General features: G+C 71.3%; 113 protein-coding genes, 1 tRNA gene and 1 riboswitch (2 of these 115 cut by a window edge). Of the genes, 58 read left to right on the top strand and 56 right to left on the bottom strand.

Translation table 11 applies throughout. The features are described 5' to 3' along the window. From ACIPEQ_RS13390 to ACIPEQ_RS13285, 22 genes are all read left to right on the top strand, one after another. Positions 1–1372, top strand: the 3' portion of a protein-coding gene (locus ACIPEQ_RS13390; protein ID WP_402715539.1) for a phage portal protein. It extends 362 nt beyond the left edge of the window; only the last 1372 of its 1734 coding nucleotides appear in the window; its start codon lies beyond the left edge, outside the window; it ends in the stop codon at positions 1370–1372. Continuing rightward, complete coding sequence (locus ACIPEQ_RS13385; protein ID WP_402715538.1) at positions 1311–2588, top strand: phage minor capsid protein; 1278 nt, start codon at positions 1311–1313, stop codon at positions 2586–2588. Before ACIPEQ_RS13390 ends, ACIPEQ_RS13385 begins: the two co-directional genes overlap by 62 nt. A 9-nt stretch (positions 2589–2597) precedes the next feature. Continuing rightward, the gene (locus ACIPEQ_RS13380; RefSeq protein ID WP_402715537.1) at positions 2598–2864 is read left to right on the top strand and encodes a hypothetical protein; all 267 of its coding nucleotides are present in this window, start codon (positions 2598–2600) and stop codon (positions 2862–2864) included. After that, complete coding sequence (locus ACIPEQ_RS13375) at positions 2861–3007, top strand: hypothetical protein (protein WP_402715536.1); 147 nt, start codon at positions 2861–2863, stop codon at positions 3005–3007. The genes ACIPEQ_RS13380 and ACIPEQ_RS13375 overlap by 4 nt, the downstream gene beginning before the upstream one ends. 97 nt (positions 3008–3104) lie before the next feature. Then, positions 3105–3944: a hypothetical protein gene (locus ACIPEQ_RS13370; RefSeq protein ID WP_402715535.1), complete on the top strand. Its 840-nt coding sequence runs from the start codon at positions 3105–3107 to the stop codon at positions 3942–3944. 24 nt (positions 3945–3968) lie between these two features. Continuing rightward, positions 3969–5153 (top strand): DUF5309 family protein, encoded by a 1185-nt coding sequence (locus tag ACIPEQ_RS13365; RefSeq protein WP_402715534.1) that lies wholly within the window; start codon positions 3969–3971, stop codon positions 5151–5153. Between the two features lie 27 nt (positions 5154–5180). Further along, a complete protein-coding gene (locus tag ACIPEQ_RS13360) occupies positions 5181–5621 on the top strand; it encodes a hypothetical protein (protein ID WP_402715533.1) in 441 nt (146 codons plus the stop codon). Beyond that, a complete protein-coding gene (locus tag ACIPEQ_RS13355; RefSeq protein ID WP_402715532.1) occupies positions 5621–5938 on the top strand; it encodes a hypothetical protein in 318 nt (105 codons plus the stop codon). Before ACIPEQ_RS13360 ends, ACIPEQ_RS13355 begins: the two co-directional genes overlap by 1 nt. Before the next feature lie 79 nt (positions 5939–6017). Then, a complete protein-coding gene (locus ACIPEQ_RS13350; protein WP_402715531.1) occupies positions 6018–6383 on the top strand; it encodes a hypothetical protein in 366 nt (121 codons plus the stop codon). Then, the gene (locus ACIPEQ_RS13345) at positions 6380–6832 is read left to right on the top strand and encodes a hypothetical protein (RefSeq protein WP_402715530.1); all 453 of its coding nucleotides are present in this window, start codon (positions 6380–6382) and stop codon (positions 6830–6832) included. Before ACIPEQ_RS13350 ends, ACIPEQ_RS13345 begins: the two co-directional genes overlap by 4 nt. A 77-nt stretch (positions 6833–6909) precedes the next feature. Then, on the top strand, positions 6910–7617 hold the full coding sequence (locus ACIPEQ_RS13340) for a phage tail tube protein (RefSeq protein WP_402715529.1): 708 nt from the start codon (positions 6910–6912) through the stop codon (positions 7615–7617). 85 nt (positions 7618–7702) lie between these two features. After that, positions 7703–8116, top strand: a complete 414-nt coding sequence (locus ACIPEQ_RS13335; protein ID WP_402715528.1) for a hypothetical protein — start codon at positions 7703–7705, stop codon at positions 8114–8116. Then, positions 8011–8430, top strand: coding sequence for a hypothetical protein (locus ACIPEQ_RS13330; RefSeq protein ID WP_402715527.1), 420 nt, complete (start codon positions 8011–8013; stop codon positions 8428–8430). Before ACIPEQ_RS13335 ends, ACIPEQ_RS13330 begins: the two co-directional genes overlap by 106 nt. Then, positions 8417–11650 (top strand): hypothetical protein, encoded by a 3234-nt coding sequence (locus tag ACIPEQ_RS13325; RefSeq protein ID WP_402715526.1) that lies wholly within the window; start codon positions 8417–8419, stop codon positions 11648–11650. Before ACIPEQ_RS13330 ends, ACIPEQ_RS13325 begins: the two co-directional genes overlap by 14 nt. 1 nt (position 11651) lies before the next feature. Then, positions 11652–14249: a hypothetical protein gene (locus ACIPEQ_RS13320; RefSeq protein ID WP_402715525.1), complete on the top strand. Its 2598-nt coding sequence runs from the start codon at positions 11652–11654 to the stop codon at positions 14247–14249. A 13-nt stretch (positions 14250–14262) separates the two neighbouring features. Beyond that, a complete protein-coding gene (locus ACIPEQ_RS13315) occupies positions 14263–15387 on the top strand; it encodes a hypothetical protein (RefSeq protein WP_402715524.1) in 1125 nt (374 codons plus the stop codon). Continuing rightward, positions 15384–16256 (top strand): hypothetical protein, encoded by an 873-nt coding sequence (locus ACIPEQ_RS13310; RefSeq protein WP_402715523.1) that lies wholly within the window; start codon positions 15384–15386, stop codon positions 16254–16256. Before ACIPEQ_RS13315 ends, ACIPEQ_RS13310 begins: the two co-directional genes overlap by 4 nt. A 66-nt stretch (positions 16257–16322) precedes the next feature. Further along, entirely contained in the window at positions 16323–16979 is a 657-nt protein-coding gene (locus ACIPEQ_RS13305; protein ID WP_402715522.1) for a hypothetical protein, read from the top strand. Further along, positions 16979–17959, top strand: coding sequence for a D-alanyl-D-alanine carboxypeptidase family protein (locus tag ACIPEQ_RS13300; RefSeq protein ID WP_402715521.1), 981 nt, complete (start codon positions 16979–16981; stop codon positions 17957–17959). Before ACIPEQ_RS13305 ends, ACIPEQ_RS13300 begins: the two co-directional genes overlap by 1 nt. A 10-nt stretch (positions 17960–17969) precedes the next feature. Continuing rightward, positions 17970–18446: a hypothetical protein gene (locus tag ACIPEQ_RS13295; protein WP_402715520.1), complete on the top strand. Its 477-nt coding sequence runs from the start codon at positions 17970–17972 to the stop codon at positions 18444–18446. A 29-nt stretch (positions 18447–18475) separates the two neighbouring features. After that, entirely contained in the window at positions 18476–18739 is a 264-nt protein-coding gene (locus ACIPEQ_RS13290; RefSeq protein ID WP_402715519.1) for a hypothetical protein, read from the top strand. Further along, positions 18736–19470 carry a collagen-like protein gene (locus ACIPEQ_RS13285; RefSeq protein WP_402715518.1) on the top strand — a complete coding sequence of 245 codons (735 nt, stop codon included), beginning with the start codon at positions 18736–18738 and terminating at the stop codon, positions 19468–19470. The genes ACIPEQ_RS13290 and ACIPEQ_RS13285 overlap by 4 nt, the downstream gene beginning before the upstream one ends. Before the next feature lie 212 nt (positions 19471–19682). On the opposite strand, the gene ACIPEQ_RS13280 is transcribed toward ACIPEQ_RS13285, so the two are convergent. The 6 genes from ACIPEQ_RS13280 to ACIPEQ_RS13255 all read right to left on the bottom strand — a co-directional run bounded on the left by ACIPEQ_RS13280 (position 19683) and on the right by ACIPEQ_RS13255 (position 24403). Continuing rightward, positions 19683–20033 carry a hypothetical protein gene (locus ACIPEQ_RS13280; RefSeq protein ID WP_402715517.1) on the bottom strand — a complete coding sequence of 117 codons (351 nt, stop codon included), beginning with the start codon at positions 20031–20033 and terminating at the stop codon, positions 19683–19685. Positions 20034–20041: 8 nt separating this feature from the next. Next, positions 20042–20329, bottom strand: a complete 288-nt coding sequence (locus tag ACIPEQ_RS13275; RefSeq protein ID WP_402715516.1) for a hypothetical protein — start codon at positions 20327–20329, stop codon at positions 20042–20044. A gap of 40 nt (positions 20330–20369) precedes the next feature. Beyond that, positions 20370–20885, bottom strand: a complete 516-nt coding sequence (locus ACIPEQ_RS13270; RefSeq protein ID WP_402715515.1) for a GntR family transcriptional regulator — start codon at positions 20883–20885, stop codon at positions 20370–20372. Positions 20886–21569: 684 nt separating this feature from the next. After that, on the bottom strand, positions 21570–21890 hold the full coding sequence (locus tag ACIPEQ_RS13265; RefSeq protein WP_402715514.1) for a hypothetical protein: 321 nt from the start codon (positions 21888–21890) through the stop codon (positions 21570–21572). Positions 21891–22510: 620 nt separating this feature from the next. Beyond that, complete coding sequence (locus tag ACIPEQ_RS13260) at positions 22511–23542, bottom strand: aldo/keto reductase (RefSeq protein ID WP_354027641.1); 1032 nt, start codon at positions 23540–23542, stop codon at positions 22511–22513. A 75-nt stretch (positions 23543–23617) separates the two neighbouring features. Beyond that, complete coding sequence (locus tag ACIPEQ_RS13255) at positions 23618–24403, bottom strand: alpha/beta fold hydrolase (RefSeq protein WP_126892670.1); 786 nt, start codon at positions 24401–24403, stop codon at positions 23618–23620. On the opposite strand from ACIPEQ_RS13255, the gene ACIPEQ_RS13250 reads away from it, so the two are divergent. After that, a complete protein-coding gene (locus ACIPEQ_RS13250; RefSeq protein ID WP_402715513.1) occupies positions 24402–25208 on the top strand; it encodes an NAD(P)H-hydrate epimerase in 807 nt (268 codons plus the stop codon). The two genes, ACIPEQ_RS13255 and ACIPEQ_RS13250, sit on opposite strands and share 2 nt — an antisense overlap. Before the next feature lie 43 nt (positions 25209–25251). On the opposite strand, the gene ACIPEQ_RS13245 is transcribed toward ACIPEQ_RS13250, so the two are convergent. After that, positions 25252–26193, bottom strand: coding sequence for a 2-deoxy-5-keto-D-gluconate 6-phosphate aldolase domain-containing protein (locus ACIPEQ_RS13245; protein WP_402715512.1), 942 nt, complete (start codon positions 26191–26193; stop codon positions 25252–25254). Positions 26194–26227: 34 nt separating this feature from the next. After that, positions 26228–27370 carry a glycerol dehydrogenase gene (locus tag ACIPEQ_RS13240; protein ID WP_402715511.1) on the bottom strand — a complete coding sequence of 381 codons (1143 nt, stop codon included), beginning with the start codon at positions 27368–27370 and terminating at the stop codon, positions 26228–26230. Between the two features lie 102 nt (positions 27371–27472). Between ACIPEQ_RS13240 and ACIPEQ_RS13235 the strand changes: the two genes are divergently transcribed. Next, on the top strand, positions 27473–28366 hold the full coding sequence (locus tag ACIPEQ_RS13235; RefSeq protein ID WP_402715510.1) for a neutral zinc metallopeptidase: 894 nt from the start codon (positions 27473–27475) through the stop codon (positions 28364–28366). Positions 28367–28448: 82 nt separating this feature from the next. Here the strand turns inward: ACIPEQ_RS13235 and ACIPEQ_RS13230 are convergent, their stop codons facing one another. Beyond that, positions 28449–29363, bottom strand: a complete 915-nt coding sequence (locus tag ACIPEQ_RS13230) for a DsbA family protein (RefSeq protein ID WP_402715509.1) — start codon at positions 29361–29363, stop codon at positions 28449–28451. 253 nt (positions 29364–29616) lie between these two features. On the opposite strand from ACIPEQ_RS13230, the gene ACIPEQ_RS13225 reads away from it, so the two are divergent. Together ACIPEQ_RS13225 and ACIPEQ_RS13220 are read left to right on the top strand one after the other, a co-directional pair. Beyond that, positions 29617–30717 (top strand): ABC transporter ATP-binding protein, encoded by a 1101-nt coding sequence (locus ACIPEQ_RS13225; protein WP_126891637.1) that lies wholly within the window; start codon positions 29617–29619, stop codon positions 30715–30717. Between the two features lie 87 nt (positions 30718–30804). Further along, the gene (locus ACIPEQ_RS13220) at positions 30805–32115 is read left to right on the top strand and encodes a DUF4032 domain-containing protein (protein WP_209675424.1); all 1311 of its coding nucleotides are present in this window, start codon (positions 30805–30807) and stop codon (positions 32113–32115) included. 227 nt (positions 32116–32342) lie between these two features. On the opposite strand, the gene rlmB is transcribed toward ACIPEQ_RS13220, so the two are convergent. From rlmB to ACIPEQ_RS13200, 4 genes are read right to left on the bottom strand one after another with little or no spacing between them, the layout of a single operon-like run. Next, positions 32343–33353 carry a 23S rRNA (guanosine(2251)-2'-O)-methyltransferase RlmB gene (gene rlmB / locus ACIPEQ_RS13215; RefSeq protein ID WP_126891639.1) on the bottom strand — a complete coding sequence of 337 codons (1011 nt, stop codon included), beginning with the start codon at positions 33351–33353 and terminating at the stop codon, positions 32343–32345. Positions 33354–33381: 28 nt separating this feature from the next. Further along, positions 33382–34791, bottom strand: coding sequence for a cysteine--tRNA ligase (gene cysS / locus ACIPEQ_RS13210; protein WP_402715508.1), 1410 nt, complete (start codon positions 34789–34791; stop codon positions 33382–33384). Between the two features lie 58 nt (positions 34792–34849). Then, positions 34850–36049: a 2-C-methyl-D-erythritol 4-phosphate cytidylyltransferase gene (gene ispD, locus ACIPEQ_RS13205; protein WP_402715507.1), complete on the bottom strand. Its 1200-nt coding sequence runs from the start codon at positions 36047–36049 to the stop codon at positions 34850–34852. 51 nt (positions 36050–36100) lie between these two features. Then, positions 36101–36583 carry a CarD family transcriptional regulator gene (locus tag ACIPEQ_RS13200; protein WP_017888066.1) on the bottom strand — a complete coding sequence of 161 codons (483 nt, stop codon included), beginning with the start codon at positions 36581–36583 and terminating at the stop codon, positions 36101–36103. Between the two features lie 157 nt (positions 36584–36740). Between ACIPEQ_RS13200 and ACIPEQ_RS13195 the strand changes: the two genes are divergently transcribed. Continuing rightward, positions 36741–37394 carry a hypothetical protein gene (locus ACIPEQ_RS13195; protein ID WP_402715506.1) on the top strand — a complete coding sequence of 218 codons (654 nt, stop codon included), beginning with the start codon at positions 36741–36743 and terminating at the stop codon, positions 37392–37394. A 126-nt stretch (positions 37395–37520) separates the two neighbouring features. Here ACIPEQ_RS13195 and ACIPEQ_RS13190 read toward each other — a convergent pair whose 3' ends face one another. Continuing rightward, positions 37521–38201 (bottom strand): response regulator, encoded by a 681-nt coding sequence (locus ACIPEQ_RS13190; RefSeq protein WP_402715505.1) that lies wholly within the window; start codon positions 38199–38201, stop codon positions 37521–37523. Then, positions 38198–39364 carry a sensor histidine kinase gene (locus ACIPEQ_RS13185; RefSeq protein ID WP_402715504.1) on the bottom strand — a complete coding sequence of 389 codons (1167 nt, stop codon included), beginning with the start codon at positions 39362–39364 and terminating at the stop codon, positions 38198–38200. The genes ACIPEQ_RS13190 and ACIPEQ_RS13185 overlap by 4 nt, the downstream gene beginning before the upstream one ends. A gap of 158 nt (positions 39365–39522) precedes the next feature. On the opposite strand from ACIPEQ_RS13185, the gene phoU reads away from it, so the two are divergent. Continuing rightward, positions 39523–40194, top strand: coding sequence for a phosphate signaling complex protein PhoU (phoU, locus tag ACIPEQ_RS13180; RefSeq protein WP_126891645.1), 672 nt, complete (start codon positions 39523–39525; stop codon positions 40192–40194). Between the two features lie 22 nt (positions 40195–40216). Then, positions 40217–40765, top strand: a complete 549-nt coding sequence (locus tag ACIPEQ_RS13175) for an AAA family ATPase (protein ID WP_402715503.1) — start codon at positions 40217–40219, stop codon at positions 40763–40765. Positions 40766–40863: 98 nt separating this feature from the next. On the opposite strand, the gene ACIPEQ_RS13170 is transcribed toward ACIPEQ_RS13175, so the two are convergent. Beyond that, positions 40864–41610: a phosphoglyceromutase gene (locus ACIPEQ_RS13170; RefSeq protein ID WP_126891647.1), complete on the bottom strand. Its 747-nt coding sequence runs from the start codon at positions 41608–41610 to the stop codon at positions 40864–40866. Positions 41611–41667: 57 nt separating this feature from the next. Between ACIPEQ_RS13170 and ACIPEQ_RS13165 the strand changes: the two genes are divergently transcribed. Beyond that, positions 41668–42441, top strand: coding sequence for a class I SAM-dependent methyltransferase (locus ACIPEQ_RS13165; RefSeq protein WP_402715502.1), 774 nt, complete (start codon positions 41668–41670; stop codon positions 42439–42441). Positions 42442–42447: 6 nt separating this feature from the next. Here the strand turns inward: ACIPEQ_RS13165 and ACIPEQ_RS13160 are convergent, their stop codons facing one another. The 3 genes from ACIPEQ_RS13160 to ACIPEQ_RS13150 form a co-directional block, all read right to left on the bottom strand. Beyond that, positions 42448–43515 (bottom strand): YgfZ/GcvT domain-containing protein, encoded by a 1068-nt coding sequence (locus tag ACIPEQ_RS13160; protein WP_402715501.1) that lies wholly within the window; start codon positions 43513–43515, stop codon positions 42448–42450. After that, positions 43515–44117, bottom strand: coding sequence for an FABP family protein (locus ACIPEQ_RS13155; RefSeq protein WP_066656691.1), 603 nt, complete (start codon positions 44115–44117; stop codon positions 43515–43517). Before ACIPEQ_RS13155 ends, ACIPEQ_RS13160 begins: the two co-directional genes overlap by 1 nt. Before the next feature lie 222 nt (positions 44118–44339). Continuing rightward, positions 44340–44621 (bottom strand): hypothetical protein, encoded by a 282-nt coding sequence (locus ACIPEQ_RS13150; protein WP_126891649.1) that lies wholly within the window; start codon positions 44619–44621, stop codon positions 44340–44342. A gap of 126 nt (positions 44622–44747) precedes the next feature. On the opposite strand from ACIPEQ_RS13150, the gene ACIPEQ_RS13145 reads away from it, so the two are divergent. Genes ACIPEQ_RS13145 through ACIPEQ_RS13135 form a run of 3 tightly spaced genes read left to right on the top strand, consistent with a single transcriptional unit; the run spans position 44748 to position 48385 of the window. Then, positions 44748–45431, top strand: coding sequence for a response regulator transcription factor (locus ACIPEQ_RS13145; protein ID WP_126891650.1), 684 nt, complete (start codon positions 44748–44750; stop codon positions 45429–45431). Next, on the top strand, positions 45431–46273 hold the full coding sequence (gene mshD, locus ACIPEQ_RS13140; protein WP_402715500.1) for a mycothiol synthase: 843 nt from the start codon (positions 45431–45433) through the stop codon (positions 46271–46273). Before ACIPEQ_RS13145 ends, mshD begins: the two co-directional genes overlap by 1 nt. 48 nt (positions 46274–46321) lie before the next feature. Beyond that, entirely contained in the window at positions 46322–48385 is a 2064-nt protein-coding gene (locus ACIPEQ_RS13135; protein WP_402715499.1) for a serine/threonine-protein kinase, read from the top strand. Positions 48386–48587: 202 nt separating this feature from the next. Here ACIPEQ_RS13135 and ACIPEQ_RS13130 read toward each other — a convergent pair whose 3' ends face one another. From ACIPEQ_RS13130 to ACIPEQ_RS13120, 3 genes are all read right to left on the bottom strand, one after another. Next, the gene (locus tag ACIPEQ_RS13130) at positions 48588–52865 is read right to left on the bottom strand and encodes an FtsK/SpoIIIE domain-containing protein (protein WP_402715498.1); all 4278 of its coding nucleotides are present in this window, start codon (positions 52863–52865) and stop codon (positions 48588–48590) included. Positions 52866–52944: 79 nt separating this feature from the next. Next, positions 52945–54423, bottom strand: a complete 1479-nt coding sequence (locus ACIPEQ_RS13125) for a hypothetical protein (RefSeq protein ID WP_402715497.1) — start codon at positions 54421–54423, stop codon at positions 52945–52947. Continuing rightward, the gene (locus ACIPEQ_RS13120; protein ID WP_402715496.1) at positions 54420–57176 is read right to left on the bottom strand and encodes a hypothetical protein; all 2757 of its coding nucleotides are present in this window, start codon (positions 57174–57176) and stop codon (positions 54420–54422) included. Before ACIPEQ_RS13120 ends, ACIPEQ_RS13125 begins: the two co-directional genes overlap by 4 nt. 275 nt (positions 57177–57451) lie before the next feature. Here ACIPEQ_RS13120 and ACIPEQ_RS13115 point away from each other — a divergent pair, with 275 nt between their 5' ends. Beyond that, a complete protein-coding gene (locus ACIPEQ_RS13115; RefSeq protein WP_402715495.1) occupies positions 57452–58417 on the top strand; it encodes a hypothetical protein in 966 nt (321 codons plus the stop codon). Positions 58418–58537: 120 nt separating this feature from the next. Here ACIPEQ_RS13115 and ACIPEQ_RS13110 read toward each other — a convergent pair whose 3' ends face one another. The 13 genes from ACIPEQ_RS13110 to ACIPEQ_RS13050 all read right to left on the bottom strand — a co-directional run bounded on the left by ACIPEQ_RS13110 (position 58538) and on the right by ACIPEQ_RS13050 (position 72674). Continuing rightward, a complete protein-coding gene (locus ACIPEQ_RS13110) occupies positions 58538–59539 on the bottom strand; it encodes a DUF3592 domain-containing protein (protein ID WP_402715494.1) in 1002 nt (333 codons plus the stop codon). Between the two features lie 23 nt (positions 59540–59562). Continuing rightward, complete coding sequence (locus ACIPEQ_RS13105; RefSeq protein ID WP_402715493.1) at positions 59563–60228, bottom strand: hypothetical protein; 666 nt, start codon at positions 60226–60228, stop codon at positions 59563–59565. Positions 60229–61295: 1067 nt separating this feature from the next. Continuing rightward, a complete protein-coding gene (locus ACIPEQ_RS13100) occupies positions 61296–61724 on the bottom strand; it encodes a hypothetical protein (RefSeq protein ID WP_402715492.1) in 429 nt (142 codons plus the stop codon). Continuing rightward, entirely contained in the window at positions 61721–62005 is a 285-nt protein-coding gene (locus ACIPEQ_RS13095) for a hypothetical protein (protein WP_402715491.1), read from the bottom strand. The genes ACIPEQ_RS13100 and ACIPEQ_RS13095 overlap by 4 nt, the downstream gene beginning before the upstream one ends. Positions 62006–62348: 343 nt before the next feature. After that, positions 62349–62756: a hypothetical protein gene (locus ACIPEQ_RS13090; RefSeq protein ID WP_402715490.1), complete on the bottom strand. Its 408-nt coding sequence runs from the start codon at positions 62754–62756 to the stop codon at positions 62349–62351. Positions 62757–62765: 9 nt separating this feature from the next. Beyond that, entirely contained in the window at positions 62766–63167 is a 402-nt protein-coding gene (locus ACIPEQ_RS13085; RefSeq protein WP_402715489.1) for a hypothetical protein, read from the bottom strand. Positions 63168–64138: 971 nt separating this feature from the next. After that, positions 64139–64627, bottom strand: a complete 489-nt coding sequence (locus tag ACIPEQ_RS13080) for a hypothetical protein (RefSeq protein ID WP_402715488.1) — start codon at positions 64625–64627, stop codon at positions 64139–64141. Positions 64628–64645: 18 nt separating this feature from the next. Continuing rightward, positions 64646–65437, bottom strand: coding sequence for a hypothetical protein (locus ACIPEQ_RS13075; protein ID WP_402715487.1), 792 nt, complete (start codon positions 65435–65437; stop codon positions 64646–64648). 4 nt (positions 65438–65441) lie between these two features. Further along, entirely contained in the window at positions 65442–65639 is a 198-nt protein-coding gene (locus ACIPEQ_RS13070) for a hypothetical protein (protein WP_402715486.1), read from the bottom strand. Between the two features lie 181 nt (positions 65640–65820). Next, on the bottom strand, positions 65821–66246 hold the full coding sequence (locus ACIPEQ_RS13065; RefSeq protein WP_402715485.1) for a hypothetical protein: 426 nt from the start codon (positions 66244–66246) through the stop codon (positions 65821–65823). Between the two features lie 204 nt (positions 66247–66450). After that, on the bottom strand, positions 66451–66858 hold the full coding sequence (locus tag ACIPEQ_RS13060) for a hypothetical protein (protein ID WP_402715484.1): 408 nt from the start codon (positions 66856–66858) through the stop codon (positions 66451–66453). Positions 66859–66908: 50 nt separating this feature from the next. Then, complete coding sequence (locus ACIPEQ_RS13055; RefSeq protein WP_402715483.1) at positions 66909–72242, bottom strand: DUF6531 domain-containing protein; 5334 nt, start codon at positions 72240–72242, stop codon at positions 66909–66911. A 150-nt stretch (positions 72243–72392) separates the two neighbouring features. Continuing rightward, positions 72393–72674, bottom strand: coding sequence for a hypothetical protein (locus ACIPEQ_RS13050; RefSeq protein WP_058729289.1), 282 nt, complete (start codon positions 72672–72674; stop codon positions 72393–72395). Positions 72675–72924: 250 nt separating this feature from the next. Between ACIPEQ_RS13050 and ACIPEQ_RS13045 the strand changes: the two genes are divergently transcribed. The 6 genes from ACIPEQ_RS13045 (at position 72925) to pstB (ending at position 80721) form a co-directional block, all read left to right on the top strand. Beyond that, positions 72925–75090, top strand: a complete 2166-nt coding sequence (locus tag ACIPEQ_RS13045) for an RNA degradosome polyphosphate kinase (protein ID WP_126890878.1) — start codon at positions 72925–72927, stop codon at positions 75088–75090. After that, a complete protein-coding gene (locus tag ACIPEQ_RS13040; RefSeq protein WP_402715482.1) occupies positions 75087–76034 on the top strand; it encodes an NUDIX domain-containing protein in 948 nt (315 codons plus the stop codon). Before ACIPEQ_RS13045 ends, ACIPEQ_RS13040 begins: the two co-directional genes overlap by 4 nt. Before the next feature lie 494 nt (positions 76035–76528). Then, positions 76529–77635 carry a phosphate ABC transporter substrate-binding protein PstS gene (locus ACIPEQ_RS13035; protein ID WP_402715481.1) on the top strand — a complete coding sequence of 369 codons (1107 nt, stop codon included), beginning with the start codon at positions 76529–76531 and terminating at the stop codon, positions 77633–77635. Positions 77636–77788: 153 nt separating this feature from the next. Then, positions 77789–78739: a phosphate ABC transporter permease subunit PstC gene (gene pstC / locus ACIPEQ_RS13030; protein ID WP_209675461.1), complete on the top strand. Its 951-nt coding sequence runs from the start codon at positions 77789–77791 to the stop codon at positions 78737–78739. A 13-nt stretch (positions 78740–78752) separates the two neighbouring features. After that, positions 78753–79838 carry a phosphate ABC transporter permease PstA gene (pstA, locus tag ACIPEQ_RS13025; protein ID WP_402715480.1) on the top strand — a complete coding sequence of 362 codons (1086 nt, stop codon included), beginning with the start codon at positions 78753–78755 and terminating at the stop codon, positions 79836–79838. Positions 79839–79941: 103 nt separating this feature from the next. Next, positions 79942–80721, top strand: a complete 780-nt coding sequence (gene pstB / locus ACIPEQ_RS13020; protein ID WP_111228243.1) for a phosphate ABC transporter ATP-binding protein PstB — start codon at positions 79942–79944, stop codon at positions 80719–80721. Between the two features lie 153 nt (positions 80722–80874). On the opposite strand, the gene ACIPEQ_RS13015 is transcribed toward pstB, so the two are convergent. From ACIPEQ_RS13015 to ACIPEQ_RS13005, 3 genes are all read right to left on the bottom strand, one after another. Next, positions 80875–81789: an anti-sigma factor domain-containing protein gene (locus ACIPEQ_RS13015; RefSeq protein WP_402715479.1), complete on the bottom strand. Its 915-nt coding sequence runs from the start codon at positions 81787–81789 to the stop codon at positions 80875–80877. Further along, positions 81786–82385 (bottom strand): sigma-70 family RNA polymerase sigma factor, encoded by a 600-nt coding sequence (locus ACIPEQ_RS13010; RefSeq protein ID WP_250368028.1) that lies wholly within the window; start codon positions 82383–82385, stop codon positions 81786–81788. The genes ACIPEQ_RS13015 and ACIPEQ_RS13010 overlap by 4 nt, the downstream gene beginning before the upstream one ends. Before the next feature lie 597 nt (positions 82386–82982). Further along, the gene (locus ACIPEQ_RS13005; RefSeq protein WP_209823826.1) at positions 82983–83612 is read right to left on the bottom strand and encodes a DNA-directed RNA polymerase subunit beta; all 630 of its coding nucleotides are present in this window, start codon (positions 83610–83612) and stop codon (positions 82983–82985) included. 126 nt (positions 83613–83738) lie between these two features. Here ACIPEQ_RS13005 and ACIPEQ_RS13000 point away from each other — a divergent pair, with 126 nt between their 5' ends. The 3 genes from ACIPEQ_RS13000 to ACIPEQ_RS12990 all read left to right on the top strand — a co-directional run bounded on the left by ACIPEQ_RS13000 (position 83739) and on the right by ACIPEQ_RS12990 (position 84529). Then, entirely contained in the window at positions 83739–83900 is a 162-nt protein-coding gene (locus ACIPEQ_RS13000; protein ID WP_148113331.1) for a DUF2207 domain-containing protein, read from the top strand. A gap of 53 nt (positions 83901–83953) precedes the next feature. Then, positions 83954–84026 (top strand) — tRNA-Lys (locus tag ACIPEQ_RS12995). A 182-nt stretch (positions 84027–84208) separates the two neighbouring features. Then, the gene (locus ACIPEQ_RS12990) at positions 84209–84529 is read left to right on the top strand and encodes a hypothetical protein (RefSeq protein ID WP_126890886.1); all 321 of its coding nucleotides are present in this window, start codon (positions 84209–84211) and stop codon (positions 84527–84529) included. Between the two features lie 169 nt (positions 84530–84698). Here the strand turns inward: ACIPEQ_RS12990 and ACIPEQ_RS12985 are convergent, their stop codons facing one another. Then, positions 84699–85634 (bottom strand): aldose 1-epimerase family protein, encoded by a 936-nt coding sequence (locus tag ACIPEQ_RS12985; protein ID WP_402715478.1) that lies wholly within the window; start codon positions 85632–85634, stop codon positions 84699–84701. Continuing rightward, positions 85631–86482 (bottom strand): DeoR/GlpR family DNA-binding transcription regulator, encoded by an 852-nt coding sequence (locus tag ACIPEQ_RS12980; RefSeq protein WP_402715477.1) that lies wholly within the window; start codon positions 86480–86482, stop codon positions 85631–85633. Before ACIPEQ_RS12980 ends, ACIPEQ_RS12985 begins: the two co-directional genes overlap by 4 nt. 64 nt (positions 86483–86546) lie before the next feature. Between ACIPEQ_RS12980 and galT the strand changes: the two genes are divergently transcribed. Continuing rightward, on the top strand, positions 86547–87644 hold the full coding sequence (galT, locus tag ACIPEQ_RS12975; protein ID WP_402715476.1) for a galactose-1-phosphate uridylyltransferase: 1098 nt from the start codon (positions 86547–86549) through the stop codon (positions 87642–87644). Next, the gene (gene galK, locus ACIPEQ_RS12970; RefSeq protein ID WP_402715475.1) at positions 87641–88777 is read left to right on the top strand and encodes a galactokinase; all 1137 of its coding nucleotides are present in this window, start codon (positions 87641–87643) and stop codon (positions 88775–88777) included. Before galT ends, galK begins: the two co-directional genes overlap by 4 nt. A gap of 130 nt (positions 88778–88907) precedes the next feature. Here galK and ACIPEQ_RS12965 read toward each other — a convergent pair whose 3' ends face one another. From ACIPEQ_RS12965 to glyA, 3 genes are all read right to left on the bottom strand, one after another. Beyond that, positions 88908–89357, bottom strand: coding sequence for a hypothetical protein (locus ACIPEQ_RS12965; RefSeq protein ID WP_402715474.1), 450 nt, complete (start codon positions 89355–89357; stop codon positions 88908–88910). 191 nt (positions 89358–89548) lie between these two features. Beyond that, on the bottom strand, positions 89549–90460 hold the full coding sequence (locus ACIPEQ_RS12960; protein ID WP_250366453.1) for a tetrahydrofolate dehydrogenase/cyclohydrolase catalytic domain-containing protein: 912 nt from the start codon (positions 90458–90460) through the stop codon (positions 89549–89551). Positions 90461–90483: 23 nt separating this feature from the next. Beyond that, positions 90484–91773 carry a serine hydroxymethyltransferase gene (gene glyA / locus ACIPEQ_RS12955; protein ID WP_402715473.1) on the bottom strand — a complete coding sequence of 430 codons (1290 nt, stop codon included), beginning with the start codon at positions 91771–91773 and terminating at the stop codon, positions 90484–90486. A gap of 51 nt (positions 91774–91824) precedes the next feature. Then, a riboswitch (ZMP/ZTP riboswitch) is annotated at positions 91825–91910 on the bottom strand. Between the two features lie 78 nt (positions 91911–91988). Between glyA and clpS the strand changes: the two genes are divergently transcribed. Both clpS and ACIPEQ_RS12945 read left to right on the top strand, forming a co-directional pair. Further along, positions 91989–92288: an ATP-dependent Clp protease adapter ClpS gene (gene clpS / locus ACIPEQ_RS12950; protein ID WP_402715472.1), complete on the top strand. Its 300-nt coding sequence runs from the start codon at positions 91989–91991 to the stop codon at positions 92286–92288. Beyond that, positions 92285–92761: a DUF2017 family protein gene (locus tag ACIPEQ_RS12945; protein WP_250366177.1), complete on the top strand. Its 477-nt coding sequence runs from the start codon at positions 92285–92287 to the stop codon at positions 92759–92761. Before clpS ends, ACIPEQ_RS12945 begins: the two co-directional genes overlap by 4 nt. A gap of 36 nt (positions 92762–92797) precedes the next feature. On the opposite strand, the gene ACIPEQ_RS12940 is transcribed toward ACIPEQ_RS12945, so the two are convergent. Then, positions 92798–93676 carry an NAD(P)H-binding protein gene (locus ACIPEQ_RS12940; protein WP_402715471.1) on the bottom strand — a complete coding sequence of 293 codons (879 nt, stop codon included), beginning with the start codon at positions 93674–93676 and terminating at the stop codon, positions 92798–92800. 60 nt (positions 93677–93736) lie between these two features. On the opposite strand from ACIPEQ_RS12940, the gene ACIPEQ_RS12935 reads away from it, so the two are divergent. From ACIPEQ_RS12935 to ACIPEQ_RS12925, 3 genes are read left to right on the top strand one after another with little or no spacing between them, the layout of a single operon-like run. Then, complete coding sequence (locus ACIPEQ_RS12935) at positions 93737–94192, top strand: MarR family winged helix-turn-helix transcriptional regulator (protein ID WP_402715470.1); 456 nt, start codon at positions 93737–93739, stop codon at positions 94190–94192. A 48-nt stretch (positions 94193–94240) separates the two neighbouring features. Then, positions 94241–94660: a MarR family winged helix-turn-helix transcriptional regulator gene (locus ACIPEQ_RS12930; RefSeq protein ID WP_402715469.1), complete on the top strand. Its 420-nt coding sequence runs from the start codon at positions 94241–94243 to the stop codon at positions 94658–94660. Continuing rightward, positions 94623–96086 carry an MFS transporter gene (locus ACIPEQ_RS12925; protein ID WP_402715468.1) on the top strand — a complete coding sequence of 488 codons (1464 nt, stop codon included), beginning with the start codon at positions 94623–94625 and terminating at the stop codon, positions 96084–96086. Before ACIPEQ_RS12930 ends, ACIPEQ_RS12925 begins: the two co-directional genes overlap by 38 nt. Positions 96087–96095: 9 nt before the next feature. Here ACIPEQ_RS12925 and ACIPEQ_RS12920 read toward each other — a convergent pair whose 3' ends face one another. Beyond that, positions 96096–96758 (bottom strand): hypothetical protein, encoded by a 663-nt coding sequence (locus tag ACIPEQ_RS12920; RefSeq protein ID WP_402715467.1) that lies wholly within the window; start codon positions 96756–96758, stop codon positions 96096–96098. Then, entirely contained in the window at positions 96755–97078 is a 324-nt protein-coding gene (locus ACIPEQ_RS12915) for a transcriptional regulator (protein WP_402715466.1), read from the bottom strand. The genes ACIPEQ_RS12920 and ACIPEQ_RS12915 overlap by 4 nt, the downstream gene beginning before the upstream one ends. A 219-nt stretch (positions 97079–97297) precedes the next feature. Here ACIPEQ_RS12915 and purU point away from each other — a divergent pair, with 219 nt between their 5' ends. The 4 genes from purU to ACIPEQ_RS12895 are packed head-to-tail and all read left to right on the top strand — an operon-like array spanning position 97298 to position 100259. Further along, on the top strand, positions 97298–98158 hold the full coding sequence (gene purU / locus ACIPEQ_RS12910; protein WP_250366184.1) for a formyltetrahydrofolate deformylase: 861 nt from the start codon (positions 97298–97300) through the stop codon (positions 98156–98158). A gap of 7 nt (positions 98159–98165) precedes the next feature. Next, a complete protein-coding gene (locus tag ACIPEQ_RS12905) occupies positions 98166–98579 on the top strand; it encodes a YrdB family protein (protein ID WP_402715465.1) in 414 nt (137 codons plus the stop codon). After that, positions 98576–99826, top strand: coding sequence for an N-acetylglucosamine-6-phosphate deacetylase (gene nagA / locus ACIPEQ_RS12900; protein WP_402715464.1), 1251 nt, complete (start codon positions 98576–98578; stop codon positions 99824–99826). Before ACIPEQ_RS12905 ends, nagA begins: the two co-directional genes overlap by 4 nt. A 31-nt stretch (positions 99827–99857) precedes the next feature. Beyond that, positions 99858–100259, top strand: a complete 402-nt coding sequence (locus tag ACIPEQ_RS12895) for a VOC family protein (protein ID WP_402715463.1) — start codon at positions 99858–99860, stop codon at positions 100257–100259. A 27-nt stretch (positions 100260–100286) separates the two neighbouring features. Here the strand turns inward: ACIPEQ_RS12895 and ACIPEQ_RS12890 are convergent, their stop codons facing one another. From ACIPEQ_RS12890 to ACIPEQ_RS12880, 3 genes are all read right to left on the bottom strand, one after another. Beyond that, entirely contained in the window at positions 100287–101846 is a 1560-nt protein-coding gene (locus tag ACIPEQ_RS12890) for an alpha-L-fucosidase (RefSeq protein ID WP_402715462.1), read from the bottom strand. Between the two features lie 84 nt (positions 101847–101930). After that, the gene (locus ACIPEQ_RS12885; RefSeq protein ID WP_402715461.1) at positions 101931–102494 is read right to left on the bottom strand and encodes a hypothetical protein; all 564 of its coding nucleotides are present in this window, start codon (positions 102492–102494) and stop codon (positions 101931–101933) included. A 15-nt stretch (positions 102495–102509) separates the two neighbouring features. Next, positions 102510–103337: a helix-turn-helix transcriptional regulator gene (locus ACIPEQ_RS12880; protein ID WP_402715460.1), complete on the bottom strand. Its 828-nt coding sequence runs from the start codon at positions 103335–103337 to the stop codon at positions 102510–102512. A gap of 122 nt (positions 103338–103459) precedes the next feature. Between ACIPEQ_RS12880 and ACIPEQ_RS12875 the strand changes: the two genes are divergently transcribed. Both ACIPEQ_RS12875 and ACIPEQ_RS12870 read left to right on the top strand, forming a co-directional pair. After that, positions 103460–104398: an SDR family oxidoreductase gene (locus ACIPEQ_RS12875; protein ID WP_402715459.1), complete on the top strand. Its 939-nt coding sequence runs from the start codon at positions 103460–103462 to the stop codon at positions 104396–104398. 31 nt (positions 104399–104429) lie between these two features. Next, on the top strand, positions 104430–105599 hold the full coding sequence (locus ACIPEQ_RS12870; protein ID WP_402715458.1) for a MalY/PatB family protein: 1170 nt from the start codon (positions 104430–104432) through the stop codon (positions 105597–105599). A gap of 9 nt (positions 105600–105608) precedes the next feature. Here the strand turns inward: ACIPEQ_RS12870 and nagB are convergent, their stop codons facing one another. After that, complete coding sequence (gene nagB / locus ACIPEQ_RS12865) at positions 105609–106394, bottom strand: glucosamine-6-phosphate deaminase (protein WP_209675477.1); 786 nt, start codon at positions 106392–106394, stop codon at positions 105609–105611. 58 nt (positions 106395–106452) lie between these two features. Here nagB and ACIPEQ_RS12860 point away from each other — a divergent pair, with 58 nt between their 5' ends. Continuing rightward, positions 106453–106932: an NUDIX hydrolase gene (locus ACIPEQ_RS12860; RefSeq protein ID WP_402715457.1), complete on the top strand. Its 480-nt coding sequence runs from the start codon at positions 106453–106455 to the stop codon at positions 106930–106932. Between the two features lie 159 nt (positions 106933–107091). Here ACIPEQ_RS12860 and ACIPEQ_RS12855 read toward each other — a convergent pair whose 3' ends face one another. The 4 genes from ACIPEQ_RS12855 to ACIPEQ_RS12840 are packed head-to-tail and all read right to left on the bottom strand — an operon-like array spanning position 107092 to position 111258. Beyond that, positions 107092–108162: an ABC transporter ATP-binding protein gene (locus tag ACIPEQ_RS12855; protein WP_402715456.1), complete on the bottom strand. Its 1071-nt coding sequence runs from the start codon at positions 108160–108162 to the stop codon at positions 107092–107094. After that, entirely contained in the window at positions 108159–109034 is an 876-nt protein-coding gene (locus ACIPEQ_RS12850; RefSeq protein ID WP_402715455.1) for an ABC transporter permease, read from the bottom strand. The genes ACIPEQ_RS12855 and ACIPEQ_RS12850 overlap by 4 nt, the downstream gene beginning before the upstream one ends. Then, complete coding sequence (locus ACIPEQ_RS12845) at positions 109031–110113, bottom strand: ABC transporter permease (protein WP_402715454.1); 1083 nt, start codon at positions 110111–110113, stop codon at positions 109031–109033. Before ACIPEQ_RS12845 ends, ACIPEQ_RS12850 begins: the two co-directional genes overlap by 4 nt. A 5-nt stretch (positions 110114–110118) precedes the next feature. Next, complete coding sequence (locus ACIPEQ_RS12840; protein WP_402715453.1) at positions 110119–111258, bottom strand: ABC transporter substrate-binding protein; 1140 nt, start codon at positions 111256–111258, stop codon at positions 110119–110121. Between the two features lie 324 nt (positions 111259–111582). On the opposite strand from ACIPEQ_RS12840, the gene ACIPEQ_RS12835 reads away from it, so the two are divergent. Beyond that, the gene (locus ACIPEQ_RS12835; protein ID WP_402715452.1) at positions 111583–112020 is read left to right on the top strand and encodes a DUF1905 domain-containing protein; all 438 of its coding nucleotides are present in this window, start codon (positions 111583–111585) and stop codon (positions 112018–112020) included. Positions 112021–112159: 139 nt separating this feature from the next. Here the strand turns inward: ACIPEQ_RS12835 and ACIPEQ_RS12830 are convergent, their stop codons facing one another. Beyond that, positions 112160–113044: an NAD(P)H-hydrate dehydratase gene (locus ACIPEQ_RS12830; RefSeq protein WP_402715451.1), complete on the bottom strand. Its 885-nt coding sequence runs from the start codon at positions 113042–113044 to the stop codon at positions 112160–112162. Continuing rightward, a protein-coding gene (locus tag ACIPEQ_RS12825) for a histidine phosphatase family protein (protein WP_402715450.1) crosses the window boundary here: on the bottom strand, positions 113034–113199 show its end. Its footprint extends 575 nt past the window's final position; the window shows 166 of its 741 coding nt (coding positions 576–741); the start codon falls outside the window, past its right edge; it ends in the stop codon at positions 113034–113036. The genes ACIPEQ_RS12830 and ACIPEQ_RS12825 overlap by 11 nt, the downstream gene beginning before the upstream one ends.

Below are 113199 nucleotides of genomic sequence, written 5' to 3'. Positions count from 1 at the left end.
GCAGGCCGCGTGGAAGCACCCCGCGCAGGACCGCCTCGACACGATCATGGGGTCCGACGAGGCGCACGCGGAGCTGCTGAACGGCGGCGAGCTGGCCGCGTCGTCCGGTGGCACCTACTTCGCCGTCACCTGGGATGCCAGCCTCCGGGACCACGTCTGGTTCCGCGCGTTCCACCACGACTGCGCGATTCCCGAGTTCCGGTACGGCGTCCTCACCGCGGTCACCCTATGGACCGAGTACGACACCACCGCGCAGGGCGGCGCCCTGTACCGGCTGCTCGAGCGGCACGAGCCGGGCCTCATCACGTACGAGCTCCACGAGGGCGGCCCCGGCAACCTCGGCAAGCTCGTCCCGATGCGGACCCTGCCCGAGACGGCGCACTACGAGGGCCTCCGGTCCGCGGCCGAGCTCGAGGCGTTCGCCGCGGCCCCGGACCTCGCCGAGCTGGCGAACCCGGCTGTCACCGTCGCGACCGGCGTCGACCGCCTCGCGGTGAAGTACATGCCGAACGTCCGCCCGTCTCGCGACTGGCGGAAGCTCGGCCCGCTCGCGAACCTCGGCCGTTCCGACTACGCGGGCGTCGAGGATCTGTTCGACAAGATCGACCAGGCCTGGTCGTCGCTGATGCGCGACCTCGAGAACGGGCAGGGGCGGCTCACGGTCCCCGAGCAGTTCCTCGAGACCGGCAAGCCCGGCGAGGGCGCCAAGTTCGACGTCAACCGCACCGTCTACGTCGGCGTCCAGGCTCTCGGCAGCTCGGACAAGCTCGGCGACCAGATCGTCGAGACACAGTTCGAGATCCGCGTGCAGCAGCACCTCGAGACGATCGACGCCCTCAAGCGAGAGATCGCGACGACGTGCGGCTACTCGCCCGTGCACCTCGGCCTCCGCGACGTGCAGCAGGCGCAGCGCACGGCGACCGAGGTGACCGCGGACCTGTCGGACTCGGAACGCACCCGCGACAAGAAGGCGCTCTACGCGAAGCCGGCCCTCGCCGAGCTCGCGCAGGTCGCCCTCGCGATCGACGGGATCGTGTTCCCCGGCAAGGGCGGCGGCTGGTACGACGAGCTGCCCGACGTCGAGTTCGCTGAGGTGTCGCAGGTCGACCCGCTCAAGAACGCGCAGACGATCAGCATGCTCGACGGTGCCCGCTCGGTGTCGATCCTCACCCGGGTGCGGATGGCCGGCCAGGTCCCCGAGGAGGAGATCGCCGCCGAGGTCGCCCGCATCCGCGACGAGGAGACCCTCGGCGCGATGCAGGAGCCCGCGTCCGCTCTGTTCGAAGCACCTGAGACCGAGGAGCCGGACGATGGCGACGACCAGCAGCCCGCAGGGGCAGCAGCAGGAGCAGCAGCGCCGACCGACCGCTGAGGCCGTCGCGGCGCTCGTCGCGCTGCACATCACCGCTGAGTCGACGCTCCTCGACCAGATTGCCGCGATCCTGCGCCGGGCCGTCTCACTCGAGGCGGCCCGGCCCGCGATCCGTCGCGTCGCGTACGCCGTCGCCCGCGCCCTCGACCAGCGGGTCCCGCCGCTCGTCGCCGAGGTCATCGACGGGGAGCTGCTCGACGGCGCTGCGACCGCCGAGCGGGAGGTGCTGGACGACATCATCCAGCTCACCGACGGCGGCGCGCAGAAGGCGATCGAGGGGCGCATCCGACGCATCCTCGGCCGTGAGCTGCCGGCGGGCGCTTCCAGGGGGACGCCCGGCGGCATCCCGCCCCGCCGACCGCCGGGCACCGCGCTTGTCCCCGCCGGACAGCCGCGAGACTTCGACTTCGGCGTCCCGACGAGCGTCCGCGCGGAGGCCGCGATCCGGGAGTCGCTCGTCTCCGAGCTGCAGGACGTCCGCCGCCGCATCACACGCCTCGACAACGACATCTACAAGGTGCTCGCCCCGCAGGCGGCCCGCGTGCAGGTGCTCGACGTCGAGCTGACCCCGGCGCAGGCGCAGGCGATCGCGTGGCGCGACTTCACGTCGAACGGGATCACCGGGTTCACCGACAAGTCCGGCCGCGAGTGGTCGCTGTCGGCGTACACGGAGATGGCGGTCCGGACGGCCGCGGCTCGCGCGTTCAACGCGGCGCACCTCGAGCGGATGCACGCGATCGGGGTCCGCTACTTCACCGTCTCCGACGTCGGCTCCCCGTGCCCCCTCTGCCTGCCGTGGCAGGGCGCTGTGCTGACCGACGGGACCGTGCCCGACCCGGAGCTGCCCGTCGACGCGACGATCGCTGAGGCGACCGCACGCGGCCTGTTCCACCCGAACTGCCGCCACTACCTCACCGCCGTGTTCCCCGGCATCACCACGCTCCCGCCCCGGCAGACGTGGACGCCCGCGCACGAGGCCCGCTACCGCGCCGTCCAGAAGCAGCGACGCCTCGAGCTCGCGGTGCGGAAGGCGAAGCGGCAGCAGGAGAACGCGCTCGATGGTGAGCGGGCGGCGGACGCGAAGGCGAAGGTCCGGGCGGCGCAGAAGCGGCTCCGGGACCACGTCAACAGCCGCGACGACCTCGCCCGCAACTCGCGGCGCGAGCAGCCGCACCTCCGCGACGCGTACGCGCAGATCCCGCTCTTCACCAGCTAGGAGGCCGACATGCCCTGTCCCATCGTGATCGCGTTCATCACCGGCGTCGTCACTCCCTTCGTGCTCTACGCGCTGCTCTGCGCCGTCGTGATCGCGACCAGCCGAGGGTCGGGCACGCAGTGCATGGTGTGCGACCACCTCGACGTCGACATCGAGGACCGGCGCATGCGGGCGTACATCTGGGTCCGCAAGGCCTGGCACCGCGTGTGGTGGAGGTCGAGGCGCTGGCACAAGGTCGCGACCGCCGCCTACCTCGCGAAGTGGAGGCGGCCGTGATCCTCGACGTCGGCTCCACCGTCATCTACCAGGAGCGCGTCTGGACCGTCGTCGCGACGTCCGCGCACTCCCGGTTCCTGCAGTCCCTCGACGGCTGCTGCAACACCCGCGTGGACGTCGACCGTCTGGTCGCCGCACCGTGACCGAGAACCGGTGGCCGCTCGGCCCCATCACCGACCTACCCCGACCGAAGCCCGGCCAGGCGCCGGACACCACACCTGAGGAACCCAGGAGGCTCCCGTGACCCGCATCGTCCCCAGCACCGCGCTCCCCGTCGTCGCTGACCGTGACGGCCTGGCCGTCATCGGCCGCACCCGCCACGCCCTCATGGGCATCCGCTACGAGGGCGGCGAGGGCGGCGCCGGACCGGCTGCCGCCGCCGGCCAGGCGGACGCGGCAGCCGCGGCTGCCGCTGCCGCTGCGGCGGGCACCCAGCCAGGCGCCGCCGGTGCTGCCGGCTCCGATGCCCCGTGGACGAAGGACAACTTCGACCCCGAGCGTGCGTGGCGACGCATCGAGAACATGCAGGGCGACCTCGCGAAGGCCCAGACCGCGCGCACCGCCGCCGAGCAGAAGGCGCAGGAGTCGGCCGACCGGTTCGAGCAGTTCACGAAGGGCCTCGGCGGGCTCCTCGGCTTCGAGGCCCCGGAGACCGACCCCGCGAAGCTGCAGGCGAAGGTCACCGACCTCGGCACGCAGGTGCAGGCGAAGGACGGCGAGCTCACCCAGGCGCAGGCCGACCTCAAGGCCCGCGACCTCACCATCGCGGTGCTGCAGTCCCCGGCCGTCCGGGACGCGAACCCCGCGCTCCTGCTCGCCAACGAGCAGTTCAAGACCACCATCGCGTCGGTAGAGCCGACCGATGGGGCCGCGATCACCGCGGCGATCACCAAGGCGCTGCAGGACAACGCCGCCCTCAAGGCAACCCCTTCCCGCTCAGGTGGCGGCGAACACCAGGGAGCCACCGTGCAGTCGCTTGAAGCGCAGCTCGAAGCCGCGACGAAGGCGAAGAACTTCACGGAGACCATCCGCCTCAAGCAGGCCATCGCCGCCGCCCGGCAGCGAGCCGCTCAGGGCTAGCCAACCAACCAGAAAGGCCAGCACATGCCTGGAATCGTTGGGCAGGGGACCACCTACAACCTGCCGAACTACGTCGGTGAGCTCTTCGGAGTCTCCCCGGAAGACACCCCGCTCCTCTCCGCGATCGGCGGCCTCACCGGCGGTGAGCAGACCACGTCGACCACGATCGAGTGGCAGGGCTACGACCTGCGCGACCCGGACGAGAACCGGCAGCGCGTCGAGGGTGCGCCCGCACAGCCGTCGGAGAACCGCGTGCGGTTCAACGTCGACAACGTGGTGGAGATCCACCAGGAGACCGTCGAGGTCAGCTACACGAAGCAGGCCGCGACCGGCCAGCGCAACGGGGCGAACATCGACGGCACCAACCCGGTCGCTTCCGAGCTGCCGTGGCAGGTCGAGAAGGCGCTCAAGCAGGTCGCGCGCGACGTCGAGGCGTCGTTCATCCGGGGCCGCTACAACAAGCCGGCCGACAACACGGACGTCCGGAAGACCCGGGGCCTGCTCGAGGCGATCACGACGAACGTGGTCAACCTCGGCGAGTCCCACTCGGGCCTCTCGGCCGCGACGGACACGATCACCGAGGCGTCGACGACCCTGTCGAACGACGACAAGGTGGTCTTCACCGACACCGGCTCGTCCTCGGCGATCAGCCGCAACCGCGTCTACTTCGTCGTCGCGAAGGCGTCCGGCTCGTTCAAGGTCGCCGCGACCAAGGGCGGCCAGCCGATCACCGTCGGCACCGCCACCGTGAGCCTCTACAAGCTCGACGGGGACGCCCCGACGAAGTCGACCTACGACGACGTGTTCCAGCTCGCCTACGACAACGGCGGCATCGCCGAGGGCGAGACCGCGACGATCATGGTCGGCTCCTCGCAGAAGCGGAACATCTCGAACGCCTACGCGGCGAACGCGAACAACCTGGTCGCGGACCGCAACGTCGGCGGGGTCAACTTCCAGACCCTCGAGACGGACTTCGGTCGCATGAACATCATGCTCAACCGCTGGGTCCCGGCCGACGCGTTCGTCGTGCTCTCGATGGAGCAGCTCACCCCCCGATTCCTCGAGATCCCGGGCAAGGGTCACTTCTTCCAGGAGGACCTGGCGAAGATCGGCGCGTCCGACCGCGTCCAGCTCTACGGCGAGATCGGCCTCGAGTACGGCAACGAGAAGGCCCACGCGGTCCTCCGGGGCCTGCCGACCACCCGCTAGCACCACCAACCCGCCGAGGAGGCCAGCATGACCAGCAGCAGCATCCCGGACACGCTGGCCTCCCCGGAGGACTACGCCAAGCTCCCCGGCGCCCCCGCCGCGCCCGCCGACATCGCGTTCACGCTCGAGGCGTGCAGCGACATCGTGCTCCGCGCCACCATCACGGCGGTGTACGACACTGACCCGGCGACCGGCCTCGCGTCCGACCCCGCCGTCCGCAAGGCGCTCACCGACGCGACCTGCATCCAGGCCGCGGCGTGGGTGACGCTCGGCATCAAGCCGTTCGCGGGCGGCGTCGTGCAGGGCGGCATCAAGACCTCGGCGAAGGTCGGGTCCGCGTCGTTCGAGTACGCCGGAGCCGCGCAGGCCGCTGCCACCCGAGCGGACGCGGCCGTGACGCTCGTCCCGGCCGCGCTCCGCCGACTGCAGAACCGCGGCCTCATCAGCCAGCAGGTCCGGGTCATCTGATGGACGAGCTCGATGACTTCTGGGTCCACACGATCACCGTCGCGACATACCTCGGCGAGGGCGGCAACGGCCCGTCCTACGCCGACCCCGTCGACGTGCCGTGTTTCATCGACGGGGGCACGAAGGTGACCCGCACGGCGACCGGCGAGCAGCTCGTCGTCAACGCGCCCGTCTACGCGCCCCTCGCGCACGCCGGGACGCTCCTCGCCGGGTCGAAGGTCACCATCCGCGGGCGTGACGCCCGCGTCCTCGCGGCGACCGTCTACGACTCCGGCACCCTCGACCTGCCCAACCACGTGCAGGTCACCCTCGCCTGACCGCCGCGGCTTTCTTGCCGTTTCGCGATCTTGTCGAGCAGAGCACCGCCCGCAACAAGATCATCAAACGGAGGCGCCCGTGTCGCTCGAGTGGGAGGACACCTTCGACTGGGACGGCCTGCAGGCGCGGAAGAACGCCGCGATCACGCCCGCGGTCGTCGCCGGCATGGAGGTCGTCCGGCAGGTCACCACCCCGAAGGTCCCCGTCGAGTCGTCGCACCTCGTCGGCTCCCCCAGCATCACCGCCGTTGGCGACACCGCGACGATCCGGTACGGCGGCCCGTACGCCCGGTACCAGGAGTTCGGCGTCTACTACCGGCACGGCCGCGTCGGCGCCCCGCTGACCCACACGCACGGCCAGTCGTTCTTCCTCACCACCGGGATCGTCGAGGCCCGGGACCCCGCCCTGCGCGCCTGCGCCCGAGTGTTCGAGGAGCGCCTGTGACGATCCCCGAGTCCCCCGTCACGCAGCTCCTCACCGCGGTCGCCGAGCTGCTCGACGCGGCCGGCGTCGGCGTCTGGTCGACCGGCGCCGCGACGTACGGGCCGGACGACGTCGCCATCTTCCGCGGCACCGAGCGGACCGTCGACAACCCGCAGATCATCCTCAACTGGGTCGACACCGACCAGCACCCCGAGATCACCCAGGGCACCGGCATCCTGCAGGTCGCGATCAAGGGCGTCGCCCGCCAGCCTGGCTCCGTCGACGACATCGGCTACGCCGTCTTCGGCGTCCTCCACGGCCTCACCGCCCGGCCCGCCGGCCCTGCCGTCATCGTCCAGTGCCTCCGACGCAACAGCGTGCCGATGGGCCAGGACGACAAGCTCCGGAAGGAGCGCGCGGACCAGTACGACGTCGACGTCGAGTGGCCGCCCACCAGTCACCGGCCCTGAGCCGGTAGGTCCCCAGACCAGCCCTCCCCGCGGGGGCACTTCCGCATGCCCACACACCGCCCCAGGAGGCACACCACATGCCCACCGCACTCGCACGCAAGTTCGCACTGCAGGTGACGAACGACCTGTCGCTGCAGGCTGGCTTCATCCCCGTGAAGGGGATCAACGACCTCGCGCACAACATCAACCCGAACCTCGAGGACGCGTCCGACTACGACGCGAACGGGTGGGCGTCGTCCGAGGTCACGATGCAGGACTACTCGATCGACGCGGGCTTCTACCGCCGCGTCAACGCGGGCGTCCTGGACCCCGGCCAGGAGCTCATCCGCGCCTGCATCGGTCAGTTCGACTCCGCCGCGCGTCTCGGCTTCCGGATGTTCGACAAGACCGGCGGTCCGGAGGCGTACTCCGGCGTCGTCATCCCGACCTGGAAGCGGTCGAACACCGGCGTCAAGAACCTGGACCAGGTCACCGTCACGCTCACCGGGACCGACGTGCCGCTGAACATCGGCATCACGAACCCGTACCAGGTCACCCTCAACCCGGTCGTGACCGCGGTCAGCCCCGGCGGCAAGGGCTCCGGCACGGCCGTCGCGATCAGCGGCACCGGCTTCACGGGCGCCTCGGCCGTGAAGTTCGGCGCGACCGCGGCGACGTCGTTCTCGATCGTCTCCGACCAGCTCATCACCGCGATCCTCCCGACCGGCTCCGCCGGCTCGGCGCCCGTCACCGTGACGACGCCCGTCGGCACGAGCAACGCCGCGCCCTACACCCGCGCCGCGTGAGACCCCGGGGTCGCCGTCTCTGGGGACGCGGCGGCCCCGGCCTATCCCACCAGTCCCCTCCCACCCAGCAAGGAGTCCCCAGCTCATGACCGCGTTCCGCGACTTCTACGACCTCGTCGAGCCGCTCGTGCTCCCCATCCGCGGGAAGGACTACGAGATCCCGCCCGCGTCGGCATCCCGTGTACTCCGCTACCGGAACTTCATGGGCAAGGTCGAGGCTGGCCAGCCCGTCGAGCCGCACGAGCGAGTCCTCGACGAGGAGTACTTCGAGATCTTCCTCGGCTCCGCGCTCGTGCAGATGCGCGAAGACGGCATCCACCCGGGCGCCATCGAGCACGCCGCGAACACCGCGATGATCGACACCATCGGGGGCCGCGAGGCGGCCGAGATCGCGTGGAACAGCCGCGACCCAAAAGCAGCGATCCCGGTGCCGATCCAGGTGCCGGAGACGGCCTCGACGCCATCGCCCAGTACGGACGAGGCAACTACGACGAGCTGACCGGCACGTACGAGTGGTATGACGTCCCGCCGGACGTCACCGCCGAGCGGAAGACCGCCGACTGGGGTGCCATCCTCTCCCGCCTCGACCTCCTCGCGTTCGACATGCAGCGGCACCTCGGGCTCCGACTTACCGAGGTGCTCCACACGCACACGTGGCGCGAGTTCGTCGTGCTCGTGCAGGGCCTCCTCGGCGTCGACGAGCATCTCGTGACACGGGGCGGCGTGCAGACCTTCCCCGCGACCCTCATCGGCGCGCACTTCCACACCAGCGAGCAGGACGACGAGGGGCAGGACGACGATGACGGACGCTGAGGTCGGCGGCATCAAGGGGTTCCTGTCCCTCGACGACACCGCGTGGGACCGGACCATCGCGAAGGCGAAGCGGGACATCCGCCAGCTCGGCACGATGGACGCTGACGTCAACATCGACGCGAACACCGCACGCGCTGAGGAGCGCATCGCCGCCCTCCACGCCGCGGTCCGGGCGCTCGACGCCGAGTCGGCGACGATCGACGTCAAGGTCATCGAGCGCGCCGGTGGCGGCGGGTCCGCTGCGACTCGCGCTGCCGCCGACGCTCAGTCGCAGCTCACGGCGGCGCAGGAGAAGGCCGCCGTCGCGTCGATGAAGGCCGACCTCGCGCAGCAGCGGCTCACCGAGGCGGAGGAGAAGGGCGGTGCGGCAGCTTCCGAGCTGATGGCGAAGCGGATCGCTCTCGCCGAGGCGCAGAACCGCGAGTCCGCTGCCGTCGACCGCGCGACCGGCCTGACCCGTCAGCTCAACGAGGCCCGGACCCGCGAGGCCGCTGTGTCGGCCGCGGCCTCAGCGGGTGAGACCGAGCTCGCCGCGGCGACCCGGCAGTCGGGTGCCGCGGCGGAGAGCAGCGGCCAGTCGTACTCGTCGTACTCGTCCCGCATGGGACTCCTCGTCGGCGTGGTCGGCACGCTCCTCACCACCGCGGGACCGCTCGCCGGGGCCGCAGTCGGCATCGGCGGCGCGCTGCTCGGGATGGGCGCCGCGGGCGTCACCTCGTTCCTCGGCATCAAGAACGCGATCGAGGACAACACCGTCGCGGGCGAGCAGTACTCGGCAGGGCTTCGGCAGCTCAAGGGCGACCTCGACGCCCTCGCGGCGACGTCGGCCGGCGCGATGCTCGAGCACTTCCAGGACGCGCAGCAGATCGTCCACGCCGACATGCCGTCGCTGCGGTCCCAGATCGCCGGCCTCACCGACGACCTCGGCGCCGCCGGCACCGCGGTCCTCGGCGGCCTCGTCAAGGGCTTCCAGATCGCGAACCCGCTGATGCGGCAGGGCTCCGGCCTCGTCGTGGACCTCGCGACGGGCTTCGAGCGGTGGGCGTCCGGCAACGGGCTTGCGACGTTCGCCGCTGAGGCGTCTCACGACCTCCCGATCGTGGTCCGCAGCCTCGGCAGTCTCACGTCCGGCGCGGTCGCCCTGTTCGGCGCGTTCCGTCCGGTCGGCCTCGTCGTGCTGCAGGTTGCCGACGGCATCGGCCAGGTGCTGCAGGTCGCGTCGCAGGCGGGTCCGGCGCTGCCGATCCTCGCTACCGGCGCTCTCGCAGCGTGGGCCGGGTTCAAGGCGTGGGAGGGCATCAAGTCGGTCACGTCCGGCGCGCAGGCTGGCATCACCGTGCTGTCCGCGTCGATGGACGCCCTCATGGGTGCCACGACCCGCACGACGGCGGTGACCGCCGGGCAGGCAGCCGCGCAGACCCTGGTCGCCGCGACCGCCCCCGCAGCAGCAGCCGGCGAGCTCGCCGTCGCCGAGGGTGCCGCCGCGATGAACGCGACGATGGCCGCGAACCCGATCGGGCTCGTCATCGGTCTGCTGTCCGCCCTCGCGGCGATCACCCTCGTCGCCGCGAACGCGACCGAGACGAACACCGCTGCGACGACGGACTACACCTCCGCGCTCGAGCAGGACGGCAACGCGATCGGCGCTCACACGGCGAAGATGGCCGCGAAGGCCCTGCAGGACGCGAAGGTCGTGTCCACCGCGAAGCAGTACGGGCTCACCCTCACCGACCTGACGAAGTCGGTCACCGGGAACGCGGACGCTCAGGACCGGGTCAACGGGGTCATCGACTCCCAGATCAAGAAGTACGACGAGCAGGCCCGTGCCGCCCGCATGGGCAGCACGGGCCAGTCCGCGGCGGCGAAGATCGCGGGCGAGCACGCCGACGGGCTCCGCGCGCTCAAGAGCGAACTCGACAAGCAGACCGACGCCGTGTCCCGGCAGCGGAAGGCGCAGGACGAGGCGAACTCGGCATCGTCGGCCGCGACGGACGCGATCAAGTCGAACGCGTCCGCCTACGGCATGTCGACGTCGGCGTACCAGACGGCGTCGGAGGCGGCAGAGAAGCAGGCCGCGTCGGTGCGGGAGTCGACTCGCGAGATGCAGCTCGCGTCGGACGCCGCCGGGCTGCTGACGAACGCCCTCACCCTTCTCAACGGTGGGGCGCTGTCGGTCGCGCAGGCGCAGACCGGCGTCGCGTCGGCGGTCAACCAGGTCGTCGACTCGTTCAAGGAGAACGGGAAGGCGATCGAGGGGAACTCGGCCGCCGCGGTCGCGAACCAGCAGGCGGTGCAGGGCCAGGTGCAGGCTGCGCAGCAGATGGCGGAAGCGCAGGCGAAGGCCACCGGGTCGACGTCGGCCGGCGTCGAGGCGTACAAGCAGTCGAAGGCCGCCATCGAGGACGCTCTCCGCGCGCAGGGGGCGCTCACCCCCGAGGTGCAGGCGTACATCGACAAGCTGTACGACGTCGGCAACCTGAAGGTGAAGCCGACGAAGCTCGAGGTCGACAAGCAGCAGGCCGACTCGAGCATCACGGAGCTGAAGACCTACATCGACTCGATTCCGGGCAGCCACACCACCCGGGCCGACGCGCTGATCGATCAGGCGCAGCGGAACATCGACTCGATGAAGGCGAACCTGTCGTCCGTGCCGCCGCAGAAGCAGACCGAGATGCGGGCCGCGATCGCCGAGGCGCAGGCGAACCTCGACGCGATCAAGGGCTCGATCGCCAGCATCCCGGTGTCGAAGACCGTCACGATCACGACCAGGAACGTGCAGATCACCGAGGCAATCCAGTCGGGCGCGGCACCGGGCGCGGCGAAGGCGGCCTACAACGCGCACGGCGGGACGGCCGGCGTCGACGGCATCCGGACCCAGCGGTTCGCCGACGGCGGCACCTCCGGCGGCTCCGTATGGGGCCTCGCAGGGTCGTCGTTCAGCGACAGCATCCCGACATGGCTCTCCATCGGCGAGGAGGTCGTGAACGCGCAGGCGATGTCATACCCGGGCGCCAGGTCGGCTGTCAAGGCGATCAACTCGAACCCCGCCGCGGCGATGCAGGCCATCACGGAGAAGGCCACCGCGGCTCCGGTCGCGGTCACGGTCGTCAACAAGACCGGCTTGTCCACGCTCGATGACCTCATCGAGCTCCACATCGAGCAGAACGGCCGGAAGCGCAAGCTGACGCTCGGCGCCGGACGACAGGCAGGAGGCATCTGACGTGCCGATCAGGAACACCATCACGAACCCGTCCGCCGAGGGCACCGGCGTCTCGCTCGCGTCCTTCGGCGGAACGGGTGCCGCGGTCGCGATCGTCTCTGACGGTGTGACCGGCGCCGGGTCCCGGTCGTACAAGGTGACGACCGGGAGCACGGCGGGGAGCTACGAGGGCGCGGGGACTCCGCAGGTGCCCGCGGTCGCCGGTCAGCGGTGGTGGATGCGGGCCCGATGCCGGATCGACCCGTCAGAGGTGGGCGCTCGGCGGCTGCTGGGGACGGTTCGGTTCTTCGACTCGTCGTCGAAGCAGCTCGCGTCGACGGACGGCGCCCGCGTGGACGTCGTGCCGGCGGGTACGTTCCGCCGGTGGACGGGCACGGCGGACGCCTCGAGCAGCGAGGAGTACTCCGGCACGACTCGACGCACGAACCTGGTGCTGAGCCCGCGCGGCACCGGGAACACGGTCGCGAACGGCACTGACCAGACGATCACGAACAACGTGACCGTCCCGGTGCCGACGCCGAACGGTACGACGACTGCCACCCGGCTGTCGTGGACCGCCGGCAGCACGGGTTCCCCGGGTGTGAGGTTCGCCGGGTCCCCTCCCGCGAACAGCGTCGTCGCGATCTCCATGATGGTGTTCGCTGAGTCGGGCACGGCGAGCGGCATCGCGCCGGTCCTGTCCGGTGTCGCCGCCGGTCCGGGGATCACGGCCCCGGTCGGGCAGTGGACGCAGGTCACGTTCACGAGGTCCAACAACACCGGTTCGTCGAACCAGGCCGGCCTGCGATGGGGCTCCGCTACGCCCGATGCAGGGTCGTTGCTCGTGACGGACGTCGTCGTGGAGGTGGTCGCGAGCACCTCGCAGCTCGCGCTGCCCGCGTTCCACGGTTCCACCGTTACCCCGGTGCAGGGCCTCTACCGGTACTGGACCGGGGCAGCGAACGGAAGTTCGTCGGTCGAGAACGCTCCCGACGGCACGACCCGGATCAATCTCGCGCCGGACCCGCGGGGCGCGGCCGGATGGTCCGGACGCTGGTTCGGAAGCGGCGGAGCCGGGACGCAGCAGTACCTGGCGAACGCGACCGACGGTCCCCCATCGCAGCCGGCAACCGGATACGTGCGGAAGACATGGTCCACCGCTCCCGCCTCGAACGGTGACGCCGGGTTCGCGGCCGGCGGCAACGCGCCCGCGGTGGCGGGGCAGACGGTCACCCTGACCGGCTGGCTGCGCTCGTCCCGGTCCGGCGTCATCATGGGGGCTGCACTGTTCTGGCGCAACAGCTCCGGAGGCAACATCGCCACGCTGCGCGGCACGCAGGTGACGTCGGTAGCCGGTCAGTGGCAACAGATCGCAGTGACCGGCACCGCGCCAGCCGGCACGGTCGCGGCTGCACTGGTGCTGGACCTGAACGCCGGCACCGCAATGCAGGTCGGAGACACGCTCGACGGCACGCAGGCGATCGTCGAGTTCGGCACGAGCACCGGACCCTACTTCGACGGCTCCACTGCCGACCCGTCGCTGGTCCTCCCGACGGGGAACACGCAGCAGGTCGTCGACGTGATCGCGACCGGCGTCGCGCCGGCCAACACCGCAAAGGCCGGCGCGGTGCTGTTCCGGTCCCCGGAGATCACGAACGACGCCTCCGACGTGATCTACGTCGACCAGGTGCTCTTCGCGCAGTACGACGACGCCACCGCCCCGGCGTACGGCGACCCGAACACGGACCCGACGCACTGGTTCTGGGACGGCGCCGCGAACGCGTCGACGTCGTACAAGGTGCTGAACACACCGAAGCTCACGCTCATCGACGACGACGTGAACGGCCCCCGGGTGCAGGTGCTCGTCCCCGAGGGGGTGCCGGGCACGCAGTCGGTGACGCTGTCCCGGACCGCGGGCGGACGCACGATGCGTGTCCGCGGCGGTGTCGGGCTGTACGCCGTCGGCGGCGCGTCCGCTCTCGACGCGGAGGTGCCGTTCGGCATCCCGGTGACCTACCAGGCGGAGCAGTTCGACGCGACCGGGCAGTCGCTCGGGTTCACGGACGCCTCGCCGATCACGGTCGACGAGGCGCTCACGTGGGTGTCGCAGCCACTCTCCCCCGGGTCGGCGATGCGTGTCCGGGTGCGAGTCGCGTCGACGGGCAGCCTGACCCGGCCGTCGCCGGGTGAGGTCGTCGTGCCCGAGGGCGCGACGGTGGGCCGCATCATCTCCGGGCAGCGCAGCGGCCTGCAGGGCACGCTCGTGCTCTCTGTCGGCAGCCCGGCGGCGGCCGACGCGTTCGACGCGCTGTGGGGCGGGTACGGCCAGGACTTCCCGGCCGTCGTCTGCATCCGGACGCCGCCGAACGTCCCGCTGCCGCCGGTGCTGTTCTGGGCGTGCCTCGCGCCCGAGCGGCAGTCGTCCGGGGCGAACAAGGCGATCCGGTACGTCCTCCCCGGCACCGAGGTCGCTCCGCCGTCCGCCGGCCTGGTGATCCCGACGCTCCGGCGGAAGGACATCGACGCGGCGTACCCGACGCGGGCCGCACGTGCGGCCGCGTACCAGTCCCGCATTCAGCGGGACACCGACTACACGAAGGCCGGTCTCGCCGGCCCCTGACGACGGGAGACCCATGCGACCCGGTTCGAGCGCTCTCCGAGACGTCCTGACAGGGTCGTTCGACCGTCGCTGGCTGATCGACGTCTTCTACGACGGAGTCCGGGTGCTGCAGGACGTCCCCTGCACGCGCCCGGACTTCACCGACGACGGCAGCCAGCTCGTGCAGTCCACGGGCACGACGACGATCGTCTACCAGGGCGACTTCGCCGACTCGATCGCCCCGACCGATGTCGGCGACCTGCTCGCCCCGTTCGGTGCGCAGGTCGAGGTCTACATGATCGTCACCGCCGGGCCTGGCTTCTCCGAGCGAGTCCGGATGGGCCGCTACATGATCGCCGAGACGCCCTCCGTGGTGACGTCGCGGTTCCTCTTCAACGGCGGCGTCGCGTCCCGCGGAGACCGCATCGAGCTCACGCTCAAGGATCTGTTCTACGGCGTGCAGGTCGACCGGTTCGACACCCCGGGGTCTCCGCCGTCCGTCGCGTCCGCGTGGGCGGAGGTGCAGCGGCTCACCGGGCTGCAGGTCACGAGGTCGATCGCGGACGGCCCGATCCCGGCGACGGTCGCCTACCAGGAGGACCGGCTGCAGGGTGTGTACGACGTGGCGAACTACTCGCTCGACGCGGTCGCCTGCCTCACCGCGGACGGCACCGTATCCATGCGGCCGAACACGTGGACGGCTCCGGTCGACACGCTCCGGTGGGGTGACGCCGGCACGCTCGTCGACGTGTCGCGTGGCCTCGCGAACGACTCGGTCTACAACAAGGTCGTCGTGCGCGCGTACGACTCCTCGCAGGGTGCCGCGGTGCTTGCCTCGGGCGAGGTCACCGACGGCCCTCTCCGCACCCGGAACCGCGACGGCTCCCTGTCGCCCTACCGCCGCCGGCCGACGTTCTACTCGTCGCAGTTCATCACCACGCAGGCGCAGGCCGAGAACTACGTCGCGAAGTGGCTGCCGCGCGTCTCTCAGCTCGCTGCAGTCGAGGTCACCCTCACCGAGGTGGTGAACCCGCTGCGCGAGGTCGGTGACGTCCTCACCGTGCAGCGCGTCGGGGAGCAGTTCACAGCCCGAGTGACCGGCATCCGCCGGGGCACCGCGTCAACCCAGGAGACCACCGTGGAGGTGAGGCGGCGATGACCGACGAGCTCGACGATCTGCAGAAGGCGCTCGCTGGGAAGTCGAAGGTCACCGCGTTCGTCGGTCGGTTCGTCTCCGCTACCGCGACCGGCTGCTTCGTCGACGTCGGCGGCGGCCGGGTGCCAGCGCAGTTCGGCTCCGACTACCTGCCGGAGGTCAATGAGTCCGTCAACGTCCTGTTCATCAACGGGACGCCGTTCATGATGGGTCCCGTTGGTGCGAAGCCCGGGAAGGGCACCGTGCGCTCGGTTGCCTCGTCCCTCGTGACACTCGACACGGCGTACGGGACCGTCGTGTGCCCGTACAACCAGGCGGTCACCCCCTCCACTGGTCAGGTGATGCGCATCGGCTGGCGGGAGGGCCCGTTCGCAGAAGCCGTGATGTCGACCTCCCCGAAGCCGGCGGACCCTCCGCCCGCGCCCGACGGCGGCACGACGACGCATGTCGACGTCTTCACCGCCCTGGACGCCGGCTCGTTCAACGGCCGGTGGTGGACGGCGCAGGTCCGCGCCGACGACTCGGACCTCGGCTGCTGGTTCTTCGGATCGAAGATCAGCGACACCATCCCGGCGACCGCGCGGGTGCAGGCGGTGCAGGTCTACGTCTCCGCCGACAAGATCTACGGCAACCCGCCCATCTTCGGGGTGCACCCGCATCAGTCGAACCCTGGCGGCTCACCGACGCTCGGCGCGCTCTCGCCGATCGCGGTCGCGCCCGGTTGGGTCACTCTCCCGACCGGGTTCGGCGACGTCCTCAAGGCCGGCGGCGGGTCCGCCGGGGTCGGCGTCGCGCACGGCGGCTTCAACATCTTCCGCAGCCTCGCGCAGGACGGCCAGTCCGGCGCTCTCCGCATCACCTCGGTCTACTGACCGTCCTCCCCGTTCCCTCCCTCCACGCCCGCCACCGCGCGGGCGTTCTGCATGCAAGGAGCCGTCATGGCACAGGACTCGTGGGGTCCCAAGCACCAGCCGCAGTACTCCAACGTCGGCGTCCCAGCCGACGCTGCGGACCTCTCCCAGATCGCGAACTTCGCCGCCCTCGTCGGCAACCGCAAGGTGGACACCTCCACCGCTCGAGCGGCGCTCGGCGCCGACGAGAAGTGGCCCGGTCTGCAGTGGTACGACACCGACACCCTCGCCAACTGGCTGTACGTCGCCGACGCCGGCAGCGGGTCCGCGGGGTGGGTGAACCCCGACATGCGATTCGCCCAGTTCACGACCCTTGCGGGTGGTGTCCCCGACGGCGGCCCGTACTCGCAGGGAACGATCACGGCGGTCAGCGGGAAGACCGTCGGCGGCGGGTTCGCGACGCTCGCGAACAACAAGATCACCCTCGACCCGGGCGAATACGACATCACCTGGACGCTCAAGCTGAACGTGTCGCAGCCCACCAGCGCCCGCACCGGCTACGTGCAGTTCGACATCGGCGAGAGCGAGCCGTTCCGGGCCGAGTACGGGTCCGGCGGCGACACGGCCGCCGCGAAGGGTTCGTTCTTGCTCACCCAGGCGACGGCACCGTCGTTCACCTTCTACAAGCAGGGCGGCGGAACGCCGAACGCGACGGGCACGATCCGCATCCGGAAGGACGCCTGATGTCGGCCAACGGGCAGCTCACCGACGCCGAGCTCGTCGTCGTCCCGATCACGACGGACATCACCACGGTCGGGGTGCAGCGCATCGCGATCGCGGTGCTGCCGTACCTCCTCGCCGCCGCGGCCGAGTTCCGGCAGGAGACCGGGCAGCGGCTCGTCCTCGCGGAGGGGTACCGGCCACTGTCGACGCAGATCGACTACTTCAACGCCCGCTACCACGTCGTCGCGTCCGGCGGCGTCTGGTGGGACGGGAAGCGGTGGGCGAAGAACGCCGGGGCCGCGACCGCCGCAGTGCCGGGCACGAGCATCCACGGCGACGGCCGCGCGGTCGACATCTGGTCCGGCATCGACACGTCGTTCACATCGGCGAACCACCGGGTCTGGGTCCGGGTGTCCGCGAAGTACGGGTGGAAGAACACCGGCACCGCCTTCGGGGAGCCGTGGCACCAGGAGTGGTCCGCGTCCCGCGTCGCGAAGCGCGTCGCCCTCACCGCGGCGCTCGTGCGCCCGGTCGCCTCGTCCGGGGCGATCAAGAACACCATCAGCGGCGGCAAGCCCGCCTCGAGCGTCCAGGAGGACGACATGCCCATCCTCGAACTGGTCAAGGAGACCGGCGACACGTCCAACACCGTGTGGCTCTCCCGGGACCGCATGGAGCGCCGGCCGGTGAACTCCGCCGACCTCGCCGACACCCTCTACTTCGTGGGGAAGGTGATGGGCGAGGACGCCGCCGCGGCGAAGGAGGTCCGGTCGCTCTCCGCGTTCGGCATCGACATGAGCGCTCGGCCGGACACGTACGAGCTCGTCAAGGACGCGCACGGCGACGGCACCGTCTACCTCTCGTTCAACCGCGTGATCCTCGTCCCGCTGACCGCCGGGGGCCTCTCGGCGCAGGTGTGGAAGCTCGGCAAGCGCGGCTACGACACCACCGTCTCCCTCACCGACAACCTCGCCGCGTTCGGCGCGGTCCTGCACGCCTAGGAGGCCTGCCATGTTCCAGCGCTACACCACCGCCCTGCTCCCGCTCGGCATCGCGATCCTCGGCGTCCTCGACGCCGCCCGGGCATCCGGCACCGCCCTGCTCGGCTGGCAGACCATCCTGCAGCTCGTCATCCTCATCGCGACGACCGGGGCCGCGTTCTGGCTGCCGCTCGTCGACGGCCGGTGGGCGGGCCGGTGGAAGACCGGCGCGGCGATCGTCGGTGCGGTCGCGTCCGCGCTGATCGCGACGGTCCCCGATGGGCACTTCACCACGGCGACGCTGATCCTGTTCCTCACCGCCGCCCTCAAGGCCGTCGCGACCGAGGTCGGCGTGCAGATCCGCGTCGACGCCGCGAAGGTCATCGACGCCGGGTCGGCCGCCGATCCGGGCGTCCCGTCGATCACCTCGCTGCCGGACCCGCGCAAGGTGTCCGACGGCGACCCGGCGATCGTCGGCTCCGAAGCCGCACCCGTCCCGGCCTCCTGAACACCACGACACCCCGGGAAGGGGCCTTCATGCCCGACGACAAGCCGGACAACGACGTCACCCTCGGTGAGGTGAACCGCAACCTGCAGGCGTTCAAGGCCGACATCAAGGCCGACCTCAGCGAGCTCCGCACGGGGTTCGTCTCGACCGAGCGGTTCCAGGCGCTCGAGCGGACCGTGCAGGAGATCAAGGAGTCCGCGAAGTTCCGCGTCGGGTCGTGGCTGTCGGTCGCCGGCATCGTCGTGTCCGCCGCGGTCGCGGTGTGGGCGACGCTCCGGGGAGGTGGAGCATGAGGCACCTGCTCACCCGGGGGCCGCGGTGGCTGCGCGCGCAGAACCTCGTCATCATCATCCCGATCGTCGCGATCGCCGTAGTGCTCGTCGCGCTGTACACGTCGCAGGCGCAGACCATCGGCGTGCAGCGGGACCGGATCAGCACCCTCGTCGCGCAGAACGGCCGCCAGGCGGACCGGCTCGACTCGGCGTACGCGGAGTACACGAAGCTCTACGGGCAGGCGAAGCAGTCGGGGGTGCAGCCGACCACGGTCGCGCCCTCGGCGCTCCCCGGCCCGTCGGGCAGAGCCGGGAAGGACGGCCGCGACGGGCTCCGCGGGGCCGACGGCCGCGGCATCGCGTTCGCGCTGTGCACCGCGACCGGGTGGACCGTGACCTACACCGACGGCGACACGGAGAACGCTGGCCAGTGCGTCGGCGACACCGGCACGGCCGGCAGCCCGGGCGTCGCCGGTACCACGGGTGCGTCCGGCGCGGCCGGCGTCGACGGGCAGCCCGGCGCACCGGGGGCCGACGGCGCTCCCGGCGCGACCGGACCCCAGGGCGAGCCCGGCGCCACCGGGCAGACCGGCGCCACCGGGCAGACCGGCGCCACCGGCACAGGCGTCGCCTCGGTGTCGTGCACGACCACCACCGACGGTGCGACCGCGTTTCGCTTCGCCTTCACCGACGGATCGACACAGGACGTAGCCGGCGACTGCACGCCGGCCACTGCGACACCCGCACCATGAAGACGGCCCCGGCCCTCACCGATGTGAGGAGCCGGGGCCGTTCTCGTCGTCTACCGACCCTTCGCGGCGAGGCGCGCCCGGTTCGGGCAGGTATCCGCGGCGTGCTTTGTCCGGTGCTTCATGTGGCAGCCGGGGTGCTTCCACACGGTGCCGCCGACCGGGCCGCTGATGGTGAACGGCCCGGGGAGCGGGATGTGCCAGCGGAGGCCCATCTACTTGCCCTCGAGCTGCGCGAGCACCTGGGGGCAGTACGCGCTCGCCTGGTAATTCATCAGCAGCCTCGCCTGGCTCTCGTCGAGGCCGAGGTCAGGGTTCGTCTCGTACGCGTCGAGGGTCGCCGCGACGCCGTAGTCGTCGGTGGACGTCATCGACTTGCAGCCGGACTTCCCGAGCTCGGTGAGCTGCGCGTCGGTCGACTGCGCGAACACCGGGAAGTCGCCGCGTACCAGCGATCGGTAGGCGGACCCTGAGATCGGGTCCGGCACTGCTTCGCCGCTCGCGCAGCCGGTGAGGGCGAGCACGGCGGCGACCCCGGCGACGACGAGCACGGCGTTCCTCTTCATGGTGAGCATCACTCTACGGCCGGGCGCGCTCCGGCGCTCGCTCCTGTCCGCCTGCGAATCGCGTCTCGCCACACCCACGCAGTGTCGGCGCCCTGCCCGAACCCCCACTCGACGAGCACGGCCCGCTCCGTGTACGCGAGCGCCCGGGCCTCGACCTCGAGGACCCGGTCGGGGAACTGCACCCAGGCGAGCACCGGGTCCGGTACGAGCAGGTCGACCTCGGGACCTCCGCGGGCGACCTCGGGGAGAGAGTACGCGTCGCCGAGCACCCACCGGTCTCGTCGTCGCTTCGCCACCCGGTGACGGTAGTGCGCGACCACCGACACCCAGTGTGGGTCAGCTCTTGCCGTCAAGCGCGGTGAGCGCCTCGAGTCGCACCGCCACCGCCCCCCAGTCGATGTCGTCCTTCGCAGCGGGTGCATGGAACTTCACGCGTCCGCGGACTGCGTGCTCCGTCTCGGCCATCAGGCTGTTCCCGAGCGCTGCGGTCAGGTCCCCGAGGACGTCCTGCAGCTCGCGGTACGCGTCAACGTCTTTGTCCTGCAGTCGGTCGCGCAGGGCCTCGGCGCGCTTCTGCAGCGCGCGACGAGGCGCGGCGGGCAGTTGGTCGGCGCGCACGAGGGCGTGGCTGTAGAGCGCGTCGGCGAGGTCTGCCGCTTCGCGGAACGCGTCGGTGGATCGCGACGCCACCCGGGTGTACCTGTTCGCGGCCATTTCGACGAGGCCCTCGGACTCAAGTCGCGAGATGGCTTCTCGGACCGGGGTCCGAGATACGCCGAGCCAGGCGGTGAGCTGGTCGTCGTTCAACCGCTCTCCGGGCTCCAGGGTCCCGTCTTGGATGGCTTCGATCATCTTGACGTAGGCGACGTCTCGGAGCAGCGTGCGCGGGGCGGCAGTCGTAGCAGGCTTGGGAACTGGCATGCGAGAACCGTATTTCAGTAGACTGAATTCTGCAAGCGTTCCGCCTCAAGCCAAGTCGTCCCGTAGCGCGCACTGCCCGAACAAGTGTCACGTCCGATCGGCATGATGGACGCAGACGAGGGAGCACGATGCGCGAGATGACGACCTAAAAGAGTGAGCCAGGGGTTGCCCCGGTGAAGGTGGTGTCCCTACGCGCCGTCAAGCGGAGGGCGAAGCGGGGCATCCTCGAGGTTGAGCAAGCGATCTGGACCGACCTCTTCGAGAACCTCGCGGACCGGCGCTGACCGACGCCGGGGGTAGCCGAGTTCCGCTTCCCGGTCGTTCCACTCTGCGCGTACCGTTTCGCTCTGATACCGGTGCAAATGCCGGTGCCCCTCCTGGAGCTCACAGCGGTATCGCCACCACTGAGATGGGCAGGAGTTCTCGACAAACACGCTGGGACCATAGGGGGACCCTCCGACGTTCTTGTGTCGTCAGGCTCCTACCGCGACCGCTCTTGCGGTTGCTGGACACTTGAGGCGCTCGCAGGCAGCCCCTCCAGGAATTCGGCGAGAAAGGCCTCGACTTCGTCATGCGACATCTCGTGCGGCTCCATCGCTAGAACCGTAGCCGGGTCTACTTGCGCCGCTGCGCAGGCCCATCCGATCCGCGCGGACCTTCGAGCTTCCGCCGTGTCACGACGTCACGGGGCACCCACGCGCGCTGCAGCCGCCCCTGCCAAGAGATTTCGACGAACACGGCGACGTCGGTCCGGGCGACGGCAAACGCCTTCATCTCGGCGAGCACGCCGATCTGGTCGAAGCGGAGGCCGTGCACGGTGACGGGCTGCGGCGGGTCGACGGGCTCCGGGCTGCCGATCGCGTCGAGCGGCATCGAGTCGGCGGCGTAGATGGGGACGTCCTGGTGCTGAGGTGGCGCCCACCGGTGCTCGGTCATGGCGAGCATGATGCCGTCGGCCGCCGACAGCGCCAGCGCCACCGCCAGCGCTCAACCCTGCAGGGTTGCTTCCGCGGGAATCAACCCTGCTGGGTTGGCTCCTGCTCGGCGTTGCAGCGAGCGCAGACTCGGCGGTCGCGCGGGTCGAGGCCGGCGGGGACCCAAATGTGGAGGCAGTCGGTCATGCCGCCCCGTGCGCCCGACGTGCACCGGCTCACGCTTACTCACCGGTTTGCTCGGAATCCGGTACCGCGAACCCTTGCGGCAGTCGCCTCGCGTAGCCCTTTTAAATGGTATTTGATCTGCGATCTTGCTAAGTAGCAAATCACCCGTGATCGGTCACCCCGTGAACGGGGGTTGCGGGTTCGAGTCCCGCTGCCGGCCCCAGCAGGGCGGAGGGCCCGGACGGGTGTCGTCCGGGCCCTCCGGCACACGCGGAACGCGGATCAGGAGGCGTTCCGGGCGCTCGACGCGGTAACCAGCCGGTCGTTCCTCGATGGTGACACCATGCCCGGTGGCGTGTCCACGCTTCCGGCCCGAATCGCGCGAACCCGCACGGATCTGCAGGAAGCGGCCGCCTCGTCTGCGCTCTCGCTGAGTGCTCCAGCGTCCGCTGGTGTTCAGCGGCCGCCCGTGATCCGGCGCTCGCGCTGTGCGACGCCGGCGGTGCCGTACGGGTAGTCGTCGATCCGCGGAGCGCTCGCGTCGGTCAGGGCCTGCAGCTCGTCGTCGGTGAGCACGAGGTCCGCCGCGCCGAGGTTGTCCTCGAGCTGCGACACCGTCCGTACGCCGAGGATGACGCTCGTCACCGCGGGGCGTGCGAGCAGCCAGGCGAGGGCGACCTGCGACCGCGAGGCACCGTGCGCGTCGGCGACGTCGGACACCGCGTCGAGCACCTTCCACGTGCGCTCGTCGGCGTTCCGGGCCTCCCACGCCTCCATGCCGCGCTGCGGGTCCTCGCCGAGCCGTGTCGAGCCCGTCGGCGCCTCGTCGCGCTGGTACTTGCCCGAGAGCCAGCCGCCGGCCAAGGGCGACCAGGGCAGCAGGCCGATCCCGGCGTCCAGGCACGCCGGGACGACCTCGTGCTCGATGTCGCGCACGAGCAGGTTGTACTGGGGCTGCAGCGTCACCGGCGGTGCCCAGCCGTGGGCCTTCGCCTCGTACACGGCCTTGGTGACCTGGTAGCCGAGGTAGTTCGAGAAGCCGTAGGTGCCGATCTTCCCGGCGGACACCGCGTCGTCGAGGAAGCGCAGGGTCTCCTCGATCGGGGTCAGGGCGTCCCACGCGTGCATCTGGTACAGGTCGATGTGCTCCACGCCGAGCCGTTCGAGCGAGGCGTCGAGGGCGACGCGCAGGTGCCGGCGGGACAGGCCGAGGTCGTTCGGACCGTCGCCCTGGGGGAACCGGCCCTTCGTCGCGAGGACGACCTGCTGCGCCTCGGTCGGGTGGGCGGCGAGCCACCGGCCGATGATGCGCTCGGACTCGTTGCCGGAGTACACGTCCGCGGTGTCGACGAGCGTGCCGCCCGCTGCGACGAACGTGTCGAGGATCTGGTGGGAGGTGGGTTCGTCGGCCTCACTGCCGAACGTCATGGTGCCGAGGGTCAGCGTCGACACCGATGTCCCGCTGTTGCCGAGGAGTCTGTAGTCCATGGCGGGGACGCTACGCCCGGTCGCCTCCGCCAGCGGGGACCTGCCAGTACCCGTCAGGGCGTCAGCACTGCCCCCTCAGCGCCCGTCGGACAGGAAGGCGATCGCGCGCTCCCGGAAGTCGCGCGACGTCGGCGCGTTGAAGTGGTTCCGCCGCGGGATCTCGAAGAACGACGCGTCCGGCGCCGCCTCCGCCAACCGCACGGCGCTGTCCCGGATGCCGTCCTCGCTGCCCGCCGCCATCAGGATCGGCTGCGCGGGCGCGTTCTCCGGCGTCGGCTCGACGCTGTTCCGCATCCCCTCGACCATCGCGACGAGCGCCCGCAGGTCGTTCCCCTCGACGTTCGCCGCCATCTGCAGGTACCCGTTCGTCACCCGGTCCTCGACCGGCGTGCCGTCGGCGATGTACGCCTTCGCCTGGTCGACGGCCACGCGGCGCATCGGATCCGCGTCGGGGATCCCGCCGAGCACGGCCCGTGAGATGCGGTCCGGGATCCGCTCCGCCGTGTGCCAGCCGACGCGGGCCCCGAGCGAGTACCCGAGGAACGCGACGTCGTCGAGCAGGTAGGTGTCGACGACGGTCGTCACGTCGGCGACGAGCAGGTCCATCGAGTACGCGGCCGGATCGTGCGGCTTCGACGAGGCTCCGTGCCCACGCTGGTCGAGTGCGACGACGCGGTACCCGGCGCGGACGAGGTCGCGGGTCCACCCGGAGGCGTGCCAGTTGAGGACCGCGCCCGAGGCGAACCCGTGCACGGCGACGACCACGGGGGCGTCCGGGTCGCCGAAGTCGTACGTCGCGAGCTTCAGGCCGTCCGGGGACATCACGGCACGGGGACGGGGCGCTTCGGGGACGAGTGACATGGCGTCACCAGGCTACCGGGGCAGTGTGGTGCCCATGGACGGCTACGGCGGCGATCAGGTCCGGGCGGCGGAGCGGCCGCACCTCGAGGCGGGGGAACCCCTCATGCAGCGAGCGGCGGACGGGCTGGCCCGCATCGTCGGTGAGCTCCTCGACGATCCGGCGGTCCGTCCGCAGGACGGCCCGGGGTCGGTCCTGCTGCTCGTCGGCAGCGGCGACAACGGTGGCGACGCCCTGTTCGCGGGAGCGCGCCTGGCATCGGACGGGAGGCACGTGGCGGTGCTGCGCGTCGGCTCACGCGTCCACGAGGCGGGCCTGGCAGCGGCGCTGGACGCCGGGGCGAGCCTCCTGGACGGCCCGTCAGAAACGGGCACCGGCCCCGGCACGGGCGGCGCTGCCGACATCCTGCGGGCGGCCGTGACCCCCGACGCCGACCGCCTGGCGGCGGTCGCCGGCGAGGCCGCCGCCGAGGCGGACCTCGTGCTCGACGGGATCCTCGGCATCGGGGCGGGCGGCGGGACCCCCTTGCGCTCTCCCGCCCGTCAGGTCGTCGACGCGATCCGCGAGCTCGCCCGCGACCAGCGCGCCCCGTTCGTCGTCGCCGTCGACGTGCCGAGCGGCATCGACGTCGACACCGGTGCGGTGGCCGACGACCACGTGCTGCACGCCGACGTCACCGTGACGTTCGGCGGGGTGAAGGCGGGCCTGCTGACCGGCCCCGGTGCGACGCTCGCGGGCCGGATCGAGCTCGTGGACGTCGGCATCGGTGCGGACCTGGCGGCGCTGGAACCGCTGATCCGCACCTGACACCGGTCGGCGCCGGCAGGTGCCGGCGGCCCGCGGGACGCGCTCAGGCGGCGCCGGCGTCCACCCCGTCGACGACGTCGGGGCGTGCCTCGAGCCACGTGTCCACGAAGTGCCGGTAGTTCGCGGCGATGACCTGCTCGGCGGCCTCGCGGTCCAGTCCCCGCTGCACGACGTCGTCGAGGGCGTCCTCCCAGTTGCTCCGCCCGATGGCGAAGCCGACGAAGCCGTCGACGGGCGCGGCTGTCCGCAGCCAGTGGTCGAGCTGGTCCTCCGGGGCGTCGCGGCCCAGCACGATGCACTGCACGTGGTCACGACCGCCGGCACGGACGGCGGCGACGACGCGCTCTGCGTCCTCGGTGCGGTCGAGGCCCTCGAGCTTCCACACGTCCGGCTCGACGCCGTGCTCCTGCAGGTACCCGATCGTCTCGACGACGAGCCCCGGTCGGACGTCGCGGTCGTAGTCGTCGGCGGACGCCTGCTGCTCGTCGGTGCCGGGGACGAGGAGCTCCACCAGGAACGCGCGGTCGGCGTCGTGCAGGGCCTGCGAGACCTCGGCGAGCCGCTCGGCCTGGGCCTGCCGGTCCGCGGCGTCGAACGCGGGGTTGTCGCGCACCAGGACCTTCACGAAGTCCGGGTCGAACGAGTCCACGTGCGCGAGCCAGTCGTCGCCGTACTCGAGCTCGAACCAGTCACGGCCCGAGCGCTCGATCGGCATCGCGAGCTGCAGGCCGGCCTCGCGCACGAGCCGGGCGACGTCGGCGCCGTAGCGCTCGTCGACGAGCACGCCGGTGCGGGCGCGGGACGCCCCCGCGGCGAGCGCGGTGAGCACGCCGCGGTACACGAGCTGCTTGCCCGCGCGGACACGCTGGGCGTCGGCGTCGTCAGCGGGCTCGCCGGACTCGTCGCCGTACGTGTGCTCCAGGAGCGAGGACCGCTGGTCCATCGCGAGGAGGAAGAGGGGGTGCTGTTCGTCGAGGTCGGCCATGCCGCCATGCTGCTCGCACCCCCTCCGTCCGCGCTCAGTGGGCGCGGTACAGTTCCGGCTCCGGGAGCCCGTGGGCGGCGCGGATGCTGCGGGAGATCCCCTCGATCGCGACGAGCGCGTCGACGACGGCCTCGGCGGTCACGGGGAACGGCATGTTGTGGATCGTCTCGCTCTCCACGGTGGCGGCCTCGGCGACGGCCTGCAGCACGTCCCGGTCGTCGACGGTCAGACCGATCTCGGTCAGCGTGTTCGGCAGCCCGACCTTCGTGGTGAAGACGACGAAGTCCTCGATCTCGTCGGCGGGCGCCCCCTCGAGCACGAGCTGCGCGATCGTGCCGACGTTGACCTTCTGCCCGTGTGCGAGTCCGTGCGCCTGGGGTGCCGCGGTCAGGCCGTTGTGGATGGCGTGCGCCGCGGCCAGGCCACCGGACTCGAAGCCGAGCCCGGAGAGCAGGGTGTTCGCCTCGACGACCTTCTCGAGCGCGGGCGTGACGACCTTGGCCTTCACGGACTCGATGGCCTGGAGCGCGTTGTCGTGCAGGAGCTCCCACGACAGCCTCGCGAGCGCGACGCCGGTCTCGGTCTGCAGCCCGCCCGCCATGGTGTCGGCGTTCGCGCGCTTCGCCGCCCGGGCCTCGACCCAGGTGGCGAGTGCGTCGCCGATCCCCGCGACGAGGAACTGCACGGGGGCGTTCGCGACGAGCTTCGTGTCGATGAGCACGAGGTCGGGGTTGTGCGGGAAGAAGCGGTACTCGATGAACTCGCCCTCCTCCGAGTACACGACCGCCAGCGCGGAGGTCGGGGCGTCGGTGCTCGCCGCGGTCGGGACGCTCGCCCAGCGGATCCCGGCGAGGTGCCCCGAGGCCTTCGCGGCGTCGATCGCCGAGCCGCCGCCGAGGCCGACCACCACGTCGGAGTCCGTCTCGCGGATCCTCGCGGTGAGGTCGTCGATCGCCTGCGGGGTGGCGAAGCGACCGAACCCCACCCGCTCGACCGGCAGCCCGGCGGCGTCGAAGCTCGCGCGCACGGCGTCCTCGACGATGCCCCACACCACGTCGTCGGCGACGAGTAGCGGACGCTTCCCGATCGGTGCGACGAACTCCCCGACGCGGGTGATGGCGTCCTTGCCCTGCACGTAGCGGGCGGGGCTCATGACGGTGCTGATCGGAGTGACCATGGTGCTGTTTCCTTCCGGGTCGAGCGTGCTGTTGTACGACAGGTGTCGGGGTCACCGACGTACCGGACGCTACGCGGGTCGGCTGCGGGTACGGTCGGCGGCATGACGTTCAACGAGGACTCGCAGCTCAGCGGCGGGAAGGTGAAGCGCCGCGGGCGGACGGCGGCGATCGGCGGCGGCGGTGTCGGCGTCGCGGCGATCGTGGTCTTCCTCATCGCGCAGTTCACCGGGGTCGACCTGAGCGGCATCGTCGGTGACGGGAGCGGCACCACGCAGATCCAGCAGCAGGACGAGACGGTGCAGCCGGCCGAGGAGTGCCGCACCGGCCGTGACGCGAACCAGCGGGTGGAGTGCCGGATGGAGGGCGCCGCGGAGTCGCTCGACGCGTACTGGTCCGACGAGGCCGACACCCTCGGCATCGCGTACACGACGCCGGGCTTCTGGCTCTTCGACGGGTCGACGGACACCGGGTGCGGCCAGGCCTCGGCGTCGACCGGCCCGTTCTACTGCCCGCCGGACCGCGCGATCTTCCTCGACACCGCGTTCTACGACGACCTGCAGTCCCGGTACGGCTCGTCCGGCGGTCCACTGGCACAGATGTACGTCGTCGCACACGAGTGGGGGCACCACGTGCAGCAGCTCCAGGGCACCTTCGCCGACACGGACCGCTCCGGTACGGGAGCGTCCTCGGGCAGCGTCCGCGTCGAGCTGCAGGCGGACTGCTACGCGGGCTCCTGGGTCGGATCGGCTGCGACCACCCGCGACGCGAACGGCGAGACGTTCTTCGAACCGGTCACGCAGGCGCAGATCGCCGACGCACTGTCCGCGGCGGGCGCCGTCGGCGACGACAGCATCCAGGAGCGTGCGACGGGTCGGGTCGACCCCGACTCCTTCACACACGGGTCCAGCGCGCAGCGCCAGACGTGGTTCACGCGGGGCTACGAGCGCGGGGCGACCGCCTGCGACACCTTCAGCGTGCCCGGCGCGCAGCTGTAGACCCGGCCGTGACGGACGGGAGGCTCCCCACCGGTCCGGTGGGGAGCCTCCCGTCCGTCGGTCGGTCGACCGTCTCGCGACGTCAGCCGGCGGACGCACTCGCGGAGGGGGTCGGCGTGGCCGTCGGCGACGGCGTCGCGTCCGACGCACCCGCCGCCGACACCACGAAGGTGCGGAAGTCGTCGTTGGTGATCGGCGCGGTCAGCTCGTACTGCTTGCCGTTCACGAGCACCAGGGGCGGCCCGGGGAACTCGCTGAGCGACGACCCGGGGATGTCCCCGCCCGTCACGTCGGCCGTGCGCTCGTCGACCCACTTGGCGAAGGTCTGGTCCTGGATGCAGTCGCGGATCGCCGCCGTGTCCCGCACCCCGTCGACGCCGGTCACGAGCCGCTCGAGCTGCGCGTCGGTGAGGCCGGAGGTGCCCTGGTCGGGCTGCCGCGCGAAGAGCGCCTGGTTCACGGCGTAGAACTGGCCGGGCGACCGGTCCGCGACGCAGGCAGCGGCGTTCGCGGCGCGCAGCGAGTACTTCGTGCCCTGCGACCGGTTCGTCAGCACGGCGACCGGGTGGATGTCGACCGTCGCGGCGCCGGAGTCGACCAGGCTCGCGATGTAGTCGCCGTTCGCCTTCTCGAACTGCGCGCAGGTGTCGCAGAGGTAGTCGACGTACATCGTGATCCGCACCGGGTCGGAGGCCCCGGTCGCGCTCGGCGACGGGGTCGAGGCGGAGTCGACCGGCTGGAGGTCCTGCCCGATGGTGATGCCACCCTGCGACATCGTGGACGGACCGGGACCCGCCGGTTGCACCGAGTCGACGAGCACCAGCGTGACGACCGCCACCGCGGCGAGGAGCACGGCGCCGAGGCCGATCTGCAGCCCGAGGCGGGTCCCGCGCTGCCGGCGCTTCTGCTGGGCCCGCGCTCGCTGGGCCCGCTGGCGTGCGGCCTCTCGTCGTTCGTTGCGCGCGGCGCGTGCGTCACCCTCGGGGCGGTTGGTCATGCGTCGATGGTCCTCACGTTGATCCTGACGTCCGCACGGCCTCGCCTTCCCCCGTACGCCGGACGGACCCGCCGATCGTAGTGGTCCTTCCTGGGACCAGCCAACCAGGTCGGACCGTGCACTGGCGCTGGCGGGGGAAGTCGTGTTGTATGAGCAACGATGGTCGACGACGACCATCCGGGGCCCCCAGGGCAACCGCTTCACTACGGATCGTCCGGCACGTACCTGCCGGTGAAGGAAGGATCGAACGCTCATGGCGTCCGTCACCTACGACAAGGCAACCCGTCTCTACCCCGGAGGCACCCGCCCCGCGGTCGACTCCCTCGACCTGGACGTCGCCGACGGCGAGTTCCTCGTCCTCGTCGGCCCCTCCGGCTGCGGCAAGTCCACCTCCCTGCGCATGCTCGCCGGCCTCGAAGAGGTCAACTCCGGCGCGATCCGCATCGGCGAGCGCGACGTCACCGACGTCCCGCCGAAGGACCGCGACATCGCGATGGTGTTCCAGAACTACGCGCTGTACCCGCACATGACCGTCGCCGAGAACATGGGCTTCGCGCTCAAGATCGCCGGTGTCGGCAAGGAGGAGCGCGCCACCCGCGTGCAGGAGGCCGCGAAGCTCCTCGACCTCGAGCAGTACCTCGGCCGCAAGCCGAAGGCGCTCTCGGGTGGTCAGCGTCAGCGCGTCGCGATGGGCCGTGCGATCGTCCGTCAGCCGCAGGTGTTCCTCATGGACGAGCCGCTGTCGAACCTCGACGCCAAGCTCCGCGTGCAGACCCGCACCCAGATCGCGTCGCTGCAGCGTCGTCTCGGCGTCACGACGGTCTACGTCACGCACGACCAGACCGAAGCCCTGACCATGGGTGACCGCATCGCGGTGCTCAAGGACGGCATCCTGCAGCAGGTCGGCTCGCCGCGTGACCTGTACGAGAAGCCGAACAACGTGTTCGTCGCCGGCTTCATCGGTTCGCCGGCCATGAACCTGCTGCCCGCCGACGTCATCGAGGGCGGCATCCGCTTCGGCACGCTGAACCACCCGCTCGACCGCGACACCCTGTCGAACGCCCGTTCCGGCAACATCACCGTCGGCATCCGCCCCGAGGACGTCATCGTGTCGACCTCGGGCGAGGGCCTGCCGGTGACGGTCGACGTGGTCGAGGAGCTCGGCGCCGACGGCTACCTCTACGGTCACGCCGACGTGAACGGCCAGCGCACCGACATCGTCGCCCGCGTCGACGGTCGCTCGCACCCGTCGATCGGCGACACCATCGTGATCACGCCGAAGCAGGGCCACGTGCACGCCTTCGACACCGAGTCGGGCGAGCGCCTGGACGACAAGGCAGTCGTCAGCGCGTAACGCTGGGACAGCCGGACGGGAGGCGCGGTGCCAGCTGGCACCGCGCCTCCCGTCCGTGAGAGACCACCGCACCAACAGGAGCCACCCGTGCCCGACTCCATGTCCATCACCGCCGCCACCGTCGACCCCGGCCTGCTCGACCTGCCGTGGGACCGACCGCTCGAGGACTGGCCCGACGACGTCATCGTCGCCCTGCCGAAGGGCATCTCGCGGCACCTCGTGCGCTTCGTGCACCTCAGCGGGTACGTCGCGGCCGTCAAGGAGACGGGCGAGGAGGTCGCGCGGTCCGAGTACGAGATGCTCCGGACGCTGCAGCGCATGGACGTGCCGTGCGTCGACCCCGTCGCGGTGATCACGAACCGTGTCGACGAGCACGGTGAGCCGCTGCACCCGGTGCTCGTCACCCGGCACCTGCGGTTCTCGCTGCCGTACCGGGCGCTGTACTCGCAGACCCTGCGGCCGGAGACCGCGACGCGTCTCGTCGACGCCCTCGCCCTGCTGCTCGTCCGGCTGCACGTCATCGGCTTCTACTGGGGCGACGTCTCGCTGTCGAACACCCTGTTCCGCCGCGACGCCGGAGCCTTCGCCGCGTACCTGGTCGACGCCGAGACCGGCAAGCTCTACCCGGGCGGGCTGTCGAACGGGCAGCGCGAGAACGACCTCGAGGTGGCCCGCGTGAACATCGCCGGCGAGCTCCTCGACCTCGAGGCCGGCGGGCGCCTCGACGAGAACGCCGACGCCGTCGACGTGTCGAACCGCATCGTCGCCCAGTACCGGATCCTGTGGAAGGAACTGACCGGCACCGAGCAGTTCGACATCAAGGAACGGTGGCGCATCAACGACCGGGTCGAGCGGCTCAACGCGCTCGGCTTCGACATCGAGGAGCTCTCGATCCACACGACCGAGGGCGGCTCGCAGGTGCGCATCCAGCCGAAGGTCGTGGACGCCGGACACCACCAGCGCCGACTGCTGCGCCTGACGGGTCTCGACGCCGGCGAGAACCAGGCACGGCGGCTGCTCAACGACCTCGACGCGTACCGGGCGCGGAACGGGCGTGACCAGCTCGACGAGGAGATGGTCGCGCACGAGTGGGTGTCGCGGGTCTTCGAGCCCGTCGTCCGCTCGATCCCGCGCGACCTGCGTGGTCGGCTGGAGCCGGCCGAGGTCTTCCACGAGCTGCTCGAGCACCGCTGGTACATGTCCCAGGAAGAGGAACGGTCGGTCTCGCTGCCCGAGGCCACGACCGCGTACATCAACGACGTGCTCCGGCACCGTCGCGACGAGCGGCTGCTCATCAACCCGCCGACGTCGTCCATGACGCTGCCGATCCCGGTGGTCGACGACGACGACGCGCTGGCCGACGAGGACGACGTCGAGGACTGGCGCGCCACGGTCTGACGGTCCCGTGCCCGGTCCCGGCGCGCTCGCGCGAGCGGGCGAGATCTGTCGCGCTCAGTGACGTCGGGCGACGATTCCCGCCCGACGGACGTCCGTCCCGCGGCGTGTCCTGCCCGCTCGCGGGACACTCACCGGACGGACTGGAGGCCCGGTGCCGGTCTCGTGGACCGGCACCGGGCCTCCAGGTGGTCGGGTGGGTACGCGCTGCGCCACCGCGCAGCGCGCGCCTACTCGGCGCGACGGCGCCGGGCAACCTCCCACAGGGTGACGCTCGCGGCGATGCCCGCGTTGAGCGACTCGGTGGCGCTCGAGATCGGGATCGAGACGATCGCGTCGCAGGTCTCGGTGACCAGGCGCGACAGCCCCTTGCCCTCGGACCCGACGACGATCACGATCGGCCGGTCGGCGAGCTCGAGGGCGTCGAGCTGCACGTCGCCGTCGCCGTCGAGGCCGAGCACGAACAGCCCCATCGACTTCAGCGACTTGAGGGTCTGCGTCAGGTTCGGCGCCATCGCGACGGGCGTCCGGGCAGCGGCACCGGCCGACGTCTTCCACGCCGACGCGGTCACGCCGACCGAGCGGCGCTGCGGCACGATGACGCCGTGGCCGCCGAAGGCCGCGGTCGAGCGGATGATCGCACCGAGGTTGCGCGGGTCGGTGATGCCGTCGAGGGCCACCATGAGCGGGACCTGGTCGCGGGAGAACGCACGCTCGGCGATCTCCTCGGCGACGGCGTACTCGTAGGCCGGGACCTTGAGCGCGACGCCCTGGTGCACGCTGTCGTGACCGGTGATGCGGTCGAGCTCCGGCCGCATGATCTCCATGATCGGCACACCGCGGTGGTTCGCCAGCGCCAGGATCTCCTTGACGCGGTCGTCCACCTCGATGCGGGCGGCGATGTAGAGGGTCGTCGACGGGGTCTTCGTGCGGAGCGCCTCGAGCACGGAGTTGCGCCCGGTCACGAGCTCGGAGTCGTCGCTCTTGCGCTGCGGCGGACGGCCGGTGCGCTGCTGCGGCGAGCTCGAGGCACCGTGGCGACCGCGGGCCGCGTCGAAGCGCTCCTTGGCCGCCTTGCGCTTGCCGGCGGGGTGGTAGGGCCGGTCCTCGGCCTTCGGCGTCGGCTTCCGACCCTCGAGCGCCTGCGCGCCCTGGCCGCCGGAGCCGACCTGCTTGTTGCCCTTGCGGCCGGAGCGGACGGCGCCGGGCCGGCCCTTCTTGCTCCCCGAGACGTTCTTCATTGCTCTCTCCTGTCCGGCACGGCCGTTGTCAGGCGATGCTCCAGCGTGTTCCTGCTGCGGTGTCCTCGATGGTGATCCCCGCGGCTGCGAGGTCGTCCCGCACCCGGTCCGCCGTGGCGAAGTCGCGTGCAGCACGGGCGTCGGCGCGCTCCTGCACGAGGCGGTCGACGAGCGCGGCGAGCGGTGCGGCCGAGACGTCCTGCGCACCGCCGGACCAGTGGGCCGCGCGCGGGTCGATGCCGAGGACCTCGACCATCGCAGCCACCTGATGGTACGCGGTCGCGAGCGCTTCCGCATCGTCGGCGTCGAGGGCGGCGTTCCCGGCGCGGACGGTCTCGTGCAGGACGGCCAGTGCCTGCGGGACCGCGAGGTCGTCGTCCATCGCGGCCGCGAAGGCGTCGGGCACGGCCGGGGCGTCGCGGGGGACGACCCCCTCGAGCCGGGGTTCCGCGCGGGTCAGGAAGCCCTCGATCCGGTCGTACGCCGCCTCGGCCTCGGCCAGGGAGCCCTCGTGGTGGTCGATGGACGACCGGTAGTGCGCGGCGCCGAGGAAGTACCGGACCACGGCGGGACGGGCGGACCCGAGGAACTCCGCGGCGAAGATCGAGTTCCCGAGGGACTTCGACATCTTCTGCCCCTCGACGGTGACGAGCCCGTTGTGCAGCCAGTGACTCGCGAAGGCGTCGCCCGCGGCGGTCGACTGCGCGAGCTCGTTCTCGTGGTGCGGGAAGCGCAGGTCGAGACCACCGCCGTGGATGTCGAACGCCGGCCCCAGGTAGCGCCGCGACATCGCGGAGCACTCGATGTGCCAGCCCGGGCGGCCCGGACCCCACGGGGAGTCCCAGGTCGCCGTCGTCGGCTCCCCCGGCTTGGCGCCCTTCCAGAGCGCGAAGTCCCGCGGGTCGCGCTTGCCGCGGGGGTCGGCGTCGGCCGCCTCGACCATGTCCTCGCGGCGCTGACGCGTCAGGGCGCCGTACGACTCCCAGCTGCCCGTGTCGAAGTACACGTCACCCGTGCCGTCGGCCGCGGCGTAGGCGTGCCCGCGCTCGATCAACCGCTCGATGATCTCGTGCATCTGCGGCACGCTCGCGGTCGCCCGGGGCTCGTACGTCGGCGGCAGGATGCCGAGGGCGTCGTAGGCCGCGGTGAACTCCCGCTCGACGCGGTACGCCCGGGCGAACCACGGCTCGTCGGTGCCCGCGGCGAGGTCGAGGACCTTGTCGTCGATGTCGGTGACGTTCCGCACGAGGGTCACCCGGTACCCGCGGTACGTCAGCCAGCGGCGCCACACGTCGTAGACCAGCGCGGACCGCAGGTGCCCGATGTGCGGGGACGACTGCACGGTCGGGCCGCAGACGTACATGCTCACCTGTCCGTCGACCAGCGGGACGAGGTCGACGACGGCTGCGGCGCGGGAGTCGTACAGGCGAACGGTCACGCCCCAAGCCTAGGACGTCGGGCGACACGGGTGCCGGAGCCGGGCGGCAGCGCTCCGCTCAGGCGGGACGGACGACGGCGGTCGCGATCGCCGCGAGCCCCTCGCCGCGCCCGGTCAGGCCGAGGCCGTCCGTCGTCGTGCCGGACACCGCCACCGGTGCACCGACGACCGCGGCCAGGGCGGACTGCATCTCGTCCCGTCGGGCACCGATGCGGGGGCGGTTGCCGATCACCTGGACCGTGACCGACGTCGGCACCAGTCCGGCCGCCAGTAGGAGCTCGACGGCCCCGCGCACGAAGACGTCGCCGGACGCGCCGGCGTACCGCGGGTCGGACGTGCCGAAGCGGCCGCCGATGTCCCCGAGTCCGCCCGCCGACAGCAGGGCGTCGCAGACCGCGTGCGCCACCGCGTCACCGTCGCTGTGCCCGGAGAGCCCCGGTTCGCCGGGGAAGTCGAGCAGCCCGACGCGGCACGGCGACACCGCGTCGAACGCGTGCACGTCGACGCCGAGGCCGACCCGGACGACGGGCACCGCGGCGGCGGCCCCCGTCGCCGCGGCCCTGGTCGCCGCGGCCCCGGTGCGGGCGGCCACGAGCGCCTCGGCCCGTGCCAGGTCCCACCGCGTCGTGATCTTGAAGGCGTCCGCGTCGCCCGTCACCGTCCGCACCGTGCCGCCCGCAGCTCGGTACACCCCGGCGTCGTCGGTCTCGGACTGCACGGCGACCGCGTAGGCGTCCCGGAGCCGGGCGAGCGGGAAGACCTGGGGTGTCTGCACCCCGACGAGCGCCGACCGGTCGACCGTCTCGACCACGACGTCCCCGTCGACCCGCTTGACGGTGTCCGTGACGGGCAGGGCCGGGACGACGCCGTCGCCGGTCTCGCGGGCCCGGGCGAACACGGCGTCGAACTGTGCCGCCGGTGTCAGGCAGCGTGCGGCGTCGTGCACCCCGACCCACTCGATGCCGTCCGGCAGGGCGTCGAGGCCCGCCTGCACCGAGGCGTGCCGGTCGGCTCCGCCCGCGACGACGGCGGTCAGGTCGACCGCGGGTCCGGCGACGGCGGCGACCAGGGCGCGGCACTCGTCGAGCCGGGCCTCCGGCGCGACGACCACGACGACGGTCGGCTCCGCGAGGGTGAACACGGTGCGGACGGCACGCGTGAGCATCGGCTCCCCCGCGACGGGGACGAACGCCTTGGCGTCGCCGATGCCGAGCCGGGTACCGGACCCCGCCGCGACGACGACGACCGCCCTGCTCACCCGGTCGGGGAGCAGGGCGGTCGTCGTGGTGGCGTCCAGCTGCGGTTCGCGCTAGGAGGCGAGGACCTCGTCGAGGACGGTCGATGCCTTGTCCTCGTCGGTCTTCTCGGCCAGGGCGAGCTCGGAGATCAGGATCTGCCGGGCCTTGGCCAGCATCCGCTTCTCGCCCGCGGAGAGCCCGCGGTCCTGGTCACGGCGCCAGAGGTCGCGGACGACCTCGGACACCTTGATGACGTCACCCGACGCCAGCTTCTCCAGGTTCGCCTTGTACCGGCGCGACCAGTTGGTGGGCTCTTCCGTGAAGGGTGCCCGCAGGACCTCGAAGACCTTGTCGAGGCCTTCCTTGCCGATGACGTCGCGGACGCCGACCAGGTCGACGTTGTCCGCCGGCACCTCGATCGTCAGGTCACCCTGCGTGACGCGCAGCTTCAGGTAGACCTTCTCCTCGCCCTTGATGACGCGCGTCTTGACTTCAGAGATGGTTGCCGCCCCGTGGTGGGGGTAGACGACGGTCTCGCCGACCTCGAATTGCATGTATCAGGCTCCGTTCCCAGGACCCCCAGTTTACCACAAGGGCGTTTCGGGTAAGGGGCCTGGGCGGCCCGCACCCCCGACGATCGGTAGGATGGGCGCGGACCGTCTGGTCCACATCGTGATCTTCCGGAGGAATCTCTTGCGAGCTCGGGTACTCGTGTCCGTCGCCGTTGCGGCATCCATCGCGCTCGGCGCCACCGGCTGCGAGTTCATGTCGCCCGCGCACACCAAGGAGATCAAGCAGATCACCGACGGCGTGAACGTCAGCACCGGCTCGATCGACATCCGGAACGCGCTGTTCATCAGCGACCAGGAGGACGACGCCCGCTTCATCGGCACGATCGTCAACACCGGGTCGAAGGAGGTCACGCTCTCGATCGAGGTCGGTGGCGACACGCAGACCATCGTCGTCCCGGGCAACAGCCGTGCCGACCTCGGCGCGAACACCCCGAACGCGTCCCGTACCTCCGAGGCCGGCTCCGAGGAGGGCAACGCCGGTCAGGGCTCGCAGGTCGCCGACTCCAAGGCCGTCCTGTTCGACGCCTCCGACGTCGTCCCCGGCTCGCTCGTCAAGACGTACTTCTCGTACTCCGGTGCCGAGGGCGTCTCGGCCAGCGTCCCCGTGCTGACCAGCGCGCTCGAGGAGTACCAGACGCTCGCCCCCTCCACCTCGCCGTCGGCCACCCCGTCGATGCGCTCCACCTCGCCGTCGGAGAGCGGCTCGGAGCCGACCGGTGACGCCACCGCCCCGGGGACGCAGTCGGGCGACTCGCAGACCGACTCGTCCGAGGGCGAGAGCGGCACCAACTGAGCATCGCGCGCCCGACCGGCGCGACGCACACGACGCAACACACCGGAGGCTCGGTGCCGGTTCTCGGAACCGGCACCGGGCCTCCAGTGCGTCGCGTGCCAGCGCCACCGGCGACGGCTGACGGGGTCAGCCCTCGATCCGGTACCCCAGGCCGCGCACCGTCACCAGGACCTCCGGAGTGCTCGGGACACGCTCGATCTTCGAGCGGATGCGCTTGATGTGCACGTCGAGCGTCTTCGTGTCGCCGAAGTAGTCCGACCCCCACACCCGGTCGATGAGCTGTCCGCGGGTGAGCACCCGACCGGCGTTGCGGAGCAGCAGCTCGAGCAGCTCGAACTCCTTCAGCGGCATCGGCGTCTCCGACCCGTCCACCGAGACGGTGTGCCGCTCGACGTCCATCCGGATCCCACCGACCTGCAGGATGCCGCTGTCGCCCGGGTCGTCCTCCGTGCGCCGGCGCAGGACCGCCCGCAGCCGGGCCAGGAGCTCCCGGGTCGAGTACGGCTTCGTCACGTAGTCGTCCGCGCCGAGCTCGAGCCCGACGACGATGTCCACCTCGGAGTCCTTCGCGGTGAGCATGATGATCGGCACGTTCGAGCGCGTCCGGACCTGCCGGCAGACCTCGGTGCCGCTCAGCCCGGGCAGCATGAGGTCGAGCAGGATCAGGTCGGGGTTCTCGGCGTCGAACTTCGACAGCGCGGTCACGCCGTCCGCGGCGACGGAGGTCTCGTACCCCTCGCGCTGCAGGAGGAACTCCAGGGGCTCGCTCAGGGCCGGCTCGTCGTCGACGATGAGGATCTTGGTCACGATGGCTGCTCTTCCAGTTGCTCTTCGAGTGCGGTGGTGAGGTCGGGATCCGCCTCGGGCAGGCGGATGGTGAAGGTCGAGCCCTTGCCGGGCTGCGACCAGACGCGGACGTCGCCGCCGTGGTTGCCGACGACGTGCTTGACGATGGCGAGCCCGAGGCCGGTGCCCCCGGTCGCCCGCGACCGGGCGGGGTCGACGCGGTAGAAGCGCTCGAACACGCGGTCGAGGTCGGCCTCGGGGATGCCGACGCCCTGGTCGGTCACCGCGATCTCGACGAAGCCCTTGGTGGAGCGGACGCCGATGCCGACACGGGTGTGGTCCGGGGAGTACTTGACGGCGTTCGCGATGAGGTTCGACACCGCGACCTGCAGCAGCCCCGGGTCGCCCATGACCCGCAGCTTCGACCGCTTCGCCCGGACGATCTCGATCTCCCGGGCGCGGGCGACGACCTCGTTCGCGTCGACCGCGGCCTGCACGATCTTGTCGACGGAGGTCTCCTCGCTGCTCTCGAGCGTGTCGACCGACTGCAGCCGCGACAGTTCGATGATGTCCTTCGTCAGCGCCCCGAGCCGCTCGGACTCGGTGATGAGCTGCCCGGCGAACTTCTTCACGTGCTCCGGGTCGTCGGCGGCGACGACCAGGGTCTCGGCGAGGAGCCCGATCGCCCCGATGGGTGTCTTCAGCTCGTGCGAGATGTTCGCCACGAAGTCGCGCCGGACCTCGTCGATGCGGCGACTCTCGGTCAGGTCGTCCGCGGTGACGAGCACGTACCGGTTGCCCAGCTGCGCAGCCCGGAAGCTCAGGTAGCCGACGAGTTCCCCGCTGCGCCCGCGGGGCAGCTCGAGGTCCTCGGACGCCATCTCCCCGCTCCTGCGCACCCGGTCCACCAGGTCGGCGAGCTCGGCGTGCACGAGCTTCCGCCGCACGACGAGCCCGACGGTCAGTGCCTGCGGCGAGGCGGCGACCACCGTGTTCGACGGGTCGACGACCACGGCCGGGTTGTGCATCGTGGCGATGACCGCGGCGACGCCGTCGGGCAGCGTCCGTTCCGCGACGTCGGCTGCCCGGGCCGTGCGCTCCGCCGTGATGACCAGCACCACGACCCCTGCGCCGAAGACCCCGCCGAGGAGCATCGACAGTGGCACGAGCCACGCGTTGTCCATGCCGCCAGTGTAGGGATCGTCACGCGGGGTTCGGACGCCGTTCACCCCCCTCCGGCGCAGTTCCGCCCCCGGATCGGGAGGTGTTCAGCCGTAGGTCACCGTTCGTTCACCTGGGCTGACGACACTCGTCCGGTACGCATCAGAGAGGCACATCCCCCATGCGCGAAGTCTTCCAGCAGGAGCTCCAGGACGTCCAGGAGCGTCTGACCGAGATCGCCGGACTCGTCGAGTCCGCCATCACCCGTGCGACCCAGGCGTTCAGCGACTCCGACGTCGCCCTCGCCGAGGAGGTGATCGCCGACGACGCCAAGATCGACCACGCCGCGAACAGCCTCGACGAGATCGCGATCGACATCCTCGCCCGGCAGGCGCCGGTCGCCCGTGACCTCCGCGTCGTCGTGACCGCGCTGCGCGTCAGCTCGTCGCTCGAGCGCATGGGCGACATGGCCGAGCACATCGCGCAGCTCGCCCGGCAGCGCTTCCCCGAGAAGGTCGTGCCGAAGGGCCTCCGCGGCACCTTCAAGCAGATGGGCGCGCACGACGTGCAGATGGCGCAGAAGCTCACGCGTCTGCTCGCCACCGAGGACATCGCCCTGGCGGCGGAGATCCGCGACGAGGACGACGCAGTCGACGAGCTGCACGCGAGCGTGTTCGACTTCGTGCTCGGCGAGACCTGGAAGGGCAACCCGATCGACACGGTCGACGCGACGCTGGCCTCGCGATACCACGAGCGCTTCGCGGACCACGCGGTGTCGATCGCCAAGAAGGTCGAGTACCTGGCGACGGGCGACTGGACCGGCGCCGCGTCGGTGACGACCTCCCCCGCCTGACGGGTTCTGCCAGGATCGTGGCATGGCTCAGGTCGCGATCGTCGTCAACGGGATGCCCGGTTCGGGCAAGAGCACGGTGGGTGCCGCCCTGGCCGAGGTGCTCGGCTGCCCCTTCCTGTCGAAGGACCGCATCAAGGAACCCCTGGCCGACGTGGTCGGTCCGATGATCGGCTCGCGCGACCTCGGCGGGATCGCGATGGACACGATGTGGTCGATGGCGCGGGCCGTCGAGAACGGGGTCGTCCTCGACGCCGTCTGGCTGCCGTCCCGTGACCGCGACCGTCTGGAGGCCGGACTCGCCTCCGCCGGGTCGCCGCGTGCCGTCGAGGTGTTCTGCCAGGTCGACCGGGTCACCGCCGCGGACCGGCTGCGCGACCGGTACGAGCCCGGCACGATGCCCGTGCGGCACGAGGTGCACGGGGACCTGGCGGAGGTCCTGGCGTTCTGGGACGAGCACGGCGACGAGGCAGCGCCGATCGGGCTGCCCGGGGTACCGGTCGTGCGGGTCGACACCGGGCGGCCGTACGACGTCGGGGCCCTCGTGCAGGAGATCGCCGACCACTTCGTCTGAGCTGCCCCCGGTCTTCGAGCACCCGACCGGAACGCGAAAGCGACAGTCTGCCGCGAGGGTTCGGCGGCGGACTGTCGCTTTCGCGGTGCAGTCTGGTGCTACTTCTTGGCGCCCTGGGCGGCGACCGCGGCGGCACCGGCAGCGGCGGCCTCGGGGTCGAGGTAGTACGAGGGCTTCGTCGGCCGGAAGTCGTCGTCGAGCTCGTACACGAGCGGGATGCCCGTCGGGATGTTGAGGCCCGCGATGTCGTCGTCGGAGATGCCGTCGAGGTGCTTCACGAGGGCGCGGAGCGAGTTGCCGTGCGCGGTGACCAGGACGGTCTTGCCCTCGCCGAGGTCCTTCGTGATGTCCGACTCCCAGTACGGCAGCAGTCGGTCGATCACGAGCTTGAGCGACTCGGTGCGGGGCAGCTGGTCGCCGAGGTCGGCGTAGCGGCGGTCCCCGGCCTGCGACCACTCGGCGTCGTCGGCGATGGGGGGCGGCGGGACGTCGAACGAGCGACGCCACTCCATGAACTGCTGCTCGCCGTACTGCTCGAGCGTCTGGGCCTTGTCCTTGCCCTGCAGGTCGCCGTAGTGGCGCTCGTTGAGGCGCCAGTCGCGCTTCACCGGCAGCCAGGCGAGGTCGGCCTCGAGCAGGGCGATGTCCGCGGTCTGGATCGCACGGGTCAGGAGCGACGTGTACAGGACGTCCGGCACGATGCCCGAGTCGGCGATGAGCTCGCCGGCGCGCTTCGCCTCCTTCTCGCCCAGCTCGCTGAGCCGGACGTCGACCCAACCGGTGAACAGGTTCTTCTGGTTCCAGTCACTGTTGCCGTGACGGAGCAGGACGAGCGTGGAGGTCATGCGTCCGAGTCTACCGAGCGCCGCACCGCCGTTCCGGGTGCCCGTACCCTGGTCACCATGCCCATCGGGAACGTCACGCGCGGGACCACCGGGTACAACCGGCTCCGTCGTGTCGACCGGTGGATCGCCGCGCTCCCGGTCCTGCGGCGGACGGACGACCCGCTCGTCGCCGACGTCGGGTACGGCGCCCGGCCGACGACGACCCTCGAGCTCCGGGACCGGCTGGCCCGGGTCCGCCCCGACGTCGAGGTCACCGGCATCGAGATCGAGCCGTCACGGGTGGCGCTGGCGAACGCCGGCACCCGCGACGGGGTGACGTTCCGGCTCGGCGGCTTCGAGACGCCGACCCCCGACGGCCGCCCGCCCGCCGTGATCCGGGCGTTCAACGTGCTCCGACAGTACGACGAGTCCGCCGTCGTGGACTCGTGGCGGATCATGCAGGACCGCCTCCAGCCCGGCGGAGCGCTCGTCGAGGGCACCTGCAACGAGGTCGGCCGGGTGGCGTCCTGGGTGACGCTCGACGACCGAGCACCGCACACCTTCACGGTGTCCCTGCGGGTCGCCGACCTCGAGCTGCCGAGCATCGTCGCCGAGCGGCTGCCCAAGGCGTTGATCCACCGGAACGTCCCCGAGGAACGGGTGCACGCGTTCCTGCTCGACCTCGACCGCTCGTGGGCGGTCGCCGCACCCCTCGGCACGTACGGCCCCCGCCAGCGGTGGATCGCGACGGTGCACGGCATGCGCGACCGGGGCTGGCCGGTGCTGCACGGGGTGAGCCGGTGGCGCCTGGGCGAGCTCAGCGTGCCCTGGTCGGCCGTCGCCCCCGCCTGAGCGCGACTACGAGCGGCGGACGGCTCCGAGCCGGGGCAGGCGCGGCACGTTCGCCGTCGCTCCGGCCTCCGGCGGGACGATCGTCTCCTGCGCGGCGGTGACCACGACGTCGTCGACGGTCAGGGTCAGGACCGCAGCGGGGTCGAGGGACCGCTTCACGACCGCGAGCCCGACCGGCCCGAGCTCGTGGTGGAGCGCCGAGGCGGTGAGCCGTCCGACGTCCTTGCCGTCGAGCTCGACCGCGGTGCCCGGCGCGGGGAGCACGCCGTCCGACCCGTCCAGGTGCAGCATCACGACCCGGCGCGGCGGGTGCCCGAGGTTGTGCACCTTCGCGACGGTCTCCTGCCCGCGGTAGCAGCCCTTCGACAGGTGCACGGCGGAGCGGAGCCAGTCGAGCTCGTGCGGGATCGTCCGCTCGTCGACGTCGCCGAGCACGGGGCGCCACGCGGCGATGCGCAGCGCCTCGAACGCGAGGAGCCCCGCGACCGGCGCGTCCGACGCCGCCAGGGCGACCGCGGTGTCCGGGGTGACCACGTCGATGCGGAGGGTCCAGTCGGAGCCGGGGTGGGCCTCCAGGGCGGCGTACCCCCACCCGCCGGGCGTCACCGACGACCACGGGTCGACCCACTCGACGACCACGTCGTCCGGCGCTGCCGACCGGTCGAACCGGCCGAGGGTGACGAGGTCGGACGACCGGTCGGCGACCTCGACGCGGAGCATGAAGCGCATCGAGTCGAGCCAGGCCGCGAGCGGAGCCGCGTCGGCGGCCTCGGTGAGGAGCCACGTGACCTCGCCGTCGTCGACCACCCGGGCGGCGTGCTCGACGCGGCCGGACTGGTCGAGGACGAGCGTCTCGGTGCCGACGCCGGGCTCGAGCCCGGTGAGCAGCTGCGACGTGATCGAGTTCAGCCAGGACAGGCGGTCGGGTCCGCTGACCGTCACGACGCCGAGCCCGAGCTCGACGACCGCACGGCCGGAGGCGAGTGCCCGCTGCTCGCCGACGGGATTGCCGAAGTGGGCGGCGGGACCGACCTCGGTCGCGACGAACCCGTCGCGACCCGCGAAGACCGACATCAGTCGACCTTCGCGAGCTGCCCCGAGGCGTGCGAGGTGAGCTGCTGCCCCAGCGCGGCGATGTCCCACGCCCAGAAGAGCTTGCCCTCGACCAGGCCGTACAGGCGGGTCGCGGCGGAGTAGTCCTTCGCGTTCGGCGAGCGCATCACGGCGTCGGTGGCCAGGTCGATCCGACCCTTCCGGACGCGACCGACGTACAGCTCGTTGACGCCCGTCGGGTGGATGATCGCGGCTTCGACGTCGAAACCGTCGGTCGTGTTGCGGAGCGCCTCGACGCTCTCCACCGTGCTGAACGGCGCGGGACCGTCGCCCATCAGCATCGCGGGGCCGCGGTCGCCCGGCTCGTTCGGACGGTCGATGCGCCAGTAGCCCATCTCGGCGGCGAGGGGCGTGTGGTCGTCGTCGAGCAGCCACGTCGTCGAGGAGTAGTTGAGGTACGGCAGGCCGTCGTGGCTGAAGCTCACGCGCTGGCCGAACTCGTACTTGCGGGGCTCGTCCTCGTCGCCCACGGGGTACTCGACCACGCCCGTGCCCTCCCAGACACCGACGAGCCAGGACAGCGGGACGAGCTCGGGCGCCAGGCCCTCCGGCAGTTCGATCAACGCTGACCCTTGAACAGCTTCACGACGACGACGACCGAGATGAACGCGATCGCGAGCGACGCCAGGCCGAGGAGGCCCACGTAGAACAGCTCGAGCGCAAGCAGCGAATCCATGCGGCGAGTCTACGCGGGACGCCTGACGACGCCAGGGCCGGACACCGCGGGTCGCGCGGGCGCTGGATCGCGCTGTCGCGGACCGCGCTGTCGCGGACCGCGCGGTCGCTCAGCGCGCCAGCAGCACCACGGCCGTGACGAGCACGACCACGAAGGCCCCGGAGGACGCGATGCTGATCCGTTCGACCAGTCCGTCCTTCGTCGCGGTGATGAGCTGCAGCACGAAGCTCACGAGCACGCAGAGCACGAAGACGAGCAGGAGCCAGGCGAACGAGTCCTTCTGCGTCAGGGCCAGCACGAGCACGGCACCGACGACCGCGAGCACCCACACCGGCAGCACGGAGGTCAGGCGCAGGCGGCGCTGGTCGAGGGGCGGGACGGGCTCGGTCACGCGCTCCATCATGACAGGGCCTCGTCGAGGTGGTGCCCGCGCCGACCGACCGACCGGCCGGTCGGCGGGCCGCCGCCGCGGCATCACTAGGATGGCTCCACGACGTCCCCTCGTTCTGGAGGTCCTGTGGCCCAGCTCCTGGTACTCACCTCAGCCGCGCCCGGCGACGTCCTGCCGAGTCTCGGTCTCCTGAGCCACCGGATCCGCCACGTCCCCGCCGAGGCCGCCCAGCTGGTCAACGCCCCGCAGAGCGACCTGATGTTCGTCGACGCCCGTCTCGACCTCGTCAGCGCCAAGGCCCTGTGCAAGATCCTCGCGACGAGCGGGTCGACGACGCCGATCATCCTCGTCGTGACCGAGGGCGGGCTCACCGCGGTGAACAGCGAGTGGAACGTCGACGACGTCGTGCTCGAGAGCGCCGGCCCCGCCGAGGTCGATGCCCGCGTCCGGCTCACCACGGGCCGCGCCGCGAAGAACCCGTCGGGGTCGAAGATCCAGGCCTCCGGCGTCGTCATCGACGAGGCGAGCTACTCGGCGAAGGTCCGGGGACGGCCGCTCGACCTCACCTTCAAGGAGTTCGAGCTCCTGCGCTTCTTCGCCTCGCACCCGTCGCGCGTGTTCACCCGCGAGCAGCTCCTCAGCGAGGTGTGGGGCTACGACTACTTCGGCGGCACCCGCACGGTCGACGTGCACGTGCGACGCCTCCGCGCCAAGCTCGGCGACCTCGAGTCGCTGATCGGGACGGTCCGCAACGTCGGCTACCGCTTCAACGTGCACGACGACGAGGCCGAGCGTCTGGCGGGCCAGTAGTGCTCGCCGTCGTCGAGATGCTCGCCGCCGCCTCGGTCGCGGCGGGCGAGGCCCCGCCCTTCTCCGACCAGACCCTGGTCGACGTCCGTGCCGGCCGTGCGACCGTGGTCGGGGACGAACGCGGGGTCGCCGTGGTCCGTGACGGCGAGCTGGAACTCGTCGTCGCCCGGGAGGCCCGTGGCCGGGGCGTCGGATCGGCCCTCGTCGCGCAGGTGACCACCGAGGGCGCCGGGGGCGCGGCGGCAGCTCCGGGTGCTCCGCACCTCGCGTGGGCGCACGGGGACCACCCCGCCGCCCGGGCCCTCGCCGACCGGCACGGCTGGGCGCCGGTGCGCACCCTGCTGCAGCTCCGGGCTCCGGTGGCGGACGCCCCGCCCGCGGTCGACCTGCCGGACGGCCACCGGCTCGACGCCTTCCGCGCCGGCGACCCCGCGGACGAGGACGCCTGGCTGACCCTGAACGCCGCGGCCTTCGCGCACCACCCCGAACAGGGCCGCATGACCCTCGAGGACCTCCGTGCCCGCGAGGCCGAGCCGTGGTTCTCCGGCGACGACCTGCTGCTCCTGCGAGACGCCTCCGGTGCGCTCGCGGGCTCGTGCTGGCTCAAGGTCGAGGACGGCACCGGCGAGTTCTACGCGGTCGCGGTCCGGCCGGACCTGCAGGGGCAGGGGCTCGGCGGCGTCCTGATGCGCGCGGGCTCGGCACGCCTGACCGGTCGCGGGCTGACCGCCGCAGCGCTCTACGTCGAGGGCGACAACGAGCCGGCGCTCGCGCTGTACCGTCGCTCGGGCTTCACGCAGCACGCGATCGACGTGCAGTACGAGCGCGACCCCGGCCGGTAACATGACGCGAGGTCGACGAGGGGTCGGCCGGGGGCAGTCGGGGGCAACGTGACGGAGCAGGGTCGGGCGCAGTACGGCCGTGGTGAACCGCTCGGTGCGTCGTACCGCTTGGTCGACCTGCTCGGCACGGGTGCGACCGGCGAGGTCTGGCGCGCCGAGCACACGGCGACCGGCGAGCACGTCGCCGCGAAGCTGCTGCGTGCCGAGCTCGCCGCCGACCCGACCGTCGTCGAACGCTTCGTCCGCGAACGCACCGTGCTGCTCGGCCTGCAGCACCCGTCGATCGTCCGGGTGCGCGACCTCGTCGTCGAGGGCGACCGGCTGGCGATCGTCATGGACCTGGTCGGCGGGGGCTCCGCGCGCGACCTGCTCGCCGACGCGGGGACGCTGCCGCCGCGGGACGCCCTGACCATCACCGCCGAGACGCTCGACGCCCTCGCCGTGGCGCACGAGCAGGACGTCACCCACCGGGACGTCAAGCCCGACAACGTGCTGCTCGCCGCCCCGTGGGCCCCCGGCACGACCGGTGACGTGCGGGTGTCGGACTTCGGCATCGCGTCGGTGATGGCCGACCGGCAGCGCACCACGACCGGGCTCCTCGGCACACCGCAGTACATGGCACCGGAGTCGATCAGCCAGGGGCGCTCGGGGCCCGCGGCCGACGTGTACGGCGCCGGGGTGATGCTCTACGAGCTGCTCGCCGGGCGCACGCCCTTCGCCGGGCCGGGCACCGACTTCGCCGTCGCCTACCGCCACGTGACCTCGGACCCGCCGCAGCTCGACGTCCCCGCGTCGCTCTGGTCGGCGGTGTCGACGATGCTCGCGAAGGACCCGGCCGCACGTCCTGCGGCTAACGACGCCGCGGCCACCCTGCGTCGCCTCGCCCGGCAGCTGGCCGACGCCCCCGCCCTGACCCCGACGACGGACCCGGAGTCCTTCGCCGAGGTCGAGCGTCCCGCCACCGTCGTGCGCGGCGTGCGGCCCGGGAGCGGTGCCGCCGGCGGCGCCCCCGCGGACACCCCCGAGCCGGCAGCGGGCGCGGACGACGCCGGCCCCGCACCCGAACTCGGCCAGGCCGGGTCGCAGACGGTCTTCCGGCCGCTCGCACGGCCTCCCGTCGCCGCCGCCCGCGAACCCGAGGCCCCCGCTCGCCGCCGGTGGCAGCGCCCCGACTGGCTGACGAACCGCATGCTCGGGCTCGGCGCCCTCGGTGTGGTGCTCGTCGCGGCGCTCGTCGTCGGCGGGGTCGTCTGGCTCCCGGGCGCCCTGGGCGGGAAGGGCACCCCGAGCGCAGCCCGCACGGCACAGGCTGCGAGCGCTTACCAGCAGGACCGTCCGCTGCCGACCGGGCTCTCGACGACCCGCAAGGCGACCGTCGACCCGCAGGCCGGGACCGTCGCGCTGTCGATCACGTACGCCGCGCAGGCAGCGACGCTCCGCGGACCGCTGCTCGAGGTGGTGCCCGGTGTCGGATCGCGGTCCGAGTGCCCCGCGGTCACGTGGACCGGGGACGGAGCGACCGGGGACGGAGCGACCGGCGGCGACGTCGCCGGCGCCAGGAACCAGCCGTCGCTGACCGGCGTCGACGTCCGCTGCGGGTGGACGCTCTCCGACGTGGTGGTCCCAGCGGGCGAGGACCTGACCGTGCAGGCCACCGTGCGACTGTCGGACGTGCCCGACCAGGCCGGCCTGCAGGAGTGGCTCGACGCCGCCGGGAACGCGACCACGACGGCCGTCTCCGACCAGTCGGTGACCGGGACGTCGTACCCCGTGCAGCGGCTGCAGGGCGTCGAGGTCCGCACGCCTGACCGCACGGTCAGCCAGACCACGCTGCCGGTGACGCTCGTGCCGGTGTGGCCGAGCGGCGCCGACGAACTGAACCCGCTCTACCGCAGCCCCTCGACCGGGAAGCCGTCGGAGATGCTCACCGACGTCGCCGGCGGGGAGTCCGGGGTCCGCTTCGCCGACGGGTGCTCGGGTGCACTGGCCGTCTCGTCGGACGGCCTCGTCGTGACCGCGCTGGCGGTCGCGCCCTCGTGCACGGTCCGGGCGACGGTGGGCAACTTCACGGACCTCGAGAGCTCGCCCTTCGGCATCACCACCCGCGACTGACCGGTCTCAGACCCGCGGCCTCACCCGTGGTGCGTCGTCGACGTTCGTCACTCGTCCTCCTCCGTGGAGCAGAAACCGTCGGGTCACGGTGCGTGAGGCGACGAATCCTGCTCCATCGGAGCGGGTTGCGGCCGGGACCCGCCGGACGGGAGGCGCGTGGCGGCGGTGCACCGCGCCTCCCGTCCGGCGGTGGTCCCGCGGGTCAGGCGCCGGGCGCGGCGGTCTGGACCAGGCGGACGGCGCCGCCCGACGCGGCGTAGCCGCGACCCACCGTCAGCGCGACGGGGGCACGTCGGGGCAGCGTGACCCCGAGCAGTTCGCCGTCGTAGTCGACGTCGGGCTGGAGCAGCACGCCGCAGCGGGACTTCCGGACCGCGCGCGTCCAGTGGCTGTAGAGCGAACGGAGGTCGGCGGACCGGCCGGCGGCGACCACGCACAGGCCCGGTCGCTCGGAGGACAGCAGCGAGGCGATCGCCTGGTCGGCGTCGTCGAAGCGTTCGGCGTCGTCGACGAGCAGCAGGACCGGGCCGCGCTCCAGGCGGAGGCCGGCCAGCAGGGCGGGCACCTCGTCGGCCCCGACGGCGAGGCGGTCGAACACGCCGTCGGCGAGCGGTGACCGGCGGTCGCAGATCGCCCACACGGCCGGACGGACGCCCTCGGCCGACCGTGCCTGGTCGGCCAGGGCGAGGAGCACCGTGGACTTGCCGGAACGCGCCGGGCCGGCGACGAGCACGTGCTCGCCGTCGTAGACCTCGAGCGCCGCGGTGCCGAGGTCGTCCTCGGCGATGCCGACCGGCAGGCGCCACGGCTCGGTGTCGAAGCGTGCCGCGGCACCGAGGTCCTGCACCCGGACCGCATCCGGCAGTCGGCCGACGGCGCTCGTCTTCGGCGCCGCGTCCGGCCACGCTGCGGCGACCTCGGCGACGGCCGCGGCGAGGGGTACCGCCGGTGTCGCGACGTGGCTCTGCAGCTTCGTCGTCGAGTCGATGTACCGACCCGGCACGGGCGGTGGGACGTCCTTCGGACGGACCCCGATCGACGCGTAGTCGTACGGGTCGGCCAGACGGAACATCCACTTCTGGGTGGTGACCTCGTCCATCGCCGACGGCACGGCCTTCGCGCGGGTCGTGGAGACCGCGAACGAGATGCCGAGCGCCGGTCCCTCCGCGTACACGCGGTACAGAGCGTCGAGCAGCTGCTGGCCCTCGAAGTCCTGGTACTCGTCGCGGAGCGCCGCGAGGCCGTCGATGAGCACGACGGCGCGACGCACGCCGGGGCTCGCGCGCCGACGCTCGAGGTCCGCGCGCAGGTGCCGGAGGAAACGGGCCTGCAGCTCACCCGCCCCGGCACCGGACCCGACGTAGGCCGTCGTGTGCGGGAGCTGCGCGAGCGGGGCCAGGTCGCCGGGGCCCATGTCGAGGACGAGGAGGTCGAGGTCGTCCGGGCTCGTCGTCCGCGCGGTACGCAGGGCGAGTGCGGACAGGGCGGTGCTCGTGCCGCTGCCCGGGATGCCCATCAGGACGAGGTTGCCCTCGTCGAGGTCCCAGCCGCCGGCGACCTGACGCTGGTGGTCGGGGTCGTCGGCGAGCGCGACGGGCACGAGACGGCGGCCGCTGCCGCTGGGCGGTTCCGGGACCTCCGCCAGGTCGACCCGGTCTCCCAGTGCCTCGGGCCAGATGGGGCGGGGTGCCGCGTACCCGGCGGCGTCGTTCGCGGCGCGGATCGCCTCGATGAGCACGTCGAGGTCGGTGTCGTCCGACGCGCTCGGCCCGGGTGCGGGCGCCGGTGCCGGGACGCCGAACACGTCCGTCGGACGGACCGAGACCGACTGCTCGACCCGTTCGTCGCGCGCGCGGCCGGTGACCAGGGCGGTCTGCACCGGGGTGATGTCGTCCTGCCCGAGCTTCACGTAGGCGCGACCGGTCTGCTGCCGGCCGATGCCCGCGGCGGCCGGGACGCCGATGACGTTCGTCGAGTCCTCACGGCTCTGCACGCGGAGCGCCACCCGGAGGTTCGTGTTCGCGAGGATGTCCTCGCTCACGACGCCGGCGGGGCGCTGCGTCGCGAGCACCATGTGCACGCCGAGCGTGCGGCCCACGGCGGCGATCGCGACGAGCGAGGTCAGGACGTCCGGGAACTCCTTCGCGAGCATGGCGAACTCGTCGACGACGAAGAGCAGGCGCGGCATCGGCTCGGTCGGCCGCGTCGCGAGGTAGGCGTCGAGGTTGTCGATGTCGGCGCCGGCGGTCGCGAAGACCCGCTGGCGGCGCTCGAGCTCGGCCTCGAGTGCACGGATCGCCCGGTCGGCCAGCTGCTCGTCGAGGTTGCTGATCGTGCCGATGGTGTGCGGCAGTCGTTCGCAGGCAGCGAAGGCGGCGCCGCCCTTGAAGTCGACGAGCAGGAAGTTGAGCCGGGTGGGGTCGTTCCGGGCCGCGAGGCCGGCGACGAACGAGCGGAGGAACTCGCTCTTGCCGGAACCCGTGGTCCCGCCGACCAGGCCGTGGGGGCCGTCGCGCACCAGGTCGATCTCGAGGACGCCGGACTCCGAGGACCCGACCGGGGTCGAGGTGCCCGTGCTGGTCTGCCACAGGGTGCGGATGCCCTCGGCGGTGGTGGTGTCGACGGAGGTGGTGCCGGCGTGGGGTGCGGCGCTCCGCGTGAGCAGGTCGGGCAGGCGGACGAGCGACGGCAGCGATGCGCCGGGAACCGTGAGTTCCGGGTCGTCGAAGTGCGCGACGGCGCGGGCGGCGCGCTCCGCCGTCGCCGGGGTGAGACCGGCGAGCACGACGTCCTCGACGCGCGTGCGGTCCTCGGGGCGGTAGACCGTCGCCGCCGCGTCCGCCCCGACCGTGACGATGGACGTGCAGGCGGCCGGCAGCTGCTGCTCGTTCGTCGCGATGACGATGCCGCTCACCCGCTGTCGACGTTCCCCCGGACGCAGCGAGACACCGGGGACCGTCCGGCCCTGGCCGAGCAGGCTGCGCGCCGGGGCGTCGCGGCCCTCCGTGAGCACGTCGGAGTCCACGACCACGAGCAGGTTCGGGGTGGGCAGCTCGTCGAGCGACTCCTGCAGTCCGCGCAGGACGGCGGCGCTCTGGTCGCGCTGCGCCGACATCCACCGGGCGCCGGTACTGCTGCCCGCGACGCGGGTGTGCGGCAGCCAGGAGGCCCAGGACCAGTCGTCCTGTCGGCCTGTGTCGCAGAACACACCGACCGTCAGATCCGCCGGTCCGCAGTGCACGCTCGCCTGCGCGAGCAGGCTGCGGGCGAGGGCGAGGGCGCCGTCGCGGTCGCCGACGATGCCCACGACGCCGGCGTCCGACAGGTCGGCGACGACCGGCGCCGCCGTGAGGCGGCTGTCCGCGATCGCGGCCTTCGCCTCGTCCTCGAGCTTCGACGACGCCGCACGCTGGTCGACCTCGGGACGCCACGGCGCGTCGCCGGTGCCGGCGTGCAGGCTGAGGAAGTCGTCGTCGTCCGACCGGCGCTGCCAGAGGTCGGTGGTGGGGAGGAGCGCACGGCGGACGACGGTCGCCGGATCGGGCACGAGGTCCTGTCGGCGGGCCGCCTCGACGGCTGCGGCAGCGGTGATCTCGCCCCGGAACGTCTCGACCGCCTCGGTGAAGCGCGTCTCCTCCTCCTTGAGGTTCTTCGCACGGCGGTGCTTCTGCTCGAACCACATGCCGATCGCCGTCACGGGGCTGAGCAGTGCGAACAGTGCGAAGCGGGCGTCCCCGAGGAGGAGCACCATCGCCCCCGCGAGCACGAGCGGCGCCGCGACTGTGATCCAGCTGAACTTCGACGCCGGGGCGACGTCCCGGCGCGTCGGCGGGGACACCGGCTCGGTGTCGGTGATGCGACCGGGCCGCGGCGGCCGGTTGAAGGGTGCGGTGGCGGCCGGGGTGAGGTTCGGGAGCGTCCCCGCCGGCGGCACCGTCGTCTCCGGGAGCTCCGGCCGGAGCAGCAGCACCGCGCCGCCCACGATGACGCTCGTGGTGCCGGTGAGCAGCACGCCCTCGTCGTCGATGCGCTCCCCCGCGATCACGGTGCCGTTCGTGGAACCGGAGTCGCGGACGCGGACGCCGTCGTCCTCGCGTTCCACTGTGCAGTGCTCCCACGAGGCGCTCTCGGTGGGGAGCACGACGTCGGCCTGCGGAGCCCGCCCGACGACGAGCCGACGGCTGCGCGGCACCGGGACGACGAGCCCCGCCTCGAGGCCACCCGCCAGGGTCACGCTCCAGCCGTCGACCGTGCGCGGCGGTTCCTCGGTGGTGCGGGCGACCCGGGACCCCTCGAGGAGCACGAGGTCGCGCAGCGGGGTGTCCGAGCTCGTCCGGTGGCCGTCGACCGCCAGGGGTGTCCCGGGGTCGAGCGGGGTGCCGAGCGACGCCGCGACGAGGTCCCCCAGCGTGGAGGACTCCGCCCACCCGTCGGCCTCGATCGTCTCGCGGCGGTCGTCGAGCTCGATCAGCAGGCGCATGGGCGGTCCTCCCTCGGGGTGGTGCGGGTGGTGCGGCGGTGCGGGTGGTGCGGTGGTGCGGTGGTGCGTCGGGACGGGGTCAGTCGGTCGAGTCGGAGAACCAGACGAGCGCGGGCGTGGCCCCGTCGTCACCGGTCGCGGTGGCGGGACGGAGCCCGAGGTCCTGTGCGGAGGCGGCGAGCACACCGGCACGGTCGCCGAGGGCCTGCCGCGCGCCGAAGTCGAGCGCGGGGCCGGCGAGGCCGTCGTCGGCGCCCAGGTCGAGCCCCGCCAGCGCGTCGGAGACCTTGCTCACGTCCGTGCTCCGGGCCGCCCCGACGGCGGTCACCAGGGCGACGACGGCGTCGTGGCTCCGGGCGTCGGCCACGGTCGCCACCGAGGCGAACGACCGGTCGCCGGTCAGGTTCTTCGCGTCCGCGTCGTCCGCCAGCACCCGTACGCCGCCGAGGAACGCCGACATGGCACGACCCTCGGCGTTCGAGGACAGGGCGCGGGCGTCGTCGGTCTCGACGCCGACGGTGCGGAACGTGCCGCTGAGGCTGCCGCCCGCCTGGGAGAGCGCCGCCGCGAAGGCAGGACTGGTGGCCTCGGGCGTCAGGACGACCGGAGCGGTGACGTTCGCCTCCTGGAGTGCTGCGACGAGGGCACCCTGTCGACCGGCCGGACCGCTGACGACGACGGCGTCGGAGTCCGGGGCCGCCTGCTCGGCACCCTCCTGCGCTGCACCGTCCTGCGTGGCGCCGCCCCGCGTGGTGCCGGCCTGCGCGGCTCCGTCCTGGCCGTCGGTCGTCGCGGCGTCGGTGGAGCCCGCCGCCGCGCCGGTGCGCTGCGCGATCGTCGTGGCGAGTGCGCCGAGGTCGGGTGTGCTCGTCGCATCGAGGACGTGGGCGAACCGCACGCCGGACGGCGCCCCGCCACCCAGGTCCACGAGCAGCGGCGACGCAGCGTCACCGAGCGCGTCCTGCAACGCCGACGCGACGGACTCCGTCGACGGCGCGGTCGACCAGGCGTCGTCACCGCCGGCCGCGTACGGCGCGACGACCGGGATGTCGGCGTCGGCCGCCGCGGTGAAGGCACCACGGACGTGGTCGCCGGACGTCGCCACCACGATGCCCGAGACGCCGTCGGCCGCAAGTGCCTCGACGGCCTTCCGGGCGCCGTCGGCCGACCCGCCGTCGTTCTTCGTCACGAGCTGCACGTCGGTGCCGCCGAGCTCCAGGCGACGCTGCGCCACGAGGGCACCCTGCGCGGCGTCATCCCACTGCGCGCCCTCGCCGTCGCCGAGGGTGACCACGACCCCGATCTTCGTGCCGTCGGGAACGTGGGAGACGCTGATCGGCACCGGGGCCGTCGCGGAGACCGCCTCGGCCGGGGTCGACGCCGAGACGCGCACCGCGAGCACCGCGGTGACGACGGCGGCGACCACGAGGACCGCCACCGCGACGATGATCGCGGTCCGCCGACGCTTCCGGGTCCGGGCAGCATCGGTCGTGGTCGGGTCGTCTGCGCCCTGCTCGTCAGCAGTCGCATCGGTCGGCTGGTCCTGCACGTGGCTCATCGCTCGGCTCCGATCCGGAAGGCGTAGAGCGTCGTCGACGTCGCGCTGGACGGCACGTCGAGACGAAAGGCGGGGAGCTTCGCGGCCCGGTCGAGCGAGGCGCGGAACTGCTCCTGCTGCAGGAGGATGCCGGCGACGTCCTCCGCCCGGACGTTGGCGTAGCCCGAGGCGTTCTGCGACGCGAGGGCGAGCTGGTAGTCAGCGGAGTCGGACTTCGCCGCGCTCGTGGCCATCGCGCCGAGGATGCCGGAGCCGTTGACCTTGCGGTCACCGAGGTCGAGCATCACGCGGTTGAGGTCGCCGGTGAGCAGCGTGCTCGCGCCCTCGACGTCGCGGACCGAGGCGCTGGTGCTCGCGTCGATGCGCTGCAGACTCGCGGCGGTCTGCGCGTCCACCGACGAGGCGAGGCTGCTGCTCTGTTCACGGAGCGCACCCTTCTGCTCGTCGATGGTGCCCTTCGAGTCGCTCGTCACCTCGCCCGAGGTGGTGCGGAGGCCGGCGATCGACTTGTCGAACGCGTCGACGACGGCATCTCGACTCGTTGCGGAGGCTTTGCCGACAATGCGGACCTGCGACCGCAGCGCCTCAGCGAGCGCGTCTGTCGAGCTGTCGGAAGCATCGGCAAACGACTTCTGGACCTGGTCAGCCAGCTCGAGCTGCGTCTTCTGCACGGACTCGAGCTGCTCCGCAACAGTTGTTCGCTGGGACTGGGCTTTCTCGATACCGGAGCGAAGGTCCTCAACCGTCTTGTCGATGTTCGAGCCCCCGGTTGTCGAGGCGGCACGAACCTCCTTGATCGCCGCCTGGAGTTCATCGAGCTGCGATCGAAGGTTTCCCACCGATCCGCCGACCGTTCCTTCTGCTGCCCCTTCGGTCTTCGTACCGTCGGTGACTTCTTGCCAACGGTTTGCCTGGTCATCGAGGCGCGCATCCATCGGTGTGTCGAACCCTGGTCCGGGGCTCAGCTTCGTGTCCGGTGCAGCTCCCGCGCAGGGCTCTGCCGTGAGGTAACCGCGCAGACGCGCTGCATCTTCGTCGGAGATGCGATCCAACGTCGCGAGCAAGCAGAGCTGATCTGCAACTGCTGCGTTCTGACGCTGCATCGAGAAGGGCAACCCGGCTCCGTCGATGAGCGACCGAGCCGAGTCAGCCTGCTCGTGCACGGCTCGCAGGGCAGCTTGCAGTTCGTCGGAACGGGCACTCAAGGCGGTGGAACTCTCGTCCAGAGCGTCCAGCGCGCCCGCGAGCTTCGACGCGTCGGCACCGGCCTGGTAGTCGTCGAGCGCCTTGGAAAGGTTGTCGAGGGTCGTCTTGAGCTCGACGACGCTGCCCGACGCATCCTCGAACTTCTGCCCGCGCAGGACTGTAGCGATGTCGTCGCCGGCCTTCACCAGGCCCACGAGCGACTGGTTGATCGACTTCGAGGAAGCGAAGAGAGAGCACGTCAGCGATTCGACGTTCTCGCCCAGCGCACAACTGGCTTCGTCCGGCTGCTCCGGCCCGACCGCGGCGGCGAGCTGCGCGGTCACCTCCTGCTTGCAGGTCTCACTCGCCTCGGCGTAGCCCTCGAGCTGCGCGGACACGCGCAGCAGGTTCCCGTAGACGCTCGAACCCGCCGTGCCTGTCTGCGGGACCGCGGCACAGCCCTCGCCGTCGAGCACCGGCGCCGGAGCGGCCGCCGAGGTGTCACCGAGCAGCGCATCGAGGCTGCCTGTCGTCTGCTGCAACTGCTGCAGCACCGTCGACTGCGTCGCCTGCACGGTCGAGCCGAGGTCCCCGTTCAGCGAACCGAGCTCGCCCGACAGCGACTGCATCGTGCTCGCGAGCGAAGCACTGCTCTCCTGCAGCCGCTCAGCCGTCCGCACACCGAGGGTCTCGGACGTCGACTCGAGGTTCGTGCGGACCTCGGTGATGGTGCCGCCGGCACGGGCGAGCACCTCGTTCACCTGCGCGATGAGGTCGATCGTCCGGCGTTGCAGCGCGAGCTCGGAGTCCGTCTCGGAGCCGAACGCCCCGTTCATCACGCCGCTGGTCGACAGGTCCGTCGTCAGTCCGGGCTGCGCCGCGACGTCGATCGCGGGCGTCGAGAAGTCGCGGACGTCGGCGACGAGGTGCAGCGTGCTGCTCGCTCCCGACGTCGGCGGCGCCAGCAGCCGGCCCCACTGGACGACCGCGTCGCCGGAGGCGTTCGTGCTCACGACACCGTCGGTGGCGGCGCCGCCGTCGACCGACTCGGTCACGATGCGGTCGGGGGCGACCCCGTCGAGCACGGTCGAAGCGGCGACGCTGAACGGTGCGCCGACCAGCGCCGGGGTCGAACGGGAGGCTCCGGCGACGTCGTAGGTGAGGTCCTGCGACCGGACCGTGAGGTTCTCGACGGTCACGTCGATCTCGACGCGACCGGAGTACCCGTCGAGGTCGGCGAGGTCGGTCCCGGAGCGCTTGTCGGTCGTGTACTGGGTGGTGATCCGGAGCGGCAGGTCTCCGGCCGCGTCCTTCACGTCGTGGTCGACGGTCTTCGACGACGAGCGCTTGCCGGCGACCGAGATCGTCGTGTCCGAGATCGCGTTCACCGCACCGTTCGTGGTGAGCGTCGTGTCCACGGTCTGCAGCACACGTGACGGATCCGTCACCTGGTCCTGGTCGGCGGTGCAGCCGGAGAGCACCAGCGCGAGTGCACCCGTGACGGCCACCACTCCCGCGATGCGGCTCCCCTGCCGAGTCCCGGTCCCCCCGGCGCGCGTCAACATCACGATCGTCCCCCTCAAGAATCGACTGCGTGGTCGATCCTAGCCGCTGAAATACCGTGAGGTTCCGTTCTCCACAGGTCGCCGTCACCCCCGTTCGAGCCACAGGGCGGCGACATACGAACTTGCACGGCCCCGTAGAATTGATACTCTGCACACCGCACCGTGGGGGGATCGCCGAACACGACCTGGTGGTCGGGGATGCATGATCGAGTGGTCGACCGTCCGAACGTGGCGGTCGGCCACTCGGTCCACGGGCCGCAGCACGAGGGGGACGAAACATGTGGATCACGATCACGTCCGTGGGCATCGCGATGGTGGCGGCGTTCGTCATCACGAGATCCGTGACGGCGGCGACCAAGCACAGCGACCGTCGCCGGCGCGAGCGTGGGGAGACGCTGCCGAGCGAGGGCGGCGCGCTCGTCACCGTGCGCCTGCGGACCTTCCAGTGGGTCCTCATCCGCGTCGTCGCCATCGTCTTCGTCGTGCTCGGAGCCCTGCTGTCGCTCGGCGCCGCCACGACGATCTCGACCGGTGTCGAACCCAGCCTCGTCGTCGTGGCGATCGTCCTCCTGCTGGCCGGTATCGGGGGCATCGTGCTGTCCCGTTCGATGCGCCGGACACGGGTGCTCGCCATGGAGGACCACCTGCTGGTCCGTCAGGGCCTCCACCAGGAGCGCCGCGCCGACCTCGGCGAGATCGCTGCGGTGCTGCCGATCGCCAACCAGTACGGCGGCCTGCAGGCACGTGACGTGACCGGCAAGCGACTCTTCTCCGTGATGGGCCTGGCCCGCGGCTACGCGGAGCTCGAGGCGTACCTGCAGGAGCGCGTCGTCCGTCCCCGCGCGACGGCCCAAGCAGCGCTCCGACCGAACGGCGTCCCGATCCCACCCTGGCGCGGGGTCGCCTGTAGCGCCGACTGGACCACCGCCCCGCTCGGTCCCGGCGGTCGCCTGCGTCCGGTGATCCGCCTGTTCGTCGGCGGCGACGTCGTCGCGCTGCACCCCGGAGAGGTCCGCGCGCTCATCGACGGCAGGACAGGGGTCGTCGAATCCGACTCGCAGCCCCTCGCGTTCCTCGCCAGCCCTGCGCTCGTCGCCCCGACGTCGCTCGGGGGTCGACAGCTGGCCGGTCTGCCGCCGGAGAGCCTCGCGCTCCTGTACGACGCGCAGGACGCACCGGCAGTCGTCCTCCGCGACAGCGATGCCGTCACCTTCCGCGCGTGGGTGAGCGGGCTACCGCGCTGACCGTCGGCGGCTGATCCCGCACGACCCGTCCTGGAGGCGCGGTGCCGGTCCGACGGACGGCCCGCTCCGTCGGGCGGTCGCCTCGTGCTGTCGCGTTCTGCTCCGGTGGCGGTCGCGCGCTCACTCGGTCGGGGTGCGTGGCGGGAACGATCCAGCGCGGTGGGCTGACGCGACACCGGCGGCCAGACGGCGAGCGCGCCGTCGAGCGGCGAGCACCTGCCGCCTGGCTCTCGCCCACCGCCGCGTGTGCCTGGTGCGGATCCTCTGGATGATGCCCTCGACCGTCTGCACCGCGAGGAGCGGCGCACCCACGGCCAGCAGCGGCAGCGCGGTGAACGCGTAGTTGCGACCGTCGTCGACGTTCCGCGCGAACATCCCGTGCAGCTCCTCGGACCGGACGCCGGCGGTCGTCGGATCGTCCGGGTCGACCATGATCTGCAGGCGCTGTCCGACCCGGTAGAAGTCTGGATCGCTCGACACCGTGTACTCGTCGAGCGTCGTCTCGTACTCCACGCCCTCGTACCGTTGCCGCGTCACCGGCGTGTACTCGCTGTGCCCTCGCCCCTTGTACCCGGTGACGTGCACACGCTCGACGTGCACGACCTCACCGGTGACGACCACGCCGGTCCGCCGGAGTGCGTCGTCGTAGCGCAGCGCCTCGTCACCCTCGCCGTGCAGGATCGCCCCCAGCGCGGCGGCGCAGAACGCGCCCGTGCACAGCATGAACGGGCCGAGCTCACGCAGCCACTCCCCACCCGCCGTGCGCAGCCCGCGGCCCGTCGTCTCCTTGCGCCGCCTCGCCCCCACGTCCGGGAACAGCACCCTGGCGAGGAGCGCACCGGCCAGCACCGCGGGCAGCCACCCGTACTGCAGCGACCCCCAGTCCGACGTGTGGTCGACGAGGACGACGAGCACGACGAAGCTCCCGAGGAACAGCACCGTCGGTACGAGGCAGCCCGCCGCGCCGACGCGCACGAGCGCCGCACCGTAGCCGAGTCCGACGACGGTGACGACGGCGAACGCCCAGCCCTGGACGCCGAAGTGCCCGAGCTCGATCAGCCCGCTGCTGGCCAGCGCCACCGCCGCGAGGAGCGCGTGGAAGACCCGGCGTGCAGGAGTCACCCCTCCTCAGCCTCCGCCCGGGGTCAGCAGTCGGCGCTGGTGACCGAGAAGTCGATCGTGCGGTCCGTGCCGTCGAAGAGGTACGAGTACCGCATCACGATCGCCTTCGACAGCAGGTCGCGCGACTCCTTCTTCTGACAGACGTTCGACACGACCGACGACTTGAGGTCCGCCGCGGTCAGGCTCGCCGGATCGACCGAGGAGTCGATCGTGTAGGCGTACTCGAGCTGCGCGCCGTCGGCCGTCACGCCGTCCCAGCGGGTCACCTCGTCGAGCTCGAGCGGGAAGGTGTAGTTCTCGTTGACCTGCTTCGCCGCCTCGGTCGCGAGGGCCGACGGCGAGGGCTCGGCGGTGGCGTTGAAGAACGCGCGGACGCCCAGCGACGCACCCACCGCGGCGATGACGGCGACGACCGGGATGAGGATCCGGAGTGCGACGTTCTTCCCCTTCTTCTCCGGGGTCGGCGGCTGCCAGGGGGGAACGCTCCCGCTCGCGCCGGCGTAGGGCTGCTGCTGGTACCCAGGCGCCTGCTGGCCCGGCTGCTGGAAGCCGGGCATCTGCTGCCCGTTCGGCTGGCCGAAGCCGGGCGCCTGCTGGTCCGGCTGCTGGAAGCCGGGCGCCTGCTGCTGGTTCGGCTGCCCGTTGTTCGGCTGCCAGTCGCCGGGCTGCCCGTTGTTCGGCGTCGTCATGATGGTCCTTCGCGGTCAGCACTCGCGCGCCGGACGTCCCCGAAGTTCCGTGCTCCAGCCGACACGCGGCCGATCTCACACGCCCCCTCGAGCGCCGGCGCCCCCTGTGCGCGGTACTCGATGTCAGGCGCCAGCAGGGCCGGCGCCTGCATCCAACGTATCAGGCTGGGTGGCTCCGACCCTGCTCCCGTTCCGGCACGGTCAACTACGTCAGCACCATGGCGATCCCCAGCGTCGAGGCTCCGACGCCTCGCGACGCACCTGTCTGTCTGTCAACCTCGACCCTCTTCGGGCAGTGGTGCCGAATCCGTCACGATCACCGGCGTCCGGAAGAAGTGCAGCACCGAACGCCACCGGTAGGAAGCAGCGCCCACCGCGAACCGGTGACCAGTGCCTCGCTTGAAGCTTGCAGCCAGACGCTCCTTGTTGGCCTCGTCGACGCCCCGGCGCAGCACGAGTGGTCCACAGCCATCCGTGGCGATCTCGACCTGATCGTACGTGGCCCCGATCCCACGTCCTGACGTCGATCCACCCGTAGCGGGAGACGCCGATTCGACAACGCAGGTCACCCAGATGGGGTGCTCCCGGTCGTAGTGCCTGAACAGCTCCCCTGTTACCAGGAGCCCAGCGACTCCGAGGACGATCACCCCGAGCATCCCGAAGACGAATCGGTTCCCTCGCTTCGCCCCCGACGCGCGCCTCACCTGCGCCTTCCTGACCCGTTCTCTTCTCATCCTCGCTCCCATCCCCGACCCTCTGGCACCGCCCCGTGACGAGTCGCCCCCTGACGACCGACAGCCGGCTCGGTGAGAAGTGGCTACGGTTCAGCCTGCTGTGCGACACGCACCCCTCGCTCTCAATTCGTCGTTCCGGCTACTGCACCCCCTCGCGACTGCCCCATTGCTGAGAAGCTCCTTGGTCAGGGGCCACAGCTTCTGCCCGAGCGTTCCACCTGCGGGACCGGCCACTCCGCCGCCAACGTCGCTGCCGGTCCAATCGGCGACTGGAGCGCTGAAACGACTGAGCGATCTCGGCCAAGGAGTAGCCGCCGACTTGGTCAGACGTGATCAACGGACTTGAACTGGTCGCTCCACTGTCACATCCCGACCGATCAGCCGCAGCACGGACCGGATAGCGTAGGACCCTTCCCCGGTCTCGAATCGGTAATTGCCTCCGCTCTTCAACTGCCCAGCGAGCTCCGAAGCGTTGTCAGCTGTCACCCCCTCACGCAGCAAGAGTTCCCCACAGTCACTCGTTGTGATCTCGATCTCATTGAACGACGTACCCAAACCCGTCCTCGTCACGCTCCCTCCTTTGAGCGGCTCTGCCGCATTCACGAAGCAGATGATCTGCACACGATGGGCGGCGTCGATCCGACTCAGCGCGAACGGGCCGACCAGCGCAATCAAAGCGATGACGACGATGAGCGCGAGGGCACGGTAGAAGCGCCCTCCCACCCGTCTTCCTGGTCCCGACTCAGCCTTCGGTTCCTTCACCGGTCCTCCATCTCGCCGCCACAGTCACCCTCCCCCGCGATCCGGATGCTCCTGAGATGAAGTCGTTCCCCGCGACCGCCCGGGCGGATGCGGATCATGCCGTTGATACCGTCTTGAACCAGGTTGCCTCCGCGGTCGCTTTCAAGGTCCATCATCTCGGAAGCAACAGCTCCGGCGCCGCCGATCAGTCCGTCGTGGGTCTCGCCGACGAACGAGCTCCAGCGGTCAACGTTCGAAGCAACGGCGTGAGTGTGCCAGTTGACGAGGCAGTTTGGCGTCAAGGGTATTCTCGATCCTCCGACTAGGCCGCGCTTCTCACGTCCGGTCAGCCGGCGCACGATCGGGGCGGCGCTGAAACCGGTCGAAGTTGCGGCTCCGATCCCGGTCGCAGCGAGATATCCCTTGCATCGCCGCTCCACCCGATCTTCGCTCCTTCATCCGCGGCCCTTGATCCCGCTCCATGAACCGCACTCGAGATCATTGATTGGCCCGCCTGCCCGAGCACGGGAGAGATGCCCGCTCGTGCGAGAACACCAAGGACTGCGTCGCCCTTGGCCGAGGCCGCTCCGCCCTCCAACAGCCGAAGGCCGCGAGGGTATTGAAGCGGTCCCAGCGCGGTCGTAGTCACATTGCCAGCCATCGACGGGCCTCGTCGATTTCGGCCGCCGTCAACACCGCTAGCGGACGTGGGTCTTCGGACTCGACCAGAAGGGCGACCGAGCCTTGCGCCACGTCGATCATCGACTTCATCGCAAAAGACGTGGGAGCTAGATCGATCGGTGATGCAAAGTACAGGAGCGGCTCTTCCGTCAACGACTCAATGACCCGCTTTTGCCCGGCGAGGAGCGCTTCGAGATCCGATCGGAGGAACCGCCCGAAGACACCACCGCACTCGACCTCGACGAACCGCTTCGATCGCCCTAGTCGGGCACCCTCTCTCCCAAGGCTCAGACGTACCTCGGACGTTGACCAGGGCACAACCTCAGCGTCCGGAGAGCCATCATCGCGCTGCAGCGACATCTTGAACATCACGACTCCAGATCACATGCGATCAGTCAGCCGACGCTCTCGCGCCGTCCAGGTCTGATGACGAAGGTGCGATCCCACGCTGGCGGCAGCGAAAGATCCGAACAGATAGGGCGGTACGGAAAAGGCCCATAGCCCGTCGAGCCGCTGGAACACGAACAGCGCCACGAAGATCAGCACCACGACTATCGGCATCCCTATCGTGACCGGGCGGAAGCGCAGGCTCAAACCGCCAACAAGGCATCCGAAGAATGCTCCGATCAGCGCGTACACGAGCACCTGGGAAGCAGCCCTACCAGCAAAGAGGAGAGGGATCAGCGTGCCGACAACGACGAGCACTCCGCAAGCGATCAGCACCCCCTTCGGCTGCCGGACGCCACCACCGTCCGGTCTGGGTCGGCTCGGCTTCTTCGTCACGGTCCACCCAAGCTCTTGAGAGCCTCCCGCATGCCGTCGTTTCCGACACCAAGAGTGGCCCCAACGCCCGCTGAAGTCCAAGTCCTCACTGCATTGGCTCCGTTACTGAACACACTCTTCACGTTACTCGCCGCAGGGCGTCCGAACTGATTCAGAGTCGACGATTGCGTGGGACCTCCCGGTACGAACGTTCCCGACCGAAAGCTCTCAAGATCTCGCCTCGAGCGCGCTATTCAACCTCCGCGCGTCCTCGATGAGGGCAACAAAGCGCTCGGAAACTTCGATGTCTGGAGTACCGTCGTCCCGGACGAAATATTGATCAGAAAGACTCCCCGGCCCCGCTCGAAGGAGCAATGCAACATCCTTGTGAACCTGCATCATCCACGACTCAGGTTCACGAAGTCCTTCAGCATACCTCGTCAGCGCTGCGGCAGCCCGCTCCTCGGGCAGAGCGGCTGCCAAACCCGCGATCCAACCGAGTCGATCGACGAGTGCTTCACGCAGTTCGCCGTCAGAAGATCTCCCACTTATCAACGATGCTCCCATGCTTGTAGGACCTGGGAATGTGCACCTGCGGTGTTCCACCTGCGTACACATGACCATCATCTCCGGTCTGAGGCGCGACCTTACCCTTGTACATCGGTGTACCGCTACGGAAACTTGCCGTGTAACCGTGACTCAGAGGGCTTGGCCCGGTCACATTGCCATCGGCATCCCGCCAGACTGGCAGAATCGCTTTGTCCTCGCGCACCTGGGCGACACTGGTGGGTGCATCTCGAGACCAGAAGCCGCCAGAGTTTTTTCGAGGCCCGTCAGCGCCTGCTCTGCTCAACAACGTGTCGCCGTGCGAATATCCGGAGCGGTAGATGCCGCGAGAGAACGTCGCGGCGGTTTCCTTATCGAGCCACTTCGGCCGGTAAGCCGTTGTGCCGCCAGTCAGCGCGCCAACTGTCGCTTGACTCCCGATTGACTCAGCCAGACCCGCGACCGTGTGAGGACCCGGAGACATCGAATACGCGCCCAAACTCGTCGAACCGGAACGTCGTGGCGGAGAACGCATCGCGCAGGGTCGCGACGCCGGTCGCGACGTCCCGCGCGACCTCCTGCCGCACGCCGGTCGGGTCGACGGTGGCGGCGAGGCCGCCGTTAACGTCGTACTCGCGCCGCCAGGTCGCGCCCGTCGGGTCGGTGACGGCCTGGAGGCGCGACAACCCGTCGTGCGCGAACGTCCAGACCGCGCCACCCGGCAGGGCGAGCGCGGCGACGTTCCCCTGGTCGTCGAACGTCCGCGTGACCCGCCGACCCAGGGGGTCGACGGTCGTCGCCAGCTCGCCGTTCAGGTCATCGGAGCCGATGGCGAGGATGAGTTCGCCTCGGGATCGGCGCCGCAGATGTTCACAGACGGAGCGTCGTCGTCGGCGACTACCGCCGCTCAACGCGGCGAGGCGCGCGAAGCCCATCGCACCGCCCAGAGGGTCTCAGGGCAGCGAGGGCCGGACCGTCAACACGTCTTCCCCGCGCCATATCCCGGCCGAACCGGCGACGGTCCTCCCGCCATGGAACCCCCGAGCGATGGATGACGCTTCATCCGCATCCACGAGCAGACCACGAGCAACCGGTGCGGACACGTCCCCCATCGCGGTCTCGACCGAATCCTGATCGTCGACTTCTGCACTGAACGGAACTTCCCAGAGAGATTCGTCCTTCGTGTCCTCGGTCCGGAACACGAGGATACCGGTTGCAGCGTCCCCACAAAGGTCCAGCTCCCGCGCTCGGTCACGCAGGATGACAAGCGTTCGATCCCGGCCGTCGAGGGCTCGTATCTTGGCCTCGACCTGCGCGAGCGTCGGGTTGCGTTCCTCGAAGCGCTTCCCACGAACCCACCACTGCAGGACCGGTCGCTCCTCCGACCCGCGCGGGGGCAGCTCGCGGTCCCGTGTACGACGCACCAGTGCTCCCAGGATCCAACCCGCCAAGATGGCCATGAACCAGACCCGGATGGACAGCTGCGCGCCGTCGAGCACGAACCGTGTGACGACCGGCCCGAGGAAGAACACCAGAGCTATGCCCGCCATCGCCCAGCCCGACCCGATGTAGGCGAGAACGCCGGCTGCCACCATCCCGACGACGAGGTTGGACAGGACGACCGACAGGCTCACCTGCGTGAGACCGAGAATGAAGGCCACACAGATCGCGACCACGACGAGCACGAGATTGCCTACGAGCGCACCGCCGGTCAGGGGACGGTAGACGCGTACTCTCTTCTTCACCTCATCACCCAAACACATCGCTCACGACATCGTGGGCCGTGTCCGCCCCCGCGCCGACACCGGCACCCATCAACGCTCCGCCACGCAACGCGACCGCATTGCGTCCGCTACCGACGAGGCCGTCCCAGGTCTGCGTCTGCGTGTACGGAACCTTGCGGAGCGTGTCGAAGTTCGTCTGGGTGTACTTGTCGGGAAGGGGCATGTGTGGGCAACCCACCAGACGCTGTGCTCCACAGAACGTCATTCCACGACATGTCCTCACCGGTCACCGAGTGCTCGACGGTGGTACCCGCGGTGCTCGAGACGGCTCCGAACTGCCGATGGGCCCGCCGAGTACCCGCGAACTGCCGAAGGTCCGGTCGAGGAACAGCAGCTGAAGGCGCTCAGCTGCCCCCGACAGGCTCGTAGCCATACACCACGCGAGCGATGCTGACGGCTTCAAGGAAGCCCCGCAACCTCCAGGACCCTCCGCCGATATCAAATTCGTAGCGGCCTCCGCGATCAAGCTCGTTTGCTATCTCAGCGCGGTTGACAGTAGTCACGCCGGCGCCGAGAACAAACTCTCCGCAGTTCGTCTTGATGAAAACCCGGTTCGTGGAACTGCCGATCCCCTTCGACGAACGTGTAGAGCCAACAGCTGACTCTGCACTCGTGACCGTGCAATCAATGGAGATGAGGTGTGACTTGTCATAAGCAACAAGAGCCAACGGCCCTCCGATCAGGAGGGCGAGAGGCCCAAACACGATAAGCGTAAGCACGGCGAACACCTTGACCCGCCTCTGGATCACTCCCCGGCGAGCATCGTTCATCCTTGCACCTCACTCATGCACTCGGGACTCGGCGCCTGCCGCTACGTACTCCGAGCGCCCGGCGCTCTCTGCTCGACCCTCATGTCAGCAGCTCATTTGCCGTCCGAAGAAGAGCACCACCGCAAGTAGTCTCGTACACTTCCATCTCTCAGCTGACTCCCGGCGCTTGAGACAAGCCTGCACGCGGGCACTCAGAAGCTCTCGCTAATTCAAGCGCTGAACCTCGACCGCCTGGTGCAAGGTTCGAAGCAGATCGCGGAAACGGTACGAAGCGGCACCAAACTGCAACTCGTAACGGCGACCATATTGAAACTCCGCTGCAATTTGTGAAGCATTGTTTGCCGACACACCTCTGCGTATGAACAGGACGCCGCAGTCTGAAGAATCAAGGCGCACCTGATTGAACGATGCACCAATACCACGCACAGATCTCGATGATCCGTCACCCGCAGTCGCCGCGATGATACGGCACTCCACCACGAGCGGGTGGGCGGCGTCATATGCCTTCAGCGTCACCGGCGCGACAAAAATCGCGGTGAATATCAGCACCATTCCGATCAGCCATGAGGAGAAAATGATTCTTCTCGACCGCATCGAGCGCTCTTTCCGCATCAACTCTGACTCCTTGCATCGATGACTCTTGCGCGCCTGGCCGACCCGCGTCAGTGTTTAGGCTTCGTAGAACCGATCGAGCCGTCGATCATGCCATTGATACCGTCTTGCAGCAGGTCGCCTCCGCGGTCGCCGTCAGGGTCCAACATCTCGGAAGCAACACTACCGGCGCCGCCGATCAGTCGGTCGGTGGTCTCGCCGACGACCGAAGTCCAGCGCGCAACGTTTGGAGCGACAGCGTGAGGATGCCAGTTCGCGGGATACTGCGGCGTTATCGGCAGATTGGATGTCACCGCCGAGGTGATCTTACTTCCGACGACGCTCAGCCCGGCGCCGGAGCCGAAGCCTGAGGCCGCTGCTTGCGCGTATCCCCCAATAGTCCGGGGTCCGTGATCCTTGTCGAAGCCATATTCGATCATGTTCGTGGCAGCTCCCGAAACGCCCGACGAGCCAGCGGCTCTACCAGTCGACGAGAACACGGCTGAGGAGACTCGTTGAACGACTGGGTTCGCAGATCGACCGACGATCGGAGCGAGCTTTGACAACCCCGTCGCGGCTAGCCCTCCGACCGCTCCGCTCACCCCGCCTACGAGCGTGTCGACGCCGACCTTGCCCCAATCGACACTGCCGTTGACTGCCTTCTGCGTTCCGATGGAAACCCCCCCTGCCAAGAGCGCACTCGACGCAGCTCCGATCAAGGCAACACCGACGGGGCCGCCCACGCCGGTGAACATCAGCGCAACCCCGGCGACGATCGCTGCTCCGGCGGCGATGTACTCCCAGTTGTCACCGACCCAGCTCGCAGCCCGCGACAGGAAGCTCTGGTTCGCATCCCGGTACGCCGCCAGGTCCTCATCCGTCGCCGGTCGGAGCCCCAGGGGGTCGATCGCGTGCATCGGATCGTTCCCGGCGTACGAGTACGGGTTCGCCGACCACGCCGCACCGAGCACGGGCGCCAACGGGTCCGTCGACAAGAAGCCCCGCGCCGCCGGGTCGTACACGCGCGCCCCGAGCCACTCCAGCCCCGCGATTGACAGCCCTCCGTCAGCGGTGAGCGAGACACCAGGCGGCAGTGCCGGTCCACCGACGGATGCGAGCACCGCCCACGGGTCCGAAGGGTCCGTGGAACGAGCGCTCCGCCAGCCTGCGATCGACCAGGCATCACCCACGGCGACCGCGCCGCCCGGCAGGTCGAGCACGCTCTCCCCGCCGATCGACACCATCGCGGGCAGCGGCGCGGCGGAGTCCCACCACACCTCGGCGCCATCGACCTCGGCGAGCTCTCCGAGCACGTCGGTCCACACCTCGGCCCGACCGGTCTCGCCGTACGAACGGTCCCGCGACACGACGGCGGTCAGCGACCCGAGGTCGGACCAGGCGTACTCCTCGGTCGACCCGTCCGGGCGGGTACGACGGATCCGTCGACCGAGCCCGTCGTACAGGTACTCCGTCCGCTCCTCGTCCCGGACGGAGGCCGTGAGCTGCCCCGCGGCGTCGTACTCGAACGTCGTCGCAGCACCGTCGACGACCTCGCGCAGCAGCCGCCCGCCGTGGCCGTACTCCCACGCGGAGTCGCCCGCGCGGACGAGCTGCCCGGCATCGTCGTACTCGTACTCGACACGACCGTCCGGACCGTCGAGCGCGACGATCCGGCCCTGGTCGTCGCGCTCGATGCGCGTGACCATCGCACCGTCGGGCGTCGTCGTCGTGTGGGCGACCAGCGCGCCCCGCTCGTACGACCACGACTGGACGACGTCGCCGGTCGACGCCTGGACGATCCGCCCGGCTGCGTCGTGGGCGAAGGTCGCCGCGGCGAGCCCCTGTCGCTCGACGGCGACGGCGCGGCCCACCGGATCACGGCGCCACTCGACCCGTGCGCCCGTCGGGTCGATCCGCGCGGTCCGGTTGCCGTCGGCGTCGTACTCCCACCGCACGGAACGCCCACCCCGGCTCCGTCGGACGAGGAGCCCGCGGCGGTCGTACTCGAGCTCGTGGTCGACCGTCCGGCCCGCACCACGGGTGTGGTCGGTGACGACGACGGTGCGGTCGACGGCGTCGCGTCGGGTCTCGCTCACCAGCCGGCCGTCGACCAGGACCTCGGTCGCACGGCCGGCGGCGTCGAAGGTCCAGCTGGTGGTCCGGCCCTCGGGGTCGGTCTGCTCCACCTGGCGACCGGCTGCGTCGTACCGCGCCGTCGTCTCGCGACCGAGCGGGTCGACGACCGCGACCACGCGGTCCGCTCCGTCGTACCGGCGCCGCGTGACACCGCCGGCGGGGTCCGTGACCTCGGTGAGCCGCCCCCGCTCGTCGTAGGCGAAGCGGGTGGTGCCCCCGAGCCCGTCGACGGCCTCGACCAGCTGCCCTGCAGCGTCGTAGCGGAACCGTCGGTGACCGAAGCGTGCGTCGTGGCTGGAGACGAGCCTCCCGGCCCGGTCGTAGCGGTACCGGCTCGTGCCGGATCCCGCCGTCGTCTGCGCGACCACGCGGCCGACGGCGTCGTAGGTGGTTTCCTCGACCTCGCCGGTGGGCAGCGCCCGGGCGACGACGCGGGAGTCCGCGTCGTACGTGAGCGTCGTCCGCGCTCCTGTGGCGTCGGCGGCCGCGGACGGACGCCCGCACGCGTCGTACTCGTAGGTCGAGCGGGCGCCGGACGGGCTGACGATTCCGGTCACCCGACCACCCAGTTCGCGCTCGATGCGCGTCAGGCCACCTTCGCCGTCGACGAGCTCGACGGGCCGTCCGGCTGCGTCGTACGTCACCAGCTCGGATCCGGTCTCGTCACTCGTCTGCTCGACCGGTCGCCCGAACTCGTCGAACCGGAACGTCGTGGCGGAGAACGCATCGCGCAGGGTCGCGACGCCGGTCGCGACGTCCCGCGCGACCTCCTGCCGCACGCCGGTCGGGTCGACGGTGGCGGCGAGGCCGCCGTTGGCGTCGTACTCGTGTCGCCAGGTCGCGCCCGTCGGGTCGGTGACGGCCTGGAGGCGCGACAACCCGTCGTGCGCGAACGTCCAGACCGCGCCACCCGGCAGGGCGAGCGCGGCGACGTTCCCCTGGTCGTCGAACGTCCGCGTGACCCGCCGACCCAGGGGGTCGACGGTGGTCGCCAGCTCGCCGCTCGCCGCGTACTCGAAGGTGGTGCGGGCACCGAGTGGATCGGTGATCGATGCGACGCGCCCACCGGCCGTGTGCTCGTACCGCCAGACGGCACCGTCGGCGTCCCGGCGCTCGACGAGGAGCCCCGCCGCGTCCCAGCGGTACTCTGTCCGTGCGCCGGACGGGCTGACCGCGGCGACCGGACGACCGGCAGCGTCACGCTCGATCCGCGCGGTGTCCCCGACCGCGTTCGTGGTCGCCACCAGCTCGCCGAACTCGTCGTGCTCGAGGTCGAGTACGATCCCGGTCGGGTCGACCACGTGGGTGAGGACCCCGCCTGTCCACGTGAGCTCGGTGCGACCGCCGACCGGATCGACGATCACGGACGGGTCGCGGTCGTCGCCGCGGTACTCGTAGGACACGACCGCACCGGCCTCGGTGACGACGGTGGTCACCCGGTCCTGGTCGTCGTAGCCGTAGGTGATGTCACCGCCGGAGGGGGTCACCGTCCGGGTCTTCCGACCGCGGTCGTCGTAGGCATGCACGGTGACGGAGCCGTCACGTTCGGTGGCCGACACCAGGTTGCCGTGTCGGTCGTAGCTCATCGACTGTCGTCGGTCGTCGGAGTCGATGACCCCGACGAGCCGACCCTTGGCATCGGCGATGTAGGAGTTCGCGCGCGAGCCGTCGTGGTCGGACACGACCGTGACGCGGCCCGGCAGGTAGGCGAAGCGCACCGCTCGGCCGTGCGGACTGACCTGTTCGACCACACGGCGCTGGTCGTCGTAGGTGTTGTCGACCTCGACGACCCCGGCAGCCGACGTCACGGTGACGACGAGGTCGTCGTCGTTCCACCCGTAGCGGCGGGTACCGACGGGGTCGGTCACGCTGACGAGTCGCCCGCGGTCGTCGTACCCGTACTCGACCCGCCGACCGTCGGAAGCCCGGAGGACCGCGACGCGTCCGTCGACGTGCTCGATCTCGACCCAGCGGCCGCGTTCGTGCTCGAGCCGGACGACCAGGTCCTCGGTGTCGCGGGCGACCCGGACCGCCGTCCCGACCCCGCCGCGCTGTCCGGTCCAGAGACCGGACGGGGTGAAGTCGATCCGGACCCCGGCGTTGTCGCGCACGACGAGCAGGTCGCCCTCGGCGGCGAGCCAGCGGTTCTCGCCGACACCGCGGTCCCAGCCCTCGCCGGAGCGCGGGAAGCGGATCTGTCGGCCGTCGGCGCCGACGAAGGTCGCCCCCTCGTCGTCGAGGAGCAGACGCGTCTCGAGGATCGACGACCAACCCGGGCCGAAGAGCCCGACGTGCTCGTCGAGGGAGTTGTACATGCGGGTGACCTCGAGCGAGGCCGAGGCACCGGTGAACCCGAGGTCGAGCTCCGGTTCGAGGAAGTTGCCGGTCGTGGTGTTGACCGGGTCCATCGAGAAGCCCGTCGTGGGCTGGGCGCCGTACGCCGACGGCGGCTCGAACTGCAGGTCCTGGCGGGTCTCGGAGACACCGGCGGCTGCGAGGGCCGCGGCGAGCGCGGAGTCCGCGACCGTCGAGACGTTGCCCTCGCCGCCGGCCGCGGTGAAGGCATCCGCGATGGTGGTGGCCCACTTCGCGTCCTGGGCGTTCGCGTCAAGCCACTGCTCGAAGGCGGTGACGACGCTGTCAGCGTCGATGTGGCCCCACGAGCACTTGGCGGCGAAGTCGGTGAGCTTCCCCCGCAACGCGGCTGGTCGTCCTTCGAGGGCGCTGTCCAGCGACACCGAACCGGTCGCGAAGGAGCGGAGGTCGCTCGGACGCGCCGACGACGTCCCGCCGCCTCCGCCCCCACCGGAACCCGGGTTCGGCGTCTCACGGGGCCGCGCGCGCACGTCCGGTTCCTTGAAGGTCGGCGGCGCGTCGTTCTTGATGTCCGGCATGGGGTCGTAGTGGAAGGTGTCGTTCCAGAAGTCCTGGAAGCCGTTCCGCTCGTCCTCGCGCTCCTGCCACTCGCGAGCGCGCCTGCGGTTGTCCCGCTCCTTCGCCGCGGCTTCCTTCATCTGGCCGACCCAACCGGCGACCTTCTCCAGCGCCGTCGCGATCCGGTCGGCGTCCGAGTCGGCCACATCGGCGTTCGACGAGAACAGCTGGGCGAAGCGGCCGCGGAACTCCTGCGACCCCGTGGAGACGTACGAGCGACGGGAACCGCGCTGGCCGTTGATCGCCCCCGCCGCGGACTTCATCGCGCTCTGCAACGCATCGGCCGTCGCGTCGTCGAACTCGATCGGATCCATGTTGGCGTGGATCTGGGCCATGGTCGTTCCCCCCGGAGCTGGTGCTGGACGTACTGGTCGTGCTGATCGTGCTGGTCGCGCGCGTTGCACGCATCGTGCTGTGGTGCGGTCGGCCCCCCGACCGCGAACACCCGGCCCACCGTGACGGTGGACCGGGTGTGGGGTGGGTGCTTACGCGCCGCCACCCGCGGTGAAGATGTCCTGCGAGATCTTGTCGAGCTGCGTGCGGAGCTGCTCGAGCTCGGTCTTCGCCTTGTCGAGGGCGGCCTTGGTCTCGGGCCAGGTCGACCCACGGAAGGTCGAGGCGAGCGGGCCGTCCCACACGTTCGAGTCGGACAGGATGCGCCCCTGGGCGTCGAGCTGCGAGATCTGGTCCGTGAACCCGCCGTTCACGATGGACTGGATCTGGCGGATGGCGGTCTTCGCCTGCTCGGTGGAAAGGACACGCGACATGGTCAACCTCATTCTCTTCGTACCTGCACCCCCGCGCAGTGGAATCCCCCCGGAGGCCTGAACGCCGCCCACCATACCCGCGGAGCCCGACAATGTCACCGTCCGTATATCGTGACGTTTCCTCCCCAGTCCGAGGGGCACGTTCGCGCTCGTCGGTGACACTCCTGCACAGGGCGGTCGTTCACGCGTGGTTTCCCCAGCGGTCACCCGTGCTCCTCCGAGCAGAGGGGGCTGGTGGCAGGATGTCGACATGGACACCGAACCGCAGCTCGACGGCGAATCCGTCGCTCCCGACCTCGACGACTTCGACGAGGTCGTCGAGATCGAGCACGAGTCGCTGCCGTCGGACCGCTACTTCGACCGCGAGCTGAGCTGGCTGCGCTTCAACCAGCGCGTGCTCGAACTGGGCGAGGACCGCACGCAGCCACTGCTCGAGCGTGCCAACTTCCTGGCGATCTTCGCGTCCAACCTCGACGAGTTCTTCATGGTGCGCGTCGCGGGGCTCAAGCGTCGCATCGACACCGGCATCGCGGTCCCGACCAACGTCGGCCGCGCGCCGAGCGACGTCCTGCGGGACATCGCGCGGAAGGCGCACGAGCTGCAGGACCGGCACGCGGCTGCCTTCATCGAGTCGCTGAAGCCGGACCTCGACGCCGCCGGGATCCACATCGAGCACTGGTCCGACCTCGACGAGGCCGACCGCCTGCGCATGCGGGAGTACTTCAACGAGCAGATCTTCCCGGTGCTCATGCCGCTCGCGGTCGACCCGGCGCACCCGTTCCCCTACATCTCCGGCCTGTCGCTGAACCTGGCGGTCCGGGTCCGGAACCCGAAGTCGCAGCGGCAGGAGTTCGCGCGCCTCAAGGTGCCGCAGAACTTCTCGCGCTTCATCGCGCTGCCCGACGACGGCTCCGGGCGCATGCGCTTCATCCCGCTCGAGGACCTCATCGCGAACCACCTCGACGACCTGTTCCCGGGGATGGAGGTCCTCGAGCACCACGTCTTCCGCGTGACGCGCAACGAGGACGTCGAGATCGAGGAGGACGAGGCCGAGAACCTCATCCAGGCGCTCGAGCGCGAGCTGCTCCGTCGCCGCTTCGGTCCGCCGATCCGTCTCGAGATCACCGAGGACATGGACCCGGTGACCCTCGACCTCCTCGTGCGCGAGCTCGACGTCACCGAGCAGGAGGTCTACCGCCTGCCGTCGCCGCTCGACCTCGGCGGCCTGTTCGAGATCGCGAAGATCGCCCGCCCGGACCTCCACTACCCGCGCCACGTCCCGACGACCCCGGTGCAGTTCCAGCCGGGCGAGCCGAACACGAAGCCCGACCTGTTCCGCGCCATCGGCTCGCGCGACGTCCTCGTGCACCACCCGTACGAGTCCTTCGCGACGAGCGTGCAGGCGTTCCTCGAGCAGGCCGCTGCCGACCCGAACGTCCTGGCGATCAAGCAGACGCTCTACCGCACGTCCGGCGACAGCCCGATCGTCGAGGCGCTGATCGACGCCGCCGCCGCGGGCAAGCAGGTGCTGGCCCTCGTCGAGATCAAGGCGCGCTTCGACGAGCAGAACAACATCACCTGGGCGCGCAAGCTCGAGAAGGCCGGGGTGCACGTCGTCTACGGCCTGGTCGGACTGAAGACGCACTCGAAGCTCGTGCTCGTCATCCGGCAGGAGGGCGGCACCCTCAAGCACTACAGCCACATCGGCACGGGCAACTACAACCCGAAGACCTCGCGCATCTACGAGGACATGGGGCTGTTCACCGCGGACGACACCGTGGGTAAGGACCTCACCCGTCTGTTCAACGAGCTGTCGGGCTACGCGATCGAGAAGAAGTTCAAGCGGCTGCTCGTCGCACCGCTGCACCTGCGCAAGGGGCTCGTGAAGCGGATCCAGGCCGAGGCCGCGAACGCCCGGGCCGGCAAGCCGTCCGGCATCCGGATCAAGGTCAACTCGATGGTGGACGAGCAGATCATCGACGCGCTCTACCTGGCAAGCCAGGCCGGTGTGCCGATCGACGTCTGGGTGCGCGGCATCTGCTCGCTGAAGCCGGGCATCGAGGGGGTCAGCGAGACGATCCGCGTGCGCAGCGTCGTCGGCCGGTACCTCGAGCACTCGCGTGCCTTCACGTTCCACAACGACGGCGACCCGGTCGTGTTCATCGGCTCGGCCGACATGATGCACCGCAACCTCGACCGTCGCGTCGAGGCACTGGTCCGGCTCACCGACCCGGCCCACGTGACCGAGGTCGAGGAGATGTTCGAACTCGCGATGGCGGAGTCGACGAGCTCGTGGCACCTCGAGTCCGACGGCGAGTGGACGCGCCACTCCACGGACCCGGACGGCCGTCCGCTCGACGACGTGCAGAATGTGCTCATGCGGAAGATCTCGGCCCGGAAGCGTTCGGCTCGGTGAGCGGCGGCCCCACGGGGCCCGTCGTCGCGGCGGGCGCGGTCGTCTGGCGTGAACGGGACGGAGTGCCGCTGGTGCTGCTCGTCCACCGGGACCACCACCAGGACGTCTCCCTGCCGAAGGGCAAGGTCGACCCCGGTGAGAGCATCCCGACGACCGCCGTGCGGGAGATCGACGAGGAGACCGGGTACCGCGTCCACCTCGGCGCCCCGCTCGGCACCGCGGAGTACGTGCTCCCGAGCGGTCGCGACAAGGTCGTGCACTACTGGTCCGCCCGCGTCGGCTCGAAGGAGTACGAACGGGCGGGGAAGTTCCGACCGAACGACGAGGTCGCCGCGATCGAGTGGGTGACCGTCGACCAGGCACGGGCTCGGCTGACGTACGAACGCGACGTCGCGATCCTCGACCGGTTCGCCGACCGTGTCGCTGCGGGTGAGCACCGGACGTTCGCGCTGATCGCCCTCCGGCACGCGAAGACCGTGCCCGGTTCGGACTGGGACGGCCCCGACGCCACCCGTCCGCTGCTGCCGGTCGGACGGACCCAGGCCAAGGCCGTCGCGGCTCCCGTCGCGGCGTTCGGTCCGAAGAAGATCGTCAGCAGCACGGCGGCTCGGTGCCTCGCGACCGTCGAGCCGCTCTCTGCGCGGACGAAGGTCGGGGTCTCGAGCACGACGGACATCAGCCAGGACGCCCACGACCGCGGGGCCGCCGACGTCAAGGGCCTCGTGCAGAAGCGGATCGCGAAGGCGAAGTCCGCCGTGCTGTGCTCACACGGTCCGGTGCTGCCGGACATCATCGCGCGCATCGCCTCGGCCACCGCCGACGACCGCCGTCGCTTCGACCTCCGTCGGGCCGCGATGCTCTCGGTCGGGGACTTCGCCGTGCTGCACATCGCGGGCGAGAAGCTCGTCGCCGTCGAGACCCACCGCAACACGATCCCGGCCTGACCCGGGCGCCCGGTCGGACCGGGACGCAGCGCAGCGCACCGCAGCGCAGCACGACCCACGACCCACGACCCACGACCCACGACCCACGACCCACGGTGCGGTCACGACGCCCCGTCCTGCCCGCACCGCAGCGCAGCGCTCCGGCCGGCTCGCACAGGTCCGCGCCCCGGTCAGCGCCCGCCGCACCCCGTCGTCCGGTCCGCACCCACCGGACCGCAGGCGACGAGGCGGAGGCGTGTCGCGCCTCCAGACCGGAACCCGCACCGCGGAACCGATGCGATCGCATCGTCCGCGCCCACGCACGGTGACCCGATCCTGCACCCTCCGGGAACCGCATGCCCGGCGCCCGAGCCGGGACAACCCCTCGTTCACCTCCCGTTCACCGAGGAGCGTCATCCCCGTCACCTCGCGTCCCTACAGTCGCTCCCGGGTCAGCACCGGCCCGAGGGACCAGCAGCGGTCCCGCCTGCAATGACATTCCCGAAGGGACCCCTGTGAACATCAAGCGAATCGGTTCGATCGCAGCGATCGCGATCGCCGGCGCCGTCGTGCTGTCCTCCTGCGCGGCGAACGAGAGCGGCAGCGGCGACACCGCAGCGCCGACCTCGAGCTCGGGCACCGACTACTCGAAGCTCTCGGGCACGCTGACCGGCTCCGGCTCGTCGGCGCAGCAGACCGCTGAGGCCACCTGGGCTGCGAACTTCCAGAACGTCGCCTCCGGCGTGACGGTCAACTACTCGCCGGACGGCTCCGGCGCCGGTCGCAAGAACTTCATCTCGGGTGCCGCGGACTTCGCCGGCTCCGACGCCGCGCTCAAGGACGAGGAGCTCTCGGGCTCGTTCGACCTGTGCACGGACAAGGCCATCGACATCCCGGTCTACATCTCCCCGATCGCCATCGCCTACAAGGTCGAGGGCGTCTCCGACCTGACGCTCGACGCGAAGACCATCGCGGGCATCTTCTCGGGCAAGATCACCAAGTGGAACGCCTCCGAGATCGCCGACCTGAACAAGGGCGTCGACCTGCCGGACGCGAACATCACCGTGATCCACCGCTCGGACGACTCGGGCACCACGCAGAACTTCTCCGAGTACGTCTCGGCGAACGCGTCGGACGTCTGGACCGAGGCCCCCAGCCAGACCTTCCCGTACCAGGTCGGTGACTCGGCGAAGGGCACCTCGGGTGTCGCCTCGGCGATGGCCAGCGCCTCGAACGCCATCACCTACATCGACGACTCCGGCGCCGGTGACCTCGACAAGGCGAAGCTCATGGTCGGCGACAAGGCCACCGAGATCTCGGCCGAGGGCGCTGCCAAGGTCGTCGCGGACTCCGACACGGTCTCGGGCCGCTCGGAGAACGACCTCGCCATCGAGATCAACCGCAAGGACACCGCCGAGGGTGCCTGGCCGCTGGTCCTGGTCTCCTACGCGATCGCCTGCCAGGAGTACAAGGACTCCGCCAAGGGTGAGCTCGTGAAGGGCTACCTCGACTACGTCGTCACGCAGGACGCCCAGGAGGCCGCCGCGAAGGAGGCCAAGTCGGCCGCCCTCTCCTCCGACCTGTCGGAGAAGGCCGCCAAGGCCGTCGCCTCCATCAAGTAAGGCCCGCTGAGCACCCGGACGCCGGTCCCACCCATCCTGACCGGCGTCCGGGTTCTCGCCCGTCCAGCCCGGACGCAGCACCACCAGCTCCACCCCGTCGCCTCCCCCGGCCGCTCCTCGACGGAGCCCGGCCTCCCCTCCGACAGGAGTCCCATGACGACCGCACCGGCCCAGCCAGGGGCCACCGTCTCCCCCGCCAAGCCGAAGGCCGTCGTCCGCGTCGGCGACCGGGTGTTCTCGACCGCCTCGGTGGTCGCCGGCAGCCTGATCCTCTTCGTGCTCGTGCTCGTCGCCGCCTTCCTGGTCTGGCAGAGCATCCCCGCCTTCACGGCGAAGGTCGGCGAGCTGCCGAACAACGCCACGAGCTTCTGGGACTACGTCGGTCCGCTCGTGTTCGGCACCGTCTACTCGGCGCTCATCGCGCTCGTCATCGCCGTACCGCTCTCGCTCGGCATCGCGCTCTTCATCTCGCACTACGCGCCGCGTCGCATCGCGCCGGTGCTCGGGTACGTCATCGACCTGCTGGCCGCGGTGCCGTCGGTCGTCTACGGCCTCTGGGGCATCGTGGTGCTCGCACCGCTCCTCAAGCCGTTCTACGGGTTCCTCAACGAGTACCTCGGCTGGTTCCCGCTCTTCTCGGGGCAGGTCTCCGGCACGGGCCGCACCATCCTGACGGCGTCGATCGTCCTCGCGGTGATGGCGATCCCGATCATGACCGCGGTCATGCGCGAGATCTTCCTGCAGGCCCCGACCCTCAACGAGGAGGCCGCACTCGCCCTCGGCGCGACGCGCTGGGAGATGATCCGCCTGTCGGTCCTGCCGTTCGCGAAGTCCGGCATCGTCTCGGCGATCATGCTCGGCCTCGGTCGCGCGCTGGGCGAGACGATGGCGATCGCCCTCGTGCTCTCGGTCTCGACGAACGTCACCTTCCAGATGCTGACGTCGCTCAACCCCTCGACGATCGCGGCGAACATCGCCCTGCAGTTCGCCGAGGCGTCGGGCACGGCCCTGAACGCCCTGGTCGCGTCGGGCCTGATCCTCTTCGTCATCACCCTGGTCATCAACATGCTGGCGCGCTACATCGTGCGCAAGCGGGTCTCCTGAGAGGTCACGCCCGATGTCCCTCGCCCTCCGTCAGACCGGCACCGCCGGCAACGTCTACGCCAACGGCAAGCTGCACAAGTCCGTGCCGTGGCTCCTCCTCGTCGGCTCCTGGGTCGCCCTGGTCGCGGTCTTCGCCCTGCTGAACGCGGGCGGCGCGGTGAAGGACTTCAACGTCGTCGCCGCCCTGTTCCTCGGCACCGTCCTGTTCGACGTCCTCATCGTCGTCGTGTCGCGCATCGTCGAGGGCGGGCGCAAGGCGGTCGACCGGCTCATCACCTCCCTGGTGGTCACGGCGTTCGTCATCGCGGTGCTCCCGCTGGTGTCGCTGCTCTGGACCGTCCTGGCCGACGGTCTCGCCCGCTTCGACGCCCAGTACTTCAACTCCTCGATGCGCGGCGTCATCTCCGACGGCGGCGGCGCCCTGCACGCCCTCATCGGCACGCTCGAGATCACGCTGTTCGCCGCGCTCATCTCGGTGCCGATCGGCCTGCTCACCTCGATCTACCTGGTCGAGTACGGCAAGGGCGCGCTGGCGAAGGGCATCACGTTCTTCGTGGACGTCATGACGGGCATCCCGTCGATCGTCGCCGGTCTCTTCGCCTACTCGCTGTTCGCGCTGTTCCTCGGCCCGGGCGCCCGCTTCGGCCTCGTCGGCTCGATCGCGCTGAGCGTCCTGATGATCCCCGTGGTCGTCCGCTCCACCGAGGAGGTCCTGAAGATCGTCCCGATGGAGCTCCGCGAGGCCTCGTACGCGCTCGGCGTGCCGAAGTACCTGACGATCCTCAAGGTGGTGCTGCCGACCAGCCTGGCCGGCATCACGACGGGCGTCATGCTGTCGATCGCCCGCGTCATCGGCGAGACCGCGCCGCTGCTCGTCACGGCCGGCTTCACCGCGAGCATGAACTACGACCTGTTCAAGAACCCGATGATGACCCTGCCGGTCTTCGCGTACACGCAGTACTCGCAGCAGGGTGCCAACCCGGTGCCGTTCGTCGACCGGGCCTGGACCGCGGCGCTCGTGCTCATCCTCATCGTGATGGTGCTCAACCTGCTCGCCCGCTTCATCACCCGCCTCTTCGCCCCCAAGCTCCCCCGCTAGCGCCGACCGACAGCGGAGCGGCAGCCCGTCGGTGCACCCGACCAGCCCGCCAGCGCAGCGCGTCAGCAGTACGGCAACGACCACCCACCCCGGAGGAAACCACGTGTCCAAGCGCATCGAGGTCGACGGCCTCAACGTCTACTACTCGAAGTTCAAGGCCGTCGAGGGCGTCGACATGACGATCGAGCCCCGCACCGTCACCGCCTTCATCGGCCCGTCGGGCTGCGGCAAGTCCACCTTCCTCCGCACGCTGAACCGCATGCACGAGGTCATCCCCGGCGCGTACGTCGAGGGGTCCGTCAAGATCGACGGCGACGACCTGTACGGTCAGGGCGTCGACCCGGTGCTCGTCCGCCGTCAGGTCGGCATGGTGTTCCAGCGCCCGAACCCGTTCCCGACGATGTCGATCCGCGACAACGTGCTGGCGGGCGTGAAGCTCAACAACAAGCGCGTCTCGAAGTCCGAGGCCGACGACATCGTCGAGCGCTCGCTGCAGGGCGCGAACCTGTGGAACGAGGTCAAGGACCGCCTCGAGAAGCCGGGCATGGGCCTGTCCGGTGGGCAGCAGCAGCGTCTCTGCATCGCCCGGGCGATCGCCGTGCAGCCGGACGTCCTGCTCATGGACGAGCCGTGCTCGGCCCTCGACCCGATCTCGACGCTCGCGATCGAGGACCTGATCGAGGAGCTCAAGAAGGACTTCACGATCGTGATCGTCACGCACAACATGCAGCAGGCGTCGCGTGTCAGCGACAAGACCGCGTTCTTCAACATCGCGGGCACCGGTGCGCCGGGCAAGCTCATCGAGTTCGACGACACGGCCACGATCTTCTCGAACCCGTCCGTGCAGGCGACCGAGGACTACGTCTCGGGTCGCTTCGGGTGATCGGCGCCCGGTCCGTCTCCTGACGGTCGGCCTGGAGGCCGGGTGCACGTCCGCCACGGACGGCACCGGGCCTTCGTCGTCCGCTCCGCTGGTCCGCACGCGCGAACGGCGGGCAGCGGATCATCCGCTGCCCGCCGTTCGTGTGCGTCGGTGCTACGCCTGGGTCGTGGGGACGGCCATGAGCGGCGTCGAGGTCGGCTGGTCGGACCCGCCCTCGGGCTCGACCGTCATGCCGATCGCCGCGCCCGGCGTGAGCTTGCCGTCGAGGACCGCCGTGTGCACGCCGTTCCGGGCACCGTCGACCAGGCCGGCGGGGACGATCTCGCCGCCCTCGGACCCGATGTACCAGAGCTCGTAGGTCTTGCCCGCCGGAGCCTGCTCGACACCGTCGAGGATGACCGCCGACCGGCCGACGTCGTGCGACCAGACCACCGTCGCCGAGCCTCCGCCGGGGACCTTCGCGGTCGTGCGCTGGAAGTCGGACGCGGCGTAGATGGAGTCGAGCGTGCCGGAGGCCTGGGTGGTCCCGGGGCCGGTCCCCTCGGTCTGACCGAAGTTCGTGCCGACACCGAGCCCGACGCCGAGGAACACCACGGCGACAGCAGCTGCGGCGGACAGGGCGGCTGCCGGACGCTGGAACCAGCGGCGGCGGGCCTTCGCGGAGGCCGCACCCTCGGCGTGGCCGACGGCAGGAACCGCGCCGAACCCGACGACGTTCCCGGTCTCGGCGGCCTGCGCCGGGGCGGGAGCCGTACCGGCGACGGGGGTGGGCAGCGGGGCGGAGGCGAGCGGAGCCTCCAGACCGGCGACCGACGAGGCAGCCACCGGAGCAGCCTGCGGTGTGCGGGCGATCTGTGCCATCAGCGACGTCTTGAGCGACGCCGACGGCTCGATCGGCTCGACGGCGTACGCGAGCTGCAGCGCGGTCTCGCGGAGCGAGTCCGTCTCCGCCTGCAGCTCCGGCGAGGTCGTCAGGGCGTGCTCGAGGAGCGCGCGCTCGTCGTCCGACAGGGCGTCCAGGGCGTGCGACCCGGTGAGCAGGGCAGGGTCGTCGTGGCGTTCGGTCATGACGTCACCCCCATCTCGTCTCGGAGTCGGATCATCCCGTCACGGAGACGGGTCTTGACGGTGCCGATCGGGACACCGAGCCGTTCGGCCATCTCGCTGTGCGAGTAGCCGCCGTAGTACGCGAGTTGCACCGCCTGGCGCTGGAACTCGGTGAGCTTGGCGAGCGCGCGGCTGACGCGTTCGTGCTCGATCCGGATCTCGACCGACTCGGACACCTGGTCGAACCCGGACTCCAGGTCGCGGATGCCGATCTTGGTGTCCCGGTCGTGCGACGCCTGCGATGCCCGGACCCGGTCGACCGCTCGGCGGTGGGCCATCGTGAGGACCCAGCTGGCGGCGGTGCCGCGTGAGCGATCGAAGCGGGTGGCCTGCTGCCACACCTCGAGGAAGACCTCCTGCGTGACCTCCTCGGACTGGGCGCGGTCCTTCAGGAGTCGCGTGACCAGACCGAGCACACGGCCCGACAGGGCGTCGTAGAGGTCGGAGAAGGCTGCCTGGTCGCCGGAGGCGACGCGGGCGAGCAGATCGTCAGGCGACACGGGTACGGGCTCCGTGGAGCTCCAGGCCTCGGTGTCGTGTTCCACGAGCGCAAGCATTGCAGGTTTCCCCCCTCTCGGTGGCATCGGTTCCGACATGTGCGTCCACTTCGCAGGTCGGGTTCGGGTGGTTCGGATCCTCGCGGCGTGGAGCGGGTGCGCGAGGGCCGCACGGCCCGCAGGGAATTGACCGGCGGGTACCGGACCGGGTCGAGCGGGCCCTCGCTGTGACGTCCGCGAGGAGCGTCACACCCTCTGTTCGGCACCGTCGCCCGAGTGGATTGGGCAGAGCTGCGTCGCGCTCGTGTCCAGGGCACGCCCGGCTGCGCTCCGTGTCCGTCGAGAGTGAACACGGTCACGCGCACAGGGCGACTCTCGTAGACTCGATCTCGCCGGGCCGCAGCAAGCCCCGGGCTCCAAAATTCGCCGCTTCGAGCGGCCTCGCGCCGAGAGGCGCTTCTGCGGCCCGGTCTTCACACGTCCGGGGGGCTTCCGCGGCTCGTCGTCCGCCGTCGTGGGCTGGCGCCTTGCCGCGCCCCCGAGTAGATGTCGCACCCGTGTGCTCTGGGGCGCGACGTCCGTACCGGGGCGCGATCCGACTCGGGCGCGGGTGGCAGTCGGTCTGGAGGCGCGCTGCCGGCCCGCCCCGCCGCTCGCTCAGTCCAGGCTGTCGCGACGCCAGAGCGCCGCCGCCTCGGTCAGGTCGGCCGCGAGCTCCGTCAACCGGAGCGCCCGACGGGTCAGCTCGCTCGCGCGCTCCCCCGCCGTCAGGTCGGCGTCGTCCGCGACGGAGGTCGCCCCCGCGGCGGTCAGCCGGCAGAACGCCGCGCCGCGGTCGAGCGCCACCGCGAGGTCGCCCGTGTACAACCCGTGCAGGATGTTGTCCGCCAGGGTCAGGATCTCCGCCGGACCCGTCGGCTGCTCGGCGCCCGCGACGGCCTCGTCGATCGTGCCGATCTGCGCGGTGCCCCGCTCGAAGAAGTACGCGATCTCCTCCGGGTTCTGCCGGATGACGACCCGCACGAGGTAGATCCGCCACAGCGCCCCGGGGAGCGTGTGCGCACCGACGCGTGCCCACAGCTCGGCGATCGCGTCGATGCCGTGCACGTCCGTGTACGTCACGAGCCGCTCGACCACCGCCGGGTCCGGGTCCTGCCGGACGCGGTGGAGCAGCGCGTTCGCCGTCTCGTGCGCCACACGGTTGACCAGGGCCGGGTCGTCACCGCCCTGGATCGCGGCGAACTCCTGGTCGGTGAAGTGGACGGGACGGTGGTGATCGCGAGGCACCCGGCGAGTGTAGGCGCGGCCGCCGACGTGCACGTCCCCCGTTCGCCACGAACGCAACCGGGCGCTCCCGGGTACCGTGCTCCGGCAGGGAGGCACTCCTCCCGGACGTTGAGAAGAGGAGACTCCATGAACGCCCTGCTCGTCATCCTGGCCGTGATCGCGGTCATCCTGCTGTTCGTCGGTGGCTTCACCGCGAGCCTCAAGTTCCTGCTGTGGGTCGGCATCGTGCTGCTCGTCATCGCGGTGATCGTGTGGCTCCTGCGGACGCTCACCGGGCGCCGCAGCTGACCGACAGCGCTGGTACCCGACTGGAGGCCCTCACCCGCTAGCCTTGCGGGTGAGGGCCTCTAGCTCAGTTGGTAGAGCACCGGACTTTTAATCCGAGGGTCGTGGGTTCGAGCCCCACGGGGCCCACTCCCACTTCTCCTCTGAACCTCCGCCGGGGTACAACCCGGACTCAGGATGTTCATGGTGCGTCCTTTGCACAGTTCAGACCCCGTTCAGCGGTTTGCAGGCGCAGCGCCGATAGTGTCGTTCCCGGATCCGATCAGCGGGTCCGGAACCACCGCAGCACCAGAGAACGAACGGGGTACACCGTGACCGAGCCCATCGACGCCACGCAGACCAGCACCACCGGTGACGCGCGCCGCATCGTCGAGCTCGCAGCAGCGACGAACACCACCATGAGCAACCAGCTCCTCCTCGACACCCTGCGCCGCAACGCGCAGGTCACGACCCGGCACATCCGCACCGACTTCGTCGAGGTCGCCACCGCCACCGCCGTCCTCGGGTACGTGTGCCGGCAGGGCAGCGAGTACACGGCCCTGCGCGGTGACGACCCGGCCTGGGCGCAGGAGATCGGCCGCTACGGCACCGAGTCGCTCGCGGTCGAGGCACTGCGCATGCGCCGCGCCTGACGCACACGAGCACGCACGACGAAGGCCGCCCCACACGGGGCGGCCTTCGTCGCGTCCGGGTGGCTCACCCGCGCATCGCCGAGTCTTGCGCTGAGCGACGGATCGCGGGCCCGGGAGCGCGAGGGCCGTCGCTGCGCACGAGACTCGGGCCCCGACCACCCGCCCGCGGTCAGGACCAGACGCGGCGGATGCCCCAGGTGCCCGTCCAGGACTCGTCGGGCTCGAGCCAGCGCAGGCCCTCGCCGGAGTTCAGGGCGTTCGCGGGCGCCGTCATCGGCTCGACCGCCACGGCGAGCCCGGTGCCGTCGCCTCGGGGGAACTCACGGGAGGTGAAGACCTGCACGTAGGGGAACGACTCGTCCTGCCAGAGTTCGACGCCGTCGCCCTCGGGGCCGTGCAGCGTCGTGCGCCGGACACCGTGCTCGTCGGCGGCGATGTCCCGGTACGCGGTGTCGAGGTCGGCGTCACCGGCGCGCTGTCCCGATCGCAGGTCGTAGGGCGTGCCCTCGACGGACACCGTCCCGTCCGGGATCTTGTGCTCGTCGACGGTGAACGCCGTGGCGGCGTCGAGCGTGACGACGAGGTCCTCGGCGGGGGTGTCGCCCGCACGCAGGTACGGGTGGGCCCCGACGGCGAACGGAGCGCGGACGCCGGAGCGGTTCACGATCGTGTGGGTCACCCGGACGCCGTCGTCGACGAGCTCGTGGTGCACGCGGGTCTCCAGCGTGAACGGCCAGCCGTGCTGCGGGTGGATCGTCGCCTGCTGCTCGACCGACGACTCGGTCTGCGACACCACGCGGTACGGCGAGAACCGCAGCAGCCCGTGCGAGGCGTTGCCGTACTTCGGCTCGGAGACGTCCAGCTGCTGCCGCCCGCCGTCCAGCTCCCAGACGGCACCGGCGACGCGGTTCGGCCAGGGCACGAGCACGATGCCGTCGGCGCCGGGCGGCAGCGAGGTCACGGGGAACGGCTCGGTCAGGTCGAACCCGGCGACGCGGAGCTCCCGGATGCCCGCGGCGACCTCGGTGACGACGGCCTCGACGACCCCGTCCGGCCCGGCGTGGCGGAGGTGGTACTGCGCTCCGGTGGGTGCTGCTGCGGTCATGCGTGCGACTTCCTTCCGTCTGGTGCTGTGCCGTCGTCCTCGTCGGCCACGATCACCCGGACCCCTGCCGCCCGGACCGGGTCGACGGCGTCCGCCGTGACCTCGGCGGTGACGACGACGTCGATGTCCTCGAGCGGGCGGACGACGCCGAGGTGGGTCCGGCCGAACTTCGAGCCGTCCGCCACCACGACGGTACGCCGGGCTGCGTCGGCCAACATCCGCTTCGCCTCGGTCTCGGGCAGGTTCACGTTCGTCAGGCCGTGCTCGACGTCGAGTCCGGTGCCGCCGAGGAACACCACGTCCGCAGCGATCATCGGGAGCACGGCGCCGAGGAAGGGCGCGACGAGCGAGTGCTGCAGCGGCCGGAGGGTCCCCCCGGTGACGACCACGGTGAACCGCGGGACCGCCGGTTCGAGCGCGAGCGCCGTCGTCAGCGAGTTGGTGACGACGGTGAGGTCGGTCAGGTCCTCCCGCGCGACGAGCGCCGACGCAACCGCGGCCGGCGTGGTGCCGACGTCGAGCACGACGCACTCGCCGGACCGCACCAGGGCTGCCGCAGCGCGGCCGATGGCGGCCTTGGCGACCTGGTGCTCGACGGCGGTCTCCTCGAAGGGGCGTTCGGGGGAACCGGCGCCGCGGCGGACCGCACCGCCGCGCACCCGCCGGATGCGGGCCTCCTGGTCGAGCAGGGCGAGGTCCTGGCGGACGGTCACCTCGCTGGTTCCCAGCGCCGCTGCCAGGGAGGCGGTCCGGACCAGGCCGGGGGCGCCCTCGACGATGGAGACGATGCGGTCCTGCCGCAGCGGCGCGGGCAGCGACCCGTCGAGGAAGGAGAGGTCATCGCTCACCGGGTGAGTTTCGCGCACTTACGGAGCCTTTCGCAACGCTTCGTCAGCCGAGTAGGCTGCTCCGGTGATCACCAAGCGCGTGACGACGCTCGCCGACGGCCGCGAGCTCATCTACTTCGACGACGCCGACACCCAGCTGCCCGCCGAGCGCAGCATCGACCAGCGCGTCCTCGACCCTCGGCCGGAGACGGCCCGGATGCGGCAGGACGTCCTGACCGGTGAGTGGGTGTCCATCGCCTCGAGCCGGCAGAACCGCGTGTTCCTGCCGCCCGCCGACCAGGACCCGCTCGCGCCGCAGACGGCGGCGAACCCGTCCGAGATCCCGAGCCGCTACGACGTGGCGGTGTTCGAGAACCGGTCCCCGTCGTTCGGCCCCCTGCTCGAGGCGGACGACGCCCCCGAGTCGCTCGAGTCCCTGTCCGAGGTCGGGCTCAACCGCCAGCTCCGGAGCGTCGGCCGCTGCGAGGTCGTGTGCTTCTCCCCCGAGACGAGCGGCTCGTTCGCCTCCATCAGCGAGTCGCGCGCCCGCACCGTGGTCGAGGCGTGGGCGGACCGCACCGCGGCACTGTCGGCGATGCCCGGCGTCCAGCAGGTGTTCCCGTTCGAGAACCGCGGCGAGGCGATCGGCGTCACGCTGCACCACCCGCACGGGCAGATCTACTCGTACCCGTACGTCACCCCCCGCACGCAGCGACTGCTCGCGTCGATCGAGCGCTTCGGTCCCGACCTGTTCGAGCAGCACCTCGCGAACGAGCGGGCCTCCGAGCGCGTCGTGCTGCAGGGCGAGCACTTCACCGCGTTCGTGCCGTTCGCCGCGCGCTGGCCGATCGAGATCCACATGCTGCCGCACCGGCACGTCCCCGACTTCGCCGGCCTGACCGACGCCGAGAAGGACGAGCTCGCGCACATGCACCTGCGGCTCACCCGCGGGCTCGACGCGCTCTACGACACCCCGACGCCGTACATCGCCGCGTGGCACCAGGCGCCGGTGCACACCGCGCGGGACACCGTGCGGCTCATGCTGCAGATCACGTCGCCGCGCCGCGCGGCCGACAAGCTCAAGTTCCTGGCCGGCAGCGAGGCCGCCATGGGCGCCTGGATCGGGGACCTCGTGCCCGAGAAGGCGGCCGAGTTCATCCGAGGAGGGATCGAACGCGCATGACGTTCCAGCAGGTCTACGGGTACGAGCCGGCGGTGCGGTACTCCGCGCCCGGTCGCGTCAACCTGATCGGTGAGCACACCGACTACAACGACGGGTACGTGCTGCCCTTCGCGATCGATCGCCGCACCGTCGCCTCGATCGGGCAGCGGAACGACCGGCTGATCCGGGTCGCGTCGGCGTTCGAGCCCGACGCGGTGCACGAGCTCTCGCTCGACGAGCTCGACCCGTCGCACATGCAGGGGTGGTCGGCCTACGTCTTCGGCATCGCCTGGGCGCTGCGCGAGCAGGCGGGCGCGGACCTGTCCGGCAAGACCGGGTTCGACGTCTTCATCGAGTCGGACGTGCCGGTGGGAGCGGGCCTGTCGTCGAGCGCGGCGATCGAGTGCGGTGTCGCGCTGGCGTTCACCGACCTGTGGGAGCTCGGCCTCTCGCGCAAGCAGTTGGCGCGCGTCGGTCAGTACTCCGAGAACCACGCCGTCGGCGCACCGACCGGCATCATGGACCAGTCCGCCTCGCTGCTCGGCGAGCAGGACGCGGTCGTGTTCCTCGACTGCCGCACGCTCGACACCGCGGTGGTCGACCTGGCGCTCGAGGCCAACGGGCTCGAGGTGCTGGTCATCGACACCCGCGTCGAGCACGCCCACGCCACCGGCGGCTACAAGGCCCGTCGCGACTCGTGTGAGCGCGGCGCTGCAGCCATGGGCGTCGAGGCGCTCCGTGACGTCGCGGTCGAGGACCTGCCCCGCGCGCAGGAACTCCTCGACGACGAGACCTTCCGCCGCGTCCGGCACATCGTCACCGAGGACCAGCGCGTCCTCGACACCGTGCGCACGCTCCGCGAGCAGGGCCCGCGCGCGATCGGCGAGCTGCTCGTCGCCTCGCACGCCTCCATGCGCGACGACTTCGAGATCTCGGTGCCGGAGCTCGACCTGGCGGTCGAGACCGCGATGGCGCACGGCGCGGTGGGCGCACGCATGACGGGTGGCGGCTTCGGCGGTGCGGCGATCGCGCTGGTCGACCGGGAGGCCCGTGGCACCATCGCGGACGCCGTCACGTCCGCCTTCGCGGCCGCCGGGTACCGCGAGCCGACCGTGTTCACGGTGCACGCGGCGCAGGGCGCCCGGCGCGACTGACGCGCGGCGCCTCCGCACAACCGGGAGCGGCTCGCGCCACGGAATCCCGTGGCGCGAGCCGCTCCTCGTTGTGCGGCGTAACGACGGTGCTGCGGCCGCAGCCACACCCGCACGGCGACCGGGCGACCGATCAGCCGAGGTAGTCGGCGTACCGCGTCGTCTCGACGACGTCCCCGAGCACGAACGGGTGCGGCCGACCGTGCTCCACGGCCCACTGCACCCAGGCCATCTGCACGGGCATCAGCAGCCCGACGGCCACGGTGACGCCGAGCACGCCGGCGAGGGTGAGCCCCATCACGGCGTGCTCGTCGAAGCGGCTCGCGCCCCGGCGGGCAACCGCGACGAGGAACCCGCCGACGGCGACCGCCACGGTCAGGAGCGTCGTGCCGAGGGCCGGCGACGAGCGGAAGTCGAACTCCTGGCCGGCGTGGACGAACGTCGTGCCCCACGTCGAGCCGGGTTGTTGGAACAGGATGCAGAGCGCCACGATGACGACCAGCCAGCGAGCGTCCTTCGTGAGCTGGGACGGCGCCGGCCGTGCCCGCAGCACCGGTTCGGTCAGCTCTCCTGCATCCCCCATGACGCGACCGTAGCACCGCGGGAGGCGCGTGGCGGGGGCGATCCGCGCCTCCAGGCCGTCGGTGGGCCCGCCGTCAGTTCCGTGAGAGCGACAGACCACCGCGAACGTTCCACGGTGGTCTGTCGCGTTCGCGGAACTGACGGCAGGAGCGGCACCCGGCAGGACCGGCAGGCAGCCGTCCGGGCGGGCCGCTACCGCAGGTGGCGCTCGGCGGCCTCGACGACGTTCTTCATGAGCATCGCGCGGGTCATCGGTCCGACGCCACCCGGCGTGGGCGACAGGAACCCGGCGACCGACGCCACCGCGGGGTCGACGTCGCCGCGGAGCTTCGCCTTCCCCGTGGTCTCGTCGACGATCCGGCTGATGCCCACGTCGATGACCGCCGCACCCGGCTTGACCCAGTCCGGCTGCACGAGTCCGGCGACGCCGGCCGCAGCGACGATGATGTCGGCGCGGCGGCACTCGGCGGCGACGTCCTCGGTCAGCGAGTGCGTCAGCGTCGCCGTCGCCTCGAGCCGGGTCAGGAGCAGGCCGAGCGGACGACCGACCGTCAGACCCTGCCCGATGATCGTGACGTGCTGCCCGCGGATCGGGACGTCGTACGCCTCGAGCATCGCGACGATGCCGCGCGGGGTGCACGGCAGCGGGGCGTCGATCGTGCCGGCACCACCGGGCACGGCGAGCACGAGCTCACCGAGGTTCGTCGGGTGCAGCCCGTCGGCGTCCTTCGCCGGGTTCATCAGCTCGAGCATCGGGATCGGGTCGATGCCCTGCGGCAGCGGGAGCTGGACGATGAACGCGGTAACCCGGGGGTCGTCGTTCATCTGCAGGATCGCGGCGCGGATGTCCGCAGCCGAAGCGGTCTCCGGGAGGTCGATGCGGACCGAGTCGAGCCCGATCTGCGCCGAGTCCTTGTGCTTGCCGGCGACGTACGACACCGACCCCGGGTTCTGGCCGACCATGATCGTGCCGAGCCCGGGCCGGAACCCGTGGTCGTGCAGGCGGTCGATGCGGACCTTCAGGTCGTCGAGCGTGCGCGCGGCGAGGGCGGTGCCGTCGATGCGGACGGCACTGCCCTCGCCCGCCCAACGCTCACGAGGCATCGGCGCGAGCGAGGACGCGGCGCTCACGCGTAGAGCGGGAACGCGTCGGTCAGGGCCTTCACCCGTGCCGACAGCGCTGCGATGTCGGGGTTCGGCATGAGCGTCAGCGCGATGATGTCGGCCACCTCGGTGAACTCGGCGTCGCCGAAGCCGCGGGTCGCCAGCGCCGGGGTGCCGATGCGGACACCGGAGGTGACCATCGGCGGACGCGGGTCGAACGGCACGGAGTTGCGGTTCACGGTGATGCCGACCTCGTGCAGCAGGTCTTCGGCCTGCTTGCCGTCGACCTCGGACTCACGGAGGTCGACGAGCACCAGGTGCACGTCGGTGCCACCGGTGAGGACGTCGATGCCGGCAGCCTTCGCGTCGGGCTGCGTGAGCCGGTCCGCCAGCAGACGAGCACCGCGCAGCGTGCGCTCCTGGCGGTCCTTGAACTCCGGCTGGCCGGCGAGCAGGAACGCGGTGGCCTTCGCGGCGATCACGTGCATGAGCGGACCGCCCTGCTGGCCCGGGAACACCGCGGAGTTCAGCTTCTTGAAGAGCGACTCCTCGTTGGACAGGATGATGCCCGAGCGGGGACCCGCGAGCGTCTTGTGCACCGTCGACGACACGACGTGGGCGTGCGGCAGCGGCGACGGGTGCAGGCCCGCGGCGACGAGGCCCGCGAAGTGCGCCATGTCCACCCAGAGCGTCGCGCCGACCTCGTCCGCGATCTCGCGGAACTTCGCGAAGTCGAGCTGACGGGGGTACGCCGACCAGCCGGCGATGAGGACCTTCGGCTGGTGCTCGATCGCCTTCGCGCGGATGTCGTCGTAGTCGACCTCGAAGGTCTCCGGGTCGACGCCGTACGACACGGCGTTGTAGATGCGGCCGGAGAAGTTGAGCTTCATGCCGTGGGTCAGGTGACCACCGTGGGCGAGCTCGAGGCCGAGGATCGTGTCACCCGCGGAGGCGATGGCGTGCAGGACCGCGGCGTTCGCGCTGGCACCGGAGTGCGGCTGCACGTTCGCGTAGGCGGCGCCGAACAGGGCCTTGGCCCGGTCGATGGCGAGCTGCTCGGCGACGTCGACGTACTCGCAGCCGCCGTAGTAGCGCTTGCCCGGGTAACCCTCGGCGTACTTGTTCGTCAGGACGGAGCCCTGCGACTCGAGGACGGCACGCGGGACGAAGTTCTCGGACGCGATCATCTCGAGGGTGTCGCGCTGGCGGCCGAGCTCGTTCTGCAGCACGGCGGCGATCTCGGGGTCGACCTCGGCGAGCGGGGCGTTGAACGTGGACTGCGCGGTGGCAGGCGTCAGATCGGTGATGGACACGGGACTCCTCGTTGTCTGAGTCGCCGCGCGGACGCGACGAGGTGGACGGGTGGGCGCGGCCCAGGCGTACGGCCGCGCTCCGTGTCAGGTGTCGCTCCCCGATGGTGACCCATCCAACGCCAGTCGCGACCCCACGATCGTACCGAGCGCGCACGTTCGTGTCACCCTTGGGGACATGCACCCGAGCATCCCCGCCGACGCATGACCGTCGACGCATGACGCTGACCAGCCCCGACGTCGAGGAGCGCACCGACCTCGCCGCCCGGTTCGACGTCCCGTGGGTCACCGTGGTCTGGGACGACCCGGTGAACCTGATGTCGTACGTCACCTACGTCTTCCAGAGCTACTTCGGCTTCTCGCACGCCCGCGCCGAGCGACTCATGCGCCAGGTGCACGACGACGGCCGGGCGATCGTCGCGACGGGCGCCCGCGAGGCGATGGAGCGCCACGTCGAGGCGATGCACGGCTACGGCCTGCAGGCCACCGTCGACCGCGCGGCGGGACCGGACACGTGATCCCGTTCGCCCGACGCCCCGACGGCGTGCACCTCGCCATGTCCGAGGGCGAGCGCGCCGTCCTCGCGTCGCTCACCGAACAGCTGCAGCAGGTGCTCGGTGGCGACCTGTCGTCGGACCCCGTCACGGCCCGGATGTTCCCGGACGCCTACCCGTCGGACACCGAGGCGAGCGACGAGTTCCGCCGCTGGACGCAGGCGGACCTGCTCACGCAGAAGACCGCGAACGCCGACGTCGTGCACGACTGGACCACCGGAGCGCGGGACGGCGCCATGACCCCGCAGGACGAGCAGGCCTGGCTGCGGTGCCTCACCGACCTGCGGCTGACGATCGCGGAACGGCTCGGCATCACCGACGCCGCGTCGGAGGAGGCCTCGTACGCCGGGGACGCCGGCGTCGGCCTGCGCGACGTCTACGACTGGATCGGGTACGTGCAGGAGCACCTGGTCACGACCCTCACCACCACCGGCTGACGACACGGCCGGGAGGCACCGCGCACGTCCGCCGCGTCAGCTCCGGCCCGTCAGCTGCTCGCGGTGGTCGCGTGCCCAGTCCGCCAGGGACCGCGGCGACCGTCCGGTGATCCGGGTCACGTCGTCGCTCATCACGTCGACGCCGTCGAGTCCGCGGCGGAGCACCCGACCGAACTGCTGCCGGAGCCCCTCCGCCTGCCACGCCGGGACACCGCCGGCGCGGACGACGGTCCGGTAGACGCGGCTCGGCAGGTGCAGGGGACGCACCCGGCGCCCGAGGCCCGACGAGAGCCCGGCCGCGATCCCGTGCGCGTCGAGGGCGTCCGGGCCGGTGAGCACGGGTTCGGTGCCGTCATGGCCGTCGTCGGTCAGCACCGCGGCGGCGGTCCGGGCGACGTCGGCGGTGTCGATCCAGCCCGCTCGTCCCCGACCGGTGGTGTGCGGGTACCAGCCGCGTCGGATCGCCGGTGCGGAGGGCAGCAGGTTCGTCATGAACGCCGACGGGTGCAGGATCGTCCACGCCAGGCCGCTCCCCCGCAGGATCCGGTCGGTCCGCCACGCCGCGGCGGCCCAGGGCATCGGCGAGTGCTCCGCCGCGTCCCCGCCGGACAGGTGCACCACCCGGGGGACGCCCGCCCGCTGCGCCGCACGGACACCGGTCTCGCCCTGCTGCGCCTGGCGCTCGCTGACCGGCGTGACGAGGAAGAACCGGTCGACCCCGTCGAGGGCGTGGGTCAGGGCGTCGAGGTCGTCGAGGTCGGCGAGCCGCGCGTCGATGCCCCGTGCCCGGAGCCGCTCGGCCTGGTCGGGTCGACGGACGACGGCTCGCACCGTCGCTCCGGCGTCGTGCAGCAGCTCGAGCGTCTTCCCGCCGAGGTCGCCGGTGACGCCCGTGATCGCGATCGTGTCGGTCACGGGATCCCTCCTTCGGTATCAGTTTCCTGCTACTCGAACGTACGCCGGTAGGATCGGGCCGTGTCCAGCGAACTCTCGGTGCACCACGACGACGTCGACGCGGTCGCCGCCTGGACGGTGATCCGCGCCGCGCGGGAGCTCGCCCGTCGGCTCGCCGAGGAACTCGAACCCCTCGACCTGAGCCCGGTCGAGTTCGGCGCACTGGTGCAGCTCGCCGCCGGCGGCGAGCACAACCAGGCCGAACTCGCGCGCGCCGTGGGGGTGCGCCCGCAGAGCATGGCCGCACTGGTGGGCGGACTCGAGCGGCGGGGACTCGTGGAGCGGGGTGCGGTGCCGGGTCGGGGACGGGCCTCCCGGCTGCACCTGACCCGTGACGGACGGGAGCTGCTCGCGGAGGCCTGGCCCCGCGTGCAGGCGAGCAACGCCTGGTTCGGCGACGACGTGGACGGACTCGTGGCCGCACTGCGGCCGTTCACGACGGACGGCACCATCGGCGCCGCCGACGGCGTCGTCTGATCGGAAGGCAACCTTGCAAGTTGCCCTGCCGAGTCGTACTGTTCCGTCGTGGAACCGATCGACACGCTCGCGGACGACCTGCTGACCCTGCACGGTCGCATCCGCCGCACGCTGCTCGCCGGGAAGGCCGACGAGGTCACCGCGTCCCAGACCGCCGCGCTCGGTCGGCTCCTGCGCCACGGTGAGAGCACCGTCGCCGACCTCGCGCGCGCCGAGGGCGTCCGCCCACAGTCGATGGGCGCGACCGTGCAGGCGCTCGTCGACCTCGGGCTCGTCGAACGCCGTCCGGACCCGGCGGACGGCCGCCGCACCCTCGTCCGGGCCACGGAGACGGGGTCCCGGGCCCGCGCGGACGCGTGGGCCAACCGTTCCCGCCTGCTCACGGACCGTCTGGCGGCCCTGCCCGAGGACGACCGCGCCACGGTCGCCCGTGCCCTCGCGATCCTCCTGCCGCTCACCGACGACTGACCCCGGAAGAAGCCCCACCACGTCCACCTCGACCTCCCCCGTCCCGACCACCGCCGACACCGGCAGGAGCGGCTTCGGCCCGAAGCTCCTCGTCCCCGTCCTGGTCGGGCCGCTCCTCAACCCGATCAACACGACGATGGTGTCGGTGGCTCTCGCGCCGATCTCGCGCGACCTCGGCATCGGGGCCGCGCAGGCGATCTGGCTCGTCGCAGCGCTCTACCTGGCGAGTGCGATCGCACAGCCGACGATGGGCAAGCTCGCGGACCGGTTCGGCCCGAAGAAGGTCTTCACGGCGGGACTCGTCCTGGTCGGGATCGCGGGCGTCGTGCCCGAGGTGCTGACCGGCTTCGGCGGCGCCGTGTTCGCCCGCGTGCTCATCGGCATCGGGACGTCGTCGGCCTACCCGGCGGCCCTGACCACGCTGCGGCAGCACTCGCTGCGGATCGGGAAACCGACGCCGCCGCTCGTGCTCGGGGCGCTGTCGATCACGTCGCTCGTGTCCGCCGCCGCCGGGCCCCCGCTCGGTGGCGCGCTGATCGCCGCGTTCGGCTGGCACGCGATCTTCCTGGTGAACGTGCCGCTCGCCGTGTTCGGGCTGGTCGTCGCGGGACTCTGGCTGCCGTCCGACCGGCTGCGCCCGCGTGCCGACGAGGACGTCCCGGTGCTGACCGCGCTCGACCCGCTCGGCATGGTGCTCATGACTGGCACGGTGTCGGCGCTGCTGGTGTTCCTGCTCGACCTCGGCGCCGGACTCTGGTGGCTGCTCGCGGTCGCCGTCGTGCTGCTCGTGGCGCTCGTGCTGTGGGAGCTGCGCGCGACGAAGCCCTTCGTCGACGTCCGGCTGCTCGTCCGCAACGGCGCCCTGTCCCGCACCTACGCCCGGCTGTTCCTGACCTACCTGCTCGCGTACACGATGACGTACGGGTTCTCGCAGTGGGTGCAGGACGTCGCGGGCTACCCGAGCGACGTCGCCGGGTACCTGCAGCTGCCGGCCGCCGTCGTCGCCGGGGTGGTGTCGTTCCTGGTCGCGCGACGGACCGCCGTCCGCCGGCCGCTCGTCGTCGCGGCCCTCGTCCCACTGGTCGGCTCCGGGCTCCTGCTCCTGCTGCACGCCGGGTCACCGCTCGTGCTCCTGCTCGTCGTACCGGCGCTGTTCGGGGTGCCGCAAGCGCTGGCATCGGTGTCGAACCAGGCGGCGCTGTACAGGGTGGTGCCCTCGGAGTACATCGGCACGGCGGCCGGGCTCTCGCGCACGAGCATCTACATCGGCGCGATCGCGGCGTCCTCGTTGATCGGCGGGGTGTTCGGGCAGGCCCCGACCACGCCGGACCTGCACGTGCTCGCGTGGGTGATGCTCGGCGTCGGCGTGCTGCTCAGTGTGCTGACGCTCGCGGACCGGGCGCTGGCGCGGGCGGACCAGCGCTGACATGGGGAGTCAGTGCTCGGCGCTGATCGCCGCTTCGATCTCGTCGGCCCAGCCGGTCAGCCTCCGCGCGACCCCCGCCAACTCGGCGGGAGTCACGCCGTACTCACGCACACGCCGCGAACCGATCCTCCGCACCTGTCGGAGCGCCTCCGCGAAGAGCTGCCGATCGAAGCCGTCGTCGTGTTCCGACGCACCGTCGAGGAGCTCGGCATCAGAGAACCTCCCGCTCTGCCGGATCGCGTCGACGTCGAGGAAGTCACGCGCTTCCGCGCGCGAGAACAAGGCCGCGACCTTGTTGGACACCGCGTCGTACTCGTCGAGCACCATACCGAGTGCGAGCACGACGGGCTGCCGTGCGCGCCAGTCCGTCCCGAGGTCGACCTCGACCGCCTCGTCTCCGGATGCGACCCGGAGTCGTGCGAAGAGCTCGAAGCGTCTGACGACGTCGACGACGAACCCCTCGCAGCCGAGCTGTGCGACGACGTCGTCGAGGGCACGGTCGAACGCTGCTGCGTCCCGTCGGTCCGTGAAGAGGTCCACGTCAGCAGTAGGACGGCACGTGAACCCGTGCTCACGGATGGCGCCGGAACCAGCGAGCGCGAACCCGGAGTCGTTCGTCGCGGCGAGCGCGATCGACGCCACGCGTCGCTGCATCGCCTCGCCGGCGATCACGAGACGAGTTCCGGGAACCGGCTCTCCCACGTTCGCCTGATCCGGACGGGCAGGAAGAGGCTCGACCACCACCGCCGCAGGACCACCGGACTGACCAGGGCCTGGACGTCGGCCAGTGTGCCCTCACGCAAGGTCGCTTCGTACGCCTTGGCGATGTCGTCCCAGTGGGCCAGGTCGACGACCGGATCTGGCCCCCAGTACACCGAATCCGGCAGGCGGAGCGATCCCTCGGACGGCCCTACGAGATCGTCCAGGCTGCCGGGCACCGCGAAGTCGCGCGTGGACTCGGTCCGGACCCGCACCACTGTCTCGATCGTCATGGCACCCTCCTCCTCGAGGGTACCGAGGCTCCCAGGACCGGACCAGCCCTTGTGGACACGGTCACCGGTGGGGGTCCCGCCGCCCGCCACGCGCAGGCCGCGCGCCGGACGCACCACGGGCCTCCCGACCGAGGCGCCGAAACGCCGGAACGCCGAAGCACCGGAACGGCGGAGCACCGGAAGGCCGGACCGCCGGACCGCCCCGGTACCCTGATCTCCGTGACCGACCCGAACCCCACGCACTGGACCCTCACGCTCGTCTGCGACGACCAGCCCGGGATCGTGCACGCCGTGTCCGGAGCCGTCGTGGCGGCCAACGGCAACATCACCGAGTCGCAGCAGTTCTCGAGCGCCGACACGAACTCGTTCTTCATGCGACTGCAGGTCCTGGCGCCGGTCGACCGCGAGGCCTTCGAGCAGGCCCTCGCGCCCGTCGTCCAGCGCTACGACATGCGTGTCCAGCTCGACGTCGTCGGACGTCCGATGCGCACCCTGGTGCTCGTGTCGAAGGCCGGGCACTGCCTGAACGACCTGCTGTACCGGCAGCGCGGTGGGCAGCTGCCGATCGAGGTCCCGCTCGTCCTGTCGAACCACGCCGACCTGTCCGGCCTCGCGTCGTTCTACTCGGTGCCGTTCGAGCACCGACCGGTCTCCGACCCCGCCTCGAAGCAGGCGATGGAGCAGCGGATCCTCGAGGCCGTCGAGGAGCACGACATCGAACTCGTCGTCCTCGCGCGCTACATGCAGATCCTCTCGCCGGAGCTGTGCGCCGCGCTCGAGGGCCGCGCGGTCAACATCCACCACTCGTTCCTGCCCGGCTTCAAGGGCGCGAACCCGTACCGGCAGGCGCACGCCCGCGGCGTGAAGCTCATCGGTGCGACGGCCCACTTCGTGACGAGCGACCTCGACGAGGGGCCGATCATCGAGCAGAACGTCGTCCGCGTCGACCACACGAAGGAACCCGCCGAGCTGGTCTCGATCGGCCAGGACGAGGAGTCCCGCACCCTGACGCAGGCGGTGCGCTGGATCGCGGAGGACCGCGTCCTGCTCGACGGCGCCCGCACCATCATCTTCAAGTAGGCGCCGCATGACGAACGCACCGCAGAGTCCCGTCGACTGGGGCGAGGTCCCACCGCCCACCGACCCGGCACCCGCACGCCCCCGGGCGTCCGTCTCCGCCTGGGTGGTGCTGCGCGTGCTGGTGTGCGCGTTCGGGCTGCTGTCGCTGGCGTACTGGGGCTACCTCGCGTGGCCGTTCCCGTTCCCCGGCGCGCTGTTCATGGTCGGGGCGCCGCTGTTCGCCGCGGTCGTCTGGTTCCTCTTCCGATCGCCGCGCTCGCCGATCGACACGGACGTGGTGGGCAAGGTGGTCGTCGAGACCGCGCTGGTCATCGCGGCGGGTGGCGCCTGGGTGTCGCTCGGGCACCCGGTGGTCGGGTTGGTCTTCGTGCTGGTCGCGGCACTCTCCGGGGTGGTCGCGTTCCGGCGGGAGACGGCGTGAGCAGCGGGGCTGCGTCGGTGTCCGGCTCCGGTTCCGTTCCTGTCTCCGGCTCCGGTTCCGGCTCCGGTTCCGGCTCCGGCTCCGGCCGGGAGGCGCGGCGCACGCTCGTCCGTTCCGGTCGCCTCGTCGACGTGGCCGGGTCGGTGGACGACGGCTGGGTCCTGCTCGCAGGTGACGTGATCGAGGCGGTCGGCGCCGGAGCCGACCTGCCGACAGCCGCCTCGTCCGCCGAGGTCGTCGACCTCGGCGACGCCGTCCTGACGCCCGGCTTCGTCGACCTGCACGGGCACGGTGGTGGTGGTGCGGCCTACGAGGACGACACCTTCGACGCCGCCCTCGCGGTCCACCGGGCGCACGGCACGACCCGCTCGGTCCTGTCGCTCGTCGCGAACCCGCTGTCGTCGCTCGCCGCGTCGCTCGACCGGATCCGCACCGTCGCCGCAGTCGACCCGCTCGTGCTCGGCGCGCACCTCGAGGGCCCGTTCCTCTCCCCCGACAACAAGGGCGCACACAACGCCGCACACCTGGTCGATCCGTCGCCGACCGCGGTGGACGCCCTGCTCGCCGCAGGTGCCGGGGTTCTGCGGCAGGTCACGATCGCACCCGAGCTGCCGGGAGCACTCGACGCGGTCCGCCGCTTCGTCGACGCCGGGGTCACGGTCGCCGTGGGCCACACCGTCTGCTCGTACGACCAGGCCCGAGCGGCCTTCGACGCCGGAGCCACCGTGCTCACCCACGCGTGCAACGCGATGCCGGGGGTGCACCACCGGGCGCCGGGCCCGATCGCCGCGGCACTCGAGGACGACCGCGTGACCCTCGAACTCATCCTCGACGGCGTGCACGTGCACCCCGCCGTCGCCCGGGTGCTCCTGCGCGCCGCCCCCGGCCGGGTCGCGCTCATCACCGACGCGATGGCCGCAGCGGGTTCGCCCGACGGCTCCTACGCGCTCGGGTCGCTGTCGGTGGACGTCGTGGACGGCGTCGCACGGGTCGCCGGGACGGACACGATCGCGGGCTCGACGCTGACGCAGGACGCAGCGCTGCGGCTCGCCGTGTCGTCCGCCGGGGCCACGCTGCCCGAGGCGGTCGCGGCGCTGACGAGCACACCGGCCGCGGCGCTGGGGCTCGGGGACCGCCTCGGACGGATCGCGCCCGGGTACGCAGCGGACCTCGTGGCACTCTCGCCCGCTCTCGAGGTGCAGCGGGTGTGGGGAGCCGGTCGGGAGCTGGTGCCCGCCGGGTCTTGACCGAGGCGGCGCGCGGCGGGACCATCACTTCGTGAGCCTCTTCGTCTCCTGCCCGGTCGCGAGCGTCGAGCGCGCCACCGCGTTCTACACGTCCCTCGGGTGGACGGTCGACCCGCGGATGTCGCGGGACGACGTCTCGTGCATCGTGTTCGGCCCCGACCAGTACCTGATGCTCAGCAGCCGTGAGGCGTACGCGAGCGTCGGCGGGACCGAGGACCTGGTCGGTGGCCCGGACACCCCGTCGAAGGTCACGCTCTCGTTCGACCTCGACAGCCGTGAGGCCATCGACGAGCTGATCGAGCGGGCCCGTGCTGCCGGTGGCCGGATCGGTGACACCGACGAGTACACGTTCATGTACCAGCGGCAGTTCGACGACCCGGACGGGTACCACTGGTCACCGTTCTGGATGCGCCCCGACACCGCTGGCGCCTGACGACGACCACCCGCTCCCGCCGGGTGGTCACTGGTGCAGGAAGTCCTGGCGGGGCTGTTCCTGCTCCGGCGCGAAGCGGATCCGCAGCACGGGCCCGCTGTGCTCGGTCGTGGAGCCGCTGATCGCCACCTCGAGGGCGTCCGGGGTGCGGTCCCACCGGGTGACCGAGCCGGAGCCGAGCACCGCGACGTCGCTGATGGTGCGGGTGAGCAGCGCGGACGTCGACGCGAGGGCACGAAGCCGTGCGACGCCGTCGTCGGGCTGTGCGAGCAGGACCGCGTAGAGGGCATCCCCCGTGACGTCGTGCCGCACGGTGTACCGGACGTCCTCCGCCGTGTTCGCCGGCGCGGCAGCGTCGACGAACGATCCGGCGGTCACCGCGGTCGGCCCCTCGGACGGCACGGTCCAGGGGCGGGTGCCGTAGATCGCCTCGCCGTGCAGGCCGAGCCAGTGCCCGATGCCCTCGAGCAGGTGCTGCTCCTCGGCCGGGATCGTGCCGTCCGGCTTCGGGCCGACGTTGAGCAGCAGCACCCCGCGCTTCGAGACGACGTCGACGAGCTCGGCGACGAGCTCGCGGACGCTCTTGTACTCGTGGCCCTCGACCCAGCACCAGGACGTCCGCGACACTGACGTGTCGTTCTGCCAGACGGTCGGCTCGACCCCGGCGACGGCACCGCGCTCGATGTCGTAGACCGCGGCGCCGGGCGCGAAGGCTCCCCACTTGTAGTTGATGACGACCTCGCGGCCCCACTCCGCCGCGCGGTTGTAGTAGTACGCGGCGAGGGTCCGGAGCACCGGGGCGAACGCCGGCTGCTCGATCCACCAGTCGAACCAGAGCACCTGCGGCCGGTACTTGTCGATGACCTCGACGGTGCGCAGGAGCCAGTCCTCGAGGAAGCGCTCGTTCGGAGCCGTCTCCTCACGCTGGGCGGGGCCGTAGAAGTCCGACCACCGCGGGTCGAGCACGTCGGAGTCGAACCGGGCGCCGCCGTTCATGAAGAACCAGTGCTCGGCACGGTGCGACGAGGCACCGCGGATCATCCAGGCCTCGTCGACCGCTCGGGAGAGGTCGCCGAAGACGTCGCGCCGCGGGCCCATCCGCGCGGCACTCCACCGGGAGCGGTCCGTGTCGTACATCGCGAAGCCGTCGTGGTGCTCGGCGACGGGGACGACGAACTGCGCGCCGGCGCGACGGAACAGCGCGGCCCACTCGGCCGGGTCGAAGTGCTCCATCGTGAACGACGGGATGAAGTCCTTGTACCCGAAGTCCCGGTGCTCGCCGTGGGTGGCGAGGTGGTGCTCGTACGCGTCGGTGCCCTGCCGGTACATCTCGCGGGAGTACCACTCGTTGCCGAACGCCGGGACGGAGTACACGCCCCAGTGCAGGAAGACGCCGAACTTCGCGTCCTCGTACCAGCGTGGAGGCTCGTAGGCGGCCAAGGACTCCCACGTCGCGTCGAAGGGTCCGGCGGCGACGACCTCGTGCACGGCACGCAGCGCCTCGGAGTCGTCGCTGACGTCGACCGGTTCCGGGAGCGACTCCGGGTCGAGCGGGGTGGGACGGTCCGGCACGGCGCGTTCTGGCAAGAGGCACTCCTTCGTGCGTCGACTGCGGTCTCCCACTCCTACCGGTCGCGCCCGGGAGTCCGGTGCATCGTCGGCGGCTTGCGGTCAGGGCAGTCGGACCACGACCCGTGCCGTCGACGGGCCGCCGCACTGCTCGCTCCCGCCGTGCCGGACCCACGTGAAGCGGACGTCCCGTTCGACGAGCACCCGGTCGTCCGCGCCGATGACCGCGACGCGGCCGCGCTCGTCGGTCCCCGTCGTCGGCACGGACCAGACGTCGCCGTCCGGTGTGGGCGTCGGGAACACCGGGGAGCGAGCCGCGTCGTCCGTCGGCACGGACGCGTCCGAGGACGGGACACCGACCGGTGGTCCGCCGGGTGTGGCGTCCCCGGGAGCGGTCGGGGGCACCGGCGGCGAGGGTTCCCCGGGCGTGCAGTCCGCGCCCTGGCAGACGTCGACGCCCGCGACGCCGGACGCCGGGTCCGCCGAGCCCGGGACCTCGACCGCGACGGTGTTGCTCCAGCCGATCGCCGTGCACGCCGTCGGCCCGACGCCGGAGCACCCGGTCGCCACGAGCACCAGCACGGCCGATGCCGATGCCGTGGCCAGTCCGCTCGTCCCCCGACGCATGCGTCCATGGTCGCCGAACGACCGCGGGTCGGTGGTCACGATCCGGGGACGGTCTCAGCCCGCGAGGACGGACAGCAGCCGGAGCCGGTCGTGGCTCTCGGTCCCCGGGACCGCGGTGTACACGAGCAGCACGTGCGCCTGCTCCGGGTCGAGGAGCACCTGACAGTGCAGCTCGACCCGGCCGACCTCGGGGTGGTCGTAGCGCTTGACGGACCCCGGGACGAGGCCGACCTCGTGCCGGTCCCACAGCGCGCGGAACTCGTCGGAGCGCTGCAGGAGCTCGTCGGCGAGCCGTGCCGCCCGGGAGCCGGCCCCGCGACGCGTCGCGACCTCGCGCAGCGAAGACACGTAGAGCCGCGCGGTCGCGTCCCGGTCCTCCGGTGGGAACAGGTTCCTCGCACGCGGTTCCGTGAACCAGCGCCAGCCGATCGAACGGGCTGACCCCTGCCGCTGGCTCGCGTCGCCGAACAGGGCGGCGGCGAGCGGTGTCTGCAGGAGCGTCTCACCGAGCTCCGTGACGACCTCGGCCGGGGTGTCCACCAGGCGGTCGAAGATGCGCATCATCCCGGGGCCCACGTGGTCCGAGCCCGCGCCGGACTCCGGTGGGCGATGGCCGGCGAGCCGGAAGACGTGGTCGCGTTCCGCCGGGCTCAGGTGGAGTCCCTGGGCGATCGCGGCGACCATCTGCTCGGACGGCTGCGGACCCGTGCCGCGTTCGAGCCGCGCGTAGTAGTCCGCGGACATGTGGCAGAGCGCCGCGACCTCCTCGCGGCGCAGTCCGGACGTCCGGCGCCGCTGCCCCGGCGGGAGGCCGACGTCGGACGGTTGCAGGGCCTCCCGTCGTGTGCGGAGGTACGCGCCGAGCTCCGGTCGATCGATCACGGGTCCATCCTCGCCGGTGCACGTCCTCCGCAGCCACGGTCCGTCAGGTCCTGGTTGCGGGCGGTCGGCCGCCGCAGGCTGGCACCAGCCCGACCACGGGCGACGACGACGAGGAGACCACCGTGCCGAGACGCCCCATCGACACCACCCTGCCGCGACTGGACGGTACCCGCGCCGTCGTCACCGGCGCCAGCGACGGCATCGGCCTGGGCATCGCGACGGCGCTCGCCGGAGCCGGAGCCGCGGTCGTGCTGCCCGTCCGCAACCCGGCGAAGGGCGAGGCGGCGCGAGCCCGGGTGCAGCGCGAGCACCCCGACGCCGTCGTGGAGCTCGGCACGATGGACCTGTCGTCCCTGGCGTCGGTGGACGCGTTCGCGGACTCGATGCTCGCGGAGGGCACGCCGGTCGACCTGCTCGTGGGCAACGCGGGCGTGATGACCCCGCCCGAGCGGCAGACGACCGCCGACGGCTTCGAGCTGCAGCTCGGCACGAACCACCTCGGACACGTCGCACTCGTCCGTGGGCTCCTCCCGCTGCTGCGTGCGGCGCGCGGGCACGTCACCTCGCAGGTCAGCATCGTCGCGCGGAGCGGCTCCGTGCACTGGGAGGACCCGAACTGGGAGCGCAGCTACGACGGGATGCGCGCGTACCGGCAGTCGAAGATCGCGTTCGGCCTGTTCGGGCTCGAGCTCGGTCGACGCAGCGCCGAGCGCGGATGGGGCATCACGAGCAACCTCGCGCACCCGGGCGTCGCACCGACGAGCCTGCTCGCCGCGCGCCCCGAGCTCGGCCGGAGCGGCGACACGCCCCAGGTCCGGGTGATCCGCTGGCTGTCCGCGCGAGGCCTGCTCGTCGGGACCTCGCGCACCGCTGGACTGCCCGCACTCGTCGCAGCCACCGACCCGGCCGTGCGGGACGGCGGCTTCGTCGGGCCGACCGGCCCGGGCGGTGTCGGGGGTGCACCGGGGCGGCTCGAGCTCTGGAAGCCGCTCCGCAGTGCCGAGGACGCCCGACGCGTGTGGGAGCTGTCCGAGGAGCTGCTCGGCACGTCGGTCGCGTGACGTCCGCGACCGCCGCTGTCAGGATGGCCGCATGAGCGTCATGGTGAGCGTGTTCGATGCGCAGCGCACCCGCACGAGCGAGAAGTACACGGCGTACCCGCCCGAGGTCCTGCCGATGTTCGTCGCCGAGATGGACTCCGTCCCCGCCGAGCCGGTGCACGACGCACTCGAGCGCGCGGTCCGGAACGGGGACACCGGGTACGTCGGGCACACTCGGGTGCTCCCCGAGGTCTTCGCCGACTTCGCCGGCCGCCGGTGGGGATGGGACGTCGACCCGGACCTCGTCCGGACCACCACCGACGTGTCGGTCGCGGCGGTCGAGGTGCTCCGCCGGATCATCGACCCCGGCGACCAGGTCGTCCTCATGCCGCCCGTCTACCCGCCGTTCTGGGAGTACGTCCGCGAGGCCGGCGGAGCCGTCACCGAGGTGCCGCTGCTCGCCCCGGACGGCGAGCCGGACCCGTTCGGTACGACGGCCGGCTGGCGGATGGACCTCGCCGGGATCGAGCGCGCCTTCGCCGACGGTGCCCGTACCGTGCTGCTCTGCAACCCGCACAACCCCCTCGGCCTCGTGCACGCCCGCGAGGACCTCGTGGCACTCGCCCGGCTCGCCGCGGCGTGGGACGCCGTCGTCGTCTCCGACGAGATCCACGCGCCGCTCGTGCACGCGGACGCGGTGTTCACGCCGTTCCTCACCTGCGGACCCGAGGCGGTGGAGCACGGCGTCGCCCTGACGAGCGCGAGCAAGGCGTGGAACCTGGCCGGGACGAAGTGCGCGCTGATGGTCGGCGCGTCCGAGCGGGCACGCGCTTGGTTCGACGGACTACCCGTCGAGGTCGTCGAGCGCACCGGGATCCTCGGGTACACCGCGAGCGTCGCCGCCTTCCGGGACGGGGAGCCCTGGCTCGCGTCGCTGCTCGCCGAGCTGGCCGGCAACCGTCGTGTCCTCGCCGAGGAGCTCGGCAGCGCCCTGCCCGGCGCGGGGTACCGGCAGCCGCAGGCGTCCTACCTGGCCTGGCTCGACCTGCGCGCCCTGCCGTGGGGCGAGGACCCGGCCCTGCAGCTGGTCGACCGGGCGAAGGTCGCGCTGACGAACGGCCGCGACTTCGGCCGGCCGGGCATCGGCCACGCCCGGCTCAACTTCGGGTGCTCCGAGGAGACCCTGCGCGAGGGGTTGGCCCGCCTGGCCTCAGCCCGCTGACCCCGTGGGTCACTCGAAGCGCTGCCACTCCGGCTTGTGCGCGTACGTGTACCGGTAGTAGTCGGCCAGGCGCAGCCCGGCGGCCGCCTCCTCGTCCACCACGACGGTCGCGTGCTCGTGCAGTTGCAGCGCCGAGCCGGGCACGAACGACGACAGCGGCCCCTCGACCGCGGCGGCGACGGCGTCGGCCTTGGCGGAGCCCTGCGCGACGAGGACGAGCTCGCGCGCCTCGAGGATCGTGCCGAGACCCTGCGTCATGCAGTGCGTCGGCACGTCGTCGAGGGAGTCGAAGAAGCGGGCGTTGGCCTCGCGCGTGGACGGCGCCAGGGTCTTGATGCGCGTCCGGGACGCGAACGACGACGTCGGCTCGTTGAACCCGATGTGCCCGTTCGCCCCGATGCCGAGGATCTGCACGTCGACACCGCCGGCGGCCCGGATCGCGGCGTCGTACTCCTTGGCCGCGAACGCCAGGTCCGTCGCGCGGCCGTCCGGCACCCGCACGCGCGAGGGGTCGAACCCGAGCGGCTCGACCACGTCGCGGGCGATGACCGACGCGTACGACTCCGGGTGCTCGAGCGGGATGCCGACGTACTCGTCGAGGGCGAACCCACGTGCGGCGGCGAAGGACACCTCGCCCGCCTCGACCCGGCGGCGCAGGTCGGCGTAGATGCCCTGCGGGCTCGACCCGGTGGCGAGGCCCACGACGGCGGACGGCTTCTCGGCGACGACCGAGGCGATCTTGGCGGCGGCGACGCGACCGACCTCGGCCGGCGTCGGCAGGATGATGATCTCCACGCCGTCACCCTACTGGTCATGACCAGTCGGCGACAGGGGCGATCGGTAGCGTGGAGGCATGCCGACCCCTGACTTCGTCCTGTCCCTGCGCGAGAAGGTCGGGAACGACCCGCTCTGGATGACGGGCATCACCGCCGTCGTCACGCGCGGCGAGGGTCCCGACCGCGAGCTGCTCGTCGTCCGGCGCGCGGACAACGGCGCGCTGACGCCGGTGACGGGCATCGTCGACCCGGGCGAGGAGCCCGCGGTCGCCGCCGAGCGCGAGGTGCTCGAGGAGGCCGACGTCGTCGCGGTCGCCGAGCGCCTGAACTGGGTGCACGTCCTGCCGGAGATGACCTACCCGAACGGTGACCGCGCGCAGTACCTCGACCTCGTGTTCGCCTGCCGGTACGTGTCCGGCACGCCGGCGCCCGCCGACGGCGAGAACACCGAGGCGTTCTGGGCCCGGCTCGACGCCCTGCCGGAGATGTCCGCGGACATGATCGCCCGGGTCGAGGCGGGCCTGTCCGACGAGCCGGCCGCGCGCTTCGAGCGCTGACCGTACCGGACGGGAGGCACGGTGCGGGCCCGCCCCGCGCCTCCCGTCCGGAACCGCTCGCGTCCGTGGCCCGGGCCGAGTCTCGGGGTGAACGACGGTTCTCATGCCCTGCGGCCCGCGATCCGTCGCGTAGCCCGAGTCTCGGAGACGCCCGGGCCGCTAGGCGAGCGGGGCGACCGCGACCGGAGCGCCGAGCAGCCGCACGGCCACTGCGTCACCGGCGACGCGACGGTCGCCGACCTCGTGCTGCACCGTCACGACCGTGTCGTCGTCGAGCCGGACCGTCGTGCGGCGGATCGAGCCGAGGAAGCTCGACGCGACGACGGTGCCGGTGACGCCCTCCGCGGCGAAGGCGACGTCCTCGGGGCGGACGTAGGCGAGCACCGGGCCGTCCGCGGTGTCCCCCGCGAGCGCCGGGACGCGGAAGCCGTAGACGAAGACGTCGCCGCCGCGCAGGTCCCCTCGCAGGCGGTTCGACTGCCCGACGAAGTCCGCCGTGAACGCCGAGACCGGGTGGCGGTAGAGCTCCTCGGGGGTGCCTACCTGCTCGATGCCGCCGGCGTTCATCACCGCGATGCGGTCGGAGACGGCGAGCGCTTCCTCCTGGTCGTGGGTGACGAACACGGTCGTGATGCCGAGGTCGCTCTGGATGCGACGGATCTCGTCGCGCAGGGACACCCGCACCTTCGCGTCGAGCGCGGACAGCGGCTCGTCGAGCAGGAGCACGCGCGGCCGGGTCACGAGCGCGCGGGCGAGGGCGACGCGCTGCTGCTGTCCGCCGGAGAGCTGGTGCGGGAACCGGTCGGCGAAGTCGGCGAGGTGCACCATGTCGAGCGCCTCGATGACCCGCTCGCGGCGAGCTGCGGTGGCGACCTTGCGCATCTCGAGGCCGAACGACACGTTCTGCCGCACCGTCATGTGCGGGAACAGCGAGTACTGCTGGAACACCATGCCGATGTCGCGCCGCTCGACCGGCACGGCGGCGACGTCCGCCCCGTCGATGCGGATCGCGCCGGAGTCGATCGCCTCGAGCCCGGCGAGCGCCCGGAGCGCCGTGGTCTTGCCGCAGCCGGACGGCCCGAGCAGCGAGACGAACTCGCCGGGCTCGATGCGGAGCGACAGGCCGGCGAGCGCACGGTGAGGGCCGTAGTGCTTCTCGACGGCGTCGAGCTCGACGGTCGCCCCCTCGGTGGACAGCGACGCCGGGGCGGCAGGGGCGGTGACGGTCATGCGGACTCCTTCGGGGTGCGCCGGCGGCCCGCGCCGAGCCGGCCGATGACGACGAGCAGCACGAAGCCGAACAGCAGTGCGGCGAGCGAGAAGACCGCGGCGACGTACGGGTCGGTCTGCTGCACGAGCACGAGGGCGGTCTGGAACGTGGTGCGCGAGAGGAACGAGGCGAGGGTGTACTCGCCGAGGACGACCGTGATGGTCAGGAAGCACGCGGCCGTGATGCCACGACGGAGGTTCGGCAGCAGGATCCGCCACGTCACGGTCCACCACGAGGCGCCGAGCGAGCGAGCGGCCTCGGACAGCACCGTGACGTCGACCGAGGTCAGCGCCGCGGCGATCGGACGGAACGCGAACGGCAGCGACACGATGCCGATCGCGGGGGCCAGGGTCCACGCGCCCGAACCGAGGACCTGCGCCACCACCTGGTACACGGGGATGAAGCCGACGACGAGCACCACCACGGGCACGGTGATCGGCACCAGGCAGACGAACTCGAGCACACGGCGCAGGCGGGGGTGGCGGAGCGCGGTGACGATCTGGGCGGGCAGCAGCACGAACAGCACGATCGCGACGGTGATGACCGCGATGAGCAGCGACGCCGCGAGGCCGTCGAACACCGGCTGGTACGTCGCGGTGTTCGCGGGGTCGACGATCGCCGCGTAGTGGTCGAGGGTGAGACCGCCGTCGGTGCCCTGTCGGAAGGTGAACTGGGCCAGGGCGACCAGCGGCACGGCGAAGACGAGTCCGACCAGGGTGAGCACGACGACGGCGGTGACCCGCGACGGGGCGACGCCGAAGCGGCCGGGGCGGGTGGAGCCTCCAGGCCGGGGTGCGGTCGCCACGGGGCGGACCGACGACACGGCGGTCACCGCTGCCACCTCGCGGCGCGACGCTGGAGCAGCGAGTAGGCGCCCATCACGACCGCCATGACCACGACCATGCCGAGTGCGAGCACCCCGGCGACGTTCTGCAGTCCGATGATCGTCTCGCTCGTGAGCTGGGCGCGGATCGTCAGCGGGACGATGCCGCCCTGCGAGATGAGTGCTGCGGCGGTCGCGAACGACGAGAACGCGTTCGCGAAGAGCAGGAGCAGCGAGCCCCAGAACGCCGGCGCGAGCACGGGCAGGGCGATGCGCCGCCAGTACGTCGCGCGCGAGGCGCCGAGGGTCGCGGCGGCCTCGCCCCACTGGGAGCGGACCCCCTCGAGGGCGGGCATGAACGTGAGGACCATGAGCGGCACCTGGAAGTAGACGTAGGGGATGACGAGGCCGGGCACGGTGTAGAGGAAGGCGCCGCCGGCGTTGAGGTCGAGGCCGAAGGCCGAGACCAGCCAGGTGGTGACGAGACCCTGCGCGCCGATCGTCGCGATGAACGCGAAGGCGAGCATCACGCCGCCGAACTGGGCGAGCACGCTCGCTGCCGAGTCGATCATCGAGCGCACGAGCCCGTCGGGACGGAGCGCGGAGAGCGCCCAGCACACCAGGGCGCCGACGACCGCGCCGATCACGGCCGAGACCGCGGACAGGCCGAACGAGCCGCCGAAGGCGCGGAGGACCGACGGGTCGCGGAACGCTGCGAGGTTCGCGAGGGTGAACGCCCCGTCGCCGGTCGTGAAGCCGCTCCCCACCGCGATCACGGTGGGGACGGCGAGGAACAGCAGGACGTACGCGGCGAACGGGGTGAGGCCGAGCCAGGCGAGGCCGGGGCGGCGCCGGGATCGGGTCCCAGCGCCACGGGTGGTCGCATCGGCGCCGGTCGGCTCGACGGGGGCCGCCGCCGCGCTGGTGGCGGCGGGGACCGGCACTGCGGTGCCCGCGCTCGTGCCCGTCGTGCCCGTGCCCGTCGTGCCCGTCGTGCCCGTGCCCGTGCTCGTGCTCGCCCCTGTGCTCGCGCCCGTGCTCGCGCCCGGGGCGAACGCGCTGCCGCCCGGCGCCGATGCGGTCGTCACGGCTGTCAGGACCCCATCGTGGCGGACCACTTCGCGGCGAGGACCTTCGCCGCGTCGGTCACCTGCGCGTCGGTCAGCTCGACGTAGTCCTTCGGCATGCCACCGGCAGCCTGGAGCGCGTCCTCGTCGACCTTGCCCGACTGCTCCATCGCCGCGAGGGTCGACGGGAAGGCGCCGGCCTGCAGGTACAGGTTCTGCGCGTCCGGGCTGGCGATGTACTCCTGCCAGAGGCGCGCTGCCGCGGGGTGCGGCGCGTCCTTGTTGATCGCCTGCGAGTAGTACGAGCCGAGCGCCTGCCCCTCGGGGACGACGGTCTTCCAGTTCTGGTTGCCGCTCGAACCGGCGGCCGGACCCCAGGCGAGGTTGTTGTAGGACCACTGGACGACGACCGGGGTCTCACCCGACGCGACGGTCGCCTGCGTGGGCAGCACGTTCTGGAAGTTGCCGGCCTGCTTCAGCTTGCCGAAGTAGTCGACACCCTTGGTGATGTCGTCCGCCGAGCCGCCGTTCTCGAGCGCGGCGAGGTACACCGCCGAGGCGGCCTGGTTCGCCTGCGTCGGGTCGCCCGCGATCGAGACCTTGCCCTTGTACTCGCTGCCGAGCAGGTCGTTCAGGTCCTTCGGGGCGTCCTTGATCTTCGACGAGTCGTACCCGATCGACATGAGGCCCGTGTAGTCACGCGTCCACTTGCCGTCCGCGTCCTTCAGCGTGTCCGGGATGTCCGACCAGTTCGCCACCTTGTAGTCGGTGAGCAGGTCGAGGTTCTGCTGCATCACCGCGTTGCCGAGGTCGAGCACGTCGGGCGCGGTCGACTGGCCCTGCTGCGACTTGACCGCCGCGACCTCGTCGGCACTGGAGCCGTTGGGGTTGGCCGAGTTGATCTTGATGTCGTACTTCTTCTCGAAGCCGTCGATGATCTTGCCGTAGTTCGCCCAGGTCGGCGGGAGGGCGATGACGTTGAGCTGCCCCTCGGCCTTCGCGGCCTTGACGAGGGCGTCCATGCCGCCGGCCGACTCGGCGCTCGTGGCGGTCTTCCAGTCGGTGTCGCTCGACGTCGACGCGCTGCTCGTCGCCGAGCAACCGGCCAGGGTGACGACTGCTGCTGCGGCCAGGGCGATGCCGGCCAGGGTGCGGGTGTGCTGCACGGGGTGTGCCTTCCGGGAGCTGTGGGGGGTTCGGGTGTCCGGGGGTCCGGGTTCGGCACGATCGTGGACGCGCCCGGTTTCGGGGTCGTGCTGCGGCGGTGAACGGTGGCGGAACAGCGGGTGCGGCTGTACGGTTTCGCTGCCGGGGACGGTCCCCGGCAAGGGTCGGTCGCGGCGGGCTCGACGTCCGGTCGCGCGGTGCGCGCTCGACCGGTACGACGCTCGGTCGCGCCGGCGGTACGGGTGCGGTCGCGTCGGCCGCGCCGGTGCGGTCGCGTCGGCCGCGCGGGTGCGGCCACGACCGCGGACAGCCGGGAGGCACTGGTGCAGTTCACGACGACGGTCCTGCAGGCGAGGAAGACGGCCACCGGCCTGCCCGTCCCCGAGGAGGTCATCGACGCCCTCGGCTCCGGGAAGCGCCCCGCCGTGGTCGTCACGATCGACGGCGGTCACACCTACCGGTCCATGGTCGGCGTGATGGGCGGGCAGTTCCTGGTCCCGCTGTCCGAGGCGCATCGCACCGCAGCGGGCATCGCCGCCGGGGACACCGTCGAGGTCACGCTCGAGGTCGACACCCTGCCGCGGACGGTCGAGCTGCCCTCCGACCTGGCGGCGGCGTTCGACGAGGCCGGGGTCCGGGCGGCCTACGAGACCCTGTCGGCCTCACGGCAGCGGGCGCTCGTGGACCCGGTGCTCGCCGCGAAGGCCCCGGAGACGCGGCAGCGCCGGGTCGACAAGGCCGTGTGGTCGTTGCGCGGGTAGGCGGGTGTTGCTGTTCCGCGCGGAGGAGGTCGTTCCGCGCGTAGGAGGTCGTTTCGCGCGTAGGGCGCAGGAACTTCCCGCTTCCCATGCGCGATCGCGCCTTCCAGGTCGGGTGCGATGGGCTCGAACGGCCTCGGGATCAGCGACCGAGTTCGACCAACACCTTCGGGATCTCGGCGAGGAGCTCGCTGGCCAAGTAGCCGAGCGGGCCGACCTGCACCGCGAGCCGGTCGCCCGCGGCCGCGTGCACGTACGACGCCCAGGCGACGGCCTGCGCGGGCTCGGCACCACGGGCGAGCAGTCCGACCACCACGCCGGAGAGCACGTCGCCGCTACCGCTCGTCCCGAGCCCTCCGGAACCGGTGCCCTTGACCCAGACTCGGCCGCCCGGGGCCGCGATGACGTCGGACAGTGCGACCACGGCGCCGTACCGCTCGGCGATCTCCCGGGCGTCGGCGACGTCGTCGTCCCCGCAGTCCCGGCCGAGCAGCCGTTCTGCTTCACCGCTGTTCGGTGTGAGCACGAGCCGTCCTCTGAGCGGTCGGAGCCGGTCCTCGACGTCGGCGGCCACGCCGAGCGCGAAGGCGTCGAGCACGACGAGGGTGTCCGGGCCGACGGCGTCCGCGATGCCCGCGACCAGGTCCCGCGCACCGTCCGGCTCGTCCAGCCCGGGACCGACCAGCACCGCGTCCGCAGAGCCGGCCGTGTCCCGCACGGCGTCGATCGCGCCGACGGCGACGTGCCCGGCGTCGTCCTCGTCGAGCGGCACGACGCCTGACTCGGGGACGGCGACCGCGACGTGGTTCGCCACGCTCGACCCGACCGCCAGCGACAGTCGTCCGGCTCCCACCCGCAGTGCGGCGAGCGCCGACAGCATCGCGGCTCCGGGGGTGTGGGCCGCGCCGCCGACGACGAGGACCTGCCCCCGGCCGTACTTGCCGGCGCCGGGGTCGGGCAGCGCCCACTCGCGCAGGACGTTGGGCGTGATGTGCTGCGGTGCTGCAGGCTCCTGGTCAGTCGACACGGGCGTCGTCCTTCCGGCCGCTGTGCTCGGTGACCTCGTCGTCGTCGAGGTGCCCGACGGCGGAGAACTCCTCGAGGGTCCACGGGGTGCCCGGTCCGTCGCGGTGCAGCCGTGTGAGCGACGCGTTCGCCACCGTGTGGTCCTCGGCGAAGGCC

This window comes from Curtobacterium sp. NPDC087080, assembly GCF_044745105.1.
Taxonomy (GTDB): Bacteria; Actinomycetota; Actinomycetes; order Actinomycetales; family Microbacteriaceae; genus Curtobacterium.
The sequence above is the reverse complement of the archived record's forward strand: the minus strand, read 5'-3'. Positions and strand labels throughout refer to the sequence as shown.

Excerpts from the sequence above, each read along its gene's own strand:
- ACIPEQ_RS13200 (WP_017888066.1), bottom strand. The coding sequence starts at position 36,583 with ATGCAATTCGAGGTCGGCGAGACCGTCGTCTACCCCCACCACGGGGCG.
- ACIPEQ_RS13125 (WP_402715497.1), bottom strand. The coding sequence starts at position 54,423 with ATGAGCCACGTGCAGGACCAGCCGACCGATGCGACTGCTGACGAGCAG.
- ACIPEQ_RS12960 (WP_250366453.1), bottom strand. The coding sequence starts at position 90,460 with ATGCCTCGTGAGCGTTGGGCGGGCGAGGGCAGTGCCGTCCGCATCGAC.
- ACIPEQ_RS12985 (WP_402715478.1), bottom strand. The coding sequence starts at position 85,634 with ATGACCGCAGCAGCACCCACCGGAGCGCAGTACCACCTCCGCCACGCC.
- ACIPEQ_RS13160 (WP_402715501.1), bottom strand. The coding sequence starts at position 43,515 with ATGTCGGTCTTCGCGGGTCGCGACGGGTTCGTCGCGACCGAGGTCGGT.
- ACIPEQ_RS13290 (WP_402715519.1), top strand. The coding sequence starts at position 18,476 with ATGCCCGACGACAAGCCGGACAACGACGTCACCCTCGGTGAGGTGAAC.
- ACIPEQ_RS13240 (WP_402715511.1), bottom strand. The coding sequence starts at position 27,370 with ATGGTCACTCCGATCAGCACCGTCATGAGCCCCGCCCGCTACGTGCAG.
- phoU (WP_126891645.1), top strand. The coding sequence starts at position 39,523 with ATGCGCGAAGTCTTCCAGCAGGAGCTCCAGGACGTCCAGGAGCGTCTG.
- ACIPEQ_RS12965 (WP_402715474.1), bottom strand. The coding sequence starts at position 89,357 with ATGGGGGATGCAGGAGAGCTGACCGAACCGGTGCTGCGGGCACGGCCG.
- ACIPEQ_RS13360 (WP_402715533.1), top strand. The coding sequence starts at position 5,181 with ATGACCAGCAGCAGCATCCCGGACACGCTGGCCTCCCCGGAGGACTAC.
- ACIPEQ_RS13270 (WP_402715515.1), bottom strand. The coding sequence starts at position 20,885 with ATGATCGAAGCCATCCAAGACGGGACCCTGGAGCCCGGAGAGCGGTTG.
- ACIPEQ_RS13000 (WP_148113331.1), top strand. The coding sequence starts at position 83,739 with ATGAACGCCCTGCTCGTCATCCTGGCCGTGATCGCGGTCATCCTGCTG.
- ACIPEQ_RS13310 (WP_402715523.1), top strand. The coding sequence starts at position 15,384 with ATGACCGACGAGCTCGACGATCTGCAGAAGGCGCTCGCTGGGAAGTCG.
- ACIPEQ_RS13010 (WP_250368028.1), bottom strand. The coding sequence starts at position 82,385 with ATGCTTGCGCTCGTGGAACACGACACCGAGGCCTGGAGCTCCACGGAG.
- ACIPEQ_RS13285 (WP_402715518.1), top strand. The coding sequence starts at position 18,736 with ATGAGGCACCTGCTCACCCGGGGGCCGCGGTGGCTGCGCGCGCAGAAC.
- ACIPEQ_RS13325 (WP_402715526.1), top strand. The coding sequence starts at position 8,417 with ATGACGGACGCTGAGGTCGGCGGCATCAAGGGGTTCCTGTCCCTCGAC.
- ACIPEQ_RS13260 (WP_354027641.1), bottom strand. The coding sequence starts at position 23,542 with ATGGACTACAGACTCCTCGGCAACAGCGGGACATCGGTGTCGACGCTG.
- ACIPEQ_RS13255 (WP_126892670.1), bottom strand. The coding sequence starts at position 24,403 with ATGTCACTCGTCCCCGAAGCGCCCCGTCCCCGTGCCGTGATGTCCCCG.
- ACIPEQ_RS12855 (WP_402715456.1), bottom strand. The coding sequence starts at position 108,162 with ATGACCGTCACCGCCCCTGCCGCCCCGGCGTCGCTGTCCACCGAGGGG.
- ACIPEQ_RS13230 (WP_402715509.1), bottom strand. The coding sequence starts at position 29,363 with ATGACCAACCGCCCCGAGGGTGACGCACGCGCCGCGCGCAACGAACGA.
- ACIPEQ_RS13055 (WP_402715483.1), bottom strand. The coding sequence starts at position 72,242 with ATGGCCCAGATCCACGCCAACATGGATCCGATCGAGTTCGACGACGCG.
- ACIPEQ_RS13365 (WP_402715534.1), top strand. The coding sequence starts at position 3,969 with ATGCCTGGAATCGTTGGGCAGGGGACCACCTACAACCTGCCGAACTAC.
- ACIPEQ_RS13300 (WP_402715521.1), top strand. The coding sequence starts at position 16,979 with ATGTCGGCCAACGGGCAGCTCACCGACGCCGAGCTCGTCGTCGTCCCG.
- ACIPEQ_RS13050 (WP_058729289.1), bottom strand. The coding sequence starts at position 72,674 with ATGTCGCGTGTCCTTTCCACCGAGCAGGCGAAGACCGCCATCCGCCAG.
- galK (WP_402715475.1), top strand. The coding sequence starts at position 87,641 with ATGACGTTCCAGCAGGTCTACGGGTACGAGCCGGCGGTGCGGTACTCC.
- ACIPEQ_RS13380 (WP_402715537.1), top strand. The coding sequence starts at position 2,598 with ATGCCCTGTCCCATCGTGATCGCGTTCATCACCGGCGTCGTCACTCCC.
- ACIPEQ_RS13115 (WP_402715495.1), top strand. The coding sequence starts at position 57,452 with ATGTGGATCACGATCACGTCCGTGGGCATCGCGATGGTGGCGGCGTTC.
- ACIPEQ_RS12915 (WP_402715466.1), bottom strand. The coding sequence starts at position 97,078 with ATGACGATCGAGACAGTGGTGCGGGTCCGGACCGAGTCCACGCGCGAC.
- ACIPEQ_RS13130 (WP_402715498.1), bottom strand. The coding sequence starts at position 52,865 with ATGCGCCTGCTGATCGAGCTCGACGACCGCCGCGAGACGATCGAGGCC.
- clpS (WP_402715472.1), top strand. The coding sequence starts at position 91,989 with ATGACGCTGACCAGCCCCGACGTCGAGGAGCGCACCGACCTCGCCGCC.
- ACIPEQ_RS13305 (WP_402715522.1), top strand. The coding sequence starts at position 16,323 with ATGGCACAGGACTCGTGGGGTCCCAAGCACCAGCCGCAGTACTCCAAC.
- ACIPEQ_RS13280 (WP_402715517.1), bottom strand. The coding sequence starts at position 20,033 with ATGAAGAGGAACGCCGTGCTCGTCGTCGCCGGGGTCGCCGCCGTGCTC.
- ACIPEQ_RS13060 (WP_402715484.1), bottom strand. The coding sequence starts at position 66,858 with ATGCGGAAAGAGCGCTCGATGCGGTCGAGAAGAATCATTTTCTCCTCA.
- ACIPEQ_RS13250 (WP_402715513.1), top strand. The coding sequence starts at position 24,402 with ATGGCGTCACCAGGCTACCGGGGCAGTGTGGTGCCCATGGACGGCTAC.
- ACIPEQ_RS13225 (WP_126891637.1), top strand. The coding sequence starts at position 29,617 with ATGGCGTCCGTCACCTACGACAAGGCAACCCGTCTCTACCCCGGAGGC.
- ACIPEQ_RS13315 (WP_402715524.1), top strand. The coding sequence starts at position 14,263 with ATGCGACCCGGTTCGAGCGCTCTCCGAGACGTCCTGACAGGGTCGTTC.
- ACIPEQ_RS13070 (WP_402715486.1), bottom strand. The coding sequence starts at position 65,639 with ATGCCCCTTCCCGACAAGTACACCCAGACGAACTTCGACACGCTCCGC.
- ACIPEQ_RS13355 (WP_402715532.1), top strand. The coding sequence starts at position 5,621 with ATGGACGAGCTCGATGACTTCTGGGTCCACACGATCACCGTCGCGACA.
- ACIPEQ_RS13385 (WP_402715538.1), top strand. The coding sequence starts at position 1,311 with ATGGCGACGACCAGCAGCCCGCAGGGGCAGCAGCAGGAGCAGCAGCGC.
- pstA (WP_402715480.1), top strand. The coding sequence starts at position 78,753 with ATGTCCCTCGCCCTCCGTCAGACCGGCACCGCCGGCAACGTCTACGCC.
- ACIPEQ_RS13295 (WP_402715520.1), top strand. The coding sequence starts at position 17,970 with ATGTTCCAGCGCTACACCACCGCCCTGCTCCCGCTCGGCATCGCGATC.
- ACIPEQ_RS13265 (WP_402715514.1), bottom strand. The coding sequence starts at position 21,890 with ATGACCGAGCACCGGTGGGCGCCACCTCAGCACCAGGACGTCCCCATC.
- ACIPEQ_RS12870 (WP_402715458.1), top strand. The coding sequence starts at position 104,430 with ATGAGCGTCATGGTGAGCGTGTTCGATGCGCAGCGCACCCGCACGAGC.
- ACIPEQ_RS13170 (WP_126891647.1), bottom strand. The coding sequence starts at position 41,610 with ATGACCTCCACGCTCGTCCTGCTCCGTCACGGCAACAGTGACTGGAAC.
- ACIPEQ_RS13065 (WP_402715485.1), bottom strand. The coding sequence starts at position 66,246 with ATGAACGATGCTCGCCGGGGAGTGATCCAGAGGCGGGTCAAGGTGTTC.
- ACIPEQ_RS13175 (WP_402715503.1), top strand. The coding sequence starts at position 40,217 with ATGGCTCAGGTCGCGATCGTCGTCAACGGGATGCCCGGTTCGGGCAAG.
- ACIPEQ_RS13105 (WP_402715493.1), bottom strand. The coding sequence starts at position 60,228 with ATGACGACGCCGAACAACGGGCAGCCCGGCGACTGGCAGCCGAACAAC.
- ACIPEQ_RS13045 (WP_126890878.1), top strand. The coding sequence starts at position 72,925 with ATGGACACCGAACCGCAGCTCGACGGCGAATCCGTCGCTCCCGACCTC.
- rlmB (WP_126891639.1), bottom strand. The coding sequence starts at position 33,353 with ATGAAGAACGTCTCGGGGAGCAAGAAGGGCCGGCCCGGCGCCGTCCGC.
- ACIPEQ_RS13015 (WP_402715479.1), bottom strand. The coding sequence starts at position 81,789 with ATGACCGAACGCCACGACGACCCTGCCCTGCTCACCGGGTCGCACGCC.
- ACIPEQ_RS13245 (WP_402715512.1), bottom strand. The coding sequence starts at position 26,193 with ATGGCCGACCTCGACGAACAGCACCCCCTCTTCCTCCTCGCGATGGAC.
- ACIPEQ_RS12860 (WP_402715457.1), top strand. The coding sequence starts at position 106,453 with ATGCCGACCCCTGACTTCGTCCTGTCCCTGCGCGAGAAGGTCGGGAAC.
- ACIPEQ_RS13335 (WP_402715528.1), top strand. The coding sequence starts at position 7,703 with ATGACCGCGTTCCGCGACTTCTACGACCTCGTCGAGCCGCTCGTGCTC.
- ACIPEQ_RS13165 (WP_402715502.1), top strand. The coding sequence starts at position 41,668 with ATGCCCATCGGGAACGTCACGCGCGGGACCACCGGGTACAACCGGCTC.
- ACIPEQ_RS13235 (WP_402715510.1), top strand. The coding sequence starts at position 27,473 with ATGACGTTCAACGAGGACTCGCAGCTCAGCGGCGGGAAGGTGAAGCGC.
- pstC (WP_209675461.1), top strand. The coding sequence starts at position 77,789 with ATGACGACCGCACCGGCCCAGCCAGGGGCCACCGTCTCCCCCGCCAAG.
- ACIPEQ_RS12905 (WP_402715465.1), top strand. The coding sequence starts at position 98,166 with ATGACGAACGCACCGCAGAGTCCCGTCGACTGGGGCGAGGTCCCACCG.
- ACIPEQ_RS13340 (WP_402715529.1), top strand. The coding sequence starts at position 6,910 with ATGCCCACCGCACTCGCACGCAAGTTCGCACTGCAGGTGACGAACGAC.
- ACIPEQ_RS13185 (WP_402715504.1), bottom strand. The coding sequence starts at position 39,364 with ATGGACAACGCGTGGCTCGTGCCACTGTCGATGCTCCTCGGCGGGGTC.
- ACIPEQ_RS13080 (WP_402715488.1), bottom strand. The coding sequence starts at position 64,627 with ATGGGCTTCGCGCGCCTCGCCGCGTTGAGCGGCGGTAGTCGCCGACGA.